The following is a 113,442-nucleotide window of genomic DNA, read 5'->3' as shown; positions in this document are numbered from 1 at the left end:
GCCCCGCGCCTGATCCGACGCTTCGGCGCCCGCGGGGTCATCACCGTCGCCCTGGTCGGCATGAGCATCGGCCTGGTCGTTCGCGCCTTCGCCGGGCACACCTGGCTGTTCCTGCTCTTCAGCCTCCTCGCGCTCGCCGCCGGCGCGGTCGGCAATGTCGCGGTGCCGACGATCGTCAAGGAGTACTTCCCCGGCCACATCGGACGCATGACCACCGCGTACTCGGCGTCCCTGTCGATCGGCACCGCCGTCGCCGCCGCTACGACCGTCCCGATCGCGGGCCTCACCGGGGACTGGCGCGTCGCGCTGGCCGTGTGGGCGGTCCCGGCGCTGCTGGCGGTCGTCCCGTGGCTGCTGTGGCGCGCCCCGGCCGGGCCGGGCGAGGCGCGGCAGAGCGGCGCCCGGCTGCAAGGGGTGTGGCGCTCCAAGCTGGCGTGGGCGATGCTGCTGGCCTTCGGCACCCAGTCGGCGATCGCCTACAGCTTCATGGGCTGGATGACCGCGATGCTGCGCACCGGCGGCATGAGCGCGGCCTCGGCCGGCGCGATGCTGGGTCTGTTCACGCTGGTGCAGATCCCGCTGGCATTCGTCATTCCGGCCCTGGCGGCGCGCCACCGCCAGCAGCGGGGCATCTTCTACGCGCTGGTCGCCTGCTATCCGGTGGGGGCGCTCGGCATCTGGCTGGGCGGCGGCGGCGCGCTGACCTGGCTGTGGGTGATGATCCTCAGCTGCGCGGTATCGGTGTTCCCGCTGATCCTGACGCTGTTCGGGCTGCGGGCGCGGACTCCGGCCGGGACGACCGCGCTGTCGGCGTTCGCCCAGTCGGGCGGCTACCTCATCGCGGGCGTCGGTCCGTTCGCGGTCGGCTGGCTCTACGGACTGTCCGGAACCTGGACGGGGCCGTTCACGCTGATCTTCGTGCTCATCGCCGTCCACTTCGCCGCCGGCCTGTACATGACCAGGGACCGTTACATCGAGGACGAACTGGCCCAAACCAGCCCCCGATAGCGAGAGTCCCCCTCGTGCGTGTCACGATAGTGCTGTAGACCACACTGGGGTGGTAGGTCAGGAGGCGACCGTGACGAACGAGGTGCTGTGGCTGCCGCGACCCGACGCGGTGGAGACGACGAACATCGGACGGTTCAGCCAGTGGCTGTCCCGCCGGGAGGAACGCGACCTCACGTCGTATCCGGCACTGTGGCGGTACTCCGTGGAGCACCTGAGGCCCTTCTGGGGCTCCATCTGGGAGTACTTCGGGCTCGGCAAGACCGTGCCCGAGCACCGGGTCCTGGCCGACGAGGCCATGCCCGACACCGTCTGGTTCCCCGACGAGAGCTTCAACTACGCCCGCGCGGTCCTCACCGCGCCCGGCGCCGACGACGATGAAGTCCTCATCCGCGCCTACTCCGACTCCCGCGACCCCGTCGAATGGACCCTCGCCGACCTCCGCGAGGCCACCGCCCGCGCCCGGGCCGGCCTGGTCGCCCACGGGGTCCGGCGCGGCGACCGCGTCGCCGCGTGGATGCCGAACATCCCCGAGACGCTCGCGCTCATGCTCGCCACCGCCAGCCTCGGCGCCGTCTTCTCCAGCTGCGCGCCCGAATTCGGCGCCAAGGCCGTCCTCGACCGCTTCAAGCAGATCGAGCCCACCGTCATGGTCGCCGTCGACGGGTACAAGTACGGCGCCAAGGAGATCGACCGCTCCGCGGAGGTCCGCGAGGTGGCGCGGGGCCTGGAGACCCTCAGGCAACTCGTCACCCTCCCGTACCTGGGCCGGAACCCGACCGACGGCGAGCCCTGGGACCGCTTCTGCGCCTACGACGAAGGCGTCGAATTCGAACCGGTCTCCTTCGACCACCCGCTCTACATCCTCTACTCCTCCGGCACCACCGGGCTGCCCAAGGCCATCGTCCACTCCCACGGCGGCATGGCCATCGAGCACGCCAAGATGCACTCCCTGCACCACGACCTCGGCCCCGGCGACCGCTTCTTCTGGTACTCCACCACCGGCTGGATGATGTGGAACTACCTCATGTCGGCCCCGATCGTCGGCGCCGGCATCGTCATGTTCGACGGCGCACCCGACCCGGTCGGCATGTGGCGCCTGGCGGAAGCATCCGGGACCACCTTCTTCGGCACCTCCGCCCCCTTCCTCATGGCCTGCCGCGCCAGGGGCGTCAAGCCCGCCCGCGAGGCCGACCTGAGCGCCCTGCGCGGCATCGGCTCCACCGGGGCGCCGCTGCCCGACGTCGGCTTCGACTACGTCTACGACGAGATCAGCAAGACCGCGCAGCTCCAATCGCTGTCCGGCGGCACCGACCTGTGCACCGGCTTCCTCGGCGGCGCGCCTACCGTGCCGGTCTGGCGCGGCGAGCTGTCATGCCGCGCCCTCGGCGCGAACGTCCAGTCCTTCGACTCCAGCGGCCACGCCGCGATCGGACGCGAGGGCGAACTCGTCATCGTCTCGCCCATGCCCTCCATGCCGGTCGGACTGTGGGGCGACCCGCTCAAGCACCGCTACCGCGACACCTACCTGACCGACTTCCCCGGCATCTGGCGCCACGGCGACTGGATCACCATCACCGAAAGGGGATCGGCCGTCATCTCCGGGCGCAGCGACGCCACCCTGAACCGGGGAGGGGTCCGGATGGGCACCGCCGAGTTCTACGCGGTGGTCGAGGCGATCGACGGCGTGGCCGACTCGCTGGTGGTCCACCTGGACGACCAGGACGAGGACCGGCTGCTGCTGTACGTGGCCTGCGCCGAGGGTCACACGCTGGACGACGAGATGCGGACGCGGATCCTGCGGGCGCTGCGCGAGCAGCTTTCGCCCCGGCACGTGCCGGACGTGGTCAAGCAGGTCCCGGCGATCCCGCGGACGCTCAGCGGCAAGAAGGTCGAGATCCCGGTCAAGCAGATCCTCAAGGGCATCAAGCCCGAAGAGGCGATCTCGAAGGAAGCGCTGGCGAACCCCGAATCGCTGAAGGCGTTCCTCTGACGGCAAATCCTATAGGATATATCCTATAGGATTACCTGCGCGCTCCGAGCGGATTGCTTGGTTGCAATTGATACCCCCTAGGGGTACGGTTCAGGGCATGGGCACCATCATCGACCTCGACATCACCGGGATGACGTGCTCCTCGTGCGCCGCCCGGATCGAGAAGAAGTTGAACCGGGTCGACGGCTGCGAGGCCACCGTCAACTTCGCGACCGAGCGCGCCCGCGTGAACGCCCCCGAGGGGGTCGGCGCCGACGAACTCGTCGCCGTCGTCGAGCGCACCGGCTACGGCGCCGCCCCCGTAGCGCCCGAACCCGTCCACGGCGAAGCGCACCCCGGCGCGCCCGCCGCCGACCCGCACGACCACGCCGCCGCCGTCGGCGAGGCCGAACTGCGGTCGCTGCGTCAGCGCACCATCGGTTCGCTCATCCTGGCCGTGCCCGTCATCGTGCTCTCGATGGTCCCGGCTCTCCAATTCGACTACTGGCAGTGGCTCTCGCTCACGCTGGCCGCGCCCGTCGTCGTGTGGGGCGGCTGGCCCTTCCACCGCGTCGCCGCGCTCGGCGCCCGCCGCGGCAGCGCCAATATGGACACGCTCGTCTCGATGGGCACCCTCGCGGCCTTCGGCTGGTCGGTGTGGGCGCTGTTCCTCGGGCAGGCCGGCATGCCCGGCATGACCCACTCCTTCACGCTGGTCGCCTCAGGCGTCGACCCCGCCTCGAACATCTACCTCGAAGCGGCGGCGGGCGTCACCGCGTTCGTCCTGCTCGGCCGCTACCTCGAACACCGCTCGAAGCGCCAGGCCGGCGCCGCCCTGCGCGCCCTGATGAAGCTGGGCGCCAAGGACGTCGCGGTCCTGCGCGACGGCAAGGAGGTCCGCGTCCCGATCGGCGAGCTGGCCGTCGGCGACGAGTTCGTGGTCCGGCCCGGCGAGAAGATCGCCACCGACGGCGAGGTCGTCTCCGGTTCCTCCGCAGTGGACGAGTCCATGCTGACCGGCGAGTCCGTCCCCGTCGAAGCCACGCCGGGGGACCAGGTCACCGGCGCCACCGTCAACGCCTCCGGGCGACTCGTCGTCCGCGCCACCCGCGTCGGCTCGGATACCCAGCTGGCCCAGATGGCCCGCATGGTCGAGGACGCCCAGGCGTCCAAGGCCGCCGTCCAGCGCCTGGCCGACGGCATCTCGTCCGTCTTCGTCCCCATCGTCATCGCGATCAGTCTGATCGTCCTGGCGACCTGGGGGTACACGGGCGGCATCGGGTTCGCCGTCTCCGCGGCGGTCGCGGTCCTGGTCATCGCCTGCCCCTGCGCGCTCGGCCTGGCCACCCCGATGGCGCTCATGATCGGCACCGCCCGCGCCGCCAAGGAGGGCATCCTCATCTCCGGCCCGCAGGTCCTGGAGTCGACCAAGCGGATCGACACCATCGTGCTGGACAAGACCGGCACCGTCACCACCGGCCAGATGAGCGTCGTCGACTACTCCAGTGAGGACGCCCTGCGCCTGGCCGGAGCGGTCGAGCACGCCTCCGAGCACCCGATCGCCCGAGCCATCGCCGACTCGGCGGCCGCGAAGTTCGGGGAGCTGCCCGAGGCCCGAGACTTCGCGGGCCGCCCCGGCATCGGGGTGAAGGGCACCGTCGAGGGCCGGACCGTGGAGGTGGGCCGCTCGACCGGTGGCAGAGCGGACTCCAAGGTGGCGACGGTCGTGGAAGTGACCGCCGACGGCGAGGTCATCGGCACCATCGCCGTGGCCGACACCGTCAAGCCCACCAGCGAACGCGCCGTGGCCGAGCTCAAGCGGCTGGGCCTGACCCCGATCCTGCTGACCGGGGACGCGAAGGCCGTGGCCGAAGCCGTGGCGGCCGAGGTCGGCATCGACCGGGTCATCGCCGAGGTCCTGCCGGAGGACAAGCTCGCCGAGATCGGCCGGCTCCAGTCGGAGGGCCGGGTCGTGGCAATGGTCGGCGACGGGATCAACGACGCCGCCGCTCTGGCGGCCGCCGACCTGGGCATCGCGATGGGCACCGGCACCGACGTGGCGATCGCGGCCAGCGATATGACGCTGGTCCGCGGGGACCTGCTGGTGGCGGTCGACGCGATCCGCCTGGCGCGGAAGACGCTCCGGAACATCCGGCAGAACCTGGGCTGGGCGTTCGGCTACAACGCCGCGGCGATCCCGCTGGCGGCCTTCGGACTGCTCAACCCGATGATCGCCGGCCTGGCGATGGCGTTCTCGAGCGTCTCGGTGGTCGCGAACTCGCAGCGGCTGCGAACGTTCACGGCCACTGCGCCAATGGCCGGCTCGCCGTCGTCGAGCGCACCGGCTACGACTGGGGTGCGAGCGACGCCTGGGCAAGGTGACGCGACAGGGGACTTAGAGTGACCCACTTTCCTTACGGGGCAAGGGAATTCAATTAGGTGTGTGCACGATCGCAGGCAGGTGGTAGTTAGTATGTTTCGTGTCGCCCCGGTAGGTTTCCCCCGTAGCCGCCGGGGCGACCCAATACCAGCGCGAATCAGCGGAAAATCGGCCTGCCAGGTTTCCCTTGGAAACCTCGCAGGCCGATCGCGTACCCACCCGAAACGTCACACCCACCGGGCACACAGGCCGATCGCGCCCCCACCTGAAACGTCACACCCGCCGGGCATCGTCGTGAACGGGGGGAGCTGCGAGCCGACACACCCGACCCCGGGTGACGCGGGCCGTGATCCAATTGGCCCGTGATCAATGCGGACGGCGGTAGCGACTCGGATGCGGTCGGGGTGGGACCCTGGGACGGGCCCTGGCCCGACGACCCCCGTTACGATCCCGATCTGCTCCGGATGGGCGACCGCCGCAATGTCGTGGACGAGTACCGCTACTGGAGCCGCGAGGCCGTCATCGCCGACCTCGACGCCCGCCGCCACGACTTCCACGTCGCCATCGAGAACTGGCAGCACGACTTCAATATCGGCACCGTCGTCCGCAACGCCAACGCCTTCCTCGCCCGCACCGTCCACATCATCGGCAAGCGCCGCTGGAACCGGCGCGGCGCCATGGTCACCGACCGGTACCAGCACGTGGAGCACCACGCCACCGTGGAGGGTTTCGTGGAGTGGGCCGGTGCCGAGGGACTAGCCGTAGTCGGCATCGACAACCTTCCCGGCTCGGTCCCGATCGAGACGACCTCCCTGCCGCGCAAGGCGGTCCTGGTCTTCGGCCAGGAGGGCCCGGGCCTGTCCGAGCCGGTCCGCGACGTCTGCGCGAAGGTCTGCTCGATCACCCAGTTCGGCTCGACCCGCTCCATCAACGCGGGCGTGGCCAGCGGCATCGCCATGCACGCCTGGGTACGCGAACACGTATTCGACCAGCGCCCCTGACCCCGAACCCACCATGCCGCCGAGTCCTCTCCGGTGACGTCTGGTCCATCCGTTCCGGCTCTGCCCGAGGCCTCGTCTCCGGCCGCTACCCGGCGCCGGACGAGTCTCCCTCGCGGCCTCTCGGACTGTCGTACCCCCGGTGCACACTTGACCTGCGGCCCGATGTGGATCTCCGGCTTCGGCGGCTCTCCTGGATCGCTTCCGGGAGTGTCGGATACCTGACGTATCCCTGGGGTCGGGGTAGGAGCTGCGCCTACATTGAGCCAATGGAAGGTGACTTGCGGTAAGCTCCCCGTTGTCATAACCGAATATCTACATCCGCAGGTAGACAGGCGGAGTCGAGCAAAAGTGGAACGAAGACGTTACGCTGTTGCCCGGTGGCGCAAGCCGGTACGTGCCGGATCAGCGCCACTGAAAATTTAAAGCTGAGACATATTCGTGCGATAGACTCAGCACAGCCTGCGCCAGACGAACGTTCGGGCCAGGACCCTTGACGGGAGGGGTGAGGAAATTGAAGAAGATTCTGATCTGGGGCGGTGTCGCGTTCCTGGTGTTCTTCGTGGCCTTTAGGCCGAACGAGGCCAGTGATGTGGTCGGCAATCTCGCCGGCGGAATCCTCGACGCAGCCAACGGCTTTGCGGCGTTCTTCACGAACCTGGTGACCGGATGACGACACAATCATGACCGATTTCGGTGCAGGCGGCTCGGGGGACAGCAAGGACACCGAGCCGCTGGAGCCCCCTTTCCCCCGCGCCCCCTCCGACAGTCCCACCCCGGGCGCGGACGATCCCACTCGCGAATTTCAGGCCGGCGCCGCGGTAGGCGGCGCCCCTGCGGCGGCCGCCAGCGATATCGACGGCGTCCGCTTCGACGACAGCCCGGCGGGCGGACTCCTCTCCGGAGTGCGCGCCCCGGCGGTCCCCGACGTGCCGTCGCCGATCTCGGCCCGATACCTGTTCCCCACCGAGAAGTACCGAGGCGAGTGGCGGCGCCACTGGGTCCACCTCATGCCCTGGTACGTCATCGGCACCCTCGCGACCTTCATCATGGGTTTCGCCTCCGGGCTGTTCATGAAGGTCGAGTCCGACTCCCGCGGCACCGGCATGACCATCACCATCCTGATCTGGCTGGCTATCCTCGGCCTCGTCGGATGGAAGATCCTCGACTGGTACATGGACCGCTTCATCCTGACCAACAAGCGGATCATGCTCATCCAGGGCGTCATCACCAGGTCGGTGGCCATGATGCCCCTCGGGCGCGTCACCGACATGAAGTACGCCCAGACCCCGATGGGCCGCATGCTCAATTACGGCGAGTTCATCATCGAGTCAGCCGGCCAGGACCAGGCGCTGCGGAACGTCCCGCACCTGCCGAATCCCAACGAGCTCTACCTCCAGATGTGCGAGGAGATGTACGAGCCCGAGGCCGTCGACGAGCGCGAGGCCGAGGAAGAGGAAGACCTCATCCCCGACGAGGCTCCCAAGAAGGACGCCGGCGCGGACGCCTGACCGGTCGATCTCCTTCAGTCAGCCGCGCTTCGGCGCGGCTTTCTTGTCTCCCAGCAGGTTTCATCCTGCACTTTTGTGGCGGGCCCCGCCGGACCGGAACGTCGTGCACGGCACACGCCTCAATGCAGGACCCGGGGGTTGGCACCTACTAGGTATACTCACTTCGAATAACCCTCGGTTGATGTAATCACCCACTGTTTGGCAGAATTCTGCACTGCGAAGCAACTACTCGTCGGGGGTGAGTCGTCTGTTATTCGACCCCCCAAGGAGACGCGTGAGCGAGGTCAAATCGTCCCATGACGAGGAGTTCCGCGAGTACGTGGCGGCCAGATCGGCCGGGCTGCACCGTGCGGCCTATCTCCTGACGGGCAATTGGGCGACAGCGGAGGACTTGGTGCAGACGACCTTGACGAAGACCTACCTGGCGTGGGGACGAATCAGGACCACCGACTCGGTGGACGCCTACGCTCGTCGCATCCTCTACAACACGAACGCCTCCTGGTGGCGCAAGCGCTCCAACCGCGAGAAGCCCACCGAGATCTTCGAGGACCGCCCCGACCCCTCGCGCGACTTCGCCGAGCAGTCGGCCATGCGCGACGCCATGTGGAAGCACATCGCCGCCCTGCCCAAGCGCCAGCGCGCCGTCCTGGTCCTCCGCTACTACGAGAACCGCACCGACGCCCAGATCGCCGAGGTCCTGGGGATCTCGGTCGGCACCGTCAAGAGCCAGTCCTCGCGCGCCCTCGCCGGCATGCGCAAGCGGCTCGGCGACCGCGCGGGGGCGCTGGGACTCACCGTCCACCCAGGGGAGGCGGCGTGAGCGACGACCTGGAACGCATGCTCCGCGAGGAGCTGTCCGAGCGCGCCGGTTCCGCCCCCGTCTCCTTCACGGACCAGGGGCTGGCCGACGCGGCCATCGGCGGCGCCAAGCGCATCCGCCGCCGCAGGCGGGTGTCCGCGGCCGCCGGCGGGATGAGCCTGGTCGTCCTGGGCGCCATCACCGTGGCCTGGCAGCCCTGGGCCGGTCTGGTCCAGACCGACGACCCGGCGCCCACGTCGACCGCCGATGTCCAGGAGACGCTGGCCATGGACATCCTGCTCGAGGACGACGACATCGATGGCTACGCCGTGCTCAATGCGGACGGCGAGACGATCCCGATGGAATTCGTCGAGGGAGACCCGATTGAGGCCTACCGGCTGAGCGACGCCTATGTGGTCCAGACGCAGACGTCGATCAACGTGGCCACGCTTGACGGCTCCAGTGCATTCTCCTTGGAACCGGGGGTCGACTGGGAGGACTGGGGGACCCCGGTCCGCTCCGACGGCGAGGAATTCGCGGTCACGTACGTGACCGATGACAACCGGCAGTCCTTTGAGATCGTCCAGAACTCGTCCGGGGATTTCACGTCCGAGGTATTCGAGACGGCCGCGGAGATCTCGCTCCTGGACTGGAGCGACAGCGTCGCCGTGTTCTCCGGCGATCTAAACACGGCCACCGGTGGTGTCCCCGGCTCCTACCAGTTCAACGCGGACCACGAATGGGGCCTGGAGGCGGCGAGCGGGGCGTTCGAATCCGTGGTCGTCTTGGACGACTACAACCCGGGCTTCGCTTGCGTCTCCGACCTCGATCCCGAGGCGGGGACCGCCTCGGAGCGGGAGACCTGCGACTCGGTCGAGGACGAGGACTTCCAGCAGACCGTCGCCGATTTCTCAGGTGACGAACAGGCCGCCGAGCTGGTGGAACGCGTCAATACGGAATGGTACGGCGAGGAAGAGGGATTCCTCGAAGCGGACGATATCTACGAATCGGGCGAGCCCGAGGACGACCCCGCATTCGACGCGGAGAACTGGTACATCGCCGCCGACGGCAGCTGGGAAATCTACTTCGACACCGGCGACGAGACCTGGACGCTGGCCGAATACGGCGAAGACGGCGACGACGGCGTGGAAGAAGCCAAACTCTCCGAATTCACCGCGCCGGTCGGCGCCGTAATGCCGGTCGTGAGCTACGGGTAACACGTGAGGCCGAACCGTCCGCTGTGACCTGGGGGGCTTGACATACTCACCGCGTGGGTGGATTCGAGTACTTGTTCACGGTCGTGGTGACGCTGTTCGTCATCATGGACCCTCCCGGCATTGTGCCGATCTATCTCGCCCTGACCGGCACGATGGACAAGCGCGAGCGCTCGCGCGCCGCGCTCCAGGCCACCGCGCTCTCGCTCGGCGTCATCACGCTGTTCGCACTGCTCGGCCAGCAGATCATCAACTACCTCCACATCGACCTCGCCGCCCTCCAGGGCGCCGGCGGCCTGCTGCTGCTCCTGGTGAGCCTCCAGCTGCTGACCGGCAAGGCCGACGACCCCAACGACCAGGCCACCTCGAACATCGCGCTGGTGCCGCTGGGCACCCCGCTGCTGGCCGGGCCCGGCGCGATCGTCGCGGTCATCCTCTTCGTGCAGCAGGCGCCGTCGCAGATCTCCTACCTGTGGATCGCGATCGCCATCGTGTTCCTCCACATTGTCATCTACCTCGTCATGCGCTTCTCGGGCGTCCTGGTGCGGATCCTGCGGCGCGGCGGCATCGAGGTCCTCACCCGCATCGCCGGCGTCCTGCTGGCCGCGATCGCCGTGCAGCTCATCGCGAACGCCGTCATGGGCTACGTCGAGGTGTTCGAGCACTCGTCGGGCATCGGCACCTGGTAACAGTGGTGTGGGGGGCCAATAGCCTGTGGCGGTCGCCGATACCGTCCGCCATACGGTTCAATTGGGCCCATGAATACGATCTTGGATCTGCCCATTCATCCGCTGGCGATACACGCGCCGGTCATCCTCGTGCCCCTGCTGGTGCTGTTCGGCATGCTGTACCTGTTCGTTCCGCCGATTCGCCGCGCGATCGGCTGGGTCGTCGCGGCCCTGACGCTCATTGCTCCCGCCACCGCCTACGGGGCGGTCTGGAGCGGCGAGCAGCTCGCCGACTTCCTGTATCCGAACGGCTGGCCGGAGGCGGTGACCGAGCACTACGACTACGGCATCCGTCTGCTGTGGATCCTGCTCGGCCTCATCCCGGTGTGGTGGCTGTTCGCCGCGCTCGACCGGGGACGCCGGGCCTCGGCTCTGCGCGATGCGGACTCGACTCCGACCGTGGTCGAGGGAGAGGACGGGGAGAGCGTCTCCTCCGGTGCGTCCGACCCGGCGGCCACCGGTCGCAGGCTCTTCATGATCATCCTGGGCGTCATCGCCTTCGCGCTGCTGGCGCTGGCGGCGTGGATGGTCTTCAACTCCGGAGACACCGGCGCCTCGATGCACTGGGAGGGCTGGCAGAACCGCGGCGGACAGTAGCCGGACATGCGAACAGCGGCGCACCTCGGTGCGCCGCTGTTTCGTTTTCGTCTGTACTTACCGGTTCAGGATCCCGATGATCACTACGGCGAACATCGCCGCGACCGAGATCAGCGCCGTCCAGTGCGTGAACAATCGGGCGCGCTGCTCGGCGGCGTCGATGGCCTCGTGGTCCTGGGCGGGCATCCGCCGCGGCTCGCCGGGCAGGGCCACCGACTCGACCCGCCACCCGGGGGGCGGCGGGACGTGCGCCGGCGGGCCCGCATAGGAGCCGTTCGCCTCACTGGTCATGGCAGCAGCCTAAACCCTTTGCCCGAGGCGCCGAATCAGTCTTCGGAGCCGCTGTCGGCCGGGCGGCGACGGCGGCGACGCCGCCTCGCCGGAGCGTCCTGGTCGCCACCGGAGGCGTTCGCCTTCGGAGCGGACTCGCGCCCGGCCTCGCCGGAGGTCTCCTTCGAGCGGGCTTCGGCCGGAGCGCCTTCGGGCTTGGACGAACCGCCGCGGGTGCGCCGGCGCTGGCGGTTGCGTCCGCCCTCGCCGTCGCCACTCTCGGTGCTTTCGGTCCGTGCGGGCCGCTCAGTGCGCTCGCCGTCGCTGCGACCGCCCTCGCTTCGACCGCGTCCGCCGCCGCCCCTGGAGGAGCCGCGTCCGCCGTCCCGGCCGCCGCTGCGGGATCCCCCGCCGCGACCTGCGCCGCGGGAACGTCCGCCCTTGCTGCGGGCCGGGCCCTCGACGTCGTCCTCGCGCTCGGCGCTTAGGCCGTCCCTGCTGCGCTTCTCGCTCGGCAGTGCCGCGGGAGCGCCCTCGGGGATGTCGAGGTCGGTGTAGAGGTGGTCGGAGGTGTGGTACGTCTCGACCGGCTCGCCGATGTCCAGGCTGTTGGCCTTGACGATGATCTTCCAGCGGGGGAGGTCCTCCCAAGTCAGGAAGGTGACCGCGATGCCGGTGGCGCCGGCGCGGCCGGTACGACCGATGCGGTGCACGTACGTCTCGGCCTCTTCGGGCGAGTCGTAGTTGATGACGTGGGTGATGTCCGGGACGTCGATGCCGCGTGCGGCCACGTCCGTCGCGACGAGCACGTCGATCTTGCCGGCGCGGAAGGCCCGCAGGGCCCGCTCGCGGGCGTTCTGGCCCAGGTCGCCGTGGACCGAGCCGACCGCGAAGCCGCGGAAGTCGAGCTCGTCGGCGAGTTTCTGGGCGGCCCGCTTCGTGCGGGTGAACATGATCGTCAGGCCGCGGCCGTTCGCCTGGAGGATCCGGGCGGCGACCTCGACCTTGTTCATCGCGTGCGTCATGTAGACCAGCTGGCGCGTGTTGTTCGCGGCCTCCTGGTCGGGGCCGGTCACATCTGCGGCGACGGTGACGGGCCGGTACATGTGGCGGCGCGACAGCGACATGATCGTGTCGGGCATGGTGGCGCTGAAGAGCATCGTCTGACGCTCCTCGTCCGGGAGGAGCTTGAGGATCTTCTCGACGTCCTCGGAGAAACCGAGGTCCAGCATCCGGTCGGCCTCGTCGAGCACGCAGTGCGCGATCTGGTCGAACTTGATGTGCTTGGACTTGTAGAGGTCGAGCAGACGCCCGGGGGTGCCGACGATGATGTCGACGCCGTCGCGGAGCGACTGGATCTGCGGCTCGTAGGCGCGGCCGCCGTAGATCGGCAGGACCCGGATGGAGCGGGTCTTGCCGGCGTCCTCGAGGTCGCGCGCGACCTGGAGGCCGAGCTCGCGGGTGGGGACGAGGATCAGGGCCTGCGGCTGTCCGGTGGCGCCCTCGTCGGCTGACTTGATGCGGTCGATGATGGGAAGGCCGAACCCGAAGGTCTTGCCGGTCCCGGTCGGGGCGCGTCCGATGATGTCGGATCCGCGCAGCGCGATCGGAATGGCGTACTCCTGGATGGCGAAGGCCCGTTCGATACCAAGCGCCGCAAGCGCTTCGACGGTTTCCTCGCGAACCCCGAGTTCGGCGAATGTCGGCCCTTCGTTCTTAGGCCGGTCGTTGTTGACTTCGTTCACTCTGTTCACCTCGTGGCGGAGGACAATCCACAGATCCGGGGAACTCGGCGCCACATGCTTTCTTGGTCTACACAGCGGTGACGACCGCCGGATTCGGGTAAGTCGCCGCTTCACAGTGGCGGCCCGGCGTGATCGCCGTGGCCGCATCGAGGGCCGAAATACTTGACACGCAATCCAGGGGATTCCTCGGATCGGTCGCGGCCGCTCCCCACCATGGTACGTGGTCCGGACACGATCGTCTCAGTACGCTGGTGCTAACCTGCCGTCGTGTCCGAAGCAACTGAGAGCGCCGAGTCCGATCACGACGCCGGAACCGGGTCGCGCCCCGGCCCCGAGGCGGTTATCGATCTCCTTGGGCTGCTTGCACTCGGTGAGCTGCTCGCCTTCGAACGGATCGCCCTCGACGCCCGCCTCGCCCCCGATCTGGGCCGCCGCGCCCAGCTGTCGGAGGCGGCCGTTGGTGAGATTCGTAACTACCGGCTCCTGGCCGACCGCATCGCCGAGTTGGGCGCGGATCCGGCCGAGGCGATGGCCCCGTTCAAGGAGGCCATCCGCTCCTTCGACGCCTCGACCGCGCCGCGCGACTGGCTCGAAGCGCTCGTCAAGGTCTACGTGGGCGACGCGGTCGCCGACGACTTCTTCCGCGCCGTGGCCGCCCGCCTCGACTCGGGCGACCGCGCCATCGTCGAGCAGGTGCTCCAGGCCGGTCCGGCCGCCGAGTTCGCCGCCGCCGAGATCCGCGCCGCCGTCGAGACCGATGCGTCCGCGGCCGGGCGCCTGTCGCTGTGGGGCCGCCGCCTGGTCGGCGAGGGCATCAACCGCGCCCAGGTCGTGGCCGCCTCCCACGAGCACCTCGCCGGGCTCATCGCCGCCGACGGCGGCTCGGTCGACGCGGTGCTGCGCCACCTGACTCGCGCGCACCAAGAACGCATGAAAGCCGTCGGCCTGAATAATTAAGCAGCCGTTACCGAATCGAGATACCGGCGAGCAACCCTTCGCCCCTCCACCCGCGTCTTGGGGTCGGAGGTGGAGCTAATAATGCGGCTCACGAAAAGCCATGTGATCAGCGGTGTGCTCGCCGTCGCGCTTCTCGGCGCGACCGGTACCGCCTGGTACTTCGCAGCGCAGGCCCGGACCCCGGCCCAGCGCGCGGAAGAGACCGAGGCGCCTGAGGACTCGGTGGTGTCGGTGCGGGTCGAAGAAGGCCAGCTCATCGACACCATGGACTTCACCGCGACGCTCACCCGCACCGGTGACTTCGCCGTGGCGGCACCGGCGAGCGCCGAGGGCGCCGAGGTCACCCTGGTCTCGAAGATTCCCGTCAAGGTCGGCGACGAGGTGAATTCCGGGACGGTCCTGCTGGAGGTCTCCGGACGGCCCATGATCGCCCTGCTCGGTGACGTCCCCGCCTACCGGGACCTCGAAGAGGGCGACGAAGGCCCGGACGTCGAGCAGCTGCAGAAGGCACTCGCCCAGATCTACGGCACCCCGACGACCGGCAAGTTCGACGATCGGACCGTCACCGATCTGAAGAAGCTCTACGACAATGCCGGCTACTCGGTCGCGACCACCAGTGAAGAGGTCGTGGAAGACACCCCCGGCGACACCGAAGGCGACACGGAAGGCGACACCGAAGGCACCGACGGGGAAGAGAACACCGGTGGCGCGCAGACGACCACCGTCGAGAAGGTCCGGCTCCCGGCATCCGAAGTGGTCTTCCTGCCCGAGATGCCCATGCAGATCGGCAAGATCGACGCCAAGCAGTCGGCCCCCGTTCCCGAGGGCAATGCGCTGACGCTCGTCTCCGGCGACTGGAAGCTGGAGGCCGAACTCGATGAGGACGTCGCCTCCGAACTGTCCAAGCTCGGCGACGACGCCGAGCTCGAATACTCCTCCGGTCCCCTTGAGGGCCTGGAGGTCGGCGTGCCCGAGCTGGAGACCCGCGAGGTCGAGGACGAATCCGGCGAGGAGTACTACGGCGAGGGTGGGGATGAGGCGCCGAAGGTCGAGAAGACCTTCGCGATCTTCAAGTTCGAGGAAGACGACGTCGAGAACGAGGACGAACTCGTACCCAACACCGACCAGAGCGTCACGCTCATCAAGGGCCGCAGCGCCGAGGACGCGCTCATCGTGCCACTCTCTGCACTGTGGACGGACTCCGGCGACAAGACCATGCTCACCGTCCTCGAAGGCGAGGACGAGAAGGAGGTCAGCGTCGAGGTGAAGGTGGCGCTGCGCCATGAAGGGCGCGGCGTGGTCGAACCCGTCGACGGCGAACTGGCCGAAGGCGACAAGGTCGTGATCGCCTGGCGCGACCGGGGCAACGGCTGATGGCCTTCAGACGCAAGCGGAAGTCGGGCGAGGAGCCGGACGGCATCGAACCGATCGACCCCGATCCGGTCGAGTCCGACACGGCGGTGTTCGACATCGTCCGCCCCGCGGGTCCCGAGCAGTCCGAGAAACCCAAGGGCCGCTTCGGGGTCAAGAGCCTCGGCATCGCCCACGAGGCGTTCGCGAGCCTCCGCGGGCGCTCCATGCGGACCTGGATGACCGCCATCGGCATCGCCCTGGGCATCGCCGCGACCGTCGCCACGGTCGGGCTCTCGTCCACCTCGGCGGCCGCCATCGCCGACCGCTTCGACGCCACCGAGGCCACCCAGGTCACCGTCTCCTTCTCCAACAAGATGCGCGACGCGGGCTACGCGCCCACATTGGAATCGTCGGAGCGGGTGCGGGACATCAACGGCGTCGTCGACGCCGGCATCATGTGCAGCACCAACAACGAGGTCGCCGGCTCGCGCACCGCCGAGCAGGACTACACCCGCGACTTCACCGTCTACGGCATGGAACCGGGCACGATGGACGCCTACGGCTTCGAATTCGTTGAAGGCCGCTCCTTCGACGCCGGACACGTCGAACGCGGCGACAAGGTCGCCCTCATCGACGAATCGGCCGCCCGCGACCTCGGCTACTCATCCCTCGACGGCGGACCCATGATCTACCTCGCCGGTGAGGAATACGCCCTGATCGGCATCTACACCGCCCCCGACGGTGAGGCGAAGCTGACCGGCGCGGTCGTCGTCCCGCCGACGCCCTGCACCGAGGCCGACGAGAACTACTCCGCCGCGACCGTGTTCATCCACACCGACCTCGGCGCGGCCGACAAGGTCGCACAGACCGCCCCCGTCGCCGTCTTCCCCGAAGGCGCCGACAACCTCTCGATCACCAAACCCTCGGACCTGCGCAGCTTCCGCAAGGGCGTGGAGAACGAGATGCAGGCCCTGCTGCTCGGCCTCGCCGCCGTCTCACTCGTCATCGGCGCGGTCTCGGTGTCCAACACCGCGCTCGTGTCGGTCATGGAGCGGCGCTCGGAAATCGGCCTGCGGCGCGCCGTCGGAGCCGCCCGAAGATCGGTGGCGATGCAGTTCGTCTGGGAGTCGACCATCATCGGCCTCATCGGCGGACTCGTCGGCACCGTCCTGGGCGTCAACGTCACCGCCCTCGTCTCGCTCTACCGAGACTGGCAGATCGTGTTCGAACCGGAGCTGTTCGCCGCCGGCCCGGTCATCGGCGCCGTCGTCGGCGTCGTCGCCGGCGTCTACCCCGCATGGCGCGCCAGCCGGGTCCCCCCGGCAGTCACCCTGCGGACCTAAGGGGGTGGGTGGTGATGCCAGACCTTCCGGCATCACCACCCACCCCCTCAGCTCGTTACACCCGATGTGAACCTCTTTGAGGCCGTCTACGAGCTGTTCCTGCCCGCCGCGTGCGCTTCCTGCAAGGAGGCGCCCGCGGCGGGTAGCGGTCTATGCGAGGCCTGCGAAGCCGGCCTGCCTGACGCCGCCGTGCACCTGGCCGTCCTTTCGGACACCGGCGCGCCGCCCACCGTCGTCGCCGGCGCCTACGAGGGCCCGCTCGCCGAGGCCCTCAACGAGTACAAGGAACGCGGACGACGCCAGCTCGCCGGAGTCCTGGCCGGTCTCCTGGCCCGACCGCTCGAGATCGTCGGCGCCGAGCTCCCCGGCGCCGTCCTGGTCCCGATCCCGCCCACGCGCGCGGCCCGGCGCGAACGGGGCTTCGACCATGTCGCCCACCTCTGTGCGGGCCTGGGGGAGGTGCGGCGGTGCCTGCGGGCCCGCCCGCGCCCCGATTCGGTCGGCCTCAGCCGGGCCCAGCGGCGCGAGGCCGCGCGCTCCAGCCTCGACGTGGTCCCGCGCCGCGTCGCCGCGCTGGCCGCCTCGAGCCGGCCCGTGATCCTAGTGGACGACATCGTCACGACCGGCGCGACGCTCAGCGCGGCGGCCGCGGTCCTGCGCCGGGCCGGGATGTCCGTCCCGGCGGCGGTGGCGATCGCGGCCGCCGAATGAGCGCCGGGTCCGGGGCGATTCCAGGAAGGCCGAGACGGGACGTTCGGACCCGCTCGCCCAACCGGGTGTCAACCTCACGACAGACCGAACACAGGCGGTTTGCACGTTAATGCGAAGAGTAATTTCGAGTCCGTCTAATTTCGCGCGCGCGTACCTGTCCGCGGGGCAGAATTCCCGTATCGGAAGGGTCGACTTTCGGTGAACAAGGGGTTAGTCTCGAAATCTCAGATCGGTAACGAGGCGACTGAGAGCAGGTGGACCACCGCTTGACCGAAGGTGAACTCGCCCAAGGCGAATCACTCACCTGAAGGAATTCTTCCCCCGTCGAGAGGAGGTCGTTCCATCCGCCGTACCGGATTACCGGCTCCGGACCCAGCAAAGAAAAACTTCGTCAGCGTCTCCGCCGGCAAAGCGGGACGCACCTGGGAGGTTCAGAGGTGGAAATCGTCGTCAAGGGCCGTAACGTTGAGGTCCCCGACCACTTTCGAGAGCTCGTCGCAGAAAAGATCGAATCGAAGATCGCCAAGTACCTCGCCCGGTACGACGGCGAGGCGATCGATATCGATGTCGAGCTCTACCACGAGCCCAATCCCCGTCAGGCCGACAACGCCCAGCGAGTCGAGATCACCTGCCGCCCCAAAGGCACGGTCATTCGGGCCGAAGCCAGCGCCGGAGACTTCCGCAGCGCGTTCGAGGCGGCCTGCGCGAAGCTGGGACACCAGCTGCGCAAGACGGTCGATCGCAAGCGGGTGCACCGCGGGGGCAAGTCGCGGCCGGTTTCAGTGGCCGAGGCGACCGCGCCGCCGGCGAACGGGGCCATGCCGCAGGGGACGCTCCTGATCGAGCAGGCCGCCCTGACCGAGCCCGATCCGGCGAAGGCGCACTTCATCTCGGAGGATGTCGACCACTTCGACGGTCTGGTCGAGGAGCATCTGCCCGGCCGGATCGTGCGCGAGAAGATCCACCCGGGGGAGCCGATGACGGTGGACGACGCGCTCCAGAACATGGAGCTGGTGGGCCACGACTTCTACATGTTCCACGACAAGGAGAGCGGACGGCCTTCCGTCGTGTACCGCCGCCGGGCCTACGACTACGGCCTGCTGCGGCTGGACATGTAGCCGCGACTCCGTTCCGCCCAGCCCTTCCTCGAATTCGATGACCAGGGGGACTTACCTCTCGGTCCGGATGCATTGAGGGGTGGTATCCGGACCAACCGCGGCCCCGAGCGAAAGCTCGGGGCCGCGGCCTCTTCGTATATCCTATAGGATTCGGTGACTGCTCATCTAGAGCGCCGAGCCCTCTTTCCACTCGTCCCAGCCCATGACCCAGTAGCCCCAGCCGTTGTCGTACGGCATCGGGCGCTCGGTGCCGGTGACCTCGACCGGGTCACCGCGCTGGGCGATATCGAAGAACCACTTGGCGTTCTCGTTGCTGGCGTTCAGGCAGCCGTGCGAGACGTTCGCGTTGCCCTGGGAGCCGACCGACCACGGCGCGCCGTGGACGAACTCGCCGGAGGCGTTGATGCGGGTGGCCCAGTCGACCGGGGTCTCGTAGTAGTCCGGGTCGTCCTCTTCCTTGCCGGGGGCGACCATCACCTTGTGCTCCAGCTTCTCCATGACCAGGTGGGTGCCCGAGGCGGTGATGTACTCGTACTTCTCGCCGTTGCCCGCGCTGATCGGGATGGTCTTGGCGACTTCGCCGTCGATCTCGACTTCCATGTGGAAGTCGGGGATGTGCGCGCGGGAGATCTGGGAGGCGCCGATCTTCATCTCGGCGGTGTGGTCCTCTTCGCCCCAGGTGTCGCCGCCGAGGAACACACCGCCGAAGGAGGCGGTGAAGGTGACCGTCTGGTTCGCTCCCCAGTACTCCTTGGTCCGGTAGATGACCTGGGAGTCGCTCATCCAGCGCCAGGCGCCCTCGTGCTCGGTCTCGGACTCGACCTTGAGGTTCTTCTCGACCTCGGCGCGGTCGGGGGCGCCCTCGGTGAAGGTCACGATGATCGGCGCGCCCACGCCGACGGTCTCGCCCTCGGCCACTGGTGTCACGTCGGCGACGCCGAAGCCCGAGCCTTCGCGGCCCTCGGTGGTGAACTCCTGCTTGAACTCGGTGACGGTCCCGTCGGTGCTGACGGCCTTCGCGGAGACGGTGTGCAGGGAGCCGGCGTCGAGCACGCCTTCGTAGACCCATTCGGTGAGGTCCTCGTTGTAGGAGCCCTCGATGGTCTTGGATCGGTCGGTGGTGACCGAGACCTCCTCGAACAGGCCCTTGGTGACGGCGAGCGTGAACGGTTCGGTCGGGTCGTGTTCCTCGCCGGCGTCCAGCGAGATCTTGGGAACGATCGGAGCGGGCGTGAACGACCCTTGTGGGGGCGCTGCGCATGCTCCGAGGGGCAGCAGCGTCGTCACCGATGCGACGACGAAGGTTCGGCGTTTCAAAGGGGGTTCCTCCACAGGGCGAAGCGACGAGATAACTATATCTCCGACGCTTGACACATCCCCGCAGGTTGCACCACTATCCGGTGGATAGTCTTGCCCACACCAACGTGTCACGCCGAGAACCATCCAAGGCGGGCAATCCGCCCTTCTCAATCCCCTCCAACGTGAAGCCGGCTCGTCGCAGCACGGCCTGGGAGGCGGCATTGTGGACGTCGGTGCCGGCCCAGATTCGATCCATGCCAACCTCTTCGAACGCCCACCGGCACGCCAGCCGCACCGCCCGCGTGGCGTACCCCCGGCCGCGGGCAGGGGAGCTGAGGTCGTAGCCGATCATCGCCGTGCCGACGATGCGGGCGACGTCATAGAGCCCGATCGTGCCCTGGTAGCCGGTGCCGTCGTCGATGACCATGAGCGCCGCGCGGCCCCGCAGCCAGTCGAGTGAGGCTCGCCACTCGCACACCTCGGCGACCTCGCCGACCGAGGGCGGCAGCGGCAGGGCCGCGCCGGAGTACACGTCGGGGCTGGTGCGGTGGCGCAGGTGCGTCTCGAAATCGCCCGGGCGCAGGGGCCGCAGCGAGATAGTCCCGTCGCTGAGCGCCCCGCCGGGCAGGTCGGGCAGGGCGCGCGGGGCCGGTCCGCGGCCGTCGTCGGGCAGCAGCCCGAGCCCGACCGCGTGCGAGCCGTCGCAGGCCGCGCCGCGCGCGAGCCCCGAGTCGGGCCGGAAGCCGGCCCGCATGGCCGATCGGATCGCCGCCAGGTCCTGCACCGGCAGCCGCGTCTCCAACCGCCGTGCGCCCGAGGCGAAGACGACCGGTGCGATGGTCCGCAGCAGTTCCGTGCCGAGCCGCGAGCCGCGCCGCTCCTGGGCCACCCAGAACCGGACCGAGACGACGCCGTCGATCTCGGTCAGGCGCATCGCGCCCACCGCCTCGCCGCCTTCGGGGTCCACGGCGACCGTGTCGGGGTCGAATCCGCAGTCGAGCTTCAGTTCCCCACGGGCGGCTTGCAGCGTGAACGACGGGGTGCTGAGCGGCTCGTAGAGATACACCCGCTCAGCCAATCAGGGAGCCGACCCACGAGTCAAGCCTTTCGTCCGGCCGGTGGCGGTACTGGCGCTTTATCCCCTCGATGTCGAAGCCGGCCTTCTCGGCCACGCGCTTGGACGCCTCATTGCCGATGACGGCCCTCCATTCGATGCGTTCCAGCGCCAGTTCTTCGAAGCCCAAGCGGCACAGTCGCTTCGCGGCGGCGGTCGTCCAGCCCTGTCCGCGAGCCCAAGGCGCGCAGAAGTACCCGAGCTCGGCCGCCCCCGTGGCGCGGAGCCCCAGCTCCACCGAACCGGAGTAGCGGTCCGCCTCGTCGGCCAGGACGTAGAGCGCCGAGGTGCCCCGGTCCCAGCGGGAGCGGCAGACCCGCAGCCAGTCGTCGGCCATGGCCCGGGTGTAGTTCCGCGGCATGGTCGTCCACCGCTGCGTCTCGGGGTCGGCGCACGCCGCGGCCAGGTCGTCCAGGTCGCGTTCCTCGATGCGGCGCAGCCGCAGCCCGGCCACCTCGGTCTCCAGCTCCGGCTGGTCGCCGAGGAAATACGCCGCCTGCGCCTTGAGGATCGCGTAGTCCTCGGGCAGGTCGTCCGCGGCGCGGACCTCCCCGGGCAGGATGCCGCCGACCCAGCAGTCGCGGGAGGTCCCGCGCTGGTTGACGCCGTTGCGGGAGATGCCCTCGACGGTGAAGCCGGTGCGGATCGCGGCCAGCTTCGAGGCGTGGTTGCCGACGATCGCGTCCCACGCGACCCGCTTCATGTCCATATTGTCGAACGCGAAGGTGACCGCCGCCCGGATGGCCTTCTGGGCCACGCCCCGGCCCCGCGCCCAGGGCGCCGTCAGGTAGGTGATCGAGACTTCCCGGGAAAAGGCGTGCGTCAAACCGGCGGAGCCGACCAGGCCGCCCTGCTCGTCCACTACGGCCCAACGGGGATTGTCGCCGCGCCAGTGTCTCGCGCACAGATCCAGGTAGCGGTCCCGGTAGGGGCCGGACCACGGCAGCGGCATGACCATGAACTGCTCGATGAGCGGGTCGGCGTAGATGCGCGCCAGATCGGGGAGGTGGTGTTCTTCCCAGGGGACCAGGCGAAGACCTTCGGCCTGGAGGGTGACGGGTTCCATAGGCAACGATTGTGCCCCACCGGAGGGCTCGGGGGCCAGTGAGTTCGACGCGTACTATTGGACGCGAAATCCACCCGATTTGGTCAAGACGTTGCTTGGAGACTTTCCGTGGCTTTGTTCGAAAGGGTACTGCGAGCCGGTGAGGGTCGCGCGATCAAGCGGCTGCACGCCATTGCCGACGCCATCGACTCCCTGGAGCCCGAGTACGAAGGGCTCACCGACGCCGAGCTGCGCGGTCTGACCGACGAGTACAAATCGCGGCTGGCCGACGGCGAGACCGTCGACGATCTCCTCCCCGAGGCGTTCGCCACCGTCCGCGAGGGCGCCAAGCGCGTCCGCGGGATGCGGCACTACCACGTGCAGCTCATGGGCGGCGCCGCCCTGCACCAGGGCAATATCGCCGAGATGAAGACCGGTGAGGGCAAGACCCTCGTCTCCACGCTCCCGGTCTACCTCAACGCCCTCGAGGGCAAGGGCGTCCACCAGGTCACCGTCAACGACTACCTGGTCCGACGCGACGCGGAGTGGATGGGCGAGATCCACCGCTTCCTCGGTCTGAGCGTCGGGGTGGTCCTGCCCGGGGAGGGCGCGGAGAAGCACCGCGAGGCCTACAAGGCCGACATCACCTACTCGACCAACAACGAGCTCGCGTTCGACTACCTGCGCGACAACATGACCAACTCGATCGACAACCTCGTCCAGCGCGGCCACAACTTCGCGCTCGTCGACGAGGTCGACTCGATCCTGGTGGACGAGGCCCGTACCCCGATCATCATCTCCGGCCCCGCCGAACACCAGAAGCGCTGGTACACCGAGTTCGCCAAGATCGTCGGATCCCTCAAGCGCGACGAACACTACGAAGTGGACGAGGGCAAGCGCACCATCGCCATCTCGGAGTCCGGCGTCGCCCGCGTCGAGGACCGCCTCGGCATCGAGAACCTCTACGACTCGGTCAACACCCCCCTCGTCGGCTACCTGAACAACGCCATCAAGGCCCAGGAGCTGTTCGAGAAGAACCGCGAGTACATCGTCTCCGAGGCCGGCGAGGTCCTCATCGTGGACGAGTTCACCGGCCGCGTCCTGGCCGGCCGCCGCTTCAACGAGGGCATCCACCAGGCCATCGAGGCGAAGGAAGGGGTGGAGATCAAGCAGGAGAACCAGACCTTCGCGACCACCACCCTGCAGAACTACTTCCGCATGTACGGCAAGCTCGCCGGCATCACCGGTACGGCCCAGACCGAGGCCGCCGAGTTCAACAGCGTCTACGGCGCGGGCGTCATCCCCGTGCCCACGAACAAGCCGATGATCCGCGCGGACCGCCCCGACGTCATCTACAAGACCGAGGACGCCAAGTACGACGCGGTCGTGGACGACATCGCCGAGCGCCACGAGACCGGCCAGCCGGTCCTGGTCGGCACCGTCACCGTCGAGAAGTCCGAGCTGCTGGCCAGGGCCCTCAAGAAGCGCGGCATCCCGCACAACGTCCTCAACGCCAAGAACCACGCGCGCGAGGCCGACATCATCGCGCAGGCCGGCCAGAAGAGCGCGGTCACCGTGGCCACCAACATGGCCGGGCGAGGCACCGACATCATGCTCGGCGGCAACCCCGAGTTCCACGCCGCCGCGGAGCTGCGGAACCGGGGCGTCGACGAGGCCGACGAGGAGACTTATTCGGCCGCTTGGGAAGAGACCCTCGCCAAGTTCGAGGAGATCTGCGAATCCGAGGCCGAAGAGGTCAAGGACGCCGGCGGGCTCTACGTCCTCGGCACCGAGCGGCACGAGTCGCGCCGCATCGACAACCAGCTGCGAGGCCGCGCCGGCCGCCAGGGCGACCCCGGCGAATCCCGCTTCTACCTCTCCCTCTCCGACGACCTGATGAAGCGGTTCAACGCGGACGCCGTGCGCGCCATGATGAACCGCCTGCGCGTTCCCGACGACGTCCCGATCGAGTCCAAGCTCGTCTCCAAGCAGATCGAGTCGGCCCAGTCGCAGATCGAGGGCCACAACGCCGAGGTCCGCAAGAACGTCCTCAAGTACGACGAGGTCATGAATCGCCAGCGCACCGTCATCTACGACGAGCGCCTCAAGGTCCTGCGCGGCGACGACGTCTCCGAGCAGATCCAGCACATGATCGACGACGTCGTGGAGGCCTATGTCGCCGGCGCGACCGCCGACGGCTACGCCGACGACTGGGACCTGGACGAGCTGTGGAGCGCCTTCAAGCAGCTCTACCCGATCCAGATCACCGCCAAGGAGCTCATCAAGCGCGCCGGCGATAAGGACGACCTCGAACCGGACGCGCTGCTCGAAGCCGTCCGCGAGGACGCCCACGACTTCTACGAGGACCGCGAGAAGGAGTTCGGCGAAGAGGTCCTGCGGAAGCTGGAGCGCCGCGTGCTGCTCCAGACCATCGACCGCAAGTGGCGCGAGCACCTGTACGAGGTCGACTACCTCAAGCAGGGCATCAGCTTGCGCGCCTACGCCCAGCGCGACCCGGTCATCGAGTACCAGCGCGAGGCCTACGACATGTTCCAGACGATGCTCGACGGCATCAAGGAGGACACGGTCAGGTTCCTCATGAACGCCGAGCTCAAGACCAAGCCGAAGGACGGCGAAGGCGGCGGCGAGCCGGAGGCCGAGATCCGCGGTCTCGAACCGCTGAAGAAGCCCGAGATGCTGCTGCAGAGCGCCCCGTCGATCGACGGCGCCGACGGTTCGGGTACGGCCCACCAGGTCGCGACGGACGAGGGCGGCGCGGTGTTCAAGCGTCCGCCGAAGCCGACGCCGGGCAAGCGCGACGTCAAGCGCACCCCGGGTGCGGGCACGAAGGGCGCGGCCAAGGTCGCCTCGAAGGGCGCCCGTTCGGCCGGTCCGCGCAAGGCCTCGACCGCTCCGCCCGCGCAGCAGGCGAACCCGGGCCAGCGCCACTCGGAGAAGGTCGGCCCGAACGAGCCCTGCCCGTGCGGCTCCGGCAAGAAGTACAAGCGCTGCCACGGCGCCCCCGGTGCTGCAAACTAGGGGAATGGCGAAACAGCATTCAGGTCCGCGGGGCTCGCGGAGGATCTACGTGCCGGCGAGCACGGGGATGCTCCGCGGCCTCGCCGACTCAGGCGAGCTGAAGCCCGCCGGTCCGGTCCACACCGTCACCGCCTCGCTCCGGCGCGAGTACCCCGACGTCGACGTTGAAGACCTGGAGTACACGGCGTTCGCCGACGCGGGACTGGCCTCGCTGCCGCTGCTGGTCGGTCATCTGCCGCGGCGGGTGGTGATCTCCGCCGATGTGCCCGATGAGCGCGTGACCGAACACGGCGAGGGGACCGGCGCCGACTTCGACGGCAGCGTGAAGTTGAAGCGGGTGGCGGCGATCCACGTGGACGACGCCGACGCGGCCGTCGAGATCGCCGAGGCGCTCGGCGACCCGGAGGCCGCGGACCTGGACGCGGTGGAGGCGCACGTCCTCGACTGGTACGCCCCCACCGAACTTCAGGACCTCTTGGCAACGCTCAACGCAGGAACGGCCTGATGTCGTATGGCCGAGCAGCAAAGGAAGACTACGACGTACCTTCGCGAGACCGACATCTGGCGGCTCGATGCGCTTGCGCGGAAACAAGGAATTTCCCGCGCGGAGCTGCTGCGCAGGATCGTCTCCGACTATGTCGAAGCACATCGGCCTGAGCGGGATCCATTGCCGGTATTCGATCTCGGCGAACCGATGACTTTGGAAGAGCAGAGAGAAGAACTCTACGAGGCGCTGGAGCGCAAAGTTGCCCGTCGGTGATCGTCATTGCCGATACCTCGGCTCTATTGGCGGCCTTCGTTCGGTGCAGGAAAGTACGCAGGGCTGAAACTCGACCTTGCCGATTGCGTCGGCGTCGTGCTGGGTGATGCCTATGAGACAGACCGTATCTTCACCCTTGATCAGCGGGACTTCCGAGCGGTCACACCGCTAACTCCGAAATTCGACTTCTTCAAGATCCTGCCCGCCGACTGCTGACTGGGAGCTTCTGGCGTCCTTGGGGATCAGCAGGCCGTAGGCCAGCACCGAGCACAGCGCCCCGGCGAACATGGCGGTCATCGAGCCGTTGTACTGCGACTGGAACGCCAGCGACAGGTAGGCCGAGTCGAGACTGGAGACCTCGGCGTCCCCGACACCGAGGACGATCTCGACGCCGGCCTGGGCGATGATCGTGGACACGAGCCAGATCGCGCCGGGCATGGCCCCGGCGAACAGGTATCCGGGCAGCTTGCTCTTGCCGGTGGCGCCCCGCAGCAGACCGAAGGCGACCAGGCCGCAGACGAGCCCGGCGACGAACGGGGCGGCGGTGCCGAGGGCGCCGTACTCGTCCAGCGGGTCGGAGAACAGGCTCACGGACGAGGTCTCGAGCAGGCCGCGCCCGTACATGAACGCCAGCATCACCATGGTGGAGACGAGCCCGGCGATGACCGGGACGCGGGCGCGCGGCAGCGAGAACAGGCCGCCGAGCACGGCGGAGGCGAACAGGATCGCGCCCAGGGCCGCGGCGACGGCGGCGTCGACCGAGAACAGGACGTAGGCCACCGCCCCGGTGAGCAGGCCGACCGCGCAGAATCCGGCGGCGATGAGCGCGCGGCTGGGCCCGCGCAGGCGGGCGGCGATGGACCCTCCGACGGCGACGCCGCCGACGGCTCCGGCGAAGGCGGTGACGATGATGGGGCTGAACAGGCTGTTCGCCAGGATGATCAGGCCGGTCTGGTCGAGCCCGTCGGACATGCCGGTGAGGCGGTAGAGCGAATAGAGCACGCCGCCGAGGGAGGCGAGTGCGCCGACGGCGAGCGCGATCAGGGCGGCCTGGCCGCGCCGGCGCGGGCGTGCGGGCCCTGAGCGGGAGGCCTTCACCTTCAAGGTCGCGCTGGCCTCGACGTTCCACGTTTCCTGTGTATCGGTCACCTGCCCAGGGTACGTATCGCCTTGTGGGCGGCTACATCACACCGGGCCGGTCTTTGTTCGTCTCGTGCGGGTGACCTGGCCCGATGTGTGCGAGGATGGCGGTATTGACGCCAGTACGGTAGCCTCTGTATCGCAGTTATACGACAGAAATAACCATCGAATCAATGGGAGTGCGCGATGGATGCCTTGTTTACAGTCCCTACTCCGGAGAATGAGCCGGTGCGCACCTACGCCCCGGGGACGGCCGAGCGGGAGAGCCTCCAAAAGACGCTCGCCGAACTGGCCGGGACGCAGCTCGACCTCGACATGAACATCGCCGGCCAGTGGCGCCGCGGCACCGGGGCCGAGATCGAAGTCGTGCAGCCGCACAAGCGGTCCCACGTCCTGGGCGTGACCCGCGAGGCCACCGACTCCGAGGTCGCGGACGCCGTGGCCGCCGCGAAGGCCGCCCGCCGGGACTGGGCCGCCATGGCCTTCGTCGACCGCGCCGCGATCTTCCTGCGGGCGGCCGAGCTGATCTCCGGACCGTACCGCGACCGCATCAACGGCGCGACCATGCTGGGCCAGTCCAAGACCGCGGCCCAGGCGGAGATCGACTCGGCGTGCGAGCTCATCGACTTCCTGCGCTTCAACGTCAGCTTCGCCGAGGGCATCTACCGCCAGCAGGCGAACTCGTCCAAGGGCATCTGGAACCGCACCGACCACCGGCCGCTCGACGGGTTCGTCCTGGCGATCACGCCGTTCAACTTCACCGCGATCGCGGGGAACCTCCCCACGGCCCCGGCGATCATGGGCAACACGGTGGTGTGGAAGCCCTCGACCACGCAGCAGTTCGCGGCCAACGTGATCATGCAGGTGCTGCTCGAAGCGGGCCTGCCGCCCGGGGTCATCAACATGGTGACGGGCGTCGGCCAGGCGGTCTCGAACGTGGCGCTGCTCGATTCGGACCTGGGCGGCATCCACTTCACCGGCTCGACCCCGACCTTCCAGCACCTGTGGAGGACGGTGGGGGAGAACATCGCCGGGTACCGCAACTATCCGCGGCTGGTCGGCGAGACCGGCGGCAAGGACTTCATCGTCGCCCACCCGAGCGCGGACCCGCAGTCCCTCGCGGTGGCGATGGTGCGCGGCGCCTACGAGTACCAGGGCCAGAAGTGCTCGGCGCTGTCGCGCACGTACGTCCCGGCCTCGCTGTGGAAGAGCGGGGTGAGGGACGCCGTCGTCGGCATGACCGAGGACATCAGCTACGGCGACGTCACTGACTTCTCGAACTTCGGCGGCGCCGTCATCGACTCGCGGGCCTACGCCAAGCACACCGCCCTGTTCGAGCGCCTCGAGCGCGACGACAAGGCCACCGTGATCACCGGCGGCAGCGCCGACGACTCGGTGGGCTACTTCGTGCAGCCCACCCTGATCGAGTCGTCCGACCCGACCCACGAGCTGTTCAGCGACGAGTACTTCGGGCCGATCAACGGCGTCTACGTCTACGACGACGCCGACTTCGACCAGGTGGTCCGCCAGGCCGCCGACATCGCGCCGTACGCGCTGACCGGCGCCCTGTTCGCGAACGACCGGGCAGCCATCGCCCGCACGAGTGAAGAACTGCGCTTCGCGGCGGGCAACTACTACATCAACGACAAGCCGACCGGCGCCGTCGTCGGCCAGCAGCCGTTCGGCGGCTCGCGCGGCTCGGGCACCAATGACAAGGCGGGTTCCTGGCAGAACCTGGTCCGCTGGGTCAGCCCCCGATCGATCAAGGAGACGTTCGTCCCGCCGACGGACTACCGCTACCCGCACCAGGGTTAGCAGCTCAGCTGAGAGGGGGTCCGCGGGCGAGTGCCGCGGACCCCTTTTTTATGCTGAAGCCATGACGAAGCGTGAGCATCCCCTGAAGGGTGAGTTCGACACCGCTGCGGCCCGTTGGGAACGGACCATGCGCGAGGACGGGACCCCCGCTGCCCTGGAGATCGGGTACGCCGACAACGGGCTGGTGGCCCTGCGGATGGCCGAGGAGCCCGAGGGCGACATCCTCATCTACACGCCCTCCGAATGGGAGGCCTTCACGGCCGCTGCCAGGGACGGCGAGTTCGACATCGAGACCTGGGAGGACGAGCCCATCGTCGAGGTCATTGATGACGATGAGAGCGAGCGGTCCGCGAACAAGTAGTCGCACCGCACAGACCGCGCCCCGTGCCGTATCCGGCAGGGACGCGGTTTTTTATTGCGCCGCAATAGAACTAGCCACGCCGATCTGTCAATCGTAAAAACCTCGCGCCGCGATGTATCTGTGATCACAAGGTGAGTTCTTATCGGTATGGACGCTGAGATACCGCCCAACTCGCGACGGGCTCGGCATTCCGGGCCTTGGCACCGCCCGCACGCATCGGGCCGGGACCCCGATCCCGCCACCAGTTGAGGACAATCGATCTTGAGGACCGACATCCTCAGCCTGAACAACCGCATAGACCCCCGAGAAGAGAGAGGAGCTCCCATGCGTTTGGTGTTCTCAAACGATGAACCCCATCTGGAGCCCAACCCCCGCCGCGAACTCATGAGCGGCGTGCCCGAACTGTCTTCGAGCACCCTGAACCGCCACGGCGGCCGAGTCCTGCACCCCCTCGAAGCGGACCGCGCCCCCGATCAGCCGATGCCGGTCGGCACCATCTACCGCTACGACCGCCTGCTGATGGACGAGTCGCTGCTGTCCGACTCGGCGGCCATGAGCCGCCTGGAGGAGGTCATCGGGCAGAGCGGACGGCGCCTCGACTGCTCCTCCGCCAGCGCCATTGTGGAAAGTCAAGGATCGCGCCGAGTGCCGATCTCCTTGAGCGGACACGGGACCGTCGACGCCTGGTCGGCGCTCCAGTCCCTGAAGGCAGCCGCGAACGCCGGCGACCTCGACGCGGACATCGTCTCCAAGATCGGTCTGGAGCACCTGATGGTGTGCTCGAAGGGCGGATCTCCCAGCATTGGCAGCTCCGAGCCGCCCCAGGCGGGTTCGCACTTGACTCCGCTTCGTCGAATGCCGGTCGACATGGTGAACCCGATGCCGCCGCGCCGCGAGATGAAGCGTCGGGTTCGAGTGGCGATTCTCGACACCGGCGTGCCGAAATCGCACCCCGGCTTCGATATTTCCGACCGGGCCGAGCAGCTGGACACGTTCGTGGTGGTCGACCATGACTTCCAGCGCAAGTTCGGCGCACGCTCCGACTCGCACGTCGCTCCCCTCAATACGCCCTGGGACGGGCCGGTGCATGAGCCCGGGCACGTCAAGGACGTCGCCAGCCACTACGGGCACGGGACCTTCATGGCCGGCCTGCTGCGCCAGCTGTCCCCGGACATCCAGGTCTACTCGCTCCGCATCGTCCACAATGACGGACTAACGTACGAGCACGAGATGGTCGCCGCGATGCACCATGTCGCCGACGAGACCGAGGCGGCCCGCGCCGGCGATGAATCGGCGATATGCGTCGACATGGTGGTCCTCGCGATCGGCTATGTCAGCGAGGACCCGAACGATGCGATCGCGGGTTGGATGAAGGCGGCCGTGGATCGCCTGACCGCCTTGGGGATTCCAGTGGTCTCCGCCGCCGGGAACCAGTCCTCGGACCGGCCGTTCTACCCGGCCGCGCTGGCGGCTTTCCCCAAACCGGAGACCGAGGCACCGGTGCTCAGCGTCGCCTCGCTGAACCCGAACCGGACCGTCTCGATGTTCTCGAACGACGGCACCTGGGTCTCCTGCTACGCGTCTGGTGCCGGTCTGGTCAGCACCTTCCCGCGCGACGCGGACGGTTCGCTGGAGCCCGAACGCCAGACCGACTACACCACGATCGACCGCGATCGGGAGAGCCACGACCCCGACGATTTCTACTCGGGATTCGCGGTGTGGAGCGGAACCTCCTTCGCCGCTCCTATCGCGGCCGGCTTCCTGGCCAACGAGATGAGCGGCTCTGGCGTGCCGCCGGCGGCCGTCGAGGATTCGACGCAAGCGGCGGCCTGGGTTCACGGGGCCCTGAAGCGCCTCAAGAGCCAGTAACCTGAAGTCATGAACGCGATTCCGGCTCAATCGGTGGCCGTTGTGGACTACGACCGGCGGGCGCGGCTGTACCTGGCCGCGCGCGCCGGGGACCGCAAGGCCCAGCGGACCCTGGTCGAGGAGCTCAATGAGCTGCTGTGGCGATCGGCTCGTCGGGCGGGCCTAGACCGGGACAGCGCCGCCGATGCCGTGCAGACCGCATGGCTTCGGTTGTGGCGCCCCGGAAATGAGCTGGAACAACCGCGTGCTCTGACGAAGTGGCTACTCACCACTGTCAAACGGGAAGCCTGGAGAATGATCGGCGGCGCCCGCCGCGAGATCGCCGCCGATCCGATCGACATCCAGGAGCCGGTCATCGAGGGCATCGAGGACGGACTCGTCCGCGATACCGAGCACGAGGCCGTGCGTCGCGCCTTCCTTGCCCAACCCGAGAAGTGCCGCAAGTTGCTCGCCTATGTGGCGGCGGTGGACCGGCCCGACTACGACGACATCTCGGCGGCATTGGGGATGAAACGTGGCAGCATCGGCCCCACCAGGGGCCGCTGCCTGAACAAGATGAGGGAGACGCTGCTGGCCGATCCCGGCTGGAGCAGAGGTGAGGAGCAGGATGATGACGCGGTCTGAATATGACGGTCAGGGTGAGAGCGGGCCGTTGGACTCCTGTGATCGGCGCATTATGACGGTGATCGACGCGCTGCACAAACGCGACGACCCGATTCCGGAGGACCTGGACGAGCGGGTGCTGTTCGCGCTTGAACTCGAAGCCGAATTGGACGCCAGGGTGGCGAGCATTTCCCAGAACGATCTGGTGTTGGTGCGAGGCGAAGCCGATCTCGCTGTGGGACAAGGTGATCCGGCATCGATCACCTTTGACTGCGAAACCGTGACGGTAATGGTGACCCCGAGGCCTGCGGCTACTGGGGAGGTGCGCCTTGACGGTTGGATCGGTCCCGAGGGCACCTATGAAGTCGAGATTCGCAGTCCCGAGGGCACCAAGCGGGCCTCGTCGGATGAGACGGGCCGGTTTGTCCTGGAGGCACTTCCACACGGGCAAATGTTCCAGTTGGTGATTCGCCCGGATGAAGTGCTGCAACGAGAAGGGCTCCCGGCGGTGGTCGTGACTCCGGCGGTCCGGCTGTAGCATTTGAAGAATGCTTGCCCTCGCTTGGCGTTTGTACTCACGCGGTCAGCGCCTCCAACGCCTCGTGCGGACGACTGAGGCCGCGGAGTGCTACCAGGAGGCGCTGGAGTTGCTGGGATGGGACGAGGGGACTCCTCCCCGTCCTGGAACGTCGGTGGCGCGACTGACCGCGATGGTGCTCAACTTGCGAGCGGCCAATCTCATGTACCTGGGGAATTCCACGGCCGGACTGAAGATGCTCGACCAGTCCGAAGAATTCGTGCACGCGGCGGACCTCGGAGTCCTATTGCACCAACGGGCGTTGATCCTCTGGCAGAACGGGCGGCTGTCGGAAGCGAAACATTGGTTCGAGGTCGCCGAGCCGCACCTGGAGGCGAATGGCCCGGACAATTTCTATGCGGCTCTGTTCTCCAATCGGGCCGGGCTCTGTAGGGACCTGGGCGAACTGCGCAAAGGACTCCAGAGCGCGCAGCGGGCGGTGGAACTGTACGAAGCGATCGGCAATCCCCTTCACAAGGCCAAGACCCGGCATATGGAGGCGCTGCTCTGGATGGATCTGGGTGAGATCACCAGGGCGCTAGGGGCCTTTGACGAGGTCCGGGAATATTACCGCCAGCGCGCCCCAGAACTCGAGGGCTTCATTCACGGTTCCTATGCTGACGCACTGCTGCATGTGGGCATGTACGGGCAGGCGGTCGAGCACTGGGTCGAAGCGATCCGGATCATGCGGCAGTCGGGTAATCAGCGGGAAGCCACGATCTTCGAATTCTGGCGAGCGGTGGCCGGATTCGAGTTCAAGCCGTTCGAAGAGGCGGCGGCTTGGGCGAAGCAGGCGATGGAGTCCCTGTACGAGCAGGGCAATGTGCCGATGGCCGTTCTAGCGCAGCTGTTGATCCTCCAGGGGCAGTTCGACTCCAAGGATGAGGGCATCGACTTTGCGGACAAGGTGGAGCGGTTGGGCGACGCCTTGGAAAATCGCGGATGGACACTGCGGCGCAACCAGGCGAAGTTCCTCGCGGCTCGCGCCCGGATCAGGACCGCGGAACTCGATGGGATCGCGGAGCTGCTGGACCGGGCACCGCAGAACCTGGGATACGAAGCCCTGGCCGAGAACCTGACTCGATATCTGGCCAGAGCCGAACTCGCCGAAGCCGAAGGCGGCGATCCCATGCCGGAGCTCCACGCCGGTCTCGAAATGCTGGACCGGTACCGGACCGAGTTCGGATCGGTGGAGTTCCAGGCAGGGATCTCGGCACTCGGTGTCGAGTTGGCGGACGAGGGGCTCCGCAGGACCACCCAGCACGGCCGTCCCGGCGACATGCTGGAGTGGGCCGAGCGTTCGCGCGCACAGGCGCTGCGGATCCCGCCGGTTAAGTCGAGCGCCGACCCCGATGCCCGCGAGGCGCTGGGCCGCCTTCGTCGAGCGCGGCAACGCGCTCTCGAACTCCAGATGGACGGCGAGGACGCCTCCGAGGACCTGGAACGGGTCCGCGAGCTCGAAGACCAGATCCGGGCGCTCGACCGAATGCAGCCGGGCCCGGGCAAGCAGGCGGAGCGGATCTCCTCGGAGTCGATCCACGAACTCGCCCAGTCGCGGGAGACCGTGGTGGTCAGCCTGTTCGAGTACGGCGGCCACCTGCGAGCCGTGCTCGCCGGGGGCGACCGGCTCCGGCACGTACAGCTCATGCCGCTCGACGCCGCCGCCGAATCAGGACGCCGGCTCGGTGCCGACCTGGACGCGCTCGGGTCCTCGTTCCGGCTCCCCGATCGACTGCGGCAGAGCATCGAGGGCTCCTTGCGGCGCAATGCCGATGCGCTCGCCGAGGGTATCTGGAAGCCGATCGACGAATACGTCGGCGACCGCCAGGTCGCCATCGTGCCGCACAGCAAGATCGCCTGGGTGCCCTGGCCGCTGCTGACGCCGCTGCGCGGGCGCACGGTGACGGTCGCGCCCTCGGCGGAGGCGTGGTGGCGGGCCGTCACGCGGCCCGCCCCGACCGGTCCCGCGCTGATCGCGTCCGGTCCGGCACTGGTCACGGCCGGCCGTGAGATCGACACGATCGCCAAGCTCTACCCGGACGCGCAGCGCATGACCGCCGACGAATCCGATCCCGAGCTGGTGCTCAAGGCCCTCGACGGCGCCTCGGTCGCCCACCTTGCGGCGCATGGACACCACGAACCGGACAACGTCCTGTTCTCCCGGCTCGACTTCAGTCAGGGACCGCTGAACGCGTACGAACTGCTCGGACTCGACCAGCCGCCGGGCCATGTGGTCCTGGCGTCGTGCGACCTGGGCCGCTCGACGGTCGCGGTCGGCAACGAGACGCTCGGCTTCACCGCCGCGCTCCTCCACGCCGGAGCATCGACGGTCGTCTCCAGCCTCGGCCGCGTCCCCGACGACCTGGCCGCGGAAATGATGATCGACTACCACCGCCACTGCGCCAAGGGATCCACCCCGGCCGAAGCCCTGGCGGCGGTGGGAGAGTCCCGCCCCTGGCACCCCTTCGTCACCTTCGGCGCTTAAGGAAGTCATCGCTACCCGACCCGCAGTTCGGCCGCTGCCTCGATCAATCCGGACCGCTCCAATTGAGCGAGTACATCCTCGATCGTCTCTGGAGGGTTGCGGCGTGAGTCCGCGATGCGTTGAAGGCAGGCCCAGACCCGCTTGGCGTCGAGGTCGATGAGGTCGAGCAGGAATTCGTCGGGACTCCATGCCTCGATCCCCCACGGCGCGAGGGCGTCCGAGGGGAAGTCGCCGAGATTGAACGTGACGATCGCGTCGGCGCGGCACGCGATCGCCGCCGCGAGCACGTGCCTGTCATCCACGTCGGGCAGTTTGAGGCCATCGATCAGTGGCTCGAACCCCTCGACTCGGCAATCCCGAATCGCGCCGTTCATGCGGTCGCGGAGAACAGCGAGCTTCGCAGTGGCGATGTCGGGTCGCTGCCGCGAGATCGCCCGCTGCATCTCATCGAGGATTCGCTCGCTCCAGCGGGCCTGTGCGAGATCCGCCTGTGCCAATCGGATCAGCAAGTCGCGCAACGTGTTCGGGTAGAGGACATTCGCGTCGTAGAGGACTCGAAGCGGCACAGTCAGATCCCCAGCTCCTGACCGAGCTCGCCGAGTTCATCGGCGGCGTGGCGGCGTCGTTCGTCGTCGGCCCGTTTGTAGGCCAGTAGGTCGCTCAGTGAGACGCGTCGGTGGCGACCGACCTTGCGGTGGGGGATCGTGCCGTCGTCGAGCAGGCCGACCAGATAGGGGCGCGAGACGCCGATCAGGTCGGCGGCCTGCTGAGTCGTCAATTCCGCCTGCGACGGAATGACCGACACACCGCGGCCCTCGGCGAGCTGCGCGAGGATCTGCGCGAAGAGCGTCACCGCTGGACGCGGCAGCACCAGCGATGGCTCGCCGTGTTCCACGATGACCTCGATAGTCCCCGGCTCGACCGGATGCTTGGCGAGATAGTCCTTGATTCGGCGCAGCGCGCGCTGCGCGACCTCTGCGTCCACGTCCCCAGGCTGCACTGAACTAACCGACCCTATTCCGGTCATCCTGAACACCTCCTATTCGAATTATATGAACTATTCGAAATAATCGCAACCGCACTTGCGCGTTTTATCAGGATATGACCGCTTTCGAAGGGGCGAAAGTCTTCGGTTCAATTAATTTGGGGTTTGCGAACACTTTCGATTCAATCGAGGGCGTGGCCTCGGCCGCCTACGCGCGGCTAGAGGCGGACCCGGAGGCACTGTGCGAACACATTGAAGTCCACATCTCAAACCCTGGCGGTGAGAGTTGAGGAGTTGCGGAAGGCCTCAAGCGGAGTGGACACGGCTGTGAGGGTGGGATTGGTGCGTGATTGGCCCCGTTGGGATAGCTTGGGGCCGTGGGTGCTTGGGAGCGCGATACGGCAGGGGTGCTGGTACTGCCCTCGGGGCTGATGGTCCGCGGGCGCGGCATCGGGCGGCCCTTCCCCGAAGGACCCCTTCCCGAGTTCGGGCTCTACCTCCTCGGCGAGGAACCGCCGGCGGTCGAGTGGGACTCCCGCTGGGTCAGGTGGCCCGACTTCAGGCTGCCGATCGATCGCATCGACGCCCGGGCCGCACTGACCGAGGCCCTGGAGCGGGCCGCGACGCAGCGCGTGGAGGTCGCCTGCCTCGGCGGGCACGGGCGGACCGGGACCGCGCTGGCCTGCCTGGCGGTCCTCGACGGTGTGCCCGGACGTCAGGCCGTTGCCTATGTGCGCGAGCACTATTCGCCGCGCGCCGTCGAGACCCCGTGGCAGCGGCGGTTCGTCGCCCGCTTCCGCTGAGGCTCGTCCGTCCGACCCATCTGGGCGCGAGCACATGTGCGGATGTGGCCTATTGGGGTTATGGTGGGCGTCACTGGAAACGCTTCCCTACCCCTTGAGGACTGCTATGGCTGCTGCCGACGCCCCCGGCGCGGGATTCGGACGAGGCCCGTGCTGAGGTCCCGTCGCTGGCTGCCGGTCATCGGCGTCGTCTTGGCGCTCTTCGTGGTCGGGATCGCCGCCCAGGGGACCGGGGTCCAGTGGGGCCGCGCCGAGGTGAACCTCGAGTTCGAGGGCCAGTCCCCGCCGCCACCGCCACCGCCCGAGTCGGAGTTCGAGCTCCCCTCCGAGACGCCCACCGCGCCGGTCGAACCACGAGGGTCCCTGCCGGGCTGGGTGACCTGGCTGGTGCTCGGCATCATCGTCGGCATCCCACTCACACTCTTCTTGATCTGGTTGGGCCGCAAACTCTCGCAGTGGCTCATCGACGCCCGCCCCACCGACGAGCCGGCGCCCGCCACCGAATACCGGCACCGGGACGTCTCCCTGGTCGAGCAGGCCGTCGCCGCCGGGCTCGCCGAGATCGACCTCGGCGAGGACGTCCGCAGCGCCATCATCGCCTGCTGGGTGCACTTCGAACGCGCCGCGGCGGCCGTCGGCATCGAGAAGGAATCGTCCGACACCCCCGCCGACCTGGTGCGCCACCTGCTGGAACGCCACGAGCTCGACGGCGCCGCGCTGGCCCGGCTGTCCGAGGCCTACCTCAAAGCCCGCTACTCGCCGCACGAAGTCGGCGAGACCGACCGCGAGGCCGCCCGCTCGGCGCTGGTCGAACTGCGGACCCAGCTCGGCGTCGCGGAGGCCCGATGAACCGGCACATGGTCCCCTTCGGGCGACTTGGTCTCTGGTCGATCGTGGGCATCGCCGTCGCCGCGTTCGCATTCTGGGGCGTGGCCCGGGTCTCCGGCGTCACCGTCCCGCTGTGGCAGGTCCTGCTGCTCGCCCTCGCGCTCCTCGCCGTCACCTCCGCCGTCTCCGCGCTCGGGGCCGACACCGAGCCCGGCGCCGATCCCCTCACCCGCACCGTCAACACCCCCAGCTGGCGCCCGTTCATCGAGGTCAACCGCTGGGAAGACCAGCTCATCTTCGCCGAGACCAAACCCGGCCGGTTCGAAGGCAGCACCGCCAAGCGCAATCTCATCGAGCTCGCCGACGAGCGCCTGCGCCTGCGCCGCGGCCTGTCCCTCGCCGCCGACCCGGACCAGTGCCGAGACCTGCTCGGCGAGGACACCTACGCGTTCCTCACCCGACCCGTCGCCGACTGCCCCACCACCTGGCAGCTCGACGCCCACCTGAAACACATCGAGGAGATCTGAATGGCGAACGACGACGCACCCCCGATCAGCCTGGACGAGGTCGCGAGCCACGCCGCCGCCGTGCTCAAGTCCGTCCAGTCGGTCATCGTCGGCAAGGAGGAACCGCTCAAGCTCGTCCTCGCCGGGATCCTCGCCGGCGGCCACATCCTCCTCGAAGACCTTCCCGGCCTTGGCAAGACGCTCACCGCGCGCTGCTTCGCCCAGAGCCTGGGCCTCGACTTCCGCCGCCTCCAGTTCACCCCCGACCTGCTGCCCGCGGACGTCACCGGTTCCTTCCTCTACAACCAGAAGACCGCCGAGTTCGTCTACCGCAAGGGCCCGGTCCACACCAATCTCCTGCTCGCCGACGAGATCAACCGGACCCCGCCCAAGACGCAGTCCGCCCTCCTCGAAGCCATGCAGGAACGCCAGGTCTCCGTCGAAGGCGAGACCTACAAGCTCCCCTCGCCCTTCACCGTCCTGGCCACGTCCAACCCCGTCGAATTCGAGGGCACCTACCAGCTCCCGGAGGCCCAACTCGACCGGTTCCTCCTGCGCGTCTCCTTCGGCTACCCCACTCCGGACGAGGAGTGGGAGGTCCTCCAGCGCCGCATCGGCCGCCGCACCGAGGAGGTCGAACTCGACCCCGTCATAGACGCCGCCACACTGCTGACCATGCAGGCCGCGCTCGAACACGTCACCGTCGAGGACTCCGTCGGCCGCTACATCGTCGCCATCACCAGCGCCTCCCGCAACCACTCGCAACTCCAGGTCGGCGCCTCCCCGCGCGGGTCCCTCGCGCTGCTGCTCACCTCCCGGGCCCTCGCCGTCCTGGACGGCCGCGACTTCGTCACCCCCGACGACGTCAAGGGCGTGGCCGCCGCCGCGCTCTCGCACCGGATCACGCTGCGCCCCGAACTGTGGATGCGCCGCATCGACCCCGCCGCCGTCATCGCCGACATCTGCCGCGGCGTCGAAGCCCCCCAGACCGCCCAGTCTCCGACCTACGGCAGTGAGCCCGCCCCGCAATGAGCCTGGTCTCCAATCCCGCGCTGAACCTGCGCACCGACAATCCGAGGGAGCCCTGGCGCGAGTCCGAGGCCAGACCCGTCGAATGGCGGCGCACCCCCGCCCTCGTCCGCGCCGTCGCGCTCGCGGGGTTCTGCCTACTCATCGCCGTCGCATTCGGACGCGTCGACCTCGTCCTCCTCGGCGTGCCCTTCGCCCTGGGCACCGCCCTGCTCCTGCGCGGCCGCCCCGTTCAGACCCCGAAGGCGAGCCTCGAACTCGCCGAGGACATCTGCGCCGAGGGCGCCACCGCCGAAGCCGCCCTCACCGTCACCAACCCCGAAGACACCCCCATCACCACCCTCGTGACCGCCGCCGCCGATCCCTGGATCGACCTCCACACCGGCAAGGGCGACTTCGCGGAGCGCATCCCGCCCGCCACCGCCCGCCGCATGGCCATCGCCGGAGACGCCAAACGCTGGGGCGGACACACCCTCGGCCCCGTCCACATCCGCTCCCTCGCCTGCGGCGGCCTCATCGAGACCACCCAGGAAATCCTCGAACCCAAGCGCATCTGGGTCCTGCCCGTCCCCGACTGGTTCGAATCCGCCGAAACCCTCCCCTTCGCCGACGGCGTCGCCGGCGTCCACCGCTCCCGCCGCCACGGCGACTCCGGCGAACTCGCCGAGGTCCGCCTCTACCAACCCGGCGACCGGCTCCGCCGCATCGACTGGCGCACCTCCGCGAGAAGCCAGGACCTCTACGTCAACGCCACGCTCTCCGAACGCGATACCGACGTCACCCTGATCCTCGACCTCCAGGTCGAAGCCGGCGAATCCGGCGGCATCGGCGGCACCGCCTCCGCCGCCGACCTCACCGTCCGCGCCGCCGGAGCCGTCGCCGCCCACTACGCGATCCAGGGCGACCGCGTCGGCTGCATCGAGTTCGGCGCCCGCGCCCGCCGCATGAAGCCCGGCACCGGCCGCCGCCACAACCTCTCCCTCCTCCGCTGGCTCGCCGCCGTCGAAATCCCCGCCGACGCCCTCCCGCCCTCGGTCGAGATGCTCCGCCGCCAGCTCCCCGGCAATCGCGGACTCCACGTCGTCTTCACCCCGCTCCTCGGGGAACGCGCCGTCGCACTGGTCGCCTCCCTCGCCCGCGCCGGCCGGCCGGTGCTGTGCGTCGACACCCTCCCCGGCCACGTCGCACCGCCCTCGCGCACCTACTGGACGCCCGCCGCCGAACGGCTGTGGCGCCTGGCCCGCGAGAACACCGTCATGGAACTGCGCGAAATGGGCGTCGCCGTGGAGGCCTGGACCGGGGCAGCCACGCTCGACAACGTCCTCGCCGAACTCAGCAGGAGGCGATACCGGTGAGCGACCGGCAGCGCGGACTCGTCCAGGCCCTCTCCGAAGGCACCCGCGACCGCCTCACCCAGGGACGGCGGGCCGCCGTGACGTGGCGCCGCCGCGCCGCACCCACCACTATCGGGCTGCGCGCCGTCATCGCCCTCGCCTACTTCATCGCCGCCGAACTCGCCGTCCCGCCGGACTGGGCCGCCTCCGGGATCTACATCGTGCCGGCGGCGGTGGCCGCCCTGGCCGCCGCGCTGCGCCCGGCCGGGGTCGCACCGCTCGTGGCCTCGGTGGCGGTCGTCGGTCTCTGGCTGCTGACGACCGGCGCCGTCGACGGCCACGGGGCTTCGATGTGGACGGCCGCGGGCCTGGCGGTGCTGCTGTACGCAGGGCATGTCTCGGCCGCCGTGGCGCAGCGTTTCCGGACGACTACCAAGGTGGACAGTGACATCATCCACACCTGGGCCAGGCACTTGGGAATCGTTACCGCGTCGACAGTGGGCATCACGGCTGTTCTGTCCCTGTTCACCGCCTACTTCGAGGCGATTCCCCCGGCCGTCGCCCTCGCCGCCGGGATCGTGTCGGCGGTCACCGTGATCTACCTCCTTGCGCGTTCGCTACACAACCCCAGCGCAAAGTAGTCAGAATTGAACACGTGAAACGTATAGTCGTGATAGGTGCCGGTCACGTCGGTTTTTACGTTGCCGAACGCTTGAGCAAGAAGCTGAAGAGCGATATCAAGCGCGGTCAAGTTGAACTGATGGTCATCGACCCCAACCAGCACATGACCTACCAGCCGTTCCTGCCCGAGGCGGCTGCCGGGTCCATCTCTCCTCGCCACGGCGTGGTGCCGCTGCGTCAGGCGCTCAAGCACTGCACCATCGTGACAGCGGCGGTCACCGCGATCGACCACGCCGGCCGCAAGCTCACGATCCAGCCGTTCACCGGCCCGGCCCGCGAGCTCGAGTACGACGAGATCATCGTCGCCCCCGGTTCCGTCTCCCGCCCGCTGCCCATCCCGGGCCTGGCGGACGCCGCCATCGGCATCAAGTCGATGGGCGAGGCCATCTGGCTGCGCAACCACGTCCTGCAGCGATTCGACATCGCCGCCACCACCGACGACCCCGTCGTGCGCCGCTCGGCGCTGACGTTCGTCACCGTCGGCGGCGGCTTCGCCGGGGCCGAGACCCTCGGCGAGCTCGAGGACATGACGGCCAACGTCGTCAAGAACTACCCGGAGCTCGACGCCGACGAGATCAAGTGGTACCTCGTCGAATACGCCGACAAGATCATGCCCGAGGTCGGCCCGCAGATGGGCGCCTACGCGGCCCGCCAGCTGACCAAGCGCGGCGTCGACATCCGCCTGGGCACGACCCTCAAGTCCTGCGAGGGCGGCCACGTCGTCCTCACCGACGGCGAGGAGTTCGACTCCGACACCATCATCTGGACCGCCGGCGTCATGCCCAACCCGGTCCTGAAGCAGTCCGACCTGCCGATCGGCCCGCGCGGCCACCTGGAGTGCAACACGCAGCTCCAGGTCGCCACCGGCGTCGAGGCGGCCACCAACCAGGTCGGCGACGTCGTCGAGGGCGCCTGGGGCGCCGGGGACTCCACGCAGGTCCCCGACACCTCCGACTTCCCGATGGCCTACTGCACGCCGAGCGCCCAGCACGCCGTGCGCCAGGCCCGCATCCTGGCCGACAACGTCTACGCGGCGCACGTCGGTAGGGCCCTGCAGAAGTACGAGCACAAGTACATCGGCTCGGTGGCCGGCCTCGGCCTGTACAAGGGCGTCGCCAACACCTACGGCTTCAAGGCCAAGGGTCTGCTCGCCTGGCTGATGCACCGCGGATACCACCTGTCGCGCGTGCCCGGGACCGGTCGGAAGGGCCGCATCCTGACCGACTGGATCGTCGGGTTCTTCACCAAGCGCGAAATGGTGCAACTCGGCGAGATTCAGGCCGGACGCGAGCCCTTCGAGGCCATCGCCGCCGGTACGGACCCGGCGAGAGCGCATAAGCCCACCGACTAGTCGTTACAGTTGGGAGCACTGCGGGTGTCCACCCGTGGTGCTCTCGGCTTTTGTGAGGTGGAAAACTGGTGTCCATGAGAGCACGTGTACTCGTCGTTGACGACGATCCGGCCCTGGCGGAGATGCTTGGCATCATCCTCCGGACCGAAGGCTTCACCCCGACGTTCGTCACCGACGGCGAGAAGGCGCTCGCCGCGTTCAAGGAACACCGCCCCGACATCGTCCTGCTCGACCTCATGCTCCCGGGCATGAGCGGCATAGACGTCGCGAAGGCGATCCGGGGCGAGTCCGGCGTGCCCATCGTCATGCTCACCGCCAAGTCCGACACCGTCGACGTGGTCCTCGGCCTCGAATCCGGCGCCGACGACTACATAGTCAAGCCGTTCAAGCCCAAGGAGCTCGTCGCCCGCATCCGCGCGCGCCTGCGCCGCGGCGACGACGTCACGCCCGAGCGCCTGGAGATCGGCAAGCCCGGCCTCCAGGTCCAGATCGACGTGCCCGCCCACCAGGTCACCCTCAACGGCGCCGAGGTCAAGTTGACGCCGCTCGAATTCGACCTCCTGGTCGCGCTCGCCCGCAAGCCCCGCCAGGTCTTCACCCGGCAGGTCCTGCTCGAACAGGTCTGGGGCTACCGGCACTCGGCCGACACCCGCCTGGTGAACGTCCACGTGCAGCGCCTGCGCGCCAAGATCGAGCCCGATCCCGAACGCCCGCAACTCATCCAGACCGTGCGCGGGGTCGGGTACAAAGCCGGATTGGGATAGTGGAAGGTCCGCTCGGCCCCTCCAAGAAGACTGCGAGCCGGAAACCGGGGTGGCTGCGCCGCCTCGGCCGGAGCCTGGCGGGCGTCGCGGGCCGCGCCGCCACACCGCTGGTGAACCGCTTCCGCTCCTCGCTCCAGCTGCGTGTGGTCGCCTCCACCCTGATCGCCTCGACGGTCCTGGTCCTCACCTTCAGCTTCGTCGTGGCCGGATCGGTCACCTCGGGGCTGCTCAAGGACCGCCAGGACACCGCCAGGGACGAGACCGTCAACGCCGTCGAGCAGGCCGCTGAGCAGCTCGGCCCCTATCTGTCCTCGACTGACGACGTCCTCGGCACCACCATGCAGCGGGTCGTCAACGAGCTGGCCGAGGACCCGGTCTACACCCCGTACATCCTGCTCCGGACCGCCGACGGCGAGGTCTCGAAGTCCCACCCCGCCTCCGACGTCTCCGTCCCCTCCGAGGCCCTGCACGAGCAGGTCGCCGCCGGGAACATCGCCAGCCAGTACGGCACCTTCTCCTTCGACGGCGAACCGGTGCCGTACCTCGTCGTCGGCTCCCCGATCAAGCTGGGCATCGACTACGAGCTGTACGCGTTCTACCCGCTCTCGTCGCAGTCCGAGGCGATCAACCTGCTGCGCACCAACCTCGCGCTCGCCGGCGTCGCCCTGGTCCTGCTGCTGGGGATCATCGCCGCGCTCGTGACGCGCCTGGTCGTCACGCCGGTCCGCGAGGCGGCCCGCACCTCGCAGCGGCTCGCCGCCGGGCTCCTGCACGAGCGCATGGAGGTCCGCGGCTCCGACGACCTCGCCCGGCTCGCCGGCTCGTTCAACCTCATGGCCGAGAACCTCCAGAGCCAGATCCGGCGCCTCGAAGAGATGTCGATGATGCAGCGCCGCTTCACCTCCGACGTCTCGCACGAGCTGCGCACCCCGCTCGCGACGATCCGCATGGCCGCCGACCTGCTCTACGACTACCGCGACGACTTCGACGAGGTCACCAAGCGCTCGACCGAGCTGCTCCAGCACGAGATCAACCGCTTCGAGGACCTGCTCCAGGAGCTGCTGGAGATCTCCCGGTTCGACTCCGGTTTCGCTTCCCTGGAGACCGAGGCCGTCGACGTGGGCCGGATCGTCGAGGACGTGGTGGAGGCCCAGTCCGCGCTCGCCGAGGAGTGCGGCGTTCCCGTCACCGTCCACAAGCCCGTGCGGCGCGTCATCGCCGAGGTCGACACCCGCCGCGTCCACCGCATCCTGCGCAACCTCGTCTCCAACGCCATCGAGCACGCCGAGGGCGGCCCCGTCGAACTCACCGTCGCCGAATCCGAGACGGCGGTCGCCGTCGCCGTGCGCGACCACGGCGTCGGGCTGAGAACCGGGCAGGCCGACCGGGTCTTCGACCGGTTCTGGCGCGCCGATCCCTCCCGGGCCCGCATGACCGGCGGCACCGGGCTGGGCCTGGCCATCAGTCTTGAAGACGCCAAGCTCCACTCGGGAACCCTGCGGGTGATCGGCGAGAGGGGCAAGGGCACGCTCTTCATCCTCACGCTGCCCCTGCAGGCCGGAAACCGGGTCATCACCTCGCCGCTCCAGCTGCGGCTCGATGAGGCCAGCGACGACAGCCAGGGAGCCTCCCATGCGGATTAGAGATCTCACCGTGCTGGCCGCGGTCGGTGCCGTCGCCATGTCGATGGCCTCTTGCGGGATTCCGGAGTCCTCGGACCCGCAGGTCATCGAGGAGGCCCCGACCGATTTCGACGAGTCGTCCTCCAACCCGGTCGAGGAGTTCCTGCCCTCGGTCGACGCCCGGACCACCGTCCAGAACTACTTCAAGGCCGCCGCCGGCGACCCGAACGGGCGCGACCAGCGGCTCCAGGTGTTCACCGAGGACGACATCGAGTTCTCCGACCCGGCCGAGGGCATCAGGCTGCTCGCGGACGTCAGGTACGAGCTGGCCGAGGGCGAGGACATCTCCTCCGAGACCGTCACCGTCACCGGCTCGATCATCGGCACCTACCTCCCCGACGGCCAGGTCCGCATGAGTTCGACGCCGCAGGAGTACGAGGAGGAGTTCGACCTCCAGCGCGAGGGACTCCAGGACGCCTGGACCTTCGCCGAGCTGCCCGCCCAGGTGGCGCTCACCTACGAGCAGTTCACGAACGTCTACGAGCAGGCGCCGCTGTACTTCCAGGCAGCCGGCGAGTCCGGGCTGCTAGTGCCCGACCTGCGGTGGATCTTCGACCAGCTCGACGCCGACACCGCGCGCGGCATCCGTCTCGGCTGGCTGGTCCAGGGGCCCTCCGAGTGGGTCGAGCAGTCCGCCCGCAGCGCGATCCCCTCGGGCACCACCGTGAAGAACTCGGATGAGGACGGCGTCGTCCACATCGATCTGGACCTCGGCGACGTCGCCGACACCGGTGCGGTCGACGTGGATTCCGTCGCGGCCCAGGTCGCCTGGAGCCTCGGCCTCGAGGGCGACTTCGTGCTCACCATCGACGGCGGCGAGGTCGCGGACGGCGACCTGGACGACTACCGCGACTGGAACGCCATTCCCGAGAACCTCGAAGAGCTCGGCTACTTCGTCTCGGACGACACCGTCTGGCAGGTCGAGAACGACGTCACCACCGACTCCTCGGCCGACCACCCGTGGGTGGGCTTCACCGCGGACGGGCTCGAGCAGGTCGCGGTCGCCGACAACGACCAGATCGCGGCGATCGTCGCGGGCTCCATGGAGCCGATCCTGCAGGTCGGTTCCGGCACCGATTCGATGACGACCGTCCCCGGTATCAGCGGCGACCTGCACGACCCGCAGTGGCTGGCCGATGGGACCGTCGTGCTGGTGGACGACGGCACGCTGATCGCCGTCGATCCCGAATCCGGTGCGACCCAGGTGCTCGCGGGCGATGAGATCACGGCCCTGGCCGTCGCGGCCGACGGGCGGCGCCTGGCCTACGTCGAGGATGGGAGCGCCGCGGTGGCGCCGCTCAATCTGGACGCGGACGGCAACCTCCTGCTCGGTGACGATCGCCCGATCGGGCTGTCCATCGGCGATGTCACCGACGTGGCGTGGAGCTCGGAGGACTACCTGTGGGTGGCCGGCCGCGACGACGGCAGCGATGAGCAGCTGTTCCGCGTGGCGATCGACAATTCGCGGGTCGAGGCCCAGGCGGGCGCCTCGGGATTCCCGTCGATCACCGCGATCGCGGCCAACCCGGCCGACCCGGCCGAGCCGAACCAGAACCGCGGCGAACCGGTCATCGTCTCGATCGGCTCGAACCTGTACCGGGTCCACTCCGAGTCGCTCCAACCGCTGGACGGCGGGAGTGGCGACCCGATCAACGGCAGCGCCCCGTTCACGGTGCTCCAATAGCCGCGAAGAACGGCCCGGAGCTTTCGCTCCGGGCCGGGCAAGTAATTTGAACGCGGACTACGAATCGACCGTGAAGCCAACCTTGCGCGGCGACTGGGCGGCGAGCTCGACGTAGGCGATCTTCTCGACCGAGATCATCACCAGGCGGCCCTTTTCGTCCTCAAGCTTCAGGACCCCGCCGGAGGCAACGGCCTGCTCGACGGTCTCGGCCAGGTCCTTCGACGACAGCTTGCTCTCCAGCACCAGTTCGCGTGGGGCGTACTGAACACCGATCTTGACCTCCACGGGCCCTCCTCAATCGAAACGGTAATAACGTCTTCAGATGGTTTCCCGAACGAACCCAGGCTGTCTACGGCCCGGAGGATTTCGGGGCGATTGCTCGCTCGCGGTCCCGCGCAGCGGGACTGCGAGCCTAGCACCAGGTCGGGCCTTGCCTTTCCCTTGGTGTTGTCGCTCACGCCGGGAAGGTATGGGTGTGTGGTGTTCGGGAAGTGTCGTACCGGTGGACTAATATCGCTGGTGTGAAGCAGGTCGTGGTGGTGAAACTGATTCCGGACGCGGGCGTGCGTGCGGTACTGGTGGAGACGCTGCGGGTGTGCAATGCCGAGGCGAACCGGATTGCGCAGCTTGCGTTCGACCACCGCGATGCGGAGACCGGGCAAGTGGAGCGCGAGTACGCGCTGCGGGGTCGGGCCTATGCCGAGGCGAAGGCCACCGGAATCGGCTCTCAACTGGCCCAACACGCGATCAAGAAGACCCGCGACGCTTACACGGCCCTGTACGCGCAGATCAAAGCCGGGATGCTGCGCGGGAAGCGCGAGGCGAAGGCCTTGTCGAACCCGGTCGCGTTCAAACCCGGTGCAGCGCAGCCATTCGACGACCGGTGCCTGTCGTGGGACTTCTATGCCCGGACGGTATCGATCCGGTCTATCGCCGGGCGCCTCCGAGGTATCGGCTTCGCATGCTCCAAACGCGACCTTGCGGTGCTGCGAGCGTACCGACAGGGCGAGTCGGACCTGTACGAACGCGACGGCGAGTTGTACCTCGCGGCGACGGTCGATATCCCCGAAGCCGAACAGCGCGAACCCGTGGATTTCATCGGTGTCGATCGAGGGATCGTCAACCTCGCCACCACGTCCGACGAGGTGAACTTTCAAGGCCGGGGTCTGGAGCGGTACCGGCGTCACATGGCGCGGGTGCGGGCCGAGTTGCAGGCCAAGGCCACGAAGGCGGCGAAGAAGAAGCTGAAGCAGCAGGCGAGGAAAGAAGCACGCCATGCTGCGCATGTGAATCACAAGATAGCGAAAGAGATCGTGTCGGCGGCCGAACGCACCGACCGCGGGATCGCCCTGGAAGACCTTGAGGGCATCCGCGAGCGGGTACGGCTCACCCGGTCCCAGCGCGGCAGGATCTCGAACTGGCCGTTCTACCAGTTGGCGCAGTACATCGCCTACAAGGCGAAGCGGGCCGGGGTCCCGGTCGTCGTCGTGGACGCCCGGCATACGAGCCAGAAGTGCCCGCTGTGTCATCACACGGAACGGGCCAACCGAAGAAACCGAGATGATTTTGAATGTCGTGGGTGCGGTCTCGCTGGACCGGCCGATGTCATAGCCTCCGTCAACGTGCGTGCACGTGGGCGGATGGCTTGGGTTGTTAGTCAAGGGTCCGGAGGGTCCGCCTAGCGCGGACTCGATCTACCCGACCACGTCGCAGCCAGCGACGGCGGACGAGGTACAAGCCTCCGACTTCCAGTCAGAGGTGACTTGATTCGATGCAAGATTACTCGGCGAGACCGCGACCGGACGCGACCGCGCGTGCGCCAATAGCGAACACGGCCCCCGGGCCGCCCGCCGAACGGCACGTCCGCCTATTTCCCTTCCAGGGACCTTTCCGATTCTTCCCCCTCAATGGGAAAGTGCGAGATGCCGCGCCAGGCCAGAGCGCTCATGAGCTGCACGGCGTCCTCCTTCGGCACCACCCGGCCCGAGGCGATCCACTTGCGGGCGGCGACCTCGGCGGCCCCCACCAGGCCGGTGGCGAGCAGTTCGGCACGGGCCTTCTCGACCTGCGTGTCGGCCATGATGGTGTCGGACAGCGCCGCCACGCACTCGGCCTCCATGCGCAGCACGCGGGCGGAGACCTCGGGGTCGTTGCGCTGGTCGGACTCGAACACGAGCCGGAAGGCCTCGCCTTGGGCGTCAACGAAGTCGAAGTAGGCCCGCATGGCCTCGTTGACGCGCTCCTTATTGTCCTCGGCATTGTCGATGGCCTCGCGGATGCGCGTGACGAGCTCGTTGGCGCGGCCGTCGAGCAGCGCCAGATACAGCTCGAGCTTCGAGGTGAAGTGCTGGTAGAGCACGGGCTTGGAGACGCCGGCGCGCTCGGCGATGTCGTCCATCGAGGTGGCGTGGTAACCGCGCGAGACGAACACGTCCTGGGCGGCCTGGAGCAGCTGGGCCCGGCGTTCGCTCCTGGGCAGTCGGATCCTGCCTTCTCCAGCGCTGTTCACCCCGGCACCTCTCCTCGTGTCGTTCATCCGTCAGTCGTCAGATCTTGCCATCTGGACGCCGCCTGCGGAAGTGTTGAATCCAGTGTCCCAGCGTACGGCCTCACCAAATGCGGGTTCCTGCGCGTAGGCGAGCCACGGTACCTTCAAGACGGGAAGATGAAGGAGTTATCTGTGGTGTATGACCAGAACCGACCGGAAGAGCCGCAGCGTCCCTCAGGGGACGAGGGGCCCGCTCGCCGCCGGATAGGGCGGTCCTGGGGCCCGGCGGAGGAGACCGCCGGCGAGGCCGAATCCGAGGCGGGTGAGCAGGCGCAGCGGCAGCAGCCGGAGCCGTACCGGTTCGATCCGGACCGGGGCCGGCGCCACCGCTACAGCGAGGAACCGACCGGGCAGATGCCGGGAATCCCGGTGGAGATCACCGAGACCGGTCCCATGGTCCCGGCGACGCGGCGCCCCTCGCCGGGCGAGCAGTTCGAACCGATCCCGCAGGCCCCGCAGCTTCCGCAAGGGCCGCAGGCGGAGTCGCCGTTCGCGCCCCCGACGCCCAACGTGCAGCCCGGTTTGCAGCCCGGCGTGAACCAGGGAACCGGCGCGCCTTCCAATCCGAGCCCGTCGTCGAACGGGCAGCGTCCGAACGCGAACGCGAACGAGTCGCCGAGCTCGCCGCAGCCGAATCCGGAGTTCGCGCCGCCGCCGATGCCGAGCGCGCCTCCTCCCATGCCCAGCGCCCCGCAAATGCCCAGTGCGCCGCCGAGCGCACCGCAGGATTTCAGCGCACCCCGCACGAACCAACTCCCCAGTGCGCCGCCGAGCGCGCCCCAGGACTTCAGCGCCCCGCGAATCGCGAATCCCGAACCGAACATCACCCCCGTGCACCCGTTCCAGCAGCGGCAGTTCGGGCCTGGCGGCCCGACCCAGACACCTGGTGGAGCGCCAGGCGCGAACCAGGCACCTGGTGGGCAGCCAGGTTCACACCAGGCACCTGGCGGGCCGCCGCCCGAGCCGAGCGCGCCCCGGCCCGAGCCGAACGCTCCTCAGAACGCGCCGCAGCCGATGCCGAGTGCCCCTCAGGCGGCGCCGAGCGCCCCGCAGACGGTCAATCCCGTTCCCAGTGCCCCCCAGGCGGTCAATCCGGCTCCGAGCGCCCCTGCGACGCCCGCCGGGCCGGCCGCGTCGCCGAAGACCCCGGTCGAGCAGACCGAGCAGTACCCGCTCGCGCAGCAGCCGCAGCAGGTGACCGAGGTCCACCCCCAGGAGGTGCCGAGTCCGCCGGTGACCGAGCAGATGCCGCCGCGCACGCCCCCGACGTCGCGTCAGCCGCTGCCCGAACCGACCCCGCCGGTGTCCTCGGAGGACGACCAGCTCGACCCCGACGCCGAGCGGCTGCTCGAAGCGGTCCGCAGCGTGCCGGGAGTGCGCGACGCCTACTACGCGACCGGCCCCGACGGTTCGCCGAACCTGCGGCTCATGCTGGAGGACGGGGTCGATCGCGACGAGGTCCACGGGGCCGTCTCCGCCGTCGTCTCCGAGCAGCGCGCCTCCGAGCCGGGCCCGCAGTCCACCGACGACTCCGGCGAACAGGCCCAGGCCGACCTGGCCCAGCCCGCCACCGACGCCGAGTTCCAGGCGGTCGGCGAGGTGGAGCTGCGCCACGTCGAGATCGACTCGACCGGGATCGACGCGGAGGTCAGCGTGACCCTGGCAGTGGGGGAGGAGGCCTCGACCGGCACCGCCGCCGCGCCGCCGATCGACTGGCACGTGCACCGCGCCGCCGCATCGGCCACAGTGGAGGCACTGCGTCCGTTCCTCGCCGCGGGCGACGCCCGCATCGAAGTCGAGCACGCCTCGATCGTCTCCACTGGACCGGTCAAGACCGCCGTGGTCGTCGTCCTGTGGCTCGACGGCCGCACGCCGCGCCGCCTGGCCGGCGCCGCCGTGGTCGCCGCCGAACGCTCCAAGGCGGTGGTTTCCGCGACCGTGGGCGCACTCGCTGCCGAAATGGCACACTGACTCCCATGAAACGGGCACATCTGGCAGATGAGACCGCGATCCGCATCCCCACCCGACCGCATCCGCCATGGCCCGGCATCGAACACCGCCTGAGCCGACGCCGCCTCTTCATCCGCCACACCCCGTCCACCGACCCCGCCGCCGAACCGGCGGTGTTCGTCCACGGACTCGGCGGCTCGGCTCAGAATTGGACGGACCTGGCCGACATGCTCTCGGACCGGCTCACCGTCGACGCGATCGACCTACCCGGCTTCGGCCACTCCGCCCCCGCCCCGCGCGTGACCATCCCGGCCCTGGCCCAGGACATCGCCGCCTGGATCATCGAATCCGGACGCGGCCCGGTCCACCTGGCCGGCCATTCGCTGGGCGGGGCGGTCTCGGTCTACCTCGCCGCCACCCGCCCCCGCCTCGTCCGCAGCCTCACCCTCATCTCGCCGGCCATGCCCTTCGTCAACCCGCGCCGCTCCCACCAGTCGAGATTCGTGCCCATGCTGGCCGTCCCCAAACTCGCCCTCATCGCCGACCGGGCCATGCGCGGGCGCACCCCGCAGCAGGTCGTCGACGACATCATCCTCGGCACCTGGGCCGACCCGACCCGCATTCACCCGCAGCGGCGACGCGAAGCCATCGCCGAGGCCCGGCGCCGACTCGCCGTCCCCTGGAACAACAGCGCCTACATCCAGACCTACCGGGGCCTGCTCGCCTCCTTCCTCCAGTCCTTCGTGCCCGGCACCCACTCGCTGTGGCGCCTCGCCCGGCAGATCCAGGCGCCGACCCTCGTCATCTGGGGCAAACAGGACCACGTCATCGACGTCAGGAGGGCCCCGCTCACCGGCGCCGCCATTCCCGACTCGCGGCTGCTCATCCTCAACCGCGTCGGACACGTGGCCATGATGGAGGAACCGCAGGCAGTCGCCAGGGCCGTCGCCGGACTGCTGGACGAGGTTCACGAATCGGACGGGCCTGGGCCCATTAAGGCCGCCGCTGACCTACACTCGCCGGTGTGACAGAAGGACGGCTCGAACGCAATCGGAGGCTCCGCCAGCGGCGGCGCCTGGTATTCGCAGCGGTCCTCGTCCTCATGGCCGGCATGGGAATCTACTTCGCCGTCGACTCCACGGGAGAGGCCAACCCGCAGACGCTGGAGACCCCCCTGCCGAGCAGCGTCACCGCCCCCGCCCCCGCTGACGACCCCATCGAGCCGGACCTCGCAAGTCCCCAGGTAGACGCCGACGCCGACGCAGGCGCCACCACCGTCCCGCTCTACTTCTCCGGAACCGGCACCTGGACCTACGCCGACGGCCGCCCCGGCGAGATCGCCGGCACCTCCGGCACCCTCCTGCGCTACAACATCGCAGTCGAGAACGGCCTCCAACTCGACGTCGAAGAGGTCGCCACCACCGTCGCCGCCACCCTCGCCGACGACCGCTCCTGGACCTCGGGCGGTGCCTGGCGCTTCGAACAGGTCTCCCAAGGCAGCGCCGACTTCACCGTCTACCTCGCCAGTCCCGATCAGCGCGCGCAGCTGTGCGGATCGACCAACACCACCGTCTCCTGCCGCAACGGCGACAAGGTCGTCATCAACTCCGCCCGCTGGATCACCGGCGTCGACCACTGGGACGGCACCATCGAGACCTACCGCGAATACGCCATCAACCACGAAGTCGGCCACCGCCTCGGCCACAGCCACGAAATCTGCCCCGCCGCCGGCGAACCCTCCCCGCTCATGGCCCAGCAGACCTTCCAACTCGCCGGCTGCACCGGCAACGCCTGGCCCTATCCCGACGGCAAGACCTACGTCTCCGGCCCCGCTGGCGAATACGGCGGCCCCGACCTGCCGCCCGACGACTACGCCGACGAATGACCCCGCGGTAAGCCGCGGAGCGACGCGCCTCCGGTATGGGGCGAGCTGTCCGACACAGCGAGTTTTTCGAGTTTCTCGAGCGCGGCGAACGCCTGGGCGGGGCGACAGATGCGGGTGAAGCCCGGCACAACGGCGCAGGCACTGGAATATCCAGTGGGTGGACATGCATTATTGGTTATATGAGTTTGCCGCCGCTAGTCGAACCCGCCGCCGACCTGTCGGTCGACGAGGTGCGCCGCTATTCGCGCCACCTGATCATCCCGGATGTCGGGATGGACGGCCAGAAACGCCTCAAGAACGCCCGCGTGCTCTGCGTGGGCGCCGGTGGACTCGGTTCGCCAGCGCTCATGTACCTCGCCGCGGCCGGAGTCGGCACCCTCGGGATCGTCGACTTCGACACCGTCGACGAGTCGAACCTCCAGCGCCAGATCATCCACGGCCAGTCCGACGTCGGCAGCCCCAAGGCCGAGTCCGCCGCCGCCTCCATCCGCGAGATCAACCCCTACGTCAACGTCGTCATCCACAACACCGTGCTCGACAACGACAACGTCATGGAGATCTTCGCCGACTACGACCTCATCGTCGACGGCACCGACAACTTCGCGACCCGCTACATGGTCAACGACGCCGCCGTACTGCTGAACAAGCCGTACGTGTGGGGCTCGATCTTCCGCTTCGACGGCCAGGCCAGCGTCTTCTGGGCCGACCAGGGCCCGTGCTACCGCTGCCTCTACCCCGAGCCCCCGCCCCCCGGCATGGTGCCCAGCTGCGCCGAGGGCGGCGTGCTCGGCGTCCTGTGCGCCTCGATCGGCTCCATCCAGGTCAACGAGGCCATCAAGGTCATCACCGGCATCGGCGACCCGCTCGTCGGCTCGCTCATGGTCTACGACGGCCTCGAGATGGAATACCGCAAGATCAAGATCCGCAAGGACCCGAACTGCGCGGTATGCGGTGACAACCCGACCGTCACCGAGCTCATCGACTACGAGGACTTCTGCGGCTCGGTCACCGACGAGGCCGCCGAGGCCGTCGTCGGCTCGACCATCACCGCGCGCGAGCTCGAGACCTGGATCAAGGAAGGCCGCGACATCGACCTGATCGACGTCCGCGAGCCCGCCGAGTACGCGATCGTCAAGATCCCCGGCTCGCGCCTGATCCCCAAGGGCGACATCGTCTCCGGTGCCGCGCTCAAGGACCTCCCGACCGAGAGGCAGGCCGTGTTCTACTGCAAGGCCGGGGTCCGCTCCGCCGAGGCGCTGGCCGCCGCGAAGGCCGCGGGCCTGAGCAATGCCGTCCACGTTCAGGGCGGGGTGCTCGGCTGGATCAACCAGGTCGACCCGAGCTTGCCGACCTACTAGACGACGACACCGAACGGTTGCCGGGCCGCGTGGCCCGGCAACCGTTTCGTATGCCAGTCCCGTAACGGGTGTAAAAGAATGTCTGGCTTGTCCGGGCGCCTCTTCGTTCTGCCCCGGATACAACCGGTGACGCCGTTTTCGAGGCGTCCGCCATACCCTGCGGCAATGGATTCCAAGAAGGGGGCCATTGCGGCTATTTGCACCGAATGCCTAGGCTGGCAACATGATTCGGAAGAACAACTCAAGCAACCCCCGCTTCCGTCCCACGCGCCGCGCCGTCATGCGATTCGGCGGGGCCGCCGCGGTGGCACTCGCCGGCGGCGCCGCCGCCGCGGGAATTGCCGCTAATGCCTCCGAGGTCGGTCTCACCGCCGTCTTCGGCCCCTCGAAGGAAGACCTCGAAGCCGAACTGGCCGAGAAGATCGACGCCTACCTGGCCGACAGCGGCACCGAAATCGAAGCCTCCGTTGCCATCGAGCGCGGCGAAATGCACCTGGACTACAACGCGGACCAGACCCACATCACCGCCTCGATCGTCAAGGCCGAGATCCTGGCGATGATGCTGCAGTACTACGGCAGCGCCGAGGCCATCACCGTTGACCACCGTGAACTGCTGGAGCTCATGATCACGCAGTCCGACAACGACGCGACCACCGAGCTGTACAACTTCCTCGGCGGCACCGAGGCGCTGCACGCCGCGCACGAGCGCTACGGCCTCCAGAACACCACCAATGACGAGGACGGCCGCTGGGGCGTGACCCACACGATCGCCGCCGACCAGCTGATCATCGCCGAACTCGACCTCTTCGAGGGGACTTTCGCCGCCGACCAGGTCGGACTGGCCCGCGAGCTCATGGGCAGCGTGGTCGAGGAGCAGAACTGGGGCATCTCGGCCGCCGCCAAGGAAGGCGAGTCGATCTGGCTCAAGAACGGCTGGGACACCGAGTCGCAGCTGGGCGGCCTGTGGGTGGTGAACTCCATCGGCGTCCTCGGCGGCGACGGCGACGACCCGATCAGCCTTACGGTTCTGACCAGCAACGCGCAGGACGACGTCGAGGGCATCCCGGTCGTGGAGGACATCGCCAAGATCGCCCGCGAGGTCATCGACCAGCTCTAAACGCTTGCGGCGCAAAGTGCGTGCGGCCCGAGGCCCGAGGTTGCCTCGAAACAGGACAGAATTTTCAATTCCCGAATGGCCATGCGGCCCATTGTGAGTCCCGCTTTGTATCCAGGCGTGAAGGCCGCTGCCAAGAGTGGTGAGACGGTATGGCTCAAGAACGGCTGGGACAGCCGTACCTCGCTCGGCGGGCTGTGGGTGGTGAACTCGGTCGGGGTGATCGGGATCCCCGGCCAGAAGTCGATCCGGATGGCGATCCTGACCAGCAAGGCCGCCAATGGAACCGAGGGCATCCCGATTGTGGAGAAGCTCGCCAAGATCACCCGTGAGGTGATCGTCAAGGCAGTGGTCTGAGCGAAACGGCAAAGCGGCCCGGACCGAATGGTCCGGGCCGCTGTCGCGTTAGAGGCTAATCGCTCAGTACCGGCTGTATTTCCGCTACCGTCCCCTCGCTTCGCTCAGTACCGGTAGTGCTCCGGCTTGTACGGGCCCTCGACCTGCACGCCGATGTAGTCGGCCTGCTTCTTGCTGAGCGTGGTCAGCTTGACCCCGAGGGCGTCGAGGTGGAGGCGGGCGACCTCCTCGTCGAGTTGTTTGGGGAGCGTGTAGACGCCGATCGGGTACTCCTCGAGCTTGGTGTTGAGCTCCATCTGGGCCAGCACCTGGTTGGTGAAGCTGTTGCTCATCACGAAGCTCGGGTGGCCGGTCGCGTTGCCCAGGTTGAGCAGGCGGCCCTCGCTCAGCACGATGATCGAGCGCCCATCGGCGAACTGCCACTCGTGGACCTGCGGCTTGACCTCGAGCTTCTTGACGCCGGGTTCGGCGGCGAGGCCGGCCATGTCGATCTCATTGTCGAAGTGGCCGATATTGCCGACGATCGCCTGGTGCTTCATCTGACGCATGTGGTCGATGGAGATGATGTCGCGATTGCCGGTCGTGGTGATGAAGATGTCGGCGTATCCGACGGCGTCCTCGAGGGTCAGCACCTGGTAGCCGTCCATCGCGGCCTGGAGCGCGCAGATCGGGTCGACCTCGGTCACGATGACCCGGGCGCCCTGGCCGCGCAGTGCCTCGGCCGAGCCCTTGCCGACGTCGCCGTAGCCGCACACCACCACGGTCTTTCCGCCGATGAGGACGTCGGTCGCCCGGTTGATGCCGTCGGGCAGCGAGTGCCGCACGCCGTACTTGTTGTCGAACTTCGACTTCGTCACCGAGTCGTTCACGTTGATGGCCGGGAACGGCAGTTTGCCCGCGCGCTCCAGCTCGTAGAGGCGGTGGACGCCGGTGGTGGTCTCCTCGGTGACGCCCTTGATCGCGGCGGCCTTGCGGCCGTAGCGGGTCGGGTCCTCTTCAAGGGACTTCGCCAGGACGGCGAGCACCACGGCCTCTTCCTCGCTCTCGGCGGTGGAGGCGTCCGGGACGGCTCCGTCGGCCTCGTACTGGGCGCCGTTGACGACGAGCATGGTGGCGTCGCCGCCGTCGTCGAGGATCAGGTTCGGCTCGGCATCGCCCCAGTCGAGCGCCCGCTCGGTGCACCACCAGTACTCCTCCAGCGACTCGCCCTTCCAGGCGAACACCGGGACGCCCTGCGGGCTGTCGGGAGTGCCGGCGGGTCCGACGGCGATCGCGGCGGCGGCGTGGTCCTGCGTGGAGAAGATATTGCAGGAGGCCCAGCGGACCTCGGCGCCGAGCGCGGTGAGCGTCTCGATGAGGACGGCGGTCTGGATCGTCATGTGTAGGGAGCCGGTGATTCGGGCACCCTGCAGAGGCTGGGACGCGCCGTAGCGCTCGCGCAGGGCCATGAGGCCGGGCATCTCGTGTTCGGCCAGGCGGATCTCGTGGCGGCCGAAGTCGGCCAGCTTGAGGTCGGCAACCTTGTACTCGTCGGCACGCAGCGTGTTCGTCATGGGGGAAATGTTACGCGCCAGGCGTGAGCAGCCCGATGAACGGCGTGGTGGCGGGCGACACGGAAAAAATATTGGAGTCAACCCCCGTTTCAGCTTGACACTTCTGGGGCGGTGGGTAATATTGCAGATACGCAGCGTCACGGAGATGCGGACGGCCCACAGGGTCGGAAAGCACTCAGGTGGCAAAGCGGCAATACCAAACCGGGGGGAGTGCCCGGCAGTCTGGGGTGGCTGCCGGGCACATTTTTTGTGCTCCGGGCGCATCCGTCTAATTCGATTGCGTCGCTTCCCGATCTGCGAGATGGTCAGATGCGTGAGCATCTCTGACATCGAAATCCTTCCGATCGACCCGCTCGACCGTGACCTGGTCAACGGCTGGATCGGCACCCAGCGAGCCGTCGCCGCACACGACCTGCCCGGCGAGCCGCTTCCCAGCCCCTCGTTCCAGCGCCTCCGGCTCCTGCTGTGGTCCGCCGCCGTCGATGTCGAACGCTATGTCGCGCGGCGCGAGGGCGCCGTCATCGGGGCGCTTCAGTACTCGATGCCGAACCGGGACAACCAGCACCTGATCGAACTCGAGCTGGAGGTCCATCCGGAGCACCGTCGCGGGGGCGTCGGCACCGCGCTGCTGGAGTTCACCGAGCGGCGCGCCGCCGAGCTCGGCCGCGACACGATCCTCGCCTTCGCGACCGAATCGCTCGAAGGAGGACCCCGCTTCGACCACTCCGGGCGGGAGTTCGCGAAGGCGCGCGGTTATGCCGTGGTCGACCAGGAAATCCACCGCCGCAATGACCTCACCCTCGTCGGCGACGACGAACTCGGCCGGCTCTATGCCGAGGCCTGGGAGAATGCCGCCGGATACGAACTCGTGCAGTGGGTCAACGAGTGCCCCGATGAGCTGGTCGACGGCATGGCCATGCTCAACGAGCGCATGTACACCGACCCGCCGATGGGGGAGGACCTCGACATCCGCCCCGCCGTCTACGACGCGGCCCGCATCCGCAATACCGAGTGGACCGCGATCGAGCGGGGCCAGACCCAGTTCAACTCCGCGATCGTCCACGTCGAGTCCGGAGAGCTCGCCGGGATGTCGAACATCTGCCTCCTTCCCGGCGAGGAACTGCATGCGTGGCAGCAGGACACGATCGTGGAGGAGAAGCACCGCGGCCACCGGCTCGGCATGATCCTTAAGATCGCGAACCAGCGGCTCCTGCGCAGGTACCGCCCGCAGATCCGCTACGTCCACACCTGGAACGCCGAGGTCAACGACCACATGATCGCCATCAACGAGGCGATGGGCTACCGCCCCCTGTGCCGCGACCTCGACGTGCAGAAGAAGCTCTCCTGAGCCGAGAGTTCCCGCGTTGCAATGGGAAACGGCCCGGCCGCACTGCGGCCGGGCCGGTCTTTCGTCGGCGTAGGGGCGCTCGGGTGTCGTACCCCGGCGCTATCGTTTGCGTAGGGGCCCCCTTGGACTACCTGCTTCGGCGTGCCCGCGTTCAGACCGTGGCGAGGAACAGTTCGCCTTCGCCTGTGACCGTGAGGGTTTCGGCCGCCGCCTCCGAGAAGGCCGCATGGCCCGGGGTGAGCGTGAGCTCTCCGCCGGCGTCGGCCACCGTCACCGTTCCGCCCGTGCACAGGCAGATCCGCGGTCCGTCCACTGTGAATGACTGCGGCTCGGAGCCGACCTTGATGCGGCGCAGCGCGAAGTCGTCGATCGGGACCGGCCAGTCGCGGACCGGGCCCTCGTCGTGCACGATCGCGCGCGGCTCCGGCATCGTGCGGAAGTCCAAGACCCGCAGCAGCTCCGGCACATTGACCCGCTTGCTCGTCAGGCCGCCGCGCAGCACATTGTCGCTGGCGGCCATGATCTCCACGCCGAAGCCCTTGAGATACGCGTGCAGGTTCCCGGCGGGCATGTAGACCGCCTCGCCCGGCTCCAGCCTCAGGTGGTTGAGCAGCAGGCTCACCAGGACACCCGGATCGTCCGGGTAGAAGCGGGCCAGCTCGATCAGCACCGCGTCGCTCCCGGACTCGTTCGCCGCGCCCGAGGCGTGCATCGCGGTGGCGGCCTTGGCGGCGGCCGCGATGATCTCGCGGCATTCGTCGCGGTCCAGGCCGAGCAGGTCCGGGACGGCCCGACGCAGCCCGGAACTGCTGTCGCGCAACGTCGTCACCAGCTTCTCCAGGCCGCTCACCCCGAGCGCCTCGATCTCGTCGGCGGCGACCAGCGGGTCCCGGAAACCGCACAGGGCCCGGAAGTCGGTGAGCGCGACGATCAGCTCCGGCTTGTGATTGCCGTCCACATAATTGCGAAAGGCTGCGTCGATGCCGATGCGCAGCTCGCGCGTGTGGCCCGAGTGGGCCTGGCGCGAGTTGGGGTGCGCCTGGATCGAGAGCGGCTTGTCGGCCGCGAGGAGCTTGAGCAGGAACGGCAGCCGCGGACCGAACTCGTCCAGCACCCGCCGGCCCAGGAACCGGGCCGGCTCGGAGGCGATGGCGTCGTCGAGCGGGCGGCCGTCGTCCAGGATCGAAGGGGCGGTGGGGTGAGCCCCGAACCACTCCTCGGCCTCCGGCAGCTCGGCGGGGACCTCCCGACCCTGCAGTTTGGCGAGGTCGACCTGTGATCCCCATGCGTAGTTGCGGATTACGCCGTCAAGCCTCTGCACGGCCGCTCCTCACTGTTTCGAACCCAGAGGAGTCAACTGTAACTGTTCACCTTCCGGCCCTAATCGCCGCCGACCGTCTGGTCCTTGAGTTCGGAGACGGCCGGGACGCGCATCGGGTCGAGGCCGTGCGCAAGGGCGAGATAGACCGACGCGAAGTCCGGAACCGCGATGAGCGAGGCGAGCCGCTCCAGCGCGCAGCCGCCCTCGGCGGGGATGACGTCGCAGCGGATGCCCCGGCGTCCGGCCAGGTCGGCGACGGCGTCGGCGCGCCGGGTGTCGGGCTTGGGGGCGGTGTCGTCGCCGTCGAGGCCGTCGTCGCGCATGAGCACGATCCGCAGCCGCGTCAGCTCGTCGTCCTCGGAGTCGGCGAAGATGTCCTTCTTACCCTCGGCGAGCGAGCCGAAGACCCCGTCGAGCAGGCCCACCCGGCCGCGCCCGACCTCGCCGAGCTCGCCCGAGATGACCGGGTAGCGGGAGTTCGCGGCGAGCATGTCGCCCATGCGTCGGGCCGCCACGCCCGCGAGCGGGCTCGAACCCCACACGACCGGGATCGACCCGGCGAGGTTCATCGCCAGCGCCTTGGCGGGATTGACGTAGGCGTCCGTGTCGGCCCGGCAGCGCTCGGCGTCCTCGTCGAGCCGCCTGGCGGTCTCGGCGATGTCGGCCTCGTTGACGTGCACCAGACCCAGCTCGCGAGCCGCCAGAAGCACCGGAATCGTCAAGGCCCACAAGGAGAGCCGTGCGGGCGCGCGGCGCGGTACGGCCACGTACGGGGCGCGGGCGCGCTCGGCCACGGCCTGGAGTTCGGAGTCGGGGGCGCCGATGGCGACCAGGCGGGCGCCGCGGCGGGCGGCGGCCTCGGCGGCGGCGAGGGCCTCGGGGCTGCGCCCGGAGGCGGAGACGGCCAGGACCACGTCGGCGGCGCCGACCCAGCCGGGCACGCCGGCGGAGCGGTGGCCCAGGACGGGGACCGGGCAGCGGGGCCCAGCCACCGTGGCGAGGATGTCGCCGGTGCGGGCGGCAGTGCCGACACCCGCGACGACGATCGCTCTGGGGCGGCCCTCGTCGGCGAGGACGCCGAGTCCGGCGTCCGCCGCGAGCGCGGCCGATTCGCGCAGTTGCGGTCCGGCGGAGGCGAGTGCCCACAGGGCGCCGCCGGGATTGGTCGATTCGCTCAGGTCGCCTTCGATGCGCCGCTCGTCGGGGAGCCGGTCGCCGGTGATGCCTGCCACGCCGTCGTCGTCTGGACCCATGCTGTTATTCCTCCTTGACGGAGTCGAGGAGCATCACCGGGATGCCGTCCTCCACTCGGAACACCTTGTCGCATTCAGAACAGGTGAGGCAGTTGGCCTCTCGGTCGTAAGCGAGGGGTGCGTGGTGCGGTTCGGGGCAACGCAGCAGTTCGAGCAGGATGGGTGCCGGTGATGTTGCGGGCATGGGCGGTTCAGTTCCTTACGATGCGGAGGATGTCGTCGCGCAGCCGCTCCATCGAAGCCGGGTCGGGCCCTTCGACGTTGAGACGCAGCAGCGGTTCGGTGTTGGACGGGCGCAGGTTGGCCCAGGAGCCGTCATTGAACGCGACGGTCAGGCCGTCGAGCCGGTCGGTCGTGACCCCTTCGCTGGCAGCGTACTGCGCGGCGACCTCTTCGATCTTCGCGTTCGGGTCGGTGACCTTGGAGTTGATCTCTCCGGAGGCGACGTAGCGGACGAACTCGTTCGCGAGATCCGAGGCGCTGCGGTCGCCTTCGCCGACAGCCGCGAGGACGTGCATCGCGGCGAGCATGCCGGTGTCGGCGAACCAGAAGTCCTTGAAGTAGTAGTGGGCCGAGTGCTCGCCGCCGAAGATCGCGTCCTCTTCGGCCATGACGGCCTTGATGTAGGAGTGGCCCACGCGGGTGCGCAGCGGCCGGCCGCCGGCCTCGGTGACGATCTCGGGGACGGCCTTGGAGGTGATGAGGTTGTGGCAGATGGCGCTGCCGGGGTGCTTGGCCAGTTCGCGGGTGGCGATGAGCGCGGTGATCGCCGAGGGCGTGACGGGCTCGCCGTCGGCGTCGACCACGAAGCAGCGGTCGGCGTCGCCGTCGAAGGCCAGACCGAGGTCGGCGCCGGTCTCCTTGACGCGGGCCTGGAGGTCGACGATGTTGGCCGGCTCCAGCGGATTGGCCTCATGGTTGGGGAAGGTCCCGTCGAGTTCGAAGTAGAGCTCGTCGATGTCGAGCGGGAGCGCGGCGAGGAGCTGGTCTCCCAGGACTGCCGGGACGGTGTAGCCGCCCATGCCGTTGCCGGCGTCCACGACGACCTTGAGCGGGCGGATGCCCGACAGGTCGACCAGGTGGCGCATGTAGTCGGCGTAGGCGGCCAGGAAGTCCTCGCGTGCAACGGCACCGGGCGTCTCGGCGACGGGCGCGGGCTCCCCGTCGAGGATCGCCTGCGCCTTGTCGCGGATGTCGGCCAGGCCCGTGTCCAGCCCGATGGGGCGGGCGGCCGGCAGGCACATCTTCAGGCCGTTGTACTCGGCCGGGTTGTGGCTGGCGGTGAACATCGCCCCGGCCACGTCGCGCGAGCCGGCGATGAAGTAGAGCATGTCGGTCGAGCACAGTCCGGCGTCCAGGACGCTGGCTCCGGCGGCGGTCGCGCCGCGCGCGAACGCCGCGGCGAAATCGGGGCCGGAGTCGCGCATGTCGTGGCCGACGGCCCACTTCAGCTCGCCGGTCACGGCGACGGCGGCCGCGCCTATCGCCTCCATGACCTCGGGCGTGAGCTGGGAACCGACGAGTCCGCGGACGTCGTATGCCTTCACGAATTCGCTGAGCTGGGGAGCCACTGGAGAGTGTCCGCCTTTCGGAGGGTCCGGATGCAAAGAGGTGCGCGGTGCCGCTATGGGCCGGGGGGTTCGGCGTTTGCCATCGAGACTAGCGCTGCGACTCCTCGTCGCCGGCCACGACCCGGAGGTGACGCCGGGCACTCGAGACCGCGCCGCCGGCCGGGCCGGGACGCAGTCCCTGCCGCGGTGCGCCGTCGCCGGAGGGCACGGGCGGTTCCGGTTCCGACCGGTCGCCGACCGCCGCCTCGCGGACGGCATTGGCCAAGGCCACCAGGTCATCGTCGGTGGGCATGGGCACGGCGTAGTCGCCTTGATGGCGCACCAGCTCCCAGCCATGTGGCACCGTGAGCCTCCGTGCGTGGGCATCGCACAGGTCATAGCTGTGGGGCTCGCGTGTTGTGGCGAGCGGCCCGACCACCGCAGTGGAATCCGAGTAGATATATGTCAATGTGGCCACCGCCGGCTGGCGGCAACCGTTCCGAGAGCAACGCCGATCCGACCTCACACCACGAAACTACCACTCGCACCGGTGAACTCGGTGGCGCTGAGCAGTGGGCAGAGCAGATTCGTGCGCCACGTTCCTCGGGGACCGCCGGAGCGCCGCAAGGAAGCTATGGTGGGGCGCATGCGGAGAGATCGTCACGGCCGGGGCATGCGGGGGCCCCTGGCGCCGAGAGCGCTGCCGATGCGACGCACGTCGGTCGAGGTGTTCGACGCGGTCGTCATGGAGACGGTGGTGGCGATCGAGCGGCAGCTGTCGGATTCGGTGGGGCCGAAGTTCTCCAGCCTGCGTCACGTGGAGTTCGCAGTGGACGAGGTGCCGCCGCCGTCGCAGTCGTACGACGCCGACGTCGTGGAGGACCGGGGGGTCCCGCTGTCGAAGCTCTACCCGGGGCAGCCGGGGACGTCCGCCTCGGCGCCGCGCATCGTCTTGTACCGCAAACCGATCGAGCTGCGGGCTGAGGGCAGGGTCGAGATGGAGCTGCTGGTGCGGTCGGTGCTCGCCGAGCAGTTGGCGTCGCTGCTGAATCTGCCGCCGGAGGAGCTCGAGCCGTGAGTTGGCCCGCGATGACCCGCGGGTATCGCGCGCACGGCGAAGGGACGGGACATCGTCGTCCCGCCCCTTCATTGCTCGTAGTAGGGTTCCGGCCTTTGTAAGGCCTAGGCCGCCACCGGGATTCGTTCCCTTTCGGGGGCGACTCTCGGTTCGACCAGGTCGTCGACCAGCACCGAGCCGACCGGCATCGGCTCCGATGCCAGGGCGAACTGCGGTTCCAGTTCGGGGTTGATCATCGGGGCCGGTAGGCACACCACCACCGGCATCAGGCGTTCGGTCCGGCGCCTCGCTGCCTCGCGGGCCTGCCGCTTGATCTTGCGGCGCTCCCGTTCGGACAGTCCGCCCCAGATACCGAACCGCTCATCGTGTTCGAGTGCGTATTGCAGACAGTTCTCCTTGACCTCGCATCGCGCGCAGATGCGTTTGGCATCTCGCGTCGACCCCCCTTTTTCGGGGAAGAACGCCTCCGGGTCGGTCTGCGCGCACAATGCGCGAGCCTGCCACTCCGGAACGTTACCCAACAGGTCGGCCAAGTAGTCACGGCCGTCCATATGCGTCCGCCTCCTCGTTCGCGCACCGGCAAGCCGGTGCTCCCCCCTTGCAATCACTTGCAGGGCACCGGATGTCAGACCGAGGCCGGGACGCGTTTCCTCCCCGATAACGCGTACGGGCCTACAGCGGGACCTCGCGGGCCCGCTGTATTTAGCGGTCTTGGTGCCCGCGGGCGGCCTGAAGATGGGGCCGCGCCGCTCGACTCATCTGTATGGACGATGAGTGCTCATCGCTATTCGATAACGGTTCGATACCAGACGATAGCGCACAGTGACCCCGTTGATTGAAGGACCCCTCAGACTCACTCTTTGGGGGACCCCGAATCTGCCGGGTCCGCTGTGGAGGATCGCTGGCGGGACCCGGCCCGGCGTGCGAACAGCAGTCCCATACCGGCGAGGGCCAACCACACCGTGTCGAGCAGCAGTCGTTCGACCGCGGCCCGGGCGTCGATGAAGACCTGTCCCTCTTCGGCCAGTTGCCTCGTCTCGTCGAATCCGTACCGTGCCGCCGACAATGCCAGCAGCAAACCGATAACGAGGTAGGCGACGTAAAGGACTTGGGCCCAGCGGCCAATCACCCGTCCGGGTTGCAGCCAGACGGCGAGCGCGGGAGCGGCCAGGGGGATGACCGAGAAGAGGGTCTGCCGGGCGGTGTCGGTGAATCCGAGGCCTGCGGCGCGGCGGATCGAGTCGTCGCGGGGGTCGAGCCCGAACCCGAACAGCCACTGGGACACCGCGACCGCGATGAAGATCGTCGCGCAGGCGAGCAGGACGACGGCGACGGCGGTGCGGCGACGCTGGTTGGATGGCACGGACTGCATGGCCGCAATTACACCAGATCAGTCCTGCCGGTCTGTTTCAGTTCCTCCACAACGGCCTTGACCTCCTGGGCACGGTCGCGCGGGCATACCAGGAGCGCGTCGGGGGTGTCGACGATGATGAGGTCGTCGACGCCGACGGTGGCGACGATGCGGCCGGAGGCGGGGACGACGACATTGCGTTTCGACTCGGTCAGGAGCGCTTCGCCCGAGCCGCTGGCGTCGACGATGACATTGCCGACCTTGTCGGCGGCCTTGAGGACTCGGCCGAGGGTGTCGTAGTCGCCGACGTCGTGCCAGTCGAAGTCGCCGGGGACGACGCCGACCTTGCCCGCGGCGGCGGCCGGCTCCATGACGGCGTAGTCGATGGAGATCCGCTCCAGGGTCGGCCACAGCTTGGCGAAGAGGGCCTCGCGGTCATTGGAATCCCATGCGGCGGCGAGGGTCCGGACGGCCTCGTGGAGGGCCGGGCGGTGGCGGGCGAGCTCGTCGAGGAATACGTCGACGCGCCAGACGAACATGCCGGCGTTCCACAGGTAGTTTCCCGAGGAGACGTACTCGACGGCCGAGACCTGGTCGGGCTTCTCCACGAACGCGTCGAGTTGGTAGCCGGGGCCGACACCCGCGCCGAGGCGCAGGTAGCCCAGGCCGGTGTCGGGGCCGGTGGGGGTGATGCCGATGGTCATGAGCAGGCCGGACTCGGCCAGCTCCATCGCCTTTTCAACGGTCTTGGCGAAGGCCTCGCCGTCGGGCACGAGGTGGTCGGCGGCGAAGGACCCCATGACGGCCTTGGGTTCGCGTTCGGCGATGACGGCGGCCGCGAGGCTGATGGCCGCGGCGGAGTCCCTGGGGGAGGGCTCGACGAGGATATTGTCGCCGGGCACCTCGGGGAGCTGGCGGGCCACGTCGACGGCGTGCGCGGCGCCGGTGACGACGTAGACGCGGCCGGGGTCGGACAGCCGCCGCACCCGCTCGACCGTCGACTGGAGGAGCGAGGACTCGGAGCCGGTCAGGGGCAGCAGGAACTTGGGTCGTTGCGCGCGCGACAGGGGCCAGAGCCGGGTTCCGGAGCCGCCTGCGGGGACCACCGCGTGAAGCATGGACTCAGTCTTTCATGCCGTCACAACGTGCCGCTTCACCCGGTCTCGGCCCGGCCCGGCCAAGGCGTGAGATATCGCTTGCCGGGGCGATTCGCCGCCCGGTGGTGACGTGCGGTGGCGGGACGGACCCGCTGCGCTCAAGTGAGGAGCCTCTCGCGTTCCCAGGCCCGTCCGGGCAGTTCGACAATGGCGGCCCTCCAATAGACTCACGGCAGCCCCGCCCCGACACGTTCACTGATACATAGGAGTCCCCGTGGCATACCCACCCGCCCCGCCCGCCGCTTACGCCCCGCCTGTGAAGCAGAGCAACGGATTCGGCGTCGCCGCTCTGGTCCTCGGCCTGATCTCCGCGGGCCTGTGCTGGATTCCGCTCTTCAACCTGCTCACCTCGCTCCTGCCCGGCCTCCTCGCCGTCATCTTCGGCATCGTCGGCATCGCCACGAGCGGCAAGCGCGGCGGCAAGGGCAAGGGCACCGGCATCACCGGCCTGATCCTGGGAGTCGTCGCGCTCGCCGTCACGATCGCGTGGACGGCATTTCTGGTGAACGCCTTTTCGGAGGCCTCCGACCAGGTCGGCTCCCAGTCGGAATCCGAGTTCATGGCCTCGTGCCAGGCCGAGGGAAGCACCGAGGCGGACTGCCAGGCCGTCTGGGACGCCTTCGAGGAGTGGGGGATCTTCGGCGGCTAGCGCCACCCCGACGTTCGGGCCGCGGCGGTGCCGCGGCCCTTTTCCCTGTCCTAGAACAGCCTCGGCTGCGACTCGTCGATCGCGCCGCGCATGTCGTCGTAGTCGAGCACCACACACCGGATGCCCCGGTCCTCCGCCAGCACGCGGGCCTGCGGCTTGATCGCCTGCGCGGCGAAGATGCCCTCGACGGGCGCCAGGAGCGGATCGCGATTGAGCAGTTCGAGATACCGGGTCAGCTGCTCGACCCCGTCGATCTCCCCGCGGCGCTTGATCTCGACGGCGACGTGCTTCCCGTCGGAGTTGCGGCACATGAGGTCCACCGGCCCGATCGCGGTCGGGAACTCCCGCCGCACCAGCGACCAGCCCTTCCCGAGCGGAGCGGTGTCGGCGGCCAGCAGCTCCTGCAGGTGCGCCTCGACCCCGTCCTTCTGCAACCCCGGGTCGATCCCCAGCTCGTGCGAGGAGTCGTGCAGGATCTCGTCGATGGTGACTTTGAGCTGGTCGCCCGACTTCTTCGAGGTCACCGTCCACAGCTTCTCGTCCTCGACGATCGTGCACGGCGGCGTCATCCAGTTCAGCGGCTTGTAGGACCCGCCGTCGGAGTGGACGAGGAAGCTGCCGTCCGCCTTCATCATGAGGACGCGAGGGGCCATGGGCAGGTGGGCGGAGAGACGCCCCGTGTAATCGACTTCGCACCGAGCGACAACCAAACGCATGCCCAGCACCCTACCTGTGCCGTCCGGTGCGCCCGGCTCTGCCGGTCCGGGCCGAGTCGTCAGGCGGGGCCGGGGGAAAGGCCCAGGGTCTCGTAGTCGAAGACCAGGTCGGCTCGGGCCCTGGACCCCCGGATTCTCCGGGCATTGGCCTCGTCCACCGCCCGGACCCATTGGCGGGCTTCGGTGGGGGACTTGCCGAAGCGTTCGTGGCGGGCTATGAGGCGGGTGAGGCGGGTCGGTTCGTGGGTCTGGCAGTACCAGGATTCGGTGAGCGCCTTGCGGACGGCGGGCCAGGGGGCGTCGTCGTCCAGGAGGTAGTTGCCCTCGGTGACGACGAAGTCGGTTTCGGGGAAGACGGGGATGGAGCCGGCGATGGGCTGTTCGATGTCGCGGTCGAAGGCCGGGGCGTAGACGATGGCATCGCGGTCGGTGGCGAGGCGGCTGAGCAGGTCGCGGTAGCCGTGGCCGTCGAAGGTGTCGATGGCGCCCTTGCGATCCGCGCGACCCAGACGGACCAGCTCGGCATCGGCGAGGTGGAAGCCGTCCAAGGGGACCCAGACCGCGCGGCGGCCCTCCGGGTCGAGCGCGCGAGCCAGCCACTGCGCGACGGTCGACTTGCCCGCGCCGGGCGAGCCGGCGATGCCGATCAGGACGCGGCGCCCGCCACCGGACAGCGAGCGGACCCGCTTCAGCAGGTCCGCCGCTTCGAGCTTTTCGACCGATACCGCTTCATCGCCTTCGTTCGTCACCCGCCGAAATTAGCCGAGGGCGATGGGCAGCGTGGCAGCGGACCGGTCCGGGGATGAGCTGTCCGTTTGGCTTGGAGTGCACTCCAGGTTCTAGGCTTCTGGCCGAGGGGTCCCGACCGGGACGCGGAACGAACGACATCGGGGAGTGGTTATGGCCGAGCGAGTGGTCGTCACCGGGGGCAGCGGGAAGTTGGGACGCGCCTGCGTGCGTGACCTGGTCGAACACGGATACGACGTGGTCAACCTCGACCGGGAGCCCTCACCGGACGATCTCGCGCCGTTCACGAAGGTCGATCTCACCGACTACGGGCAGGTCGTCGAGGCCCTGACCCGCATCGACGACCGCTACTCGGGCGTCGACGCGGTCGTGCATCTCGCGGCGATCCCCGCCCCTGGCCTGCAAGCGAACTCGACGACGTTCCGCAATAACGTGCTGAGCACCTACAACGTGTTCGCGGCGGCCCGCCTGGCCGGGATCGCGAACATCGTGTGGGCCTCCAGCGAGACCGTGCTGGGCCTGCCGTTCGAGACGCCGCCGCCGTACCTGCCGGTGGACGAGGAGTACGCCCCGCGCCCGGAGTCGACCTATTCGCTGGTCAAGACCATGGAGGAGACCATGGTCGAGCAGTTCTGCCGCTGGGAGCCGTCGCTGAACGCCACGGGCCTGCGCTTCTCGAACGTCATGTACGTCGAGGACTACGCGGCCTTTCCGGCGTTCAATGACGACCCGAGCCTGCGCCAATGGAACCTGTGGTCCTACATCGACGCCCGCGACGGCGCGCTGGCGATCCGTCTCGGGTTGCAGCGCGAGGGAACCGGCAAGGAGGTCTTCGTCATCGCCTCGCCGGACACCGTCATGACGACGCCGACGCCGGATCTCGTCAAGGACCACTACCCCGAGCTCGAACTCAAGCGGCCGGTCGTGGGCCACGAGACATTGCTGTCGATCGAGAAGGCCCGCCGCCTGCTCGGCTACGACCCGCGCCACTCCTGGCGCCACCACGTCTAGAACGACGGGTGGGGCGGGCCGCATCGCGGCCCGCCCCTTTTTCTGTTTCCTTGCGGGAGTAAAGCTTTCAGACGGCCTGGTTGAACTTGGCCCGCGACACCAGGTAGCCGAGCAGGGCCAGGCCGAGCGACCAGACCACCGTCAGCGCCAGGTCCGTCCCGTCGGCCGCGGTGCCCGCCAACAGGCTCCGGATCACCTCGATGAACGGGGTGAACGGCTGGTATTCGGCGACGTAGCGCAGTCCGGCCGGCATCGAGTCGGTCGGGACGAAGCCCGAGCTCAGGAACGGCAGGAACGTGAACGGCATCGGGGTGTTGCTGGCGGTCTCGACGCTCTTCGCGGTCACGCCGAGCGCCACCGCGATCCAGGTGAGCGCGAAGGAGATCAAAACGAGCACGCCCAGCAGCGCCAGCCATTCGGCGGGCCCGGCGTCCGGCCGGTAGCCGATGGCGAACGCGATGGCGAAGACCGCCGCGACGCAGATGAGGATCTGGATGATCGAGCCGATGACGTGGCCGGTGAGGATCGAGACGCGGGCGATCGACATGGTGCGGAACCGGTCCACGATCCCCTGGGTCATGTCGGTGGCGACGCCGATCGCCGTCCCGGTCATCGCCCCGCCGATGGCCATCATGAGGATGCCGGGCGTGACATAGGAGAGGTAGGCGGCGCGCCCGCCGGACGCGCCGCCCAGCCCGTCGCCGAGGGTCGAGCCGAAGACGTAGACGAACATCAGCAGCATCAGCGCGGGGATCATGACGAGCATGAGCGTCAGGGACGGGTACCGCAGCATGTGTTTGAGGTTGCGGCGCAGCATGGTCGCCGAGTCGCCGATGGTGTGCGAGAGGGTGGTCATCGCCGGGTCTCCTTCTGGGGCCGGGCCTGGCCGGTGAGGGTCAGGAAGACGTCGTCGAGGTCGGGCTTGTGGACGGTCAGCTCGCCGACCTCGATCGATTCGTGGTCGAGGAGGTCGATGAGCGAGCGCAGGGAGGCGACGGAGCCGTCGCCGGGGACCTGGATGGTCAGCTGCTCGGTGTCGTGGGCGGTGGCGCCGAGCAGGTTCGCGGCCTTCTCCAACTGGTCGATCCTCAGCAGTTGCAGGCTGATGTGGCCGCCGGGGATGAGGCGCTTGAGCTCCGCGGCGGTGCCCTCGGCGACGATCTTCCCGCCGTCGAGGACGGCGATCCGGTCGGCCAGTTCGTCGGCCTCCTCCAGATACTGGGTGGTCAGGAAGATGGTGGTGCCGCCCGAGACCAGTTCGCGGATGATCTCCCACATGACGCGACGGCTGCGCGGGTCCAGGCCCGTGGTCGGCTCGTCCAGGAAGATCACCCTCGGACTTCCCATCAGGCTCATGGCGATGTCGAGGCGGCGGTTCTGGCCGCCGGAGTAGGTGGACGGCAGCCGCTTCGCGATGTCGGTGATGTCCAGGCGCTCCAGGAGCTCGGCGGCGCGCCGCTTCGTCTCGGCCTTGCCCAGGTGGTGCAGGCGGCCCATGAGGTGCAGGTTCTCGGTGCCGTTGAGCAGCTGGTCGACGGCCGCGAACTGGCCGGTGACGCCGATGCTCTTTCGTACCCCGTCGGAGTCGCGGTGCAGGTCCGCCCCGTTGACGAAGGCCTCGCCGGCGTCGGCGCGGGCCAGGGTCGAGAGGATCTTCACGGTGGTGGTCTTGCCGGCTCCGTTGGGGCCGAGGAGGGAGTAGATGCTGCCCTCGGGGACGGCGATGTCGATGCCGTCGAGCACGATGTTGTCGCCGTAGGCCTTTCGCAGGCCGCGGGCCTCGATGGCCAGTGGTTTCCGGGTGTTCATGGTGACTCGATTCGTAGGCGGGAGGAGGGTGAGCATGAGCCCGAGGTCGAACACGTGGGCACTCCCGTCTCCTCTAAGTGTTCAAAGTGGACTGATTTTGGGCGCAGGGAATCCCGCGGTGAGTGGTCATGTGAGCGCCGAATGGATCAGCGCAGCGTCGAGCACCGGCCAGGGGCCGGTCGCGATTTCGATTGAGTGGTGGAGTGTCCGGACGCGGACCGGTCTAGATGTCGAGGTCCTCGATCGGGGCTTCCTCGACGCTGGAGGCGACCATGTCGAACAGCTCGGCGGGAATCTGCTCCCTGAGCTCCTCGGCCGTGTCGACCACGATCAGCTTGCCCTCGTCGGCGGTCGCGGCCCAGGACTGCGCTCCGATGCCCAGTTGCGCCTTCCACCAGTTCTTCTGATCGGGGTTCCAGCTCCAGTCGGCGCTGCGCTCGATGTAGATCACGAACTTGCCGGACTTGGAGCGGTAGACCGTGAATATCTCGGCCCGTCCCTTGTCGGTGACCTGGCCCCACTGCCCCAGCTGGACGCCGGTGAAGCGCTGGCGCCGCCGCTTGCGGGCGGGCCCGATCCCGACCTTCAGGGTGATCTCGTCATAGCCCTTCTGGCGCCCCTCCTCGGCCTCGACATAGCGCTTGAGCGCGGTCGAGATCGCCTTGGAGAGATTGCCGCCGCTGAGCTCCTGCGCCCGGTTGTAGAGCGGCAGGTCCTTGTCGGAGACGTAGATCGTCTTGTTGGGCATGACGGCATCTTAACCTCCTCTCCGGTACTCGTTCGTTTCTATGTATACGTATAACATATACGTAGATCATGAGGAGTGCAAGCGCCGGCCCGGAAAATCTTCCGGACACGCGAAACGGGCGGCCCCGCGATCACTCGCGGAGCCGCCCGTTCGGCGTATTGAGCTGCGGTTACGCGCCCTTCTGGGTCAGCAGCCGGTCGAGCTGCTCGCGCACGGCCTCGGTCGCGTCGGCCGCGTCGGCGGTCGGCAGGCTGAACCGGATCGTCGTGTTCAGATCCGGCGCGAGCAGCTCCGAGGCGTTGTCCGCCTGGAAGACCACGTCCGTGGAGGCCTCGCCGGTCACGAAGGTCACCTCGAGCTCCTTGACGCGCCCGGCGTAGTCGCCGCCGGTGGCCCAGAACTCCGCCTCCTGGTAGAACGGCACCGTCGCGCCCTGGATGGTCCCGGCCTCCAGGTCGGTCTCCTGGAACGCGAAGCCCAGGTTCTCCAGCGCCGACCACACGGCCTTGTGCACCGGCAGCGCCTCGACGGTCAGCCAGTCCAGGTCGCCCTTGTCCATCGCCTGGTCCAGGGCCAGATCGGTGGAGACACCGAGCTTCATGCCGCCGACCAGGGGCCGCCCCTCGACGGCGTTGAACGGGGTCTCCCACGGCACCTGGATCTCGAACGGCGCGGAGTGGGCGGCGCCCTTGGCCAGGTCGAACTTGCCCGAGACCTCCGCGGTGAAGTAGTCGTCCACGCGCGTGGCGTCCTCGCTCTTCGCGTCGTCCTCGATCAGGGCGGTGAAGGCGACGGCGATGCGCTCGACGGCGGCGTCCGCCTCGCCGCCGGAAATGCGCACCTCGCCCTTGAGCGTCCCTCCTGGAGTGACAGAGGTTTCGTGCAGGAGGGTGTCGACGGTGAGGCCGGCGCCGAGGAGGGCCTTGAGCTTGCTGAACACCATTGGGGCGGAGTCCTTTCGGGGACGATCACGGGGAAGGCTTTTAAAGGCCCCCGAATCGTATCCCGAGCGGTCACTCCCCTGCGTGACGCATGATGACCGGAATCGCCGGGTCGCCGGGGGAGAGTTTCAGCCCCTCCCAAGGGATCGAGATGAGGCGCTGGCGCAGCAGCTCGCGCGATTCGTCCAGCGTCGGTTGGGGAGTGAGCTCGCCGCCGCGGAACAGCGGCACCTGGAGCGGCTTGTCGCCGGTCTGGTGCTCCGGTTCCCCTTGGGAGACCACGACCTCCTCGGTGGCGGTGCCGGTCGGCTTGTGGCGGCGCACCGCCGTCTTGCGGCCTCCGGTGGTGCCCTTGTGCTCCGAGCGCTTGGCGACCGGGCGGCCCTCCACTTCGACCAGTTTGTACACCAGCTGCGCGGTGGGCGCGCCCGAGCCGACCACGACCGCGGTGCCCGCCCCGTACATGTCGACCGGCGCGGCGGCCAGCGCCGCGATGGAGTACTCGTCCAGGTCGCCGGAGACGACGATCTGGGTGTCCTTGGCGCCCAGCTCATCGAGCAGTTCCCGCGCCCCGGTCGCCATGACGTCGAGGTCGCCGGAGTCGATGCGGATGGACCGCAGCCGGGGCCCGGCCACATCGATGGCGTTGCGGATGCCCTGGGTGATGTCGTAGGTGTCGACCAGGAGCGTCGTCTCGGTCCCGAAGCTGGCGATCTGCGCGGCGAACGCGGCCGTCTCGGACTCGTGCAGCAGCGTGAAGGCGTGGGCGCTGGTCCCGGCGGTGGGCACGTCGTAGCGGCGGCCGGCCTCCAGGTTGGAGGTGGCGGCGAAGCCGGCCAGGTAGGCGGCGCGGGAGGCGGCGATCGCGGCCGACTCGTGGGTGCGCCGCGATCCCATCTCCAGGATCGGGCGGCCGCGGGCGGCGGTGACCATGCGGGCCGCGGCGGAGGCGATCGCGCTGTCGTGGTTGAGGATCGAGAGGGTCAGCGTCTCCAGCAGCACGCATTCGGCGAAGGTGCCCGAGATGGTGACGATGGGGGAGCCGGGGAAGTACAGCTCGCCCTCGGAGTAGACGTCGATGTCGCCGGCGAAGCGGTAGTCGCGCAGCCAGTCGGCGGTCGACTCGGCGACGACGCCGCGCGAGATCAGGTCCTGGAGGTCCTCTTCGGCGAAGCGGAACCGTTCGATGGCCTCGGCGAGGCGGCCGATCCCGGCGACCACGCCGTAGCGGCGCCCGGTGGGCAGGCGGCGCCCGAACACCTCGAACACGCACGGCCGCTCGGCGGATCCGTCGCGCAGGGCGGCTTCGAGCATTGTGTACTCGTAGTGGTCGGTGTACAGGGGCGTGCGGGGGAGCGTGACGGACATGGTGCGAGCTTATCTGCTTGTCCCACGGCGTCCCACCTGGTCGAGGGCGCTTCGGCAGCGGCCGTCGGCGCCGCGCTCGGGGCGGTGGAGGCGTGTCTCACGGGCTGAGCGAGGGCTTTGGCCGCGCGGAGCCCGCGTGTATGTTTGTTGGCGTGTTGCGGATCGCGCATGAACTGGTCGAGGCGATGGTCGCGCATGCCCGGGTGGACCACCCGGACGAGGCGTGCGGCATCATCGCCGGCCCCGAGGGCACGGGAGCGCCGAAGAGGCACATCCCGATGATCAACGCTGCCCGCTCCACCACCTTCTACGAGTTCGACTCCGAAGAGTGGAAGCAGGTCTACGACCAGATGTGGGAGGCCGACGAGGAAGTCGTCGTGGCCTACCACTCGCACACCGCCACCGAGGCCTATCCGTCGCGCTCCGACTCGGGGATCGCCTCGCAGCTGGGGGAGCCGCAGGCGCACTACGTGCTGATCGCCACCCGCGACCCCGAGGTGGCCGAGGTCAGGTCGTTCCGCATCGCCGACGGCGAGGTCACCGAGGAGCCCATCGAGGTGCTCGGCGCCCCGGAGGTCGTCCAGAGCTACAAGTTCGCTCACACCCCCGACTCGACGGTCTACGACTGTCCCTGAGCTCCACCCCGCCCAGTCCCCGGCGGTACGACGAGTCTGCCGTTTTCCCATGTTCGAAGGAATCCACTATGTCTGTTGAAGTTCGCGTCCCCACCATCCTGCGCAGCCACACCGGTGGCCAGAAGCTCGTCAAGGGCGAAGGCGAGACCCTCGCCGAGCTGTTCGACTCGCTCGACGCCGACAACGCCGGCCTCAAGGGCCGCATCGTCACCGACGAGAACACGCTGCACCGCTTCGTGAACGTCTACATCAACGACGAGGACGTCCGCTTCATCGGCGGCCTCGAGGCCAAGCTGTCCGACGGCGACTCGGTCACGATCCTGCCCGCCGTCGCGGGCGGCATGTAAGCCGAAAGGGGCGAAGTGCCGTGTCGCGATTCAACGACATCACCGAACTCACCGGCGCCACGCCGCTGGTCGGACTGCCACGGCTCTCGCCCTCTCCCGAGGTCCGGCTCTGGGCCAAGCTCGAGGGTCAGAACCCGACCGGTTCGGTCAAGGACCGGGTGGCGGCCAAGATGATCGCGGCCGCCGAGGCCGACGGTCTCCTGACGCCCGGCGCCACGATCCTGGAGCCGACCTCGGGAAATACCGGCATCGCCGTGGCGATGCTGGCCCGCCGCAAGGGCTACAACCTCATCGCGGTCATGCCCGAGAACACCTCGCTCGAACGCCGCCAGCTGCTGACGGCCTTCGGCGCCCAGATCGTGTTCTCCCCGGCCGCCGGCGGTTCGAACGCCGCCGTCGCCAAGGCCCGCGAGATCGCCAAGGAGCAGCCCGACTGGGTCATGCTCAACCAGTACGCCAACCCGGCCAACGAGGCGGCGCACTACGAGGGCACCGGCCCCGAGATCCTGGCCGACCTGCCGGGCATCACGCACTTCGTGGCCGGGCTCGGGACGACCGCGACGCTCATGGGCGCCGGGCGCTACATCAAGGAGCACGCGCCCGAGGTGCAGGTCGTCGCGGCCGAGCCCCGCTACGGCGAGCTCGTCTACGGCCTGCGGAACCTCGATGAGGGCTTCGTGCCGGAGCTGTACGACGAGAAGGTCCTCGACCGGCGCCTGTCCGTCGGCACCGAGGACGCGCTGCGGCGCACCCGCGAGGTGCTCGCCTCCGAGGGCCTGTTCGTGGGGCTGTCGACCGGCGCGGTCCTGCACGCCGGGCTGGCGCTGGCGCGTGAGGCCGAGCGGGCCGGACGCAGCGCCGACATCGCGCTGCTGGTGGCCGACGGCGGCTGGAAGTACCTGTCGACGGGCGCCTATTCGGACGGACTGGACGACGCGGCGAACGCCCTGGACGGCCAGGTCTGGGCCTGACTGCCCGTAAGACTCTGCGCCCCGGCGCGCCGAATTCGGCGCGCCGGGGCGCCGTGCGTTTCCGGGCCGCGAGACTCGTGCGCCGCGGCGCCAGGTCATACCCGCACCGGCCGAGCTTTCCCCTTAGGAGGGCGACTTGCTAGGTTTGCCCCATGAACACCACCAAGCGGCAGAGTCCCTTCATCGTCGGCCAAGCCTCCGGCCTGCCGCAGCAGGGCGTCGCCCCCGTCTCGGAGTCCACCGGTGCGGAGCCACTCGGCGCCGCCGTGGCCGATCCGGCGGTTCCGGAGCCGCCGGCGGTTCGCCTGCGGCGCCTGGCGGGCGTGGCATCGTGGGCACTGCTCCTGGTGCTGGCCGGGGTCGCCTCGGCGATCGTGAGCCTGTTCCAGATCTTCGGCGACGCGCCCTCGTGGTTCACCCCGGCGTTCATCACCGTCGGCGTGATCGGCATGCTGCTCACCATGATGGCGTTCGCGACGCTCCGGTTCCGCGGCGTCCCTTGGATGTTCATGGCCGCCGCGTCGGCGACGCTGCTGGCCGCGTTCGCGCTGCTGCGCCTCGCCTGAGCGACGCTTCGCACCGAGACGCCTGAACGAATCCGCCCCGATTCCGGGACGGACCGGTGCGAACGGTGCGTCCGCACCGTTATCATCCCGCCGCCTGCTTTTTGTGTGGCGCTCACCACTCTGTCATTTTGACGACATTCCCGTGGCTGGAAGGGGCGCGCCGGGCGCCGCTGGACGTACGCTCGGAGCCCATGAACGACGCGCCCATCGGGATCTTCGACTCCGGGGTCGGGGGCCTGACCGTCGCCCGAGCGGTCGCCGAAATGCTGCCGGCCGAACGCCTGCTCTACGTTGGCGACACCGCGCATGTTCCGTACGGCCCCAGGCCCATCGCCGAGGTTCGCAAGCTGACCTTGGAGCGGTGCGACTACCTGGTCGACCGGCAGGTCAAGGCCTTGGTGATCGCCTGCAACACGGCCTCGTCCGCCAGCCTGGCCGATATTCGCGACCGCTACGACATCCCGGTGATCGAGGTCATCCGGCCCGCCGTGAGGCGAGCCGTGTCGACCACGAGGACGGGTCGGGTCGGGGTGATCGGGACGGCCGCGACGATCTCGTCGGGTGCCTACGTCGACACGTTCGACGTGGTTCCGGACGTCAAGGTGACCGCCGTCGCCTGTCCGGCGTTCGTCGATTTCGTGGAACGCGGAGTGACAACCGGCCGACAGCTCCTAGGCCTCGCCCAGGGGTACCTTGAGCCGCTACAGCAGTCCGACGTCGACACGGTCGTGTTGGGCTGCACCCACTATCCGCTGCTATCGGGACTCATAGGACTGGTGATGGGAGAGGACGTGTCGCTGGTGTCTTCCGCGAGCGAGTGCGCCCGCGAACTCTATCGGGTGCTCACCGAGCAAGAGCTGCTCGCCGACGCCGGAGTCGCGGTCGAGCACCGGTTCCTGGCCACCGGCGACCCGGAGGCCTTCACCAGGACCGCCCGCCGATTCCTCGGCAACCTGTTCCCGAACGCTACGGCGGCCGCATTGGACAAGGTGTGATCTGCCATGAAACTCACGGTCATCGGCTGCGCCGGCTCGTTTCCGGCCCCCGACACGCCCTGCTCGGCCTACCTGGTCGAGGCGGGCGGCTACCGGCTGCTGATCGACTTCGGCACCGGTTCGCTCGGTGAACTCCAGAAACACGTCGACCCGCACCTGATCGACGCGGTCATCGTTACCCACCTGCACGCCGATCACTTCCTGGACGCCTGCGGGTACGCCGTCATGCGCCGCTACTCGCCGCAGCGCCCCGAGACGCCGCTGCCGATGTACGGCCCGGCCGGGGTCGGCCCGCGCATCGTCGCCGCATACGGCGGCCAGGGCGAGCTGTGCCACCCGTCGCTGCGCGACGTCTACGACTTCCGCGAACTGCGTCCCGGGGCCTTCGACCTGGGGCCGCTGTCGATCACCGTCGACCGGGTCGCGCACCCCGTCGAGACCTACGGGGTCCGCGTCGAGCACGCCGGATCGTCCCTGGCCTACACCTCCGACTCCGGCCCGTGCCAGGCGCTGGAGTCCCTCGCCGCTCATTGCGACGTCCTTCTCGCCGAGGCCTCCTACCTGGAGGGCAACGACAATCCGAAGGACGTGCACCTCACGGGCAAGGAAGCCGGCGACTACGCCACCAAGGCGGGGGCCGCGCGGCTGCTGCTGACCCACCTGGTCGAGCCGTGGGGCTCGCGCGAGGCGACCCTGGCCGAGGCCCGCGGCGCCTACACCGGACCGGTCGAAGTGGTGCGACCCGGACAGGTATACGAGTTCTGATACCGAACTGGCACATTCTCGGGATGTAAAGGGTGGCAAGGGCGCCCTAGCGTCGAAGGATGTCGAGCTATTCGAATCCCGAGCACTCCAACGTGCCGCCGGGGCAGGGCCAGCCGCAGTTCGGCCCGCCGCCCGGCGAGGTCCAGCCGTACGTCGAGCAGACGGCGCCCTACCCCGCAGCGGGCGGCGGCCAGCCTCCTTACCAGCCGCCGGGCGCCTACATGCCCGCCGGGCCGCCGCAGCAACCGCGTGGCGGTCGCGGCGCCAAGATCGCCATCGCCTCGATTCTCTCCGTCGCCCTGCTCCTGGGCGTCGGCGCGGTCGTGCTGTTCAAGTTCGTCCTCAATACCGGGCCCGACCCGGCGGCGAGCTTCCCGGCCTCGGCCAGCATGTACGTGGAGGTCAACTTCGACCCCTCGTTCTCCCAGACGCCCAAGCTCCTCGAACACCTCAACAAGTTCGAGGACGTGGACTACGAGGACACCGACGACATCCTCGCCGACCTCCTGGACGAGGCCGGCGCCGAGGGAGTCGAGGCCGAGGACCTGTCGTCGTGGCTGGGCCGCCGCCACGGCATCGCCATGTGGGAGCACGACGGCATGCCGTACGGCGTCGTCAACCTCGCCAGCACCGACGCCGGCGCGGCCGAGGACGGCATGGCCAAGCTCCGCGACGCCGCCGAGGTCTCCGACGAGGAGTTCGCCTACACGGTGAACGACGAGTCCGTGCTCATCGTCCTCGGCGAGGAGGGGGCCGCGGACGCCCTGGCCGCCGCCGAGAGCGAGGCCGGCACCTCCCCGCTGTCCGACTCGGCCGCCTACGAAGAGGCCCGCAACTGGCTCGAAGGCGACCAGCTGATGGTCTACTGGGTCGACATGGACGCGCTCTCCGAGCAGACCGAGGAGTTCGGCGCCGGGATGATGGGAATGACCGCGTTCAACGGGCTGTACTCGGGCCAGCTCATCGCCGGCGTCTCCGCCTTCGACGACGGCTTCGAGCTGACCTACCGCATGCTCGGCGGCGAGGACGACCCCTGGACCGGCTCGGGTGACCTGCTGTCGAACATGGGCGACCTTCCCGCCTCCCACCTCGCCGTCACCGCCGACGTCCCCGAGGACATCGCCGCGCAGACCGACGACTGGCTCACCCAGTTCGAGGAGTTGTACGGGGGCGGGGAAGCAGAGGCCGAGGCCGTCGAGCCTTCGGACGGCGAACCGCTGACCGACGCCGAGTACGAGGAGTACCTCGAACTCGACGACATGTGGATGAGCGACTACGAGTCGATGTCGAGCGAGGATGAGGAGCGGTACTGGGAGCTGTACGAACGCTTCAGCATGTACGGCACCGAGGACGAGCCGGTCGACTACGGCTACGACGACTACTCCTACGGCCCCGACTGGGACGAGGTCACCGAATCGGTCTCCGAGTTCACCGACCTGCTCGCCGGTTCCCAGCTGAGCTTCGCCGCCGACCTGCTCCCCGATGACGACATCGACGAGGAATCGATCTTCCTCCAGGCCGTCCTGGCCGACGACCGCGCCGCGGAGCTGAACGACCTCCTCGAGGAGTACGCCAGCGGGCAGACGCCCGAGGGCATCGAGGCCGACGGCTCCGAGCTCAGCTTCACCGGCCAAGACGTCGCCGACGGCACGCTCTCGGACGACGCCCGCTTCTCCGACTTCGCCGCCGACGCACCGGAATCGTCCGCGGTGGCGGTGTGGGTCGACATGCAGGCGCTCATCGAATCCGACCCGGATGATTTCGAGGGCGACCTGCCGCTGTCGGCCTTCGCCTGGGCCCACGGCAGCGTTGACGGCGACGGTGCCGGCCTGCTCCGCCTCTACCTGGAGTAAGCAGCCAGACCTGCAAGTTTTTCTAGTACCGGGATCGGTCACGTAGGCTCGACAACGTGACCGATCCCGAACTGCGTCCCGGCCCGTCCGAAGCGCGCCGGCCGGCCGACGAGCGGCGCGTGGCCGAGAACGGCTCCCCGCGTTCACCGTTCGGGCGCGACCGGGCCCGCGTGTTGCACTCCGCCGGTTTCCGGCGTCTCGCGGCCAAGACCCAGGTCCACACGGCCGGGACCGACGACTTCCTGCGCACCCGCCTCACCCACTCCCTCGAGGTCGCCCAGATCGCCCGCGAGACCGGCGACAAGCTCGGGTGCGAACCCGACGTGGTGGACGTCGCCGGGCTGGCCCACGACCTCGGCCACCCGCCGTTCGGGCACAACGGCGAGGACGCGCTGCACGCCGTGGCGGGTCCGTGCGGCGGCTTCGAGGGCAATGCCCAGACCCTGCGGGTCGTCAGTCGCTTGGAGGCGAAGATCCTTGACGGCCAAGGCGAATCGGTGGGTTTGAATCTCACCCGCGCCTCCCTGGACGCGATGTGCAAGTACCCGTGGGGCCTGGAGCCGGGCAGGCGCAAGTTCGGTGTCTACGAGGACGACCGCCCGATCTTCGACTGGGTCCGCGGCGACGCCCCCGAGGGCGTGCAGTGCCTCGAAGCCCAGGTCATGGACTGGTCGGACGATGTGGCCTACTCGGTCCACGACGTCGAGGACGGCCTGCACGGCGGCTACATCGACCTGGCGCGCCTCATGGACGACACCGAGGAGCAGGAAGGCGTCTGCGCCGACGTCGCCGGCCGCTACTCCGAGGAGTCCGCCGCCGCCCTCCAAGAGGCCCTCAAGGACCTCCTGCACGACCCGGTGATGCGGGGCCTGCACGACTACGACGGCTCGCTCCGGTCGCAGGTCGCGCTCAAGGCCTTCACCTCGACCATGGTGGGCCGCTTCGTGAACGCCTCGGTCGATGCGACGCAGCGCCGCTACGGCAGCCGTCCGCTGTCCCGCTACGGCGCGAACCTCATCGTCCCCTACCGCGAGCGGGTCCAGTGCGCCCTGCTCAAGGGCATCGCCTGGCACTTCGTCATGGCGCCCAGGACCGAGAACCCCGCCTACGCCCGCCAGCGCGAGATCCTCAAGGACCTGGTGCACACCCTGGTGATACGGGCCCCGGAGCCGCTGGAACCGATGTTCGCGGCGACCTGGAACGAGGCGGGAGACGACGCCGCCCGCCTCCGGGTCGTCATCGACCAGGTGGCATCGCTGACGGACGCCTCGGCACTCGCCTGGCACCGCGAACTCGTCGGTACCTGACCGCGAGAAAAATTGTTCGGACCCGAGTGTCCGGCCCGATGCTCGGCATTCCAGCAGACACGCTTGGTGGCACGAGCGATGAGGTGCAGCGATGAGCCGTACCACGATCGATTTGGACGACGAGCTGCTCGCGGAAGTGAGCAAGGTCCTCGGCACCTCGACCAAGAAGGAGACTGTCAACGCGGCCATGCGGGAGGTCATGGAGACCCGCCGTCGTGCGATGGCCCTCATCAGACTTCGCGAACGGGTTGCCGATGGCGCGGTCGACACCGAGTTCCTCATGGACAAACGGAACTATCGCCCATGAGCTCGGCGCGATTGCTCATTGGCGCAGGCGCCTTTGCGAGGTCCATGCAATAGAGCGGCTCGGGTCGGACCGCGGGAGTGCTGCCTAGTGCTTGCGGAAGATGAGGTCGAAGATCTCGCGGCCGGCCCGGTGGCCCCGGCGCTCGAACTTGGTGACCGGGCGGTGGTCGGGGCGCGGGGCGAAGCCGTCGGCGGTGTTCTCCAGACCCTCGTCGGCGCTCAGCACCTCGAGCATCTGCTCGGCGTAGTCGGCGATGTCGGTGGCGCAGTGGAGGACCCCGCCCTCGCGGAGGAGGCCTCGCATGGTCGCGACGTGGTCTCTCTGGACGATGCGGCGCTTGTGGTGGCGCACCTTGTGCCAAGGGTCGGGGAAGTAGACCCGGATCTCGTCCAGCGTGCCCGGCTCGATGCCCTTCCACAGCAGCGGCAGCGCGTCGCCCTCGTAGATCCGGAGGTTGTCCACGCCGAGCTCGTCGGCGCGGGCCATGAGATCGGCGATGCCCTGCGGGTAGACCTCGACGGCCAGCAGGTCGCGCTCGCGGTCGGCGTCCGACATCGCGGCCGCCGCCTCGCCATTGCCCGAGCCGATCTCCAGGACCACCGGCGCGGTGCGCCCGAACAGCTTCGGGAAGTCGATCCGGCCGTCCGCGGGCTCCCACTGGAAGCCGTAACGCGGCCACAGCCGCTCCATGGCCTCGTCATGGCGTGGCTTATTGCGGCCCTGACGGAAGTTGAAGGTCAGGATGTGGCGGTGCTGCTGGCTCTGATCAGGCATAACCAGTGAATCTTACCCGCGGGTTCGGACTCGCCCGCGCGAGAGAGCGCGGGCGTGACCTCAGCGCTCGAGCTTGGCGGGGGACTCGTACGAGCGTCCGCGGACGCCGCCGGAGCCGGAGCCCTCGGAGCGGCGCGCGTCGGGACGGGGCGGCGGCGGGGGCGGCTCGTCCTCGTCGCCGGAGGTCTGGCCGCCGAACAGGTAGGACTCGCGCGTCGAGTCCGGTTCCGGCTCGCCCTCGGAGCCGGGCTGCTCGGGCACGTAGGTCGGCGGGCCGACCTCCTCGTGTTCGGGCTCGGCGGTGATCATGGCCTTGGGCCGGCGCTGCTCGCGGGCGAGGCGCTTGGCCCGCTCGCGCAGGAAGTAGACGTAGGCGCCGAGTACCGCCACTGAAGCGCCCGCACCGATCCAGAAGCCGGGGCCGGCGATGATGACGCCGATCAGCTCTACCAGTGTGAGGGCGATCAGCACGTAGAGAATGCGGCGGTGGCGCCGCCGCCACCACTGTGCGCGCATTTGCCGAAGCCTGTCCGTCTCGTGCATCTCGGGGTCCTCGCCGGTCACCGACTCGTCGGTTTCCAACCGTACCGACCCGCCCCGGCGGCCGCCGCGCCGCTCCCATGCTCTGGGCCCGCGCGGGCCCGGAGATCCTTGCGGCTCAGTCGTGTCGGGGTGGAGAAGGTCGTCGATGCCCGCCTCGGGGGCGCCTTCGCCGGGCGCCTGGTGGGGAATCGGCCGGTCGGGGCGGTGGGCCTCGCGGGTGAGGACGCGGGCGTCGGAGTTCTTGCGGTCGGCGATCATCCGCTCGTCGGGGTCGTAGCGGCGCACCAGGGCCGGAGTCAATGCGAGCAGACAGGTCGCGGCCAGTAGCGCCAGCAGCACCGAAGCGGGCATTCCTCACCTCCTGAGCAAAATCGCCGAGAACAGCGCGTTACCCAAAGGTACGCAATAGCCTGACAGATTTCTGACAGTCAGGTGGATCAAGTAAGGGGCCGTGACACTGTCCGAACCGGAGCGAACCTCGCCTCAGTGGGCGCACATCCCAATACCATCACGCATGGTCACAATCGCATCACGATCCACGACCGTGCCCAATTACTGTCCTAAACTCTGCGCTATGTCCTCTTTACGTAGATCTGGGACTGCCCATTTCGGACAGCCAATCGGCTTCCTCGACGGGCGCAACTCGAAACCAAGTCATTCGTTAAGCCAAGGGAGAACCTGAAAACCTCCCCGATCCGCACCAAACACCTCGCCCGAGAGCGCATGCCCCGAGCCCCCGATGCTACGAGCACGGCGCAACCTGGAAGGAGCACCGGCGAACCATGCCCGAGACCGTTTCGTCCGGCGATCCCCAACGCGTGGAAGCCCGCACTCCCGGAACCCCCGAGGCCCTCTCCGACCCCGAACTGATCAACGGCACCCGGCGCGGCGACACCACCGCGTACGCCGTCCTCTACGAGCGCCACGTCCACGCCGCCCGCCGCCTCGCCCGCATCCTCGCCCGCGACAGCGCCAGCGCCGACGACCTCGTCTCCGAGACCTTCGCCAAGCTCCTCCACACCTTCCGCGAAGGCGGCGGCCCCGACCTCGCCTTCCGGCCCTACATGCTCCAGACCCTCCGCAACACCTTCTACGACCGCATCCGCCGGGACAAACGCGTCGAGTTCACCGACGACTTCTCCGAGCACGACTCCGGCGAGATCTACGTCGACCCCGCCGTCGAGGGCCAGGAGCGCCGCTATGCCGCGCTCGCCTTCGGCAAGCTCCCCGAACGCTGGCAGATGGTGTTGTGGCACACCGAGGTCGAGGAGGACTCCCCGGCCAAGATCGCGACCATGCTCGGCATGACGGCGAACGGCGTCTCGGCGCTGGCCTACCGGGCCCGGGAGAAACTGCGCCAGAACTACCTGACCGAGCACGCGGCCGACTCACCCCCCGAGGCGTGCCGCTGGACGGTCGACCGCATGGGCGCGCGCGTGCGCGGCAAGCTCGGCGTGCGCGACGTGGAGAAGGTCGACGAGCATCTCCAGTCCTGCGTCTCGTGCAATCTGCTGTTCGCCGAGCTGACCGAGCTGAACTCCGGGCTGCGCGTCGGTGCCATCGCCGCGATCTTCCTCGGCACCGCCGCCGCGCCCTACCTGGCCGCCGGGGCCGCTGCGGCCGCCGGGGTCGCCGTCGGCGGCGCGTTCGCGGTGCTGTTCACGCCGTTCCGCGCCGTGGCCAACTGGGTCAGGCGCATCGTCCAGCAGCTCGGCACCAAGGGCTCAGTGGCCACCGGAACCACGGTCGTGGTCGCGGTCGCGGTCGCGGCGACGATCTTCGCGCTCACCTCCGGTGAGCCGGAAGAGGAGCCGCAGGCCGCCGACGAACCGCCCATCAGCGTGCCGGATGAGGAGCCGCCGGCATCTGAAGAGGATGATCCCGAGCAGCCGGAGGAGGATCCGGCCGACGACCCCGCCCCGGAGGAGACCGAGCCCGACGCGGACGAACCGGCCGACGAGCCGAGCTCTCCGGCGGCCGTCCCCGCGTCCTACGGCATCGAGCACGCCCTCGGCGACACCGGCTTCACCGCCGGAGAGGAGGCGATCCTCCCGATCCGCTTGGAGGCCCCCGCATCCGCCAGCGGCTATGCGCCGCGCAGTGACCAGAGCGAGACGGCGGGCGATCGCGCCGAATCCGCGGAGGCCGGCGCCGGCGCCGAATCCGGCACGGCCGCTCCCGCCGCGTTCGAATCGGGTCGGCGCGTCTGGGGCCAGGCCGCCTCCTCAGGCCGCGTCACGCTCGACCTGACGCTCCCCGCGGGCGTCACCCTCACCGCCGAGGACGCCGAACCCGGCTGGCGCTGCGCCGACCGGGGCGCCGAGGTCCGCTGCACCATCCCAGAACTCCCCGACCCCGCCGTCGCCGATGTCCGCATCAATATCGGCGCCGAGGTCAGCGGCTACCAGGCCTTCACCGTCACGGTCGACGGCCCGGGGATCAGCGGCACCACCGAGCTGCGCATCCCCGTCGCGCCCTCGGGAAGCCAGGTCGGCTTCGCCAGCCTCGACGCCTCGGGAGTGATCGCGGCCGGGAACACCTGGCTGACCTGCGCCGTCCCCGGCTGCAAGGAGGCCACCGCGCTCGGCGCGGGGGAGCGGTGGCCGATGAAGCCCTACAAACCGCGCGACCCGCACCCCGAGCCGCCGGCCGGCAAGGACGGGGACGCGGTCTCCGGTGCGGTCCTCGACATCCCCGGCGGTTCCGAGGTGATCTGGGCGGGCCTGTACTGGGCCGGCGTCCACGAGGACGTGCCGACCGAGGTCTCGCTGGCCGGTCCCGGCGGCGGCTGGAGCGACCTCGGCGCCGCCTCCGTCATCGACACCGAACCGGGCGCGCAGGCGTTCGTCGAGGTCACAGGGATCGTCGAGGGCGGCGGCGAGTACTGGGCGGCGGTCGACAACCATGCCCTTCCGACGTCTGAATGCGGCGAGTGGCCCGCCGACTCGGGCGACCACTGCCTGTCCGACCACTGGGCCGGCTGGTCGCTCGCGGTCGTCTACGCCGAGCCCGGCGCCGAGACCCGGGAGGTCGCCGTCTACGACGGGGCGCGTTCGGCCGACACCGAGATCGAGGTCAGGGGCGTCGGAAAGGTCACCGTCGCGCACACCCTGTGGGGCGGCTCGGGCTACGCGCGCAGCGACGCGCTCTCGATCGGCGGCCAGGACGTCGGCGAGCCCGCGACCTGCACCGCGGCCGGAGCGGTGAACAACCCGCACTGGTACACCTTCGGCGTGGACGTCGCCGTCAACAGCGTCGACCTCGGCGAGGACTCGGTCATCCGCTTCACGCGCGGCGACGACCCGTTCGTGGTCGGGGTGGTCGCGGTCGCTGCCCCGAGCGAGTAACCCTCGAACAGGTTAGGCTGGCTGGGATGCCGACCTCTACCGACACCGCAGCCGAGGCCCCCGCCGAAAAGGGCTCACTGATTACCCGCGCCATGCGGCTGACCAGGAAGCACGCCGGCGAGCTGTCCCGCTTCGTCGGGGTGGGCGGCACCGCCTACATCATCGACTTGGGACTGTTCAACCTCTGCCTGCTGGGGTTCGCCTGGCCGGACTGGGGCGCGAAGATCCTCGCGACGGTGGTCGCCACCTCGGTCGCCTTCTTCGGCAACCGGCATTGGACCTGGCGGGACCGCATCGGCGACGAGGCCGCCCACCGCCAGTACGCGCTCTATTTCTTCTTCAACGGGATCGGCCTGCTGATCTCGCTGGGATTCCTGTGGGCCAACAACGGCCTCGCGCAGGTCTGGCCGCAGTACTTCGACAATGCGATCGCGAAGAACATCGCCGCCAACTTCCTCGGGGTCGGCGTCGCGACGGTGTTCCGCTTCTTCGCCTACCGGACCTGGGTCTTTCGCCACACGGAGAACGCCTGAGCCGCAAGCCGTTCCGGCTGCCACGCTCGACGTCCCCCGTTGCAAGGGCCATCGCGCACCGCATACGACAACGGCGGATCCCATAGGATATATCCTATGGGATCCGCCGTTCGCTAAGCGGGTCTTGGGGATCAGATGCCGTCGCCGGCCTGGGTGGCGCGACGGGTGCGGTCGTCCTCCGCGAGCTGATAGAGCAGCGCCTTGGTCTTGTCGACCTTGGGCACGTCGACCAGTTCGATCTCGCCATCGTCGGAGGCGGAGTCGATGTTCATGTCGCCGAAGCCGAAGATGCGCTCCCAGACGTTCTGCGTGTAGGAGACGGTGTTGACGCGCGCCAGCGGGATGTGGCGGCTCTCGCGGGTGACGAGGCCTTCGCGCCACATGACGCGCTGGTCGGTGATCACGTAGTGCGTCGACTGCCACCGGATCCACGGGAGGACCGACAGCCACACGATGATGGCGACGAAGACGACGACCTCACCGAGGATCAGCCACATCTTCCAGTCGCCGTCGATCTTGGTCGAGTAGTAGATGGCGATGGCGCCGATGAGCAGGAAGACCACGAACCAGAGGACAGGCCCGACGGCCTCCTTCCAGTGCGGGCGGGTGTGGAGCTTGACCACTTCGCCTCGGGCAAGCTGATCGTCTGGGTACCCCACTGCAATGACCTCCAGGAGTGAGATGAAACGGGCGAGGGCGGTAATCGGTTCATCTGCACAGTACAACACCCCTTCACTGTGAATGTGCCCCAGATTCACCCATCCCCAACGCCGGGACCAGCACCGACTCCCTTGGAGAGCGAGCGGCTCGTCACCGGCTGAGCGTCATGGTCTTACGGCACCCAGCCGTGTTTCGCCGCGTGCCAGCCCAACTGGATCCGGGTGTCCACATCGGCCAGGTCCATCAGCTCGCGGACCCGGCGCTGCACCGTGCGCAGGCCGATGCCCAGTTTGGACGCGATGGCCTGGTCGGTCAGGCCCGCGATGAGCAGACTGAGCAGCAGGTGGTCGCCCGGTTCGACCGAATCGCCGTCGGCCTCGGCTCCCGGATCGCCGTTCGGCGCGGGCACCGCCGTGGTCCAAAGCTGCTCGAACAGCGCCGCCGTCAGTTCCACAATCGACTGGTTGGCGGTGATGATCGCGCGCGGCCGGCCCGGGGCGGTCTCCTCGATCATGGTCGCGCTGGAGTCGATGATGACCAGCTTGAGCGGCAGTCGCTTGGCGAAGCGGATCTCGTCGCGCCATTCCAGGGCCCGGCGCAGGTAGGTCGCGTCGGGGTCGGAGTCCAGGACGGCCCGGTCGAACAGGTGCCGGAAGCGCACGCCGCGGTCCTGGAGTTCGCGGTGCTGGTCGCCATCGGGCATCGGCAGCACCAGCGGCGGCCTGACGAAGGTGCGGACGCTGTGCTCGGCGGACTCCCGCAGCTGGCCCAGCCGAGAGCGGATCGCGACCGCGCCGATGACCTGCTCCCAGCGCCCCCGGTCGTCGCGGCCGCCCGGGCCCGGGCTCGCGCGGTGGATCTCCATCAGTTCCCGCAGCGCCTCGTAGCGGCCGCGGACGGCATTGAGCTGCAAGGTGATCCGCGAGCCGAGCACGATATCGGGGGCGACGGCGCGGAAGCGCGAATCGGCGGCCATGGTGGCGAAACCGCCCTCCACCAGATCGGCCAGGACCGTCCTGGTGCGGGCGGGCGGGCTCCCGGACTCGGTGGCCAGCTGCGAGACCGAGGCGTCGGCTTTCGTCAAGAGCAGCCGATAGATCCGCTCGGAGATCTCGTCCAGGCCGGTCGCGGCCTCGCCCTCGTCATTGTCCGTCAAGTCGGCACCTTTCAAGCCCTCGGCCGCAGGTGGACGATGTCGCCGGCGGCGATGTGCGAGACCGTCTCGGCGCCCGCGTCGTCCAGATGCGCGACGGCCAGCCGTCCGTCGGCGGCGATGTCGACCGCGCGCCCGGTCAGCTTGTCGCCATTGGGATAAGAGACCTCGACATGGCGTCCGAGTGTGGCCGAGTGCCTTCGCCACCGCTCGATGACCCCAGCGGGCCCGTCGGCGTCCCAGGCACGGTAGACGGCCGCGAAGTGGGCCAGGAAGTCGGCGGCCAGCTGCTCGCGCGGCACCTCCTCGGCGCCCGCCAGCGCCAGCGAAGTCGCCTCGGGGACCGGCAGTTCGGCCTCGGTGAGGGACACGTTGAGGCCCATCCCGACGATCACGGCCCCGTTCTCGACGGCGGCGAGGATGCCGCACACCTTCTTGCCGTCGATGAGGACGTCGTTGGGCCACTTGAGTTTCGCGCTCACTCCGGCGGTGGCGCGGAGCGTCTCCTCCAGCGCCACCCCGGTCGCCAGGCTCAGGGTGCCCCATCGTTCGCGGGGCGCGCTGGGGCGCAGCAGGAACGACATCATGAGTCCGGCGTGCGGCGGGCACGACCACTGCCGATCGAGCCTGCCGCGTCCTCTCGTCTGCTCCTCGGCGATGAGGACGGTGCCCTCGCCCGCCCCGTTCCGCGCGGCCCGCGCCAGGTCCGCATTCGTCGAACCAGTGACCTGCACCACATCGATACTGGTCCAGAAGTCGGACTTCTCCGACAACAACGACCAGAGCGCGTGCCGGTCCAGTGGTCTCCTCGTCGGTGTGTTCACTCGATCAGAGTATCCACAGACGCGACCGATACGATCCGAGTCGTGACCGACATCGACATCCACACGACCGCCGGTAGGCTCGCCGATCTCTCCGAGCGCCTCGACGAGGTTGCCACCGGTAATCCCAGGGCGATCGAGAAGCAGCATGAAAAGGGCAAGCGAACGGCGCGCGAGCGCCTGGAGTCGCTGCTCGACGAGGGGTCGTTCGTCGAACTCGACGCCCTCACCCGCCACCGCTCCACCAGCTTCGGCATGGAGGCGAACCGGCCCTACGGCGACGGCGTCGTCACCGGCTACGGCACCATCGAGGGCCGCGAGGTCTGCGTGTTCGCGCAGGACTTCACCGTGCTCGGCGGCTCGCTCGGGCAGGTCTCGGGCGAGAAGATCACCAAGGTCCAGGACCTGGCCCTGCGCACCGGCCGCCCCATCATCGGCATCTCCGACTCCGGCGGCGCCCGCATCCAGGAGGGCGTCGCGTCCCTCGGCGGGTACTCCGACATCTTCTTCCGCAACGTTCGCGCCTCCGGAGTGATCCCGCAGATCTCGCTCATCATGGGCCCGTGCGCGGGCGGCGCGGTCTACTCGCCGGCGATCACCGACTTCACCGTCATGGTCGACCAGACCAGCCACATGTTCATCACCGGTCCGGACGTGGTCCGGGCCGTGACCGGCGAGGACGTCGGCATGGAGGAGCTGGGCGGCGCCCGCACCCACAATGCCGTCGCCGGGAACGCGCACTACCTGGCCAGCGACGAGAACGACGCGCTCGAGTACGTCAAGCATCTGCTGTCGTACTTCCCGTCGAACAACCTCGACGAGCCGCCGGTCTATGAGTCCAAGGACTTCGAGCTCGAGCTCACCGCCACGGACGTCGAGCTGGACTCGGTCGTGCCGAACTCGGCGAACCAGCCCTACGACATGCACAAGGTCCTGGAGGCCGTGCTGGACGACGGCGAGTTCCTGGAGACCCAGGAGCTGTTCGCCAAGAACATCATCACCGGCTTCGGGCGCCTGGACGGCCGCCCGGTCGGCACCGTCGCGAACCAGCCGATGCACTTCGCCGGCTGCCTCGACATCGACGCCTCCGAGAAGGCCGCCCGCTTCATCCGCTTCTGCGACGCCTTCAATATCCCGGTGATTTCCTTTGTGGATGTTCCGGGTTTCCTGCCGGGCACCTCTCAAGAGCACGACGGCATCATTCGCCGCGGCGCGAAACTCATCTACGCCTACGCCGAGGCCACCGTCCCCAAGCTCACCGTCGTCGTCCGCAAGGACTACGGCGGCGCCTACTGCGTCATGGGCTCCAAGGGCGTCGGCGCCGACGTGAACTTCGCCTGGCCCACCGCCGAGATCGCCGTCATGGGGTCCCAGGGCGCGGTCAACATCCTCTACCGCCGCGATCTGGCCAAGGCCGACGACGAGCAGGCCAAGCGAGCCGAGCTCATGGCCGACTACGAGGAGAAGCTCAACAACCCGTACGTCGCCGCCGAGCTCGGATATATCGACGCGGTCATCCAGCCGAGGGACACCCGTGCACAGCTGGTCCGGGCCCTGCGTATGACCGCTTCGAAGCGCGATGAGCTGCCCGCAAAGAAGCACGGCAACATCCCGCTCTGAGTCGCCGGGCTCACTTTCGATTCGTCCCCTCCGGTACCGTCTTATACAGCTGGGGGAAGCGGGGCATTTTGTCCCGCCTGACATTGGGAGTGGGCCATGACACAGACCGGAGGGTTGCTGCCCGGGTATCCAGCCAGGCGGTACGCCATGTTGATCGACGTCGGCTACCTCTACGCGGCGGCCGCCGAACTCCTGCTGGAGGCGACCAGCCGCCGCGATTACCGCGTCGACGCCGAGAAGCTCATCAAGTCCATCATCGAGCGGGCGGCGGCCAGACTCACCGACGGGGAACTGCTGCGTCTGTACTGGTTCGACGCCGCTCGCGACCGAGTCCCCACCGTCGACCAACGCGTCATCGCAAATATGGAATTCGTCAAAGTCAGGCTCGGAAACCTCAATTCGCGCGGACAGCAAAAGGGCGTCGACGCCCAGATCCGGTCCGATTTGGAGCTGCTGGCCAGGCACCGGGCCATCCACGAGGCGATCCTGCTCGCCGGCGACGAGGACATGGTGCCGGCCGTCGAGGTCGCCCAGGCCTACGGCGTGCGCGTCCACCTGTGGGGCGTCGAGCCCCCGTACGGCACCAACCAGGCCGAGCGCCTGGTGTGGGAGTCCGACACGGTCGAGACCATCGACGCCGAGGAACTGCGGCCCTACTTCACCAAGAGCGGCACGGCCGCCGCGGCGACCCTCAGCATGGTGGGCGCGCCGATGGCCGAACCCGAACCGAGCGTGCCGAGCCCCGCCTCCGTCTTCGGCCAGCGGCAGTCCGTCGCGGTCACCATGAACGCCGCCGACGCGCTCGCCCAGGCCGAATCGGCCCGCCCCAAGTTCGTCCGCACCACCCAGACAGGTGAAAAACTCGATCCGGAGACGGTGCGGTCGATCGGGGAGTACGTGGGGCACAAATGGCTGCTGACGCGCGGCGCCGACAATATAGCCGACCTCCTGCCCGGCCCGCAGCTGCCGACGGTCATCGACAAGGAGCTTCTAGTAGAAGCCGAGAAAGAACTCGGATACTCTCTACGCGACCACCCCGAAGCCAGGATCTGGGTCCGCGACGGGTTCTGGGAGAGAGTCCACCGCGAATTCGACATCGAGGAGTAGCGAGCGATGAGTCTGGAGCTCAAGGTCGTCCGTGGCAATCCCACCGACGAAGAGCTGGCCGTGCTGGTCGGGCTGATCACCGCGCTGCCGCGCGAAGAAGAGGAGAACGGCGGTCCCCACGGGCGCCGCCGCGCGAACTGGACCAACCCGGGCCTGCGCCTGCGGGTGCGCCGCACCTGGCGCGACTCGGCCGTCCCCGCCCGCAAGGGCATGGACCGATGACGCGACAGTTCATCCTCGCCTCGGCCTCGCCCGCGCGGCGGGCCCTGCTGACGGCCGCCGGGATCGACCCCGAGGTCATCGTCTCCGGCGTCGACGAGCGCCAGGTGATGGGCCACGACCCGGCCCAGCTCTCCAGCGCCCTCGCCGAAATGAAGGCCGAGGCCGTCCTGAACCTGGTCAGCGCCCAGTCGCTGGTGCTCGGCTGCGACTCCGTGCTGCACTTCGACGGCGAGATCCTCGGCAAGCCCGAGGGACCGGAGGAGGCGACCTCCCGCTGGAAGCGGATGCGCGGCCGCTCGGGCGTGCTCTACACCGGGCACTGCCTCATCGACGTCGCCGCCGACCGCAAGGTCATCCGCTCGATCGGCACCACCGTGCACTTCGCGGAGGCCTCCGACGCCGAGATCGCCGCCTACGTCGCCACCGGCGAGCCGCTGCACGTCGCCGGCTCGTTCACGCTCGACGGCTACGGCTCGGCCTTCATCGACAAGATCGAGGGCGACCCCGGCACGGTCATCGGACTTTCGATGCCGTTGCTGCGCACCATGCTCGGTGAACTCGAGATCGCCCTCACGGACCTGTGGCGGCCGAACGGCGCCTAACGCCACCCGGTGTCGAACGGCGCCTAACGCCACTTGATATTGCACCCGGTCGACGGGTAGTGCGGCTCCGGAACCGGCTCGCCCTTGCGGACCGCCTCCACCGCCGTCGTCATGTACTCGCCGGTGACCGGCTTGCCGTTCCCCGGCCTGGAGGCGTCGAAGGCGCCCCGGTAGGCCAGCTTGCGGTCGGGCCCGTACAGGAAGAAGTCCGGCGTGCAGACCGCATTGTAGGCCCGGGCCACCTCCTGGGACTCGTCCACGAGGTAGGGGAACTGCCAGTTCGCGCGCGCGATCTGGGAGGCCAGGCCGGCGGGCGCGTCGGACGGATAGCTCACGGCGTCGTTGGAGCAGATGGCGACCACGTCGAGGTCGGCCTGCCCGGGCGTCCACTGCCCGAAGGCCTGCTCGATGTGCTGCACGTACGGGCAGTGGTTGCAGGCGAACACGATCAGCAGGGCCGTGGCATCGAAATCCGCCAGCGACCGGTCGACGCCGTCGAGGTCGGGGAGCGTGAAGTCCGGGGCCGGAGTGCCCAACGGAACCATCTGGGAATTAGTGAGGGTCATGAGCGTCGCTCTCCTCTAAGGGTTATCGGATCCTCACTCCCATGGTAGGCAGCGGCCCTGTGAGGAACCAAGCTCGACCGTCAGGAAGGCGTCAAGTCTTTTGCGTTCGGTGGCGGGGGCGCTCTAGGCTCGGATGGTGTTCCCACACCGATATGTCTCGAATGACGAGGACAGCCACAGATGGCTGGATCTCCCGCTGCGCAAGGGCGACATCGTCATCAGCACCCGCTCCAAGAGCGGGACCACCTGGATGCAGATGATCTGCGCGCTGCTGGTCTTCCAGACTTCCGACCTTCCAGCTCCGCTCTCGGAGCTCTCCCCATGGCTCGACTGGACCGGCGAGCCGCAAGCCGAGGTGTACGACCGCCTTGCGGCGCAACGGCACCGCCGATTCATCAAGACCCACACGCCGTTCGACGGCATTCCCTGCGACAAGCGCATGCGCCGCATCGTGGTGGCCCGCCACCCGCTGGACGCGGCGGTCTCCATGTACCACCAGGGAAACAACCTGAACCGCGAGCGAATCCGCGAACTCATCGGGGCCGCGGCGGGTGCCGGAGGCTCGGGTGACCGGGGGCTCCAGGCCGGCCCGACCGACCCGCCCGCTCCGCGCCCGGACCTGCACGAATGGCTCATCGGCTGGATCAATGAGCAGGTCGACCCGCGCGAATCGCTCGACTCACTGCAGGGCGTGATGTGGCATCTCAAGGGCGCGTGGGCGTGTCAGGAGAAATCGAACACGCTCCTGGTGCATTACGCGGACCTGTCCGCCGATCTCGAAGGCGAGATGCGACGCATTGCGCGCTGGCTTCACATTAAAGTGGACGAGTCGCGCTGGGCGGAATTGGTGCGCGCGGCGACATTCAGCGAAATGAAGTCGCGGGCATCCGCACTCGCTCCGGACCCGAACGGGATCATGAAGGACTGCGACGCATTCTTCCGTCGGGGTGTTTCAGGTGCGGCCGCCGAGGTCTTGTCGGAGGAGGAACTGCGGGCCTATTACGACCGTGCCGATGATCTGGCTCCCGGCTCACTGCTGAAATGGCTCCACCGCTCGTAATCCCGAGCCCCGGTCGATGAAACCGGAAGGATAAAGCGGCGAGCGCTTCGCGCTTCCACTGCGTGGCGGGCTTCGGGCCAGGGCCCTCGCTTCTGGATTACCTGCTCCCTCCGCCCCGCCCCTTTCGCCTCTGGCGAGGTAAAAGCGGCGGGGCTCCGGGCCAGGTAAATTCGGAGCCCCGCCGCGGGCCGCCCGGACTACCCCACTTCGTCTGGCGGTCCCCTGGTGATGGCGGCGTGTCCGTTGTCGAGCAGGCGTTCCGTCGCCGCCTTTCCATCACTGGAGTGCGTGTAAACAGCGTAGAACGAGACAATCGACTTGCGAAGTCAAGAACCCGACACGTGCAGACATTGTCATTCGTGCATGACCGGTGGTGTCCATCCGGTTGTCCGTTTTCATCGCGCTTCCGCCAAGCCTGCCTCTAAAGGGGACCCGTCCGAATTCGGTCGCACTCACTTAACCTGGATCCTTCTTGGAAAGGGTGAGAAATCTCGAGGCTGAGTGGCGGAGCGTGCTGACGGCAATAGTGATGCCAGTCACATTTGCTTCCGGTCGGAGGTTCGATTGTGCGGGATTGTCACAGGCGGGTCGTAGCTTGGTGTGATGGCGCGATTCAGGATGTATCCGACAGGCGAGCAGGAGTGGCAGTTGCTGCTGCACTGCGCGCAGGCTCGGTACGTGTGGAATCTCGCTGTGGAGCAGCGGTCCTATTGGGCCCGGCATAAGGGTTCGCTGCCGGGGTATGTCGAGCTTGCTCGGCAGTTGACCGAGGCTAGAGCTGCGAGCGAGTGGTTGCGCGAGGGCAATGCGGAGGTGCAGCAGCAGGCGCTCCGCGATTTCGACCTGGCGGTCAAACGCCGGTTCGATTCGGGGTTCGGTGAGCCGAGTTGGCGGAAGCGGTACCGGCATGAGGGGTTTCGGGTGATCGGTTCGGGCCGGGTGCCAGAGTTCGAGCCCGATGGCTCGCCGAAACTGAATCGCAAGGGCAAGCAGGTCATGGCCCGCTCGGTGGTGGTGCAGAAGCTGAACAAGCGGTGGGCTCAGGTGAAGGTACCGGGCTGCGGGTGGGTCCGGTTCCGGCTGACCCGCCGTGATCTTCCTGCGGCGAAGACATTCCGTGTCACCTGGCGGCGCGGACAGTGGCATGTAGCCTTCGCGATCGTCCCCGAACCGGTCACAGCGCCAGGCACCGGTGAGGTGGTCGGGGTCGACCGGGGCGTGAAGGTCACTGCCGCCCTGTCGGATGGTCGAATGCTCAACTGCCCGCAGCTCAACTCGAAGGAACGCGCCCGGCTCCGTAAGCATGAGCGGCGGGCCTCTCGCGCGCCGAAGGACAGCCCGCAGAAGCGGGCCGAGCACGCGAAGGCCGCGAAAATCAAGGCAACCGAGGCGGACCGGCGGAAGGACTGGTGCGAGAAGACCTCTACCATGCTCGCGTCCGGCTTCGATGTGATCCGGTTCGAGAAGCTCAACATCAAGACCATGACCGCCTCCGCCAAGGGAACCGCCGAAGCGCCCGGGAAGGGCGTTGCGCAGAAGACCGGGTTGAACCGGGCGATCCTTGCCCAGGGCTGGGGTTTGCTACGGCGGCGCACCGAGCAGAAGGCCCCGGGCCGGGTCGAGGATGTCCCGGCCCCGTACACCAGTCTGCGTTGCTCCGACTGCGGATGGATAGAGAAGAACTCGCGCAAGAGCCAAGCCGAGTTCTCCTGTGTCTCCTGCGGGTTCACGTGCAACGCCGATGTCAACGCAGCTAATAACGTCGCGGCAGGACAGGGCGGGATACCCCGCCCCCGGTCTTCGACCGGTGCCGGAGGGACGACAGCCCGCCAGGGTTCGAGCGTCCGTGAACCTCAGCGCCCACCACCACAGTGAGCAATGGAATCCCGTCCCCTCTGGAAGGGAGGATGTCAAAGTCGGCAACGCGATTTTCATGGAGATCTATCTCCGGCGTGGGCCCGCACGGACAAAAGCGGCAGCTTGAGCGGGGAATCGGCCCCGGCGGCCCGGCGAGTGTGGTCAGGTCGTCCCGGGCGGCGATCTGCGGACAGCCGTCACTCGGGCGCGATAGGCTGGTGCGTTCCCGAATTCGAGCGAGGAGCGCTGTGTCTCAGAGTGCAGAGCGGGTCGACGAGCAACGCCCAGAGGACGTCGACACGTCCCATGCGGTGCCCGCGCCCGATCCCAGCAATACTCCCGAACAAGAAGTAGCGATCGAGCAGGAGTTCGTGGACCGCGTCTACGAGCGGGTCGACATCCTGCGCGAGGAGGCCGAAGGCAATCGCGACGCCGGATACACGCACCTCAGGGCCACCGTCCCGGGTGCGCAGTTCGAGCGCGACGTGTTCGTCTACCGTGCCGCCCGCCGGATCGCCGACCTCGACTCCCAACATGAAGGCCTCGTCTTCGGGCGCCTCGACTTCGACGACGGGCGCGTCCGCCACGTCGGGCGCCTCGGCGTCCGCGACGAGGAGTACCGCCCGCTCCTCATCGACTGGCGCGCTCCCGCCTCCGCCCCGTTCTACCGCGCCACCGCCGTCGACCGGCAGGAGGTGGCCCGACGCCGGGTCATCCGCTCGTTCGGCCGCGACGTCGAGGAGGTCAGCGACGACCTGCTCAACGAGGAGCTCGCCGACAAGCTGCCCGTCATCGGCGACGGCGCGCTCATGGCCGCCCTGGGGCGCAAGCGCACCGGCCGGATGCGCGACATCGTCGCGACCATCCAGTCCGAACAGGACGCCGCCATCCGCGCCCCCGGGCGCGGCGCGACCGTCATCACCGGCGGACCCGGCACCGGCAAGACCGTCGTGGCCCTCCACCGCGCCGCCTACCTGCTCTACCAGGACCGCAGCCGCTACGAGGCCGCCGGCATCCTCGTCGTCGGCCCCTCGGCGGTGTTCATGAAGTACATCGGCCGGGTCCTGCCCAGCCTCGGCGAGGAGACCGCCGCGCTGTACTCGCTCGGCGAGCTCTACGCCGGCGTCGAGGCCACCCGCCAGGACCGGCCCGACGTCGCGGCCGTCAAGGGCGGCACCGTCATGCTCCCGATCCTGCGCCGCCTGGCCCGCCAGACCCCGCCCGGCGCGCCCTCGGAACTGCGCATCACCTACCTCGGCGAGGTCCTCAAACTCGACGCCGCCGAGCTCGCCGCCGTGCGCGCCCGCGTCTTCGAGAAGGAACAGCGCTCCAACCTGGCCAAGACCGAAGCCGGACGCGCCCTGCTGGTCGCCTTGTGGCGCAAGGTCAAGCCCATGCTGCCCGAGGCCGAACCCGCGAAGTTCTCGCGCGACCTCGGCTCCCGGAGCGAGTTCCTGACCTTCCTCGACCACTGGTGGCCCGACCTCGACCCCGCCGACGTCCTCGGCTGGGCCAGCGACGAGCGCCGCCTGGCATCGGCCGGTGAGGGCCACCTCAAGCACGCCCTGATCGGCGCCGTCGCCGCGAGCTTCCAGGAGACTGACTTCTCCATTCCCGACGTCGCCCTCCTCGACGAGCTGCGCATGATCCTCGGCATCAAACCCCAACAGCGCCAAGGTGACCGCATTCGCTCCTACGGCGGTGTCTCCGAGGTCTCGACCACGCAGGACCGCTACTACGACCGAGCCGAGCGCCAGGCCAGGGACGCGTTCTACGAGGACTACGCCCACGTCATCGTGGACGAGGCCCAGGACCTCTCGCCGATGCAGTGGCGGATGCTCGGCCGCCGCGGCCGCGCCGCCGGCTGGACGATCGTCGGCGACGAGGCCCAGTCGTCCTGGCCCCGCCCGAAGGAGAGCGCCGACGCCCGAAACCGCGCCGTCCCGCGCGGCCGCGTCTACGAGTTCCACCTGACGAAGAACTACCGGAACTCCAAAGAGGTCTTCGAGTACGCGGCGGCGTGGGCCGAACCGCGACTGCCGGTGATCGACCTGCCCGAGGCGGTGCGAGAGACCGGCGTGGCCGTCGAGGAGCGCACCGTCGCGGCCGACGCGCTCTTGCCCGAGGTCGCCGGAGCCGTCACCGAGGCGTTGGAGGCGGTCGAGGGAACCGTGGGCATCATCGCGCCGTACAAGCGCCACGCGGAGCTCTCGACGGTCGTCCACGACGATCGCGTGACCCTGGTGGGGCCGCTCGAATCCAAAGGCCTGGAATGGGACGCGGTCATCGCCGCCGACCTCGACGCCGTGGCCAAGGGGCACGGACCCGGGGTCGCCTACGTGGTCCTGACTCGCGCCACGCAACGACTGGTCCGAATCGACACGGGCCCGAACGGGGCCTAGCTCTCTCCGCCGCCCGACCGCCGGTCCGACTTCAACAGCCACCGGATGAACAGGGCGGCGGCGATGATGCCCGGCCCCATATGGACGAGCAGGACCCCGATGAGACTCGGTCCGCCCCAGCCGTTCTCGTAGCTGGACGGGTCGGAGAAGTCGATCACGAACGGCTCCAAGAGCGCCCGCACCACGAAGAACCCGCCGACGATGAACGCCGCACCCCACAGAATCCGCTTCATCGCACGCCCTCCTTCGCCTCGGGCCCTTCACTTCGAGCCAGCCTAGCCCGGCGAAGCCGGTTTCGGCCCCGCGCTGGCGGCGGCCCATGGATGATGAGGGCATGGAGAGCAACGAGAACCCGACGAACACCTCGTTCGTCTACGTCATCCACATCAACTGCACGCCAGAGCGGCTGTGGACGGGATTGACCGATCCCGAATTCACCAAGCGCTACTGGGGAGTCGAGTTCGAGAGCGCATGGAGCCCCGGCACGACGATGGTCTGGAAGGAGCGCGGCATCGCCACCGCCGACCCCGCCCAGATCGTCCTGGATTCCGATCCGGCCAAGCACCTCGCCTACACCTGGCACACCTTCACCCCGGAATGGGCCCAGCACGTCGGCGTGCCCGAGGAGGTGCGGGAGGTCATCGCGGCCGAATCGCGCTCGAAGGTCGCCTTCGACATCGAACCCGTGGGCCGCGTGGTCAAACTGACCCTGACCCACAACGGCTTCGAACCCGTCAGCACCGTCCGCGAGATGATCAGCGAGGGGTGGCCCGCCCTGCTGTCGAGCCTCAAGACCCTCCTGGAGACCGGCGAGCCGCTACCCGAAGAAGACTGACTCAGTCCAGGCGGAGATTCTCGATATTGCCGGCCTGTAGAACATTGCCGACCGAGCCGTTGAAGGTGTTATTGAACTGGGTCTGATTCCCGATCTCGGCGACCGGGAGCTCCTGTCCCACCAACGCGCTCAGGGCCTCGCGGAACTCGGGGTCCTGAGCGCACAGCCGCGCGACCGCCTCGGCCAGGTCCTCCTTGGAAGCCCGCCCGGTCTCGGCCCGCAGTAGCACCAGCTCGCTGTCGTCGTCCTTGCCGAACCGCCGGCGCACCAACTCGGCGACCTTCGCGCCGCCCTTGATGGTCGCCTCGGTCGTCTTGCCGACCACGGCACTGGCGATCGCGATGAAGATCGGGTCCATTGCAGGCTCCTCAGTCAGTTCGAGTACCGAGCCCAGCCTAGCGAAATGGGGCCACGAGCGCCGCACCCGAAGCCGCGGGAGTTCACGTTGGCGGCGGCCGAGTACCCCAATGAACGGATCTAGGGGTGTTCGCTCAACTCGGGTTCGCCACGGCCGCAGTCAGGTTCCACAGGGCGATGGCCTGGCGGCCGTGCTCGTGGCCCAGGGCGGCGATCGAGGCGGTGTCGATGGTGAAGTCGCGGCCGTCCTCGGCCGGGCGGCCGAGCCAGCGGGCGGCCGCCACGCGGAGGCTGTGGCCGTGGGCGATGAACGCCACGTCGCCTTGGGCCAGCAGCGGTTTCGCTGCTTCGATGACCCGGTCCAGGCGCCGTTCGACCTGCGCGGCGCTCTCGCCGTCGGGGCCCTTGCCGCCCCCGGTCCAGATGGTCCAGTCGGGGTCGCTCTCGCGAATCGTGTCGAGGGTCAGGCCCTCGTAGTCGCCGTAGGCCCATTCGGCCAGGTCGTCCTTGACCGCCGTGACGGCGAGGCCCGCGAGTTCGGCGGTCTGGGACGCTCGCTTGCGGGGTGAGGCCCACACCGCCGCGAAATTCCGGTGCTCGAGCAGCGGGGTGAGGCCCTTCGCCTGCGCCACACCGGTGTCGGTGAGTTCGAGGTCGGTGATCGAGGTGTGTTGGCCGGTGGCCGACCAGGTCGTCTCGCCGTGGCGGATCAGCACGATTTCTCCCATGCCGCCCACCATAATCGGCGGCGCTCGGCCTGGTGCCGCCTTGAGGGGATACTCACGCCACCTTGGCGAGGAAGACCCCGACGTACCCCTGGGAGTCGGTCCAGCAGTGGACCAGCTCGAACCCGCTCGCCTGCAACTGGTTCTCCAGCTCGCCCCGGTGGAACTTGGTGGAGATGCCGGTGTGGATCTCCTCGCCGACGGCGAAGCTGATGTCGAGTTCGATCCCGGCCACGTCGACCGTCATCGGCTTGAGCGCCCGCAGCCGCATGTCGACCGTGGCGGTTCCCGCGTCCCACAGGGCGATGTGCTCGAAGTTCTCAGGTTCGAAGTCGGCGTCGAGGCGGTGGTTGAGGACGTAGAGGACGTTCCGGTTGAACTCGGCGGTCACCCCGGCCGCGTCGCTGTAGGCGGCGAGGATGACCTCCGGGTCTTTCACCAGGTCCGCGCCGACCAGGAACCAGTCGCCCGGGCGCAGGGCTTCGCGCAGATCGCGCAGGAACTGGCCGCGTTCCATGCCGGTGAAGTTCCCGAAGGTCCCTCCCAGGAAGGCGACCAGCCGCGAGTCGTGGTGGTCGGGCAGGTGCTGGAGGTGGAGGGTGAAGTCGCCGACGATGCCGCCGAGATCGGTGTCGGGGTAGGCGGTGGCCAGGTCGAGCAGCACGTCGCGGACCGTGCTCGCGTCGACGTCGAAGGGCCAGAACGATTCCAGTCGTCCGCGCTCGTGCATCGCGTCGAGCACCGGCCGGATCTTCTCGGCCAGGCCGGCGCCGAGCTCGACCACCGAGACCGGGGCCGCCGCGGTGACGGCGGCGGCGATGTCGGCGGCGCGACCGGAGAGGATCTCGCGCTCGCAGCGGGTCGGGTAGTACTCGGGCTGGCGGGTCAGCTCGCCGAACAGGGTGGCGCCGCGCCCGTCGTAGTGGAGCCGCATGGGCAGGTACTTGGGGCTGGATGTCAGACCGCGCCGGGCGTCGAAGCGCATGGCGGCGGCCAAGTCCGCTTCGTCGAGGCAGATCCTCAGTTCCGGTACTGGCACACGATGATCATAGGCCGCCGCGGGCACTGTTACGGCTCCGTTATGGGTGGAGATTCACGGCGCGCCAGGGACGGTGCACGCGTGGGCCGCGACCTGGGTCGCGTATCGCAGCGCCGCGGTGACGACCGTGCGGTTGCCCCACGCGGCGAGGCGGTCCAGTCGCATCCAGCCCGCCGAGGTCAGCCAGCCGATCAGTCCCGAGGTGAAGGCGTCGCCCGCGCCGATGGTGTCCACGACGTCGATGACTGGGGCGGCCATCTCGGTGACGTGCTTGCGGTGGAAGGCGACCGAGCCGGCGTCGCCGAGGGTGACCACGACGAGTTCGGGACCGGCGCCGAGCCATTCGTTCGCGATCTTGTCGACGTCGGTGTCCGGGTAGAGCCGGGCCAGGTCGCTCTCGGAGACCCGCACCAGGTTCGACAGGCCCACTAGACGCTCGGTGCGTTCGCGGACCCGGTCGACGTCGCCCATCGCACTGAGGCGGATATTCGGGTCGAAGGAGACGGGGACGACACGCCTCGAACGGTTCACCCAATGCTCGATGACGCGGGCCGAGGGCTCGATGTACGCGGCCAGGGAGCCGAAGTGGATCAGATCGACGCGCGAGGGCTCGGGGCGGGGGAGTTCTTTTGCCTCCCAGTCGAAGTCGGCGGTGCCGGTGGTCCAGAAGTCGAAGTCGGCATTGCCGTCCTCGTCGACCACGGCGAGCGCCAACGTCGAGGGCCGATCGGTGCGTTCGAGGTGGTCGCGGTGGACGCCGGCGCTGACGTGCCGCCGCCAGATGTGCCGTCCGAAGTGGTCGCCGCCGACGGAGCCGATCAGCGCGGTCGGGACGCCGCGCCGGGCCAGCGAGACGGCCGTATTGGCGGGGCCGCCGCCGCAGGCGGGGCGCAATTGGCCGCCCGGTGCGGGTACGAGGTCGATGACGTTCTCGCCTGCCACGAGAATCAACGTGGACTCCTTCCGGTAAAGGCCGCGCTTATGAAGTTGCTGAGAGGGTATTGCAAGGGATTCGGGCGCCTTCGGCAGCATCGGTCGGTGCTGGTCGAGAGGGCAGCGCAGGCCACCCGCGGGTGGGGCGGTGCGCGGGGAGTCGGGACGGTCGGTCAACATTGCATGCATGTCCAGCGATGAGGTCAAGGTTACGGGCGCTCCCGCGAAGCGCCCGAAGCACCGCCGGATGCGCGATATGGCGCTTTCCATGGCGGTGCTGCTGGTGCCGCTCGGGCTGTTCTACGTGATGTGGGATTGGGCCGCTTCCGACCGGCAGGTCAGCGTCGTGGACACGAGCGAGGACCGCGCGAGCGCGACCGCCCTCGGCCTGGACGTGATCGAACCGGAGCTCTCACCGGACTGGAAGCCGATCTCCAGCGCGCTGGAGGTCGACGAGGAGACGGTCATCCTGCGCACCGGCTGGTACTCGCCGGACGGCGACGGATTGCAGCTGGTGCAGACCAATGGCGAGATGAGCGCCGTCAACGAGAAACTGGACGGCGCCGGCGAGCCGGTCGAGGCCGCCGGCCTCCAATGGGCCGCGTACGACCTCGGCGACAACGAGGCCTGGGTGACCGAGCTGCCCGGTTCGACGGTGGTCCTGACGGCCGATCCGGAAGGCATCGACGAGCTGCCGGAGCTGGCCGAAGGCGTGGCGGCGGGGGCCGCGGCCTGAGTCGCTACTCTCCGTCGCCGGTCTCGGTGCGGGCTTCGAGCCGTTCCCGGGCTCCTTCGAGGTGCGATTGGCACAGGTCCGCGAGTTTCTCTCCCCGCTCCCACAGCTTCAGCGACTCCTCCAGGGTCGCCCCGCCGGCCTCCAGCTTCTCGACCGTCGCCACCAGTTCGGCCCTGGCCTCTTCATACGTCAACTGCTTGTCGCTCAACGCCCCTCCTCCTGCTCGACCTTCTCGGTGTTCGCGCGATGCTCGGCCATCTCCGTCTTCTCGATGACCTCCGCCTGCAATGCTCCGGCCGCGAGGCGGATGCGCACTCGCTCCCCGGTGTCGGCGTCGGCCGCGTCCCGCAGGACCGCACCGGACCCGACATCCGTGACGATCGCGTAGCCCCGGTCGAGCGTGAACTGCGGCGACAGCGACCGCAGCCGCGCCCGCAGGTGCCCGAGCTCGTCGGTCGACCGTTCCAGGCGTGAGTCCATCCGGGCGCGCATCCGGTGCGTCAGGTTGTCGATGGCCTCGGCGCGCGCTTCCAGCATCGTCTCGGGCCGCGCCAGGATCGGCCGCGCGCGCATCGCCGCCAGCGCGTCGGACTCGCGGGTGAGCATCGCGCCGAGCGTCTGGCGCAGCCGGGTCCGGCTGATATTGAGTCCGCGCTGCTCCTCGGCGAGGTCGGGGACGACCTTCTTGCCGGCCTCGGTGGGCGTGGACGCCCGCCAGTCGGCGACGTAGTCGAGCAGAGGCGTGTCCGGTTCATGGCCGATCGCGGAGACGACCGGGGTGACCGTGTCTGCGACCGCCCGGCACAGGGTCTCGTCGGAGAACGGCAGCAGGTCCTCCATCGAGCCGCCGCCGCGGGCGATGATGATGACCTCGATGTCGGGGTCGGCGTCGAGTTCGGCCAGGGCCGCGCAGACCTCGGTGACGGCCTTCATGCCCTGGACGGCGACCTCTCGGACCTCGAAGTCGGCCGCGGGCAGCCGGGCCTTGGCGTTCTTGAGGACGTCGCGCATCGCGTCGGAGGCGCGTCCGGTGATGAGTCCGATCCGGTAGGGCAGGAACGGCAGCGGCTGCTTGCGTTCGGCCGCGAACAGTCCTTCGGCGGCGAGGAGTTTCTTGAGCCGCTCGAGGCGGGCGAGAAGTTCGCCGAGTCCGACCTGGCGGATCTCCCGCAGGTGGAGCGAGAGCGACCCGTTCTTGTCCCACCATTGGGCCTGGGCCCGGACCACGACTTGGGCGCCGTCGCGCAGCGGCGGGTCGCAGGCGGCGGCCGCGCCGGTGAAGTCCACGACCCGCATGGAGACCTCGGCCGACGGATCGCGCAGCGTCATGTAGACGGTGCGGCCGCGGTGGCTGATCTCGGTGATCTGGCCCTCGGTCCAGACCTCGCCGAGGCGGGCCAGCCAGTCGCCGATCTTCTTGGACACCACCCGCAGCGGCCAGGGATTCTCGGCGCTCATGGGGGCGCCAGGTCCGGTGTGCGGCGGTGCGTCGGTCACGTGGCCAGCCTAACCGCCGCCTGTGACAAAACCGGGACGCCGGATACCATCGAGGCGTGGCAGACCCCAAGCGAGTGTTGTTGGCCAAGCCGCGCGGGTACTGCGCGGGCGTGGACCGAGCCGTGGAGACCGTCGAGCAGGCGTTGGAGCTCTACGGCGCTCCGGTGTACGTGCGCAAGGAGATCGTGCACAACCGCCATGTGGTCGAGACGCTGTCGTCCAAGGGCGCGGTGTTCGTGGAGGAGAACGCGGAGGTCCCGACCGGGTCGGTCGTGGTCTTCTCGGCGCACGGGGTGGCCCCCGAGGTCCACGACCAGGCCGCCGAGCGGGGCCTGAAGGCGATCGACGCGACGTGTCCGCTGGTCACGAAGGTGCACCAGGAGGCCCGCCGCTTCGCGCGCGATGACTACGACATCCTCTTGATCGGCCATGACGGCCACGAGGAGGTCATCGGCACCTCGGGTGAGGCCCCCGACCACATTCAGCTGGTCGACGGCCCCGACTCGGTCGACAAGGTGACGGTCCGCGACCCCGAGAAGGTGGTGTGGCTGTCGCAGACGACGCTGTCGGTGGACGAGACGCTGGAGACGGTCGACCGGCTCAAGCAGCGCCTGCCGATGCTTCAGAGCCCGCCGAGCGACGACATCTGCTATGCGACGCAGAACCGCCAGCAGGTCATCAAGGACATCGCCGCGGACTGCGACGTGGTCATCGTGGTGGGTTCGCGGAACTCCTCGAACTCGGTGCGGCTGGTCGAGGTCGCCGTGCAGCACGGCGCCCGCGCCGGTCACCTGGTCGACTTCGCCCACGAGATCGACGACGCCTGGCTCGAGGGCGCGTCCACCGTGGGCGTCTCCTCGGGCGCGTCGGTGCCCGACAATCTCGTCGCCGACGTGCTCGCGTACCTGGCCGAGCGCGGCTTCGGCGAGGTGGAGGAGGTCGAGCCGGTGGTCGAGAAACTGACCTTCGCGCTCCCGCGCGAACTCGTCCGCGACCTCAAGGCCGCCGAGCTCGCGAAGGCGGAGGCCAAGTAGCCGAGTCGGTTCGGGTAGCCGAACTCGTTCGGGTGACGTGTCCGCTGCGGGCACCCGTTCTTGTCACACCCCGGTGGGAATATCGACGCTAGGGTCCCCGGGTGGGTGGGGGTTAGGGATGGTAGTCCGCAGCAGCCCCCGCAGCGGTCTCCTCAGTGGTCGCCGCATCCCAGGTCGGCTTGCGGGCCGGGGTGATGATCGGGGCGATCGGTTCGGGCGGTTCGGCCGCCACCTCCAGTTCGTTGAAGCGCCTCGCCGTCACCAGCAGCCGCGATTCCACGCTCGCCACCGCCGCGTTGTAGGAACCCACCGCCGCCTCCAGTGACGTCCCCAGCCGCGAGAAGTGGCCCGCGACCGTCCCCAGCCGTTCGTGCAGTTCGCGGCCCAACTTGTGGATCTCCTTGGCGTGCAACGCCAACGCCTCCTGCCGCCACGTGTGGGCGACGGTACGCAGCAGCACTATCAGCGTCGCCGGGGACGCCAGCACCACGCCCCGCGCGAACGCGTCCTCCAGCAGCACCGGGTCGGCCCGCAGCGCCGCGTCCAAGAACGCGTCGGCCGGGACGAATAGCACCACCATCTCGGGCGTGTCCTCAAAGGCCCGCCAGTACTCCTTGCCCGCCAACGACTCCACGTGCCGCCGCAGATGCCGCGCGTGCGAGCGCAGCGAAGCGTCCCGCTCGGCCTCGTCGTCGGTCTCCAGCGCCTGGAGATACGACTGCAAGGGCGCCTTGGCGTCCACGACGATCTGGCGACCGCCCGCGAGCCGCACCACCAGGTCCGGGCGCACCACCCGGCCGTCGACCGACGCTGAGTGCTGCTCGGTGAAGTCGCAGTGCTCGACCATCCCCGCGGTTTCCACGATCCGCCGCAGCTGCACCTCGCCCCACTGCCCCCGCAGCTGTGGCGACTTCAAGGCGCCGAGCAGCCGCCCGGTCTGGTCCCGCAGCGCCTCGGAGATGTCGGCCACCCCGGAGAGCTGAATCCGCAGCTGAGCGTAGGCGTCCAACCGCGCCCGCTCTACATCGCCCAAACGGTTCTCATAGCGCGCCAATGTATCCGCGAGTGGCGCCAGCACCTCGCCGACCGCGGTGCGGGAGCGATCGGTGGCCTCGTACGCTACCGCCTTCAGCTTCGCCTCCAGCCGCTCCTCATTGTCCGCCGCCGCTTCCAGGCGCGCCGTCGCCGCCGCCAGCTCCGCGGCCTGCCTGCTGCGCCCGAAGAACCAGCCGCCGAAACCGCCCGCGGCCAGGCACACCACCGCCATTAGGACCCACGTCATACGGTCCAGTCTATGGGCCCGATTCCGAGTAGGCTCGGGACATGGAACTGTGGTTGACCCTGCTGGTAGTCGCGATCCTGGCCATCGCCTTCGTGGTCTACTCCAACAAACGCCGAACCGAAGCCGAACTGGCCGACTCAGAGGCCGAAGCGCGGCGCCTCTACGAGCGCCTCGGCGGTCAGAGCATGAACCTGGTCGCCCCGGGCGACAATCCGGCCGCGGGGCAGGCCCTCGCCGACGCCGGCGAGCGCTATACCGCCGCGGGAAGCCAGCTGGACTCCGCCTCCACCATCCGCCAGTACCGGCTCGTCGCCGAGACCGCCGTGGAAGGCCTCCACTACATTCGCGCCGCGCGGCAGGCCATGGGCATGGACCTCGGTCCCGACATCCCGACGCTGCCCGGGCAAGCCCGCGCCGGCATCCTCACCGAGCCGGTCTCGGCCGAGGTCGAGGGCCGTTCCTACACCGGCTCGCCGAACCCCGATGACGAGAACCGGCACTACTACCCGGGCGGCAGAGTGGACGGACGTCCCGTCCCGGCCGGCTGGTACAACACGCCCTGGTGGCAGCCCGCGCTGGCCGGTGTCGGCGGCGCGCTCGTGGGCATGATGATCTTCGACGCGATGCTCGCTCCGGCGTATGCCGGCGGCATGGTCGAGGGCGCCGCCCCGGACGCCGGATCCGACTCCGGCGGCGACGCCGGTGCCGAAGGCTCCGAGGCCGGCTCCGGGGACTCTGGCAGCGGCGGCGACGCTGGTGGCGGGGACTTCGGCGGTGGCGATTTCGGCTTCTAGCGGCCGGTGGCGCGGCGGATCGAGTGACCCGCCCGCGCTTCGGTTCGCTTCCCGTCATCGATCGCCAAGCGGCCGTTGACGATCACGTACGGAATTCCGGCCGCCTGCTGCCGCGGCTGCGCGAAGGTGGCGCGGGCGTCGACCGTGTCGGGATCGAACAGGACCAGGTCGGCGGCATTGCCCACGGCGATGGTGCCCCGGTCGGTCAGGCCCAGGCGCTCCGCCGGGCGCCCGCTCAGATGCGCGACGCATTCCTCCACTGAGAACAGACCCTCGTCGCGGCAGTAATGGCCCAGGTAGCGGGCGAAGCTGCCCCACGCCCTCGGGTGGATCTTCTCCCCGGCGAGCACACCGTCCGACGAACCGGTGTGGGTGCGGTGGCGCATGATGGCCCGCACGTTCTCCTCATTGCCGACGTGCATCAGGCAACTCGGGGCGAAGTCGTCCTCCACCAGCAGGTCCAGGTAGAACTCGGAGGCCGCCCGCCCACCGGCGGCCTCAGCGACCGATCGGCCCACCAGGGGACGAAGCTCGGGCTTGGCGACCCCCGCGATCTCGATGCGGCTCCAGTCGACCGGAACACCGTTAGCGCCGTCGGTGCCGACGACGTCCAGCTCATGGACGATCCGTCCGCGCAGCTCGGGGTTCGACAGTCGCTCGGCGAGCGCGCCGTAGCCGCCCTCGACGGACCAGCTCGGCAGGAGCGCGGCCAGCATTGTCATACCCGGCAGGTATGGATAGGTGTCCAGGCCGATGTCGATTCCCTCGGCGAGGCCCTCGTCCACGAGCTTGAGGAGGTGGTTCGCCTTGCCGGCGTTGACGTCGTAGTTCAACGTCGCGTGCGCCAGGTGCAGCGCGCATCCCGATTCGCGCGCAATCGCGATCATCTCCGCGTAGCCCTCCAGGGCGCCCGCGCCGTAACTGCGCTGGTGCGGCCCGAAGTAGCCGCCGTACCGGGCCACCACCTTGCACAACTCGATCAGCTCGGCGGTGTGCGCGTACATGCCCGGCGCGTAGCTCAGACCCGCCGAGAGGCCCACCGCACCCTGCTCCATGCCCGCCACGACCGACGCGCGCATGGCGTCGAGCTCGGCCCGGTTCGGCGGCCGGTTGTCCCATCCCATCGCCAGCATCCGGACCGTGCCGTGGGGGACGAGGTAGGCGATGTTCGTCGGGGTGCCCTCATCCACCCGGTCGAGGTAGTCGCCGACCGAGCGCCAGGAGTAGTCCAGGCCCTCCGGGCGCCCGTTCCAGGCGGCGATCGCCTCCCACATCCGCGGCGCGGTCGCATCGTCCACCGGTGCATAGCTCAGTCCGTCCTGACCCAGCACCTCCAGCGTGCAGCCCTGCCCGAGCTTCGCCAGATGGTCCGAATCGGTCAACACCGCCAGTTCCGAGTGGGCGTGCATGTCGATGAACCCCGGCGCCAGAACGAGCCCGCCGGCGTCGATGGTGCGGCGCCCGTCGAGCCTGCCGTCGGTACCTGACGGCATGGCCACGGCGGCGATGCGGCCGCCGGTGACGCCGACTTCGGCGCGGTACCGGGGCGAACCGGTCCCGTCGGCGATCTCGGCTCCGGAGATGACGATGTCGAACTCGGCCATGCTGGCCCCTCTCGCGCGGACGAGCAATGCCGCCAAAATCCTATAGGATATATCCTATGTGATGACCCCGCTTGCACGGACGCGTAAGTCTACGTAGGCGAGCGCGTCGATTTCCACCAGCATTTCGGCCCGTGGGAGGGTGCAGATGACGGTGGTGCGGCACGGCGGCGGCGTGCCCTCGCCGGTGTGGGAGGTGACGAACTCGCCGTAAGCCTCGTTCATCGCCGCGAAGTCGCCCCGGTCGGCCAGGTAGACCCGCAGCATGACCACGTCGTCCAGGCTCGCCCCGCCGGCGCGGAGGATCGCCTCGACATTGGCGAGGGTGCGCAGGGTCTGGGCGCGGACGTCGCCGGGGTGGAGGTATTCGCCGCTGACCGGGTCGACCGGGCCCTGCCCGGAGACTTGGAGGAGCGGGCCCTTGCGCACGCCCTGCGGGAAGGTGTGGGCCGGCGCGGGGGCGGCAGCGGTGCGGACGGCGAGCTTCTCAGACATATAGTAAAGATACATACCTATTAGGGGCGGTGAACCATGGACGAGACCCGGCTGCAAGCCCTCCACGACGAAGTCCTCGACTGGCGCTACAAGTCGATCCCCGCCGAGGCCCACGGCAAGACCATCGCCGAATGGATCGCGACCCGCCCCATCGACCTGGAGACCCCCTCGGTCATCCTCTGGGACGACGCCCTCCGCCGCAACGTCAAGGCGATGGCCGACTGGTGCACCTCGCGCGGCCTGGCCCTCGCACCGCACGGCAAGGCCACGATGGCCCCGCAGCTGTGGCGGCGCCAGCTCGACGCCGGGGCCGTCGGCATCACCGTCGCGAACACCTTCCAAGCCGGCGTCGCCCACCACTTCGGGGTGGAACGCATCATCATCGCCAACCAGGTCACCGATCCCCTCTCCATCGCCCGCATCGGCACCTGGGCCGCCGCAGGCACCCGCCTCGCCGTCTTCGTCGACTCCTTGGAGGCCGCAGACCACTTCGACTACGAGGTGGGCACCCCGATCGACGTCTACGTGGAACTGGGCGCGCCTGGCGGCCGGGCGGGAGCCAGGGGTCTGGCCGCCGCACTCGACGTGGCGGCGGCGGTGCGGACCGCGCCGAACCTGCGGCTGGCCGGCGTCGCCGGATACGAGGGTGCGGTGGCCGCCGGGACGGACGCCGCCGCGCTGGCGGCCGTGGACGCCTACCTCGCCGACCTCGCGAAGCTGTTCGCCGCCTTGGACTTCGACGTGGACCGGCCGGTCGTCACCGCGGGCGGCAGCGCCTACTTCGACCGGGTCTCGGCGATCCTGGGCCCGCTCGCGGCCGAGGCCGAGGTGGTGCTGCGCTCGGGCTCGTACCTCGTCCACGACCACGGCTTCTACGCGCGGATGACGCCGCGCGCCCGCGGCGGTGACGGTCCCGAGCTGGTACCGGCCCTGCAAGCAGAGGTACGGGTGCTCTCTCGCCCGGAACCCGGCCTGGCGATCCTCGACGGCGGGCGACGCGACCTCCCGTTCGACCAGGATCTGCCGATCCCCTTGGGTATGGAGGGCGCGGTCTGCTCTCAGATCAGCGACCAGCATCTCTTCCTTACGGGCGCAAGGGAATCACTGGCAGTCTGGGAAACGGTCGAACTCGGCCTGTCGCATCCGTGCACGAGCTTCGACAAATGGCGGCTGCTGCCGGTGGTGGACGAGGAGACCGGCTGGGTGGTCGACGCGGTGCGGACCTTCTTCTAAGGGCCGCAGTGGCATCAGCCGGCCAAGAGCTCCCGGATGTCGTCGATCATCAGGCGGTTGCCGGGCAGCCAAGGGACCGAGTCGAGGTCGTCGGCGGCCAGCCAGCGCAGGTCGGCGTGCTCCCTCGCTTCGGGTTCGCCGCTGAGGATCCGGGCGAGGTAGACGCGCACCAGGAAGCGGCCGCCCGTGGTGGAGAGGTCGCCGCCGAAGCGCTCTCCGACCTCGATCTCCACGCCGAGCTCTTCGCGGCATTCGCGGCGCAGTGCCTCGGTCTCGGTCTCGCCGGGCTCCACCTTCCCGCCGGGGAACTCCCACTGGCCCGCCATCTCGGGCGGGTAGGAGCGGGCGGCGGCCAGAACCTTCTCGCCGGCGCAGATGGCGGCGGCGACAACGATGCGCGGTGCGTTCACCCCAGGCACCCTACCCGCGCGGAATTCCCGCACCCGCGGGCCGCAATGAGCCACTGACTGCCCGGCACGGCGACCGAATCGAGTCCACCGGTGCACCCGACCGGGCCCTGAAACGCAACCGAATTCCCATACGGAACGTGTTCCCTATTGAGAGCTGAAAACCGCATTATAAGAGCGAAATATCACGGTATGTACTCATTTTAGGATGAAGTTACGGGCCGTAATCAAGTTATGTGTGACCCCTTGCTCAGCCGTTCGGATGAATTCTCCTGGGACTAACGGTCAGGAATAGTGCCCACGAGCACTAAAACAGACAAGAACTGCCCCAGAAAATCCGATAAACCCGAAATGTCGCTTATGACGCCCTGGACAGACGCTGGGCAAAGGGGAACACTCGGTTCAGAAATGATAAAGATACGGCGACAATTCAGACACGAACGCACCCTGTGTCCGTCGGAGCCGAATGTATATCAACCTTACTGATCGGCCGCCGTTCTGTTATGACAGGGCAGCTCCTCGAGGAGCGCGGCCTTTACAGCTGGCGATGGTGCCATATGGGGAGAACGGAGCAAGACGACAACGTGCTGCTGGATGCGCTCAGCGAGCTCAACGGTTGGGTAGCGGACGACGGCCGCCTCAGGCGGACGTTGCCGCTCGATGAATCCCAGCATGCCGAACTCGCCGAACAGATCAAGATCTTCGCCGACACTCTCAACGTCCGACCGGACGTGAGTCGCTCGGAACAGGCCACCCTCATCGTGCTCACCAGGGACGGTGGCTTCGGCCTTCCGGACGTGACCTTCGCGGGACGCGTCGAGAGCGCCTACATCTCCATCGCGGGAGATATCGCCGCCCAAGAGGACTCCGACCTCGCCAAGGGCCGCTTCACCCGCTGGCTCCGGCGAAGCTGAAGACTGAAGAACTGCGCCGAACGGGCCCCGGCGGTGCCGGGGCCCGTTCGCCGTTCCTGCCCTCAGGCCTTGCCGAAGCGCTGGTAGGCATTCTGTCGGGTGGTGTCGAGCGCGGCACCGATCACCGTCCAGGAATCCCCTGCGGCACGGGCAGCCTGGACGGCTTCGCGCAGCTCGGCCTCAGCGTTGGCGATCCGCTTGCGCGCAGCGATGATGTTGCGGAAGTGGGTCGCGTCTCGGGCGGGCGACATGGCGGGGTCGAGTTGGTCGAGGCCCGTCG

Annotated in this window: 113 protein-coding genes and 2 pseudogenes (2 of these 115 cut by a window edge); 70 read left to right on the top strand and 45 right to left on the bottom strand. The window is 68.6% G+C overall.

Annotated elements, in window-relative coordinates:
• The 10 genes from FAB82_RS03005 to FAB82_RS02965 all read left to right on the top strand — a co-directional run.
• A protein-coding gene (locus FAB82_RS03005; RefSeq protein WP_136533050.1) for a CynX/NimT family MFS transporter crosses the window boundary here: on the top strand, positions 1-1,008 show its 3' portion. 228 nt of this gene lie to the left of the window's left edge; 1,008 of the gene's 1,236 nt are visible here — the last part of the coding sequence; the start codon falls outside the window, past its left edge; the stop codon is at positions 1,006-1,008.
• A gap of 70 nt (positions 1,009-1,078) precedes the next feature.
• Complete coding sequence (locus tag FAB82_RS03000) at positions 1,079-2,998, top strand: acetoacetate--CoA ligase (protein ID WP_246039428.1); 1,920 nt, start codon at positions 1,079-1,081, stop codon at positions 2,996-2,998.
• Between the two features lie 97 nt (positions 2,999-3,095).
• Positions 3,096-5,381 (top strand): heavy metal translocating P-type ATPase, encoded by a 2,286-nt coding sequence (locus tag FAB82_RS02995; RefSeq protein WP_136533049.1) that lies wholly within the window; start codon positions 3,096-3,098, stop codon positions 5,379-5,381.
• A 341-nt stretch (positions 5,382-5,722) separates the two neighbouring features.
• The gene (locus FAB82_RS02990; protein ID WP_342799431.1) at positions 5,723-6,358 is read left to right on the top strand and encodes a TrmH family RNA methyltransferase; all 636 of its coding nucleotides are present in this window, start codon (positions 5,723-5,725) and stop codon (positions 6,356-6,358) included.
• A gap of 511 nt (positions 6,359-6,869) precedes the next feature.
• The gene (locus FAB82_RS26840) at positions 6,870-7,028 is read left to right on the top strand and encodes a hypothetical protein (protein ID WP_168801391.1); all 159 of its coding nucleotides are present in this window, start codon (positions 6,870-6,872) and stop codon (positions 7,026-7,028) included.
• Between the two features lie 10 nt (positions 7,029-7,038).
• On the top strand, positions 7,039-7,866 hold the full coding sequence (locus FAB82_RS02985; RefSeq protein ID WP_136533048.1) for a PH domain-containing protein: 828 nt from the start codon (positions 7,039-7,041) through the stop codon (positions 7,864-7,866).
• Between the two features lie 274 nt (positions 7,867-8,140).
• A complete protein-coding gene (locus tag FAB82_RS02980; protein WP_136533047.1) occupies positions 8,141-8,686 on the top strand; it encodes a SigE family RNA polymerase sigma factor in 546 nt (181 codons plus the stop codon).
• Positions 8,683-9,882 carry a hypothetical protein gene (locus tag FAB82_RS02975; RefSeq protein ID WP_136533046.1) on the top strand — a complete coding sequence of 400 codons (1,200 nt, stop codon included), beginning with the start codon at positions 8,683-8,685 and terminating at the stop codon, positions 9,880-9,882. Before FAB82_RS02980 ends, FAB82_RS02975 begins: the two co-directional genes overlap by 4 nt.
• Positions 9,883-9,935: 53 nt before the next feature.
• A complete protein-coding gene (locus FAB82_RS02970) occupies positions 9,936-10,568 on the top strand; it encodes a MarC family protein (protein WP_246039426.1) in 633 nt (210 codons plus the stop codon).
• Positions 10,569-10,637: 69 nt separating this feature from the next.
• Complete coding sequence (locus FAB82_RS02965) at positions 10,638-11,204, top strand: hypothetical protein (RefSeq protein WP_136533045.1); 567 nt, start codon at positions 10,638-10,640, stop codon at positions 11,202-11,204.
• Positions 11,205-11,261: 57 nt separating this feature from the next.
• Here FAB82_RS02965 and FAB82_RS02960 read toward each other — a convergent pair whose 3' ends face one another.
• Positions 11,262-11,495, bottom strand: coding sequence for a hypothetical protein (locus FAB82_RS02960; protein ID WP_136533044.1), 234 nt, complete (start codon positions 11,493-11,495; stop codon positions 11,262-11,264).
• Positions 11,496-11,530: 35 nt separating this feature from the next.
• Positions 11,531-13,219: a DEAD/DEAH box helicase gene (locus FAB82_RS02955; RefSeq protein ID WP_246039425.1), complete on the bottom strand. Its 1,689-nt coding sequence runs from the start codon at positions 13,217-13,219 to the stop codon at positions 11,531-11,533.
• Between the two features lie 267 nt (positions 13,220-13,486).
• On the opposite strand from FAB82_RS02955, the gene FAB82_RS02950 reads away from it, so the two are divergent.
• The 5 genes from FAB82_RS02950 (at position 13,487) to hpf (ending at position 18,701) form a co-directional block, all read left to right on the top strand.
• Positions 13,487-14,176 carry a ferritin-like fold-containing protein gene (locus tag FAB82_RS02950; protein WP_211116339.1) on the top strand — a complete coding sequence of 230 codons (690 nt, stop codon included), beginning with the start codon at positions 13,487-13,489 and terminating at the stop codon, positions 14,174-14,176.
• A gap of 81 nt (positions 14,177-14,257) precedes the next feature.
• Positions 14,258-15,550: a midas domain-containing protein gene (locus FAB82_RS02945; RefSeq protein WP_136533042.1), complete on the top strand. Its 1,293-nt coding sequence runs from the start codon at positions 14,258-14,260 to the stop codon at positions 15,548-15,550.
• Complete coding sequence (locus FAB82_RS02940; RefSeq protein ID WP_136533041.1) at positions 15,550-16,872, top strand: ABC transporter permease; 1,323 nt, start codon at positions 15,550-15,552, stop codon at positions 16,870-16,872. Before FAB82_RS02945 ends, FAB82_RS02940 begins: the two co-directional genes overlap by 1 nt.
• A 66-nt stretch (positions 16,873-16,938) precedes the next feature.
• Positions 16,939-17,583, top strand: coding sequence for a ComF family protein (locus tag FAB82_RS02935; protein ID WP_136533040.1), 645 nt, complete (start codon positions 16,939-16,941; stop codon positions 17,581-17,583).
• A gap of 437 nt (positions 17,584-18,020) precedes the next feature.
• Complete coding sequence (gene hpf, locus FAB82_RS02930) at positions 18,021-18,701, top strand: ribosome hibernation-promoting factor, HPF/YfiA family (RefSeq protein WP_136533039.1); 681 nt, start codon at positions 18,021-18,023, stop codon at positions 18,699-18,701.
• 165 nt (positions 18,702-18,866) lie between these two features.
• Here hpf and FAB82_RS02925 read toward each other — a convergent pair whose 3' ends face one another.
• The 3 genes from FAB82_RS02925 to FAB82_RS02915 form a co-directional block, all read right to left on the bottom strand.
• On the bottom strand, positions 18,867-20,018 hold the full coding sequence (locus tag FAB82_RS02925) for a L,D-transpeptidase (protein ID WP_168801390.1): 1,152 nt from the start codon (positions 20,016-20,018) through the stop codon (positions 18,867-18,869).
• A gap of 76 nt (positions 20,019-20,094) precedes the next feature.
• Positions 20,095-21,078 (bottom strand): GNAT family N-acetyltransferase, encoded by a 984-nt coding sequence (locus FAB82_RS02920; protein WP_136533037.1) that lies wholly within the window; start codon positions 21,076-21,078, stop codon positions 20,095-20,097.
• Positions 21,071-22,180 carry a GNAT family N-acetyltransferase gene (locus tag FAB82_RS02915; protein ID WP_136533036.1) on the bottom strand — a complete coding sequence of 370 codons (1,110 nt, stop codon included), beginning with the start codon at positions 22,178-22,180 and terminating at the stop codon, positions 21,071-21,073. The genes FAB82_RS02920 and FAB82_RS02915 overlap by 8 nt, the downstream gene beginning before the upstream one ends.
• Before the next feature lie 108 nt (positions 22,181-22,288).
• Here FAB82_RS02915 and secA point away from each other — a divergent pair, with 108 nt between their 5' ends.
• The 4 genes and pseudogenes from secA to FAB82_RS28515 all read left to right on the top strand — a co-directional run.
• On the top strand, positions 22,289-25,198 hold the full coding sequence (gene secA, locus FAB82_RS02910; RefSeq protein ID WP_136533035.1) for a preprotein translocase subunit SecA: 2,910 nt from the start codon (positions 22,289-22,291) through the stop codon (positions 25,196-25,198).
• Between the two features lie 49 nt (positions 25,199-25,247).
• Entirely contained in the window at positions 25,248-25,703 is a 456-nt protein-coding gene (locus FAB82_RS02905; protein ID WP_211116338.1) for a DUF6912 family protein, read from the top strand.
• Positions 25,704-25,709: 6 nt separating this feature from the next.
• Positions 25,710-25,958: a ribbon-helix-helix protein, CopG family gene (locus tag FAB82_RS02900; RefSeq protein ID WP_136533033.1), complete on the top strand. Its 249-nt coding sequence runs from the start codon at positions 25,710-25,712 to the stop codon at positions 25,956-25,958.
• 51 nt (positions 25,959-26,009) lie between these two features.
• Positions 26,010-26,174: pseudogene (locus FAB82_RS28515) on the top strand (VapC toxin family PIN domain ribonuclease); the annotation flags it as partial.
• Here the strand turns inward: FAB82_RS28515 and FAB82_RS02890 are convergent.
• Positions 26,127-27,107 carry a hypothetical protein gene (locus FAB82_RS02890; RefSeq protein WP_136533032.1) on the bottom strand — a complete coding sequence of 327 codons (981 nt, stop codon included), beginning with the start codon at positions 27,105-27,107 and terminating at the stop codon, positions 26,127-26,129. The pseudogene FAB82_RS28515 and the gene FAB82_RS02890 overlap by 48 nt on opposite strands.
• Before the next feature lie 177 nt (positions 27,108-27,284).
• Between FAB82_RS02890 and pruA the strand changes: the two genes are divergently transcribed.
• The 6 genes from pruA to FAB82_RS02860 all read left to right on the top strand — a co-directional run bounded on the left by pruA (position 27,285) and on the right by FAB82_RS02860 (position 34,808).
• Positions 27,285-28,913: an L-glutamate gamma-semialdehyde dehydrogenase gene (gene pruA, locus FAB82_RS02885; protein WP_136533031.1), complete on the top strand. Its 1,629-nt coding sequence runs from the start codon at positions 27,285-27,287 to the stop codon at positions 28,911-28,913.
• 61 nt (positions 28,914-28,974) lie between these two features.
• Positions 28,975-29,274 (top strand): DUF397 domain-containing protein, encoded by a 300-nt coding sequence (locus tag FAB82_RS02880; protein WP_136533030.1) that lies wholly within the window; start codon positions 28,975-28,977, stop codon positions 29,272-29,274.
• Positions 29,275-29,598: 324 nt separating this feature from the next.
• Entirely contained in the window at positions 29,599-31,143 is a 1,545-nt protein-coding gene (locus tag FAB82_RS02875) for a S8 family peptidase (RefSeq protein WP_136533029.1), read from the top strand.
• Between the two features lie 9 nt (positions 31,144-31,152).
• The gene (locus tag FAB82_RS02870) at positions 31,153-31,767 is read left to right on the top strand and encodes an RNA polymerase sigma factor (RefSeq protein ID WP_136533028.1); all 615 of its coding nucleotides are present in this window, start codon (positions 31,153-31,155) and stop codon (positions 31,765-31,767) included.
• Entirely contained in the window at positions 31,754-32,284 is a 531-nt protein-coding gene (locus FAB82_RS02865; RefSeq protein ID WP_136533027.1) for a carboxypeptidase regulatory-like domain-containing protein, read from the top strand. Before FAB82_RS02870 ends, FAB82_RS02865 begins: the two co-directional genes overlap by 14 nt.
• Before the next feature lie 10 nt (positions 32,285-32,294).
• Positions 32,295-34,808 (top strand): CHAT domain-containing protein, encoded by a 2,514-nt coding sequence (locus FAB82_RS02860; protein ID WP_136533026.1) that lies wholly within the window; start codon positions 32,295-32,297, stop codon positions 34,806-34,808.
• A gap of 11 nt (positions 34,809-34,819) precedes the next feature.
• Here the strand turns inward: FAB82_RS02860 and FAB82_RS02855 are convergent, their stop codons facing one another.
• Positions 34,820-35,374, bottom strand: coding sequence for a PIN domain-containing protein (locus FAB82_RS02855; RefSeq protein WP_136533025.1), 555 nt, complete (start codon positions 35,372-35,374; stop codon positions 34,820-34,822).
• A gap of 2 nt (positions 35,375-35,376) precedes the next feature.
• Positions 35,377-35,793, bottom strand: a complete 417-nt coding sequence (locus tag FAB82_RS02850) for an excisionase family DNA-binding protein (RefSeq protein ID WP_211116337.1) — start codon at positions 35,791-35,793, stop codon at positions 35,377-35,379.
• Between the two features lie 431 nt (positions 35,794-36,224).
• On the opposite strand from FAB82_RS02850, the gene FAB82_RS02845 reads away from it, so the two are divergent.
• The 10 genes from FAB82_RS02845 (at position 36,225) to FAB82_RS02800 (ending at position 46,455) form a co-directional block, all read left to right on the top strand.
• Positions 36,225-36,596 (top strand): protein-tyrosine phosphatase family protein, encoded by a 372-nt coding sequence (locus tag FAB82_RS02845; protein WP_136533071.1) that lies wholly within the window; start codon positions 36,225-36,227, stop codon positions 36,594-36,596.
• A 150-nt stretch (positions 36,597-36,746) separates the two neighbouring features.
• Positions 36,747-37,445, top strand: coding sequence for a DUF4129 domain-containing protein (locus FAB82_RS02840; RefSeq protein ID WP_168801389.1), 699 nt, complete (start codon positions 36,747-36,749; stop codon positions 37,443-37,445).
• On the top strand, positions 37,442-37,951 hold the full coding sequence (locus FAB82_RS02835; protein WP_136533022.1) for a hypothetical protein: 510 nt from the start codon (positions 37,442-37,444) through the stop codon (positions 37,949-37,951). The genes FAB82_RS02840 and FAB82_RS02835 overlap by 4 nt, the downstream gene beginning before the upstream one ends.
• Positions 37,952-38,962 carry an AAA family ATPase gene (locus FAB82_RS02830; RefSeq protein ID WP_136533021.1) on the top strand — a complete coding sequence of 337 codons (1,011 nt, stop codon included), beginning with the start codon at positions 37,952-37,954 and terminating at the stop codon, positions 38,960-38,962.
• Positions 38,959-40,314: a DUF58 domain-containing protein gene (locus FAB82_RS02825; protein ID WP_136533020.1), complete on the top strand. Its 1,356-nt coding sequence runs from the start codon at positions 38,959-38,961 to the stop codon at positions 40,312-40,314. Before FAB82_RS02830 ends, FAB82_RS02825 begins: the two co-directional genes overlap by 4 nt.
• The gene (locus FAB82_RS02820) at positions 40,311-40,934 is read left to right on the top strand and encodes a hypothetical protein (protein ID WP_136533019.1); all 624 of its coding nucleotides are present in this window, start codon (positions 40,311-40,313) and stop codon (positions 40,932-40,934) included. The genes FAB82_RS02825 and FAB82_RS02820 overlap by 4 nt, the downstream gene beginning before the upstream one ends.
• A gap of 71 nt (positions 40,935-41,005) precedes the next feature.
• Positions 41,006-42,325 (top strand): NAD(P)/FAD-dependent oxidoreductase, encoded by a 1,320-nt coding sequence (locus FAB82_RS02815; RefSeq protein ID WP_246039422.1) that lies wholly within the window; start codon positions 41,006-41,008, stop codon positions 42,323-42,325.
• 74 nt (positions 42,326-42,399) lie between these two features.
• The gene (mtrA, locus tag FAB82_RS02810; protein WP_026924637.1) at positions 42,400-43,089 is read left to right on the top strand and encodes an MtrAB system response regulator MtrA; all 690 of its coding nucleotides are present in this window, start codon (positions 42,400-42,402) and stop codon (positions 43,087-43,089) included.
• Complete coding sequence (mtrB, locus tag FAB82_RS02805) at positions 43,089-44,732, top strand: MtrAB system histidine kinase MtrB (RefSeq protein ID WP_136533017.1); 1,644 nt, start codon at positions 43,089-43,091, stop codon at positions 44,730-44,732. Before mtrA ends, mtrB begins: the two co-directional genes overlap by 1 nt.
• The gene (locus tag FAB82_RS02800) at positions 44,722-46,455 is read left to right on the top strand and encodes an LpqB family beta-propeller domain-containing protein (RefSeq protein ID WP_136533016.1); all 1,734 of its coding nucleotides are present in this window, start codon (positions 44,722-44,724) and stop codon (positions 46,453-46,455) included. The genes mtrB and FAB82_RS02800 overlap by 11 nt, the downstream gene beginning before the upstream one ends.
• A gap of 57 nt (positions 46,456-46,512) precedes the next feature.
• Here FAB82_RS02800 and FAB82_RS02795 read toward each other — a convergent pair whose 3' ends face one another.
• Complete coding sequence (locus FAB82_RS02795) at positions 46,513-46,740, bottom strand: DUF3107 domain-containing protein (RefSeq protein WP_136533015.1); 228 nt, start codon at positions 46,738-46,740, stop codon at positions 46,513-46,515.
• 236 nt (positions 46,741-46,976) lie between these two features.
• On the opposite strand from FAB82_RS02795, the gene FAB82_RS02790 reads away from it, so the two are divergent.
• Entirely contained in the window at positions 46,977-48,137 is a 1,161-nt protein-coding gene (locus FAB82_RS02790; RefSeq protein WP_211116336.1) for an RNA-guided endonuclease InsQ/TnpB family protein, read from the top strand.
• Between the two features lie 185 nt (positions 48,138-48,322).
• Here the strand turns inward: FAB82_RS02790 and FAB82_RS02785 are convergent, their stop codons facing one another.
• Positions 48,323-48,991: a TetR/AcrR family transcriptional regulator gene (locus tag FAB82_RS02785; RefSeq protein ID WP_136533014.1), complete on the bottom strand. Its 669-nt coding sequence runs from the start codon at positions 48,989-48,991 to the stop codon at positions 48,323-48,325.
• Between the two features lie 341 nt (positions 48,992-49,332).
• Entirely contained in the window at positions 49,333-49,830 is a 498-nt protein-coding gene (locus FAB82_RS02780) for a hypothetical protein (protein WP_136533013.1), read from the bottom strand.
• 187 nt (positions 49,831-50,017) lie between these two features.
• On the opposite strand from FAB82_RS02780, the gene FAB82_RS02775 reads away from it, so the two are divergent.
• The 6 genes from FAB82_RS02775 (at position 50,018) to FAB82_RS02750 (ending at position 55,667) form a co-directional block, all read left to right on the top strand.
• Positions 50,018-50,974, top strand: coding sequence for a hypothetical protein (locus tag FAB82_RS02775; RefSeq protein WP_136533012.1), 957 nt, complete (start codon positions 50,018-50,020; stop codon positions 50,972-50,974).
• A 5-nt stretch (positions 50,975-50,979) separates the two neighbouring features.
• The gene (locus tag FAB82_RS02770; protein ID WP_136533011.1) at positions 50,980-51,981 is read left to right on the top strand and encodes an alpha/beta fold hydrolase; all 1,002 of its coding nucleotides are present in this window, start codon (positions 50,980-50,982) and stop codon (positions 51,979-51,981) included.
• Positions 51,978-52,838: a DUF3152 domain-containing protein gene (locus FAB82_RS02765; RefSeq protein WP_136533010.1), complete on the top strand. Its 861-nt coding sequence runs from the start codon at positions 51,978-51,980 to the stop codon at positions 52,836-52,838. The genes FAB82_RS02770 and FAB82_RS02765 overlap by 4 nt, the downstream gene beginning before the upstream one ends.
• A gap of 179 nt (positions 52,839-53,017) precedes the next feature.
• Positions 53,018-54,196, top strand: a complete 1,179-nt coding sequence (moeZ, locus tag FAB82_RS02760; protein ID WP_136533009.1) for an adenylyltransferase/sulfurtransferase MoeZ — start codon at positions 53,018-53,020, stop codon at positions 54,194-54,196.
• A gap of 223 nt (positions 54,197-54,419) precedes the next feature.
• Positions 54,420-55,313 (top strand): serine hydrolase, encoded by an 894-nt coding sequence (locus tag FAB82_RS02755; protein ID WP_136533008.1) that lies wholly within the window; start codon positions 54,420-54,422, stop codon positions 55,311-55,313.
• Between the two features lie 117 nt (positions 55,314-55,430).
• Positions 55,431-55,667 (top strand): hypothetical protein, encoded by a 237-nt coding sequence (locus FAB82_RS02750; RefSeq protein ID WP_136533007.1) that lies wholly within the window; start codon positions 55,431-55,433, stop codon positions 55,665-55,667.
• Positions 55,668-55,771: 104 nt separating this feature from the next.
• Here the strand turns inward: FAB82_RS02750 and ahcY are convergent, their stop codons facing one another.
• A complete protein-coding gene (gene ahcY, locus FAB82_RS02745) occupies positions 55,772-57,220 on the bottom strand; it encodes an adenosylhomocysteinase (RefSeq protein WP_136533006.1) in 1,449 nt (482 codons plus the stop codon).
• Positions 57,221-57,533: 313 nt separating this feature from the next.
• On the opposite strand from ahcY, the gene FAB82_RS02740 reads away from it, so the two are divergent.
• Positions 57,534-58,568, top strand: a complete 1,035-nt coding sequence (locus FAB82_RS02740) for a GNAT family N-acetyltransferase (protein ID WP_168801388.1) — start codon at positions 57,534-57,536, stop codon at positions 58,566-58,568.
• 151 nt (positions 58,569-58,719) lie between these two features.
• Here the strand turns inward: FAB82_RS02740 and manA are convergent, their stop codons facing one another.
• The 5 genes from manA to FAB82_RS02715 form a co-directional block, all read right to left on the bottom strand.
• Positions 58,720-59,889, bottom strand: coding sequence for a mannose-6-phosphate isomerase, class I (manA, locus tag FAB82_RS02735; protein WP_136533004.1), 1,170 nt, complete (start codon positions 59,887-59,889; stop codon positions 58,720-58,722).
• A gap of 59 nt (positions 59,890-59,948) precedes the next feature.
• On the bottom strand, positions 59,949-61,142 hold the full coding sequence (locus FAB82_RS02730) for an SIS domain-containing protein (protein WP_136533003.1): 1,194 nt from the start codon (positions 61,140-61,142) through the stop codon (positions 59,949-59,951).
• A 4-nt stretch (positions 61,143-61,146) separates the two neighbouring features.
• Entirely contained in the window at positions 61,147-61,326 is a 180-nt protein-coding gene (locus tag FAB82_RS02725; protein ID WP_136533002.1) for a Trm112 family protein, read from the bottom strand.
• A 7-nt stretch (positions 61,327-61,333) separates the two neighbouring features.
• On the bottom strand, positions 61,334-62,713 hold the full coding sequence (locus FAB82_RS02720) for a phosphomannomutase/phosphoglucomutase (RefSeq protein ID WP_136533001.1): 1,380 nt from the start codon (positions 62,711-62,713) through the stop codon (positions 61,334-61,336).
• Positions 62,714-62,801: 88 nt separating this feature from the next.
• The gene (locus FAB82_RS02715) at positions 62,802-63,218 is read right to left on the bottom strand and encodes a DUF3499 domain-containing protein (protein ID WP_136533000.1); all 417 of its coding nucleotides are present in this window, start codon (positions 63,216-63,218) and stop codon (positions 62,802-62,804) included.
• A gap of 120 nt (positions 63,219-63,338) precedes the next feature.
• Here FAB82_RS02715 and FAB82_RS02710 point away from each other — a divergent pair, with 120 nt between their 5' ends.
• On the top strand, positions 63,339-63,770 hold the full coding sequence (locus FAB82_RS02710) for a metallopeptidase family protein (RefSeq protein WP_246039419.1): 432 nt from the start codon (positions 63,339-63,341) through the stop codon (positions 63,768-63,770).
• Positions 63,771-64,069: 299 nt separating this feature from the next.
• Here the strand turns inward: FAB82_RS02710 and FAB82_RS28510 are convergent.
• The 3 genes and pseudogenes from FAB82_RS28510 to FAB82_RS02695 all read right to left on the bottom strand — a co-directional run.
• Positions 64,070-64,321 (bottom strand): annotated as a pseudogene (locus FAB82_RS28510) (WhiB family transcriptional regulator); the annotation flags it as partial.
• A gap of 302 nt (positions 64,322-64,623) precedes the next feature.
• Positions 64,624-65,142: a hypothetical protein gene (locus FAB82_RS02700; protein ID WP_136532998.1), complete on the bottom strand. Its 519-nt coding sequence runs from the start codon at positions 65,140-65,142 to the stop codon at positions 64,624-64,626.
• Positions 65,143-65,150: 8 nt separating this feature from the next.
• On the bottom strand, positions 65,151-66,239 hold the full coding sequence (locus FAB82_RS02695; RefSeq protein WP_136532997.1) for a mannose-1-phosphate guanylyltransferase: 1,089 nt from the start codon (positions 66,237-66,239) through the stop codon (positions 65,151-65,153).
• 253 nt (positions 66,240-66,492) lie between these two features.
• Between FAB82_RS02695 and FAB82_RS02690 the strand changes: the two genes are divergently transcribed.
• A complete protein-coding gene (locus tag FAB82_RS02690; protein WP_136532996.1) occupies positions 66,493-66,927 on the top strand; it encodes a hypothetical protein in 435 nt (144 codons plus the stop codon).
• Between the two features lie 50 nt (positions 66,928-66,977).
• Here the strand turns inward: FAB82_RS02690 and nucS are convergent, their stop codons facing one another.
• Together nucS and FAB82_RS02680 are read right to left on the bottom strand one after the other, a co-directional pair.
• A complete protein-coding gene (gene nucS, locus FAB82_RS02685) occupies positions 66,978-67,643 on the bottom strand; it encodes an endonuclease NucS (protein ID WP_136532995.1) in 666 nt (221 codons plus the stop codon).
• 59 nt (positions 67,644-67,702) lie between these two features.
• Positions 67,703-68,392: a nucleoside/nucleotide kinase family protein gene (locus tag FAB82_RS02680; RefSeq protein ID WP_136532994.1), complete on the bottom strand. Its 690-nt coding sequence runs from the start codon at positions 68,390-68,392 to the stop codon at positions 67,703-67,705.
• 151 nt (positions 68,393-68,543) lie between these two features.
• On the opposite strand from FAB82_RS02680, the gene FAB82_RS02675 reads away from it, so the two are divergent.
• The gene (locus FAB82_RS02675; protein ID WP_136532993.1) at positions 68,544-69,401 is read left to right on the top strand and encodes an NAD-dependent epimerase/dehydratase family protein; all 858 of its coding nucleotides are present in this window, start codon (positions 68,544-68,546) and stop codon (positions 69,399-69,401) included.
• A 67-nt stretch (positions 69,402-69,468) separates the two neighbouring features.
• Here FAB82_RS02675 and FAB82_RS02670 read toward each other — a convergent pair whose 3' ends face one another.
• The 5 genes from FAB82_RS02670 to FAB82_RS02650 all read right to left on the bottom strand — a co-directional run bounded on the left by FAB82_RS02670 (position 69,469) and on the right by FAB82_RS02650 (position 74,267).
• A complete protein-coding gene (locus FAB82_RS02670) occupies positions 69,469-70,257 on the bottom strand; it encodes an ABC transporter permease (RefSeq protein ID WP_136532992.1) in 789 nt (262 codons plus the stop codon).
• Positions 70,254-71,210 (bottom strand): ATP-binding cassette domain-containing protein, encoded by a 957-nt coding sequence (locus tag FAB82_RS02665; RefSeq protein ID WP_136532991.1) that lies wholly within the window; start codon positions 71,208-71,210, stop codon positions 70,254-70,256. The genes FAB82_RS02670 and FAB82_RS02665 overlap by 4 nt, the downstream gene beginning before the upstream one ends.
• Before the next feature lie 223 nt (positions 71,211-71,433).
• Positions 71,434-71,958: an EXLDI protein gene (locus FAB82_RS02660; protein WP_136532990.1), complete on the bottom strand. Its 525-nt coding sequence runs from the start codon at positions 71,956-71,958 to the stop codon at positions 71,434-71,436.
• Between the two features lie 169 nt (positions 71,959-72,127).
• Positions 72,128-72,901 (bottom strand): sporulation protein, encoded by a 774-nt coding sequence (locus tag FAB82_RS02655; protein WP_136532989.1) that lies wholly within the window; start codon positions 72,899-72,901, stop codon positions 72,128-72,130.
• A 70-nt stretch (positions 72,902-72,971) separates the two neighbouring features.
• Positions 72,972-74,267, bottom strand: a complete 1,296-nt coding sequence (locus tag FAB82_RS02650) for a nicotinate phosphoribosyltransferase (RefSeq protein WP_136532988.1) — start codon at positions 74,265-74,267, stop codon at positions 72,972-72,974.
• Positions 74,268-74,419: 152 nt separating this feature from the next.
• Here FAB82_RS02650 and FAB82_RS02645 point away from each other — a divergent pair, with 152 nt between their 5' ends.
• The 9 genes from FAB82_RS02645 to FAB82_RS02605 all read left to right on the top strand — a co-directional run bounded on the left by FAB82_RS02645 (position 74,420) and on the right by FAB82_RS02605 (position 82,013).
• Positions 74,420-74,902 (top strand): M67 family metallopeptidase, encoded by a 483-nt coding sequence (locus tag FAB82_RS02645; protein WP_281276841.1) that lies wholly within the window; start codon positions 74,420-74,422, stop codon positions 74,900-74,902.
• 68 nt (positions 74,903-74,970) lie between these two features.
• The gene (locus FAB82_RS02640; RefSeq protein ID WP_136532987.1) at positions 74,971-75,249 is read left to right on the top strand and encodes a MoaD/ThiS family protein; all 279 of its coding nucleotides are present in this window, start codon (positions 74,971-74,973) and stop codon (positions 75,247-75,249) included.
• Between the two features lie 20 nt (positions 75,250-75,269).
• Positions 75,270-76,220 (top strand): PLP-dependent cysteine synthase family protein, encoded by a 951-nt coding sequence (locus tag FAB82_RS02635; RefSeq protein WP_136532986.1) that lies wholly within the window; start codon positions 75,270-75,272, stop codon positions 76,218-76,220.
• Positions 76,221-76,372: 152 nt separating this feature from the next.
• Entirely contained in the window at positions 76,373-76,786 is a 414-nt protein-coding gene (locus FAB82_RS02630; RefSeq protein WP_136532985.1) for a hypothetical protein, read from the top strand.
• Positions 76,787-76,977: 191 nt separating this feature from the next.
• Complete coding sequence (gene murI / locus FAB82_RS02625; RefSeq protein WP_136532984.1) at positions 76,978-77,781, top strand: glutamate racemase; 804 nt, start codon at positions 76,978-76,980, stop codon at positions 77,779-77,781.
• Positions 77,782-77,787: 6 nt separating this feature from the next.
• Complete coding sequence (locus FAB82_RS02620; protein ID WP_136532983.1) at positions 77,788-78,546, top strand: MBL fold metallo-hydrolase; 759 nt, start codon at positions 77,788-77,790, stop codon at positions 78,544-78,546.
• A gap of 59 nt (positions 78,547-78,605) precedes the next feature.
• Positions 78,606-80,399, top strand: coding sequence for a proline-rich domain-containing protein (locus FAB82_RS02615; protein WP_136532982.1), 1,794 nt, complete (start codon positions 78,606-78,608; stop codon positions 80,397-80,399).
• A 71-nt stretch (positions 80,400-80,470) separates the two neighbouring features.
• On the top strand, positions 80,471-81,706 hold the full coding sequence (locus FAB82_RS02610; protein ID WP_425461575.1) for a deoxyguanosinetriphosphate triphosphohydrolase: 1,236 nt from the start codon (positions 80,471-80,473) through the stop codon (positions 81,704-81,706).
• A 91-nt stretch (positions 81,707-81,797) separates the two neighbouring features.
• Positions 81,798-82,013, top strand: a complete 216-nt coding sequence (locus FAB82_RS02605) for a type II toxin-antitoxin system VapB family antitoxin (protein WP_136532981.1) — start codon at positions 81,798-81,800, stop codon at positions 82,011-82,013.
• Positions 82,014-82,097: 84 nt separating this feature from the next.
• On the opposite strand, the gene trmB is transcribed toward FAB82_RS02605, so the two are convergent.
• Positions 82,098-82,787, bottom strand: a complete 690-nt coding sequence (gene trmB, locus FAB82_RS02600; protein WP_136532980.1) for a tRNA (guanosine(46)-N7)-methyltransferase TrmB — start codon at positions 82,785-82,787, stop codon at positions 82,098-82,100.
• A 60-nt stretch (positions 82,788-82,847) separates the two neighbouring features.
• The gene (locus FAB82_RS02595) at positions 82,848-83,681 is read right to left on the bottom strand and encodes a hypothetical protein (protein WP_136532979.1); all 834 of its coding nucleotides are present in this window, start codon (positions 83,679-83,681) and stop codon (positions 82,848-82,850) included.
• Positions 83,682-84,112: 431 nt separating this feature from the next.
• Here FAB82_RS02595 and FAB82_RS02590 point away from each other — a divergent pair, with 431 nt between their 5' ends.
• A complete protein-coding gene (locus FAB82_RS02590; RefSeq protein ID WP_136532978.1) occupies positions 84,113-86,677 on the top strand; it encodes a sigma-70 family RNA polymerase sigma factor in 2,565 nt (854 codons plus the stop codon).
• 26 nt (positions 86,678-86,703) lie between these two features.
• Positions 86,704-87,210, top strand: coding sequence for a GtrA family protein (locus tag FAB82_RS26835; protein ID WP_168801387.1), 507 nt, complete (start codon positions 86,704-86,706; stop codon positions 87,208-87,210).
• Positions 87,211-87,341: 131 nt separating this feature from the next.
• Here the strand turns inward: FAB82_RS26835 and FAB82_RS02580 are convergent, their stop codons facing one another.
• The 3 genes from FAB82_RS02580 to FAB82_RS02570 form a co-directional block, all read right to left on the bottom strand.
• The gene (locus tag FAB82_RS02580; RefSeq protein WP_136532976.1) at positions 87,342-87,869 is read right to left on the bottom strand and encodes a PH domain-containing protein; all 528 of its coding nucleotides are present in this window, start codon (positions 87,867-87,869) and stop codon (positions 87,342-87,344) included.
• A 173-nt stretch (positions 87,870-88,042) separates the two neighbouring features.
• The gene (locus FAB82_RS02575) at positions 88,043-89,026 is read right to left on the bottom strand and encodes a hypothetical protein (protein ID WP_136532975.1); all 984 of its coding nucleotides are present in this window, start codon (positions 89,024-89,026) and stop codon (positions 88,043-88,045) included.
• Positions 89,027-89,037: 11 nt separating this feature from the next.
• Entirely contained in the window at positions 89,038-89,847 is an 810-nt protein-coding gene (locus FAB82_RS02570; protein ID WP_211116332.1) for a biotin--[acetyl-CoA-carboxylase] ligase, read from the bottom strand.
• 42 nt (positions 89,848-89,889) lie between these two features.
• Between FAB82_RS02570 and FAB82_RS02565 the strand changes: the two genes are divergently transcribed.
• The 4 genes from FAB82_RS02565 to FAB82_RS02550 all read left to right on the top strand — a co-directional run bounded on the left by FAB82_RS02565 (position 89,890) and on the right by FAB82_RS02550 (position 93,395).
• Positions 89,890-91,464, top strand: coding sequence for an acyl-CoA carboxylase subunit beta (locus tag FAB82_RS02565; protein WP_211116331.1), 1,575 nt, complete (start codon positions 89,890-89,892; stop codon positions 91,462-91,464).
• Positions 91,465-91,560: 96 nt separating this feature from the next.
• Positions 91,561-92,571 (top strand): NYN domain-containing protein, encoded by a 1,011-nt coding sequence (locus FAB82_RS02560; protein ID WP_211116330.1) that lies wholly within the window; start codon positions 91,561-91,563, stop codon positions 92,569-92,571.
• Positions 92,572-92,577: 6 nt separating this feature from the next.
• Complete coding sequence (locus FAB82_RS02555; RefSeq protein ID WP_136532973.1) at positions 92,578-92,793, top strand: acyl-CoA carboxylase subunit epsilon; 216 nt, start codon at positions 92,578-92,580, stop codon at positions 92,791-92,793.
• Positions 92,790-93,395: a Maf family protein gene (locus FAB82_RS02550; protein WP_136532972.1), complete on the top strand. Its 606-nt coding sequence runs from the start codon at positions 92,790-92,792 to the stop codon at positions 93,393-93,395. Before FAB82_RS02555 ends, FAB82_RS02550 begins: the two co-directional genes overlap by 4 nt.
• Before the next feature lie 23 nt (positions 93,396-93,418).
• Here FAB82_RS02550 and FAB82_RS02545 read toward each other — a convergent pair whose 3' ends face one another.
• Positions 93,419-93,961, bottom strand: coding sequence for a thioredoxin family protein (locus tag FAB82_RS02545; RefSeq protein WP_136532971.1), 543 nt, complete (start codon positions 93,959-93,961; stop codon positions 93,419-93,421).
• Positions 93,962-94,094: 133 nt separating this feature from the next.
• Here FAB82_RS02545 and FAB82_RS02540 point away from each other — a divergent pair, with 133 nt between their 5' ends.
• From FAB82_RS02540 to FAB82_RS02530, 3 genes are all read left to right on the top strand, one after another.
• Positions 94,095-95,021: a sulfotransferase domain-containing protein gene (locus FAB82_RS02540; RefSeq protein WP_136532970.1), complete on the top strand. Its 927-nt coding sequence runs from the start codon at positions 94,095-94,097 to the stop codon at positions 95,019-95,021.
• Between the two features lie 603 nt (positions 95,022-95,624).
• Positions 95,625-96,896: an RNA-guided endonuclease InsQ/TnpB family protein gene (locus FAB82_RS02535; RefSeq protein ID WP_136532969.1), complete on the top strand. Its 1,272-nt coding sequence runs from the start codon at positions 95,625-95,627 to the stop codon at positions 96,894-96,896.
• A 230-nt stretch (positions 96,897-97,126) separates the two neighbouring features.
• Positions 97,127-99,280, top strand: coding sequence for a HelD family protein (locus FAB82_RS02530; RefSeq protein WP_211116329.1), 2,154 nt, complete (start codon positions 97,127-97,129; stop codon positions 99,278-99,280).
• Here FAB82_RS02530 and FAB82_RS02525 read toward each other — a convergent pair.
• A complete protein-coding gene (locus FAB82_RS02525) occupies positions 99,277-99,513 on the bottom strand; it encodes a hypothetical protein (protein ID WP_136532967.1) in 237 nt (78 codons plus the stop codon). The two genes, FAB82_RS02530 and FAB82_RS02525, sit on opposite strands and share 4 nt — an antisense overlap.
• A 101-nt stretch (positions 99,514-99,614) precedes the next feature.
• Between FAB82_RS02525 and FAB82_RS02520 the strand changes: the two genes are divergently transcribed.
• Positions 99,615-100,115 (top strand): SRPBCC family protein, encoded by a 501-nt coding sequence (locus FAB82_RS02520; RefSeq protein ID WP_136532966.1) that lies wholly within the window; start codon positions 99,615-99,617, stop codon positions 100,113-100,115.
• A gap of 1 nt (position 100,116) precedes the next feature.
• Here the strand turns inward: FAB82_RS02520 and FAB82_RS02515 are convergent, their stop codons facing one another.
• From FAB82_RS02515 to FAB82_RS02500, 4 genes are all read right to left on the bottom strand, one after another.
• Positions 100,117-100,473, bottom strand: a complete 357-nt coding sequence (locus tag FAB82_RS02515; protein WP_136532965.1) for a hypothetical protein — start codon at positions 100,471-100,473, stop codon at positions 100,117-100,119.
• 133 nt (positions 100,474-100,606) lie between these two features.
• Positions 100,607-101,200 carry a histidine phosphatase family protein gene (locus FAB82_RS02510; protein ID WP_136532964.1) on the bottom strand — a complete coding sequence of 198 codons (594 nt, stop codon included), beginning with the start codon at positions 101,198-101,200 and terminating at the stop codon, positions 100,607-100,609.
• Between the two features lie 52 nt (positions 101,201-101,252).
• On the bottom strand, positions 101,253-102,236 hold the full coding sequence (gene egtD / locus FAB82_RS02505) for an L-histidine N(alpha)-methyltransferase (RefSeq protein WP_246039417.1): 984 nt from the start codon (positions 102,234-102,236) through the stop codon (positions 101,253-101,255).
• 54 nt (positions 102,237-102,290) lie between these two features.
• A complete protein-coding gene (locus FAB82_RS02500; protein WP_246039429.1) occupies positions 102,291-103,178 on the bottom strand; it encodes a carbohydrate kinase family protein in 888 nt (295 codons plus the stop codon).
• A 178-nt stretch (positions 103,179-103,356) separates the two neighbouring features.
• On the opposite strand from FAB82_RS02500, the gene FAB82_RS02495 reads away from it, so the two are divergent.
• A complete protein-coding gene (locus FAB82_RS02495) occupies positions 103,357-103,905 on the top strand; it encodes a DUF4245 family protein (protein WP_136532962.1) in 549 nt (182 codons plus the stop codon).
• Positions 103,906-103,909: 4 nt separating this feature from the next.
• Here the strand turns inward: FAB82_RS02495 and FAB82_RS02490 are convergent, their stop codons facing one another.
• Positions 103,910-104,113 (bottom strand): exodeoxyribonuclease VII small subunit, encoded by a 204-nt coding sequence (locus FAB82_RS02490; RefSeq protein ID WP_136532961.1) that lies wholly within the window; start codon positions 104,111-104,113, stop codon positions 103,910-103,912.
• Positions 104,110-105,402 carry an exodeoxyribonuclease VII large subunit gene (gene xseA, locus FAB82_RS02485; protein ID WP_246039416.1) on the bottom strand — a complete coding sequence of 431 codons (1,293 nt, stop codon included), beginning with the start codon at positions 105,400-105,402 and terminating at the stop codon, positions 104,110-104,112. Before xseA ends, FAB82_RS02490 begins: the two co-directional genes overlap by 4 nt.
• A gap of 56 nt (positions 105,403-105,458) precedes the next feature.
• Here xseA and FAB82_RS02480 point away from each other — a divergent pair, with 56 nt between their 5' ends.
• Positions 105,459-106,436, top strand: a complete 978-nt coding sequence (locus tag FAB82_RS02480; protein ID WP_136532960.1) for a 4-hydroxy-3-methylbut-2-enyl diphosphate reductase — start codon at positions 105,459-105,461, stop codon at positions 106,434-106,436.
• Positions 106,437-106,548: 112 nt separating this feature from the next.
• On the opposite strand, the gene FAB82_RS02475 is transcribed toward FAB82_RS02480, so the two are convergent.
• Positions 106,549-107,718, bottom strand: coding sequence for a DNA recombination protein RmuC (locus FAB82_RS02475; RefSeq protein ID WP_136532959.1), 1,170 nt, complete (start codon positions 107,716-107,718; stop codon positions 106,549-106,551).
• A 41-nt stretch (positions 107,719-107,759) separates the two neighbouring features.
• On the opposite strand from FAB82_RS02475, the gene FAB82_RS02470 reads away from it, so the two are divergent.
• Entirely contained in the window at positions 107,760-108,512 is a 753-nt protein-coding gene (locus tag FAB82_RS02470) for a hypothetical protein (protein WP_136532958.1), read from the top strand.
• Here FAB82_RS02470 and FAB82_RS02465 read toward each other — a convergent pair.
• Both FAB82_RS02465 and FAB82_RS02460 read right to left on the bottom strand, forming a co-directional pair.
• Complete coding sequence (locus FAB82_RS02465; RefSeq protein WP_136532957.1) at positions 108,509-110,116, bottom strand: N-acyl-D-amino-acid deacylase family protein; 1,608 nt, start codon at positions 110,114-110,116, stop codon at positions 108,509-108,511. The two genes, FAB82_RS02470 and FAB82_RS02465, sit on opposite strands and share 4 nt — an antisense overlap.
• A gap of 54 nt (positions 110,117-110,170) precedes the next feature.
• Positions 110,171-110,608 carry a RidA family protein gene (locus FAB82_RS02460; protein WP_136532956.1) on the bottom strand — a complete coding sequence of 146 codons (438 nt, stop codon included), beginning with the start codon at positions 110,606-110,608 and terminating at the stop codon, positions 110,171-110,173.
• A gap of 36 nt (positions 110,609-110,644) precedes the next feature.
• On the opposite strand from FAB82_RS02460, the gene FAB82_RS02455 reads away from it, so the two are divergent.
• A complete protein-coding gene (locus FAB82_RS02455; protein ID WP_136532955.1) occupies positions 110,645-111,841 on the top strand; it encodes a type III PLP-dependent enzyme domain-containing protein in 1,197 nt (398 codons plus the stop codon).
• Between the two features lie 14 nt (positions 111,842-111,855).
• Here FAB82_RS02455 and FAB82_RS02450 read toward each other — a convergent pair whose 3' ends face one another.
• Positions 111,856-112,251, bottom strand: coding sequence for a (deoxy)nucleoside triphosphate pyrophosphohydrolase (locus FAB82_RS02450; RefSeq protein WP_211116328.1), 396 nt, complete (start codon positions 112,249-112,251; stop codon positions 111,856-111,858).
• Positions 112,252-112,805: 554 nt separating this feature from the next.
• Between FAB82_RS02450 and FAB82_RS02445 the strand changes: the two genes are divergently transcribed.
• The gene (locus FAB82_RS02445; protein ID WP_136532954.1) at positions 112,806-113,162 is read left to right on the top strand and encodes a pterin dehydratase; all 357 of its coding nucleotides are present in this window, start codon (positions 112,806-112,808) and stop codon (positions 113,160-113,162) included.
• Positions 113,163-113,224: 62 nt separating this feature from the next.
• Here FAB82_RS02445 and FAB82_RS02440 read toward each other — a convergent pair whose 3' ends face one another.
• A protein-coding gene (locus FAB82_RS02440; RefSeq protein ID WP_136532953.1) for a hypothetical protein crosses the window boundary here: on the bottom strand, positions 113,225-113,442 show its 3' portion. The gene runs 25 nt beyond the window's last position; the window shows 218 of its 243 coding nt (coding positions 26-243); its start codon lies off the right edge, out of view; its stop codon occupies positions 113,225-113,227.

It is taken from the genome of Glycomyces buryatensis, assembly GCF_004912275.1.
Lineage (GTDB): Bacteria > Actinomycetota > Actinomycetes > Mycobacteriales > Micromonosporaceae > Glycomyces > Glycomyces buryatensis.
This window is presented reverse-complemented; position numbering and strand designations above follow the sequence as displayed.

Excerpts from the sequence above, each read along its gene's own strand:
- FAB82_RS02470 (WP_136532958.1), top strand. The coding sequence starts at position 107,760 with ATGGAACTGTGGTTGACCCTGCTGGTAGTCGCGATCCTGGCCATCGCC.
- FAB82_RS02460 (WP_136532956.1), bottom strand. The coding sequence starts at position 110,608 with ATGTCTGAGAAGCTCGCCGTCCGCACCGCTGCCGCCCCCGCGCCGGCC.
- FAB82_RS02595 (WP_136532979.1), bottom strand. The coding sequence starts at position 83,681 with ATGCCCGCTTCGGTGCTGCTGGCGCTACTGGCCGCGACCTGTCTGCTC.
- FAB82_RS02915 (WP_136533036.1), bottom strand. The coding sequence starts at position 22,180 with ATGGAACCCGTCACCCTCCAGGCCGAAGGTCTTCGCCTGGTCCCCTGG.
- ahcY (WP_136533006.1), bottom strand. The coding sequence starts at position 57,220 with ATGACGAACACGCTGCGTGCCGACGAGTACAAGGTTGCCGACCTCAAG.
- FAB82_RS02640 (WP_136532987.1), top strand. The coding sequence starts at position 74,971 with ATGTCTGTTGAAGTTCGCGTCCCCACCATCCTGCGCAGCCACACCGGT.
- FAB82_RS02965 (WP_136533045.1), top strand. The coding sequence starts at position 10,638 with ATGAATACGATCTTGGATCTGCCCATTCATCCGCTGGCGATACACGCG.
- FAB82_RS02860 (WP_136533026.1), top strand. The coding sequence starts at position 32,295 with ATGCTTGCCCTCGCTTGGCGTTTGTACTCACGCGGTCAGCGCCTCCAA.
- FAB82_RS02515 (WP_136532965.1), bottom strand. The coding sequence starts at position 100,473 with ATGGACCCGATCTTCATCGCGATCGCCAGTGCCGTGGTCGGCAAGACG.
- FAB82_RS02825 (WP_136533020.1), top strand. The coding sequence starts at position 38,959 with ATGAGCCTGGTCTCCAATCCCGCGCTGAACCTGCGCACCGACAATCCG.
- FAB82_RS02660 (WP_136532990.1), bottom strand. The coding sequence starts at position 71,958 with ATGCCCAACAAGACGATCTACGTCTCCGACAAGGACCTGCCGCTCTAC.
- mtrA (WP_026924637.1), top strand. The coding sequence starts at position 42,400 with ATGAGAGCACGTGTACTCGTCGTTGACGACGATCCGGCCCTGGCGGAG.
- FAB82_RS02785 (WP_136533014.1), bottom strand. The coding sequence starts at position 48,991 with ATGAACGACACGAGGAGAGGTGCCGGGGTGAACAGCGCTGGAGAAGGC.
- FAB82_RS02775 (WP_136533012.1), top strand. The coding sequence starts at position 50,018 with ATGCCGAGTGCCCCTCAGGCGGCGCCGAGCGCCCCGCAGACGGTCAAT.
- FAB82_RS02630 (WP_136532985.1), top strand. The coding sequence starts at position 76,373 with ATGAACACCACCAAGCGGCAGAGTCCCTTCATCGTCGGCCAAGCCTCC.
- FAB82_RS02725 (WP_136533002.1), bottom strand. The coding sequence starts at position 61,326 with ATGCCCGCAACATCACCGGCACCCATCCTGCTCGAACTGCTGCGTTGC.
- FAB82_RS02605 (WP_136532981.1), top strand. The coding sequence starts at position 81,798 with ATGAGCCGTACCACGATCGATTTGGACGACGAGCTGCTCGCGGAAGTG.
- FAB82_RS02865 (WP_136533027.1), top strand. The coding sequence starts at position 31,754 with ATGACGCGGTCTGAATATGACGGTCAGGGTGAGAGCGGGCCGTTGGAC.
- FAB82_RS02655 (WP_136532989.1), bottom strand. The coding sequence starts at position 72,901 with ATGGTGTTCAGCAAGCTCAAGGCCCTCCTCGGCGCCGGCCTCACCGTC.
- FAB82_RS02670 (WP_136532992.1), bottom strand. The coding sequence starts at position 70,257 with ATGACCACCCTCTCGCACACCATCGGCGACTCGGCGACCATGCTGCGC.
- FAB82_RS02800 (WP_136533016.1), top strand. The coding sequence starts at position 44,722 with ATGCGGATTAGAGATCTCACCGTGCTGGCCGCGGTCGGTGCCGTCGCC.
- FAB82_RS02960 (WP_136533044.1), bottom strand. The coding sequence starts at position 11,495 with ATGACCAGTGAGGCGAACGGCTCCTATGCGGGCCCGCCGGCGCACGTC.
- FAB82_RS02770 (WP_136533011.1), top strand. The coding sequence starts at position 50,980 with ATGAAACGGGCACATCTGGCAGATGAGACCGCGATCCGCATCCCCACC.
- FAB82_RS02940 (WP_136533041.1), top strand. The coding sequence starts at position 15,550 with ATGGCCTTCAGACGCAAGCGGAAGTCGGGCGAGGAGCCGGACGGCATC.
- FAB82_RS02730 (WP_136533003.1), bottom strand. The coding sequence starts at position 61,142 with ATGGGTCCAGACGACGACGGCGTGGCAGGCATCACCGGCGACCGGCTC.
- FAB82_RS02835 (WP_136533022.1), top strand. The coding sequence starts at position 37,442 with ATGAACCGGCACATGGTCCCCTTCGGGCGACTTGGTCTCTGGTCGATC.
- FAB82_RS02900 (WP_136533033.1), top strand. The coding sequence starts at position 25,710 with ATGGCCGAGCAGCAAAGGAAGACTACGACGTACCTTCGCGAGACCGAC.
- FAB82_RS02520 (WP_136532966.1), top strand. The coding sequence starts at position 99,615 with ATGGAGAGCAACGAGAACCCGACGAACACCTCGTTCGTCTACGTCATC.
- FAB82_RS02615 (WP_136532982.1), top strand. The coding sequence starts at position 78,606 with ATGTCGAGCTATTCGAATCCCGAGCACTCCAACGTGCCGCCGGGGCAG.
- murI (WP_136532984.1), top strand. The coding sequence starts at position 76,978 with ATGAACGACGCGCCCATCGGGATCTTCGACTCCGGGGTCGGGGGCCTG.
- FAB82_RS02475 (WP_136532959.1), bottom strand. The coding sequence starts at position 107,718 with ATGACGTGGGTCCTAATGGCGGTGGTGTGCCTGGCCGCGGGCGGTTTC.
- FAB82_RS02830 (WP_136533021.1), top strand. The coding sequence starts at position 37,952 with ATGGCGAACGACGACGCACCCCCGATCAGCCTGGACGAGGTCGCGAGC.
- FAB82_RS02710 (WP_246039419.1), top strand. The coding sequence starts at position 63,339 with ATGCGGAGAGATCGTCACGGCCGGGGCATGCGGGGGCCCCTGGCGCCG.
- FAB82_RS26835 (WP_168801387.1), top strand. The coding sequence starts at position 86,704 with ATGCCGACCTCTACCGACACCGCAGCCGAGGCCCCCGCCGAAAAGGGC.
- FAB82_RS02445 (WP_136532954.1), top strand. The coding sequence starts at position 112,806 with ATGGGGAGAACGGAGCAAGACGACAACGTGCTGCTGGATGCGCTCAGC.
- FAB82_RS02700 (WP_136532998.1), bottom strand. The coding sequence starts at position 65,142 with ATGCAGTCCGTGCCATCCAACCAGCGTCGCCGCACCGCCGTCGCCGTC.
- FAB82_RS02675 (WP_136532993.1), top strand. The coding sequence starts at position 68,544 with ATGGCCGAGCGAGTGGTCGTCACCGGGGGCAGCGGGAAGTTGGGACGC.
- FAB82_RS02545 (WP_136532971.1), bottom strand. The coding sequence starts at position 93,961 with ATGACCCTCACTAATTCCCAGATGGTTCCGTTGGGCACTCCGGCCCCG.
- FAB82_RS02590 (WP_136532978.1), top strand. The coding sequence starts at position 84,113 with ATGCCCGAGACCGTTTCGTCCGGCGATCCCCAACGCGTGGAAGCCCGC.
- FAB82_RS02995 (WP_136533049.1), top strand. The coding sequence starts at position 3,096 with ATGGGCACCATCATCGACCTCGACATCACCGGGATGACGTGCTCCTCG.
- moeZ (WP_136533009.1), top strand. The coding sequence starts at position 53,018 with ATGAGTTTGCCGCCGCTAGTCGAACCCGCCGCCGACCTGTCGGTCGAC.
- FAB82_RS02880 (WP_136533030.1), top strand. The coding sequence starts at position 28,975 with ATGACGAAGCGTGAGCATCCCCTGAAGGGTGAGTTCGACACCGCTGCG.
- FAB82_RS02870 (WP_136533028.1), top strand. The coding sequence starts at position 31,153 with ATGAACGCGATTCCGGCTCAATCGGTGGCCGTTGTGGACTACGACCGG.
- FAB82_RS02665 (WP_136532991.1), bottom strand. The coding sequence starts at position 71,210 with ATGAACACCCGGAAACCACTGGCCATCGAGGCCCGCGGCCTGCGAAAG.
- FAB82_RS02455 (WP_136532955.1), top strand. The coding sequence starts at position 110,645 with ATGGACGAGACCCGGCTGCAAGCCCTCCACGACGAAGTCCTCGACTGG.
- FAB82_RS02650 (WP_136532988.1), bottom strand. The coding sequence starts at position 74,267 with ATGTCCGTCACGCTCCCCCGCACGCCCCTGTACACCGACCACTACGAG.
- FAB82_RS02945 (WP_136533042.1), top strand. The coding sequence starts at position 14,258 with ATGCGGCTCACGAAAAGCCATGTGATCAGCGGTGTGCTCGCCGTCGCG.
- FAB82_RS02875 (WP_136533029.1), top strand. The coding sequence starts at position 29,599 with ATGCGTTTGGTGTTCTCAAACGATGAACCCCATCTGGAGCCCAACCCC.
- FAB82_RS02465 (WP_136532957.1), bottom strand. The coding sequence starts at position 110,116 with ATGGCCGAGTTCGACATCGTCATCTCCGGAGCCGAGATCGCCGACGGG.
- FAB82_RS02755 (WP_136533008.1), top strand. The coding sequence starts at position 54,420 with ATGATTCGGAAGAACAACTCAAGCAACCCCCGCTTCCGTCCCACGCGC.
- FAB82_RS02845 (WP_136533071.1), top strand. The coding sequence starts at position 36,225 with ATGGTCCGCGGGCGCGGCATCGGGCGGCCCTTCCCCGAAGGACCCCTT.
- FAB82_RS02525 (WP_136532967.1), bottom strand. The coding sequence starts at position 99,513 with ATGAAGCGGATTCTGTGGGGTGCGGCGTTCATCGTCGGCGGGTTCTTC.
- trmB (WP_136532980.1), bottom strand. The coding sequence starts at position 82,787 with ATGCCTGATCAGAGCCAGCAGCACCGCCACATCCTGACCTTCAACTTC.
- FAB82_RS02555 (WP_136532973.1), top strand. The coding sequence starts at position 92,578 with ATGAGTCTGGAGCTCAAGGTCGTCCGTGGCAATCCCACCGACGAAGAG.
- FAB82_RS02985 (WP_136533048.1), top strand. The coding sequence starts at position 7,039 with ATGACCGATTTCGGTGCAGGCGGCTCGGGGGACAGCAAGGACACCGAG.
- nucS (WP_136532995.1), bottom strand. The coding sequence starts at position 67,643 with ATGCGTTTGGTTGTCGCTCGGTGCGAAGTCGATTACACGGGGCGTCTC.
- FAB82_RS02550 (WP_136532972.1), top strand. The coding sequence starts at position 92,790 with ATGACGCGACAGTTCATCCTCGCCTCGGCCTCGCCCGCGCGGCGGGCC.
- FAB82_RS02510 (WP_136532964.1), bottom strand. The coding sequence starts at position 101,200 with ATGGGAGAAATCGTGCTGATCCGCCACGGCGAGACGACCTGGTCGGCC.
- pruA (WP_136533031.1), top strand. The coding sequence starts at position 27,285 with ATGGATGCCTTGTTTACAGTCCCTACTCCGGAGAATGAGCCGGTGCGC.
- FAB82_RS02495 (WP_136532962.1), top strand. The coding sequence starts at position 103,357 with ATGTCCAGCGATGAGGTCAAGGTTACGGGCGCTCCCGCGAAGCGCCCG.
- FAB82_RS02560 (WP_211116330.1), top strand. The coding sequence starts at position 91,561 with ATGACACAGACCGGAGGGTTGCTGCCCGGGTATCCAGCCAGGCGGTAC.
- FAB82_RS02620 (WP_136532983.1), top strand. The coding sequence starts at position 77,788 with ATGAAACTCACGGTCATCGGCTGCGCCGGCTCGTTTCCGGCCCCCGAC.
- FAB82_RS02535 (WP_136532969.1), top strand. The coding sequence starts at position 95,625 with ATGGCGCGATTCAGGATGTATCCGACAGGCGAGCAGGAGTGGCAGTTG.
- FAB82_RS02540 (WP_136532970.1), top strand. The coding sequence starts at position 94,095 with ATGGTGTTCCCACACCGATATGTCTCGAATGACGAGGACAGCCACAGA.
- FAB82_RS02695 (WP_136532997.1), bottom strand. The coding sequence starts at position 66,239 with ATGCTTCACGCGGTGGTCCCCGCAGGCGGCTCCGGAACCCGGCTCTGG.